The organism is Chitinophaga sp. CF118 (assembly GCF_900112615.1).
GTDB lineage: Bacteria > Bacteroidota > Bacteroidia > Chitinophagales > Chitinophagaceae > Chitinophaga.
In genome coordinates, this window is the sequence record NZ_FOMK01000013.1 from 115,344 (window position 1) to 200,509 (window position 85,166).

At 38.9% G+C, this 85,166-nt stretch carries 77 protein-coding genes and 1 tRNA gene (1 of these 78 only partly in view); 31 read left to right on the forward strand and 47 right to left on the reverse strand.

Annotated features, from left to right (window positions below):
- The 4 genes in view from BM176_RS29565 to BM176_RS29580 are tightly spaced (at most 55 nt apart) and all read left to right on the forward strand, a layout consistent with a single transcriptional unit that may run on beyond the window.
- Positions 1 to 107 carry the end of a PorP/SprF family type IX secretion system membrane protein gene (locus BM176_RS29565; protein ID WP_090108006.1) on the forward strand. Its footprint begins 901 nt before the window's first position, so 107 of the gene's 1,008 nt are visible here — the last part of the coding sequence; its start codon lies off the left edge, out of view; it ends in the stop codon at positions 105 to 107.
- Between the two features lie 29 nt (positions 108 to 136).
- Positions 137 to 1,912: an OmpA family protein gene (locus BM176_RS29570; protein WP_090108007.1), complete on the forward strand. Its 1,776-nt coding sequence runs from the start codon at positions 137 to 139 to the stop codon at positions 1,910 to 1,912.
- A 3-nt stretch (positions 1,913 to 1,915) separates the two neighbouring features.
- On the forward strand, positions 1,916 to 3,007 hold the full coding sequence (locus BM176_RS29575; RefSeq protein WP_369823759.1) for a PorP/SprF family type IX secretion system membrane protein: 1,092 nt from the start codon (positions 1,916 to 1,918) through the stop codon (positions 3,005 to 3,007).
- A 55-nt stretch (positions 3,008 to 3,062) separates the two neighbouring features.
- A complete protein-coding gene (locus BM176_RS29580) occupies positions 3,063 to 3,626 on the forward strand; it encodes a hypothetical protein (RefSeq protein WP_143097953.1) in 564 nt (187 codons plus the stop codon).
- 256 nt (positions 3,627 to 3,882) lie between these two features.
- Here the strand turns inward: BM176_RS29580 and BM176_RS29585 are convergent, their stop codons facing one another.
- A complete protein-coding gene (locus tag BM176_RS29585; protein WP_090108011.1) occupies positions 3,883 to 5,364 on the reverse strand; it encodes a S41 family peptidase in 1,482 nt (493 codons plus the stop codon).
- Positions 5,365 to 5,748: 384 nt separating this feature from the next.
- Here BM176_RS29585 and BM176_RS29590 point away from each other — a divergent pair, with 384 nt between their 5' ends.
- The 4 genes from BM176_RS29590 to BM176_RS29605 all read left to right on the forward strand — a co-directional run bounded on the left by BM176_RS29590 (position 5,749) and on the right by BM176_RS29605 (position 13,387).
- On the forward strand, positions 5,749 to 7,218 hold the full coding sequence (locus tag BM176_RS29590; RefSeq protein WP_090108012.1) for an RICIN domain-containing protein: 1,470 nt from the start codon (positions 5,749 to 5,751) through the stop codon (positions 7,216 to 7,218).
- A gap of 421 nt (positions 7,219 to 7,639) precedes the next feature.
- Entirely contained in the window at positions 7,640 to 9,952 is a 2,313-nt protein-coding gene (locus tag BM176_RS29595; protein WP_177230587.1) for a T9SS type A sorting domain-containing protein, read from the forward strand.
- Positions 9,953 to 10,176: 224 nt separating this feature from the next.
- Positions 10,177 to 10,962: a M90 family metallopeptidase gene (locus BM176_RS29600; protein WP_090108014.1), complete on the forward strand. Its 786-nt coding sequence runs from the start codon at positions 10,177 to 10,179 to the stop codon at positions 10,960 to 10,962.
- A gap of 205 nt (positions 10,963 to 11,167) precedes the next feature.
- Positions 11,168 to 13,387, forward strand: coding sequence for a GH92 family glycosyl hydrolase (locus BM176_RS29605; RefSeq protein WP_090108015.1), 2,220 nt, complete (start codon positions 11,168 to 11,170; stop codon positions 13,385 to 13,387).
- Between the two features lie 209 nt (positions 13,388 to 13,596).
- Here BM176_RS29605 and BM176_RS29610 read toward each other — a convergent pair whose 3' ends face one another.
- From BM176_RS29610 to BM176_RS29635, 6 genes are all read right to left on the reverse strand, one after another.
- Entirely contained in the window at positions 13,597 to 13,938 is a 342-nt protein-coding gene (locus BM176_RS29610) for a HipA N-terminal domain-containing protein (RefSeq protein WP_090108016.1), read from the reverse strand.
- A gap of 22 nt (positions 13,939 to 13,960) precedes the next feature.
- Complete coding sequence (locus BM176_RS29615) at positions 13,961 to 14,272, reverse strand: helix-turn-helix domain-containing protein (RefSeq protein ID WP_090108017.1); 312 nt, start codon at positions 14,270 to 14,272, stop codon at positions 13,961 to 13,963.
- Between the two features lie 579 nt (positions 14,273 to 14,851).
- The gene (locus tag BM176_RS29620) at positions 14,852 to 16,024 is read right to left on the reverse strand and encodes an AGE family epimerase/isomerase (protein ID WP_090108018.1); all 1,173 of its coding nucleotides are present in this window, start codon (positions 16,022 to 16,024) and stop codon (positions 14,852 to 14,854) included.
- 3 nt (positions 16,025 to 16,027) lie between these two features.
- Positions 16,028 to 17,404: an MFS transporter gene (locus BM176_RS29625; protein ID WP_090108019.1), complete on the reverse strand. Its 1,377-nt coding sequence runs from the start codon at positions 17,402 to 17,404 to the stop codon at positions 16,028 to 16,030.
- 122 nt (positions 17,405 to 17,526) lie between these two features.
- Positions 17,527 to 17,829, reverse strand: coding sequence for an ArsR/SmtB family transcription factor (locus BM176_RS29630; RefSeq protein ID WP_090108021.1), 303 nt, complete (start codon positions 17,827 to 17,829; stop codon positions 17,527 to 17,529).
- A gap of 27 nt (positions 17,830 to 17,856) precedes the next feature.
- Complete coding sequence (locus tag BM176_RS29635; protein ID WP_090108022.1) at positions 17,857 to 20,202, reverse strand: mechanosensitive ion channel domain-containing protein; 2,346 nt, start codon at positions 20,200 to 20,202, stop codon at positions 17,857 to 17,859.
- A gap of 380 nt (positions 20,203 to 20,582) precedes the next feature.
- Here BM176_RS29635 and BM176_RS29640 point away from each other — a divergent pair, with 380 nt between their 5' ends.
- The gene (locus BM176_RS29640; RefSeq protein ID WP_218162304.1) at positions 20,583 to 21,692 is read left to right on the forward strand and encodes a fatty acid desaturase family protein; all 1,110 of its coding nucleotides are present in this window, start codon (positions 20,583 to 20,585) and stop codon (positions 21,690 to 21,692) included.
- Positions 21,693 to 21,747: 55 nt separating this feature from the next.
- On the opposite strand, the gene BM176_RS29645 is transcribed toward BM176_RS29640, so the two are convergent.
- The 9 genes from BM176_RS29645 to BM176_RS29685 form a co-directional block, all read right to left on the reverse strand.
- Positions 21,748 to 22,536 (reverse strand): SDR family NAD(P)-dependent oxidoreductase, encoded by a 789-nt coding sequence (locus BM176_RS29645; RefSeq protein WP_090108023.1) that lies wholly within the window; start codon positions 22,534 to 22,536, stop codon positions 21,748 to 21,750.
- Positions 22,537 to 22,653: 117 nt separating this feature from the next.
- On the reverse strand, positions 22,654 to 23,211 hold the full coding sequence (locus BM176_RS29650; RefSeq protein ID WP_090108025.1) for a Crp/Fnr family transcriptional regulator: 558 nt from the start codon (positions 23,209 to 23,211) through the stop codon (positions 22,654 to 22,656).
- 98 nt (positions 23,212 to 23,309) lie between these two features.
- Positions 23,310 to 24,032, reverse strand: coding sequence for a TIGR02452 family protein (locus BM176_RS29655; RefSeq protein WP_090108026.1), 723 nt, complete (start codon positions 24,030 to 24,032; stop codon positions 23,310 to 23,312).
- Entirely contained in the window at positions 23,936 to 24,145 is a 210-nt protein-coding gene (locus BM176_RS29660; RefSeq protein WP_090108027.1) for a TIGR02452 family protein, read from the reverse strand. The genes BM176_RS29655 and BM176_RS29660 overlap by 97 nt, the downstream gene beginning before the upstream one ends.
- 75 nt (positions 24,146 to 24,220) lie before the next feature.
- Positions 24,221 to 25,108: a cyclase family protein gene (locus tag BM176_RS29665; RefSeq protein ID WP_090108029.1), complete on the reverse strand. Its 888-nt coding sequence runs from the start codon at positions 25,106 to 25,108 to the stop codon at positions 24,221 to 24,223.
- A 28-nt stretch (positions 25,109 to 25,136) separates the two neighbouring features.
- A complete protein-coding gene (locus tag BM176_RS29670; protein WP_090108030.1) occupies positions 25,137 to 26,408 on the reverse strand; it encodes a type II toxin-antitoxin system HipA family toxin in 1,272 nt (423 codons plus the stop codon).
- Positions 26,409 to 26,411: 3 nt separating this feature from the next.
- Entirely contained in the window at positions 26,412 to 26,738 is a 327-nt protein-coding gene (locus tag BM176_RS29675; protein ID WP_255373609.1) for a helix-turn-helix domain-containing protein, read from the reverse strand.
- A gap of 61 nt (positions 26,739 to 26,799) precedes the next feature.
- Entirely contained in the window at positions 26,800 to 26,982 is a 183-nt protein-coding gene (locus BM176_RS29680) for a hypothetical protein (protein WP_090108032.1), read from the reverse strand.
- A 107-nt stretch (positions 26,983 to 27,089) separates the two neighbouring features.
- Positions 27,090 to 28,037 (reverse strand): NAD(P)-dependent oxidoreductase, encoded by a 948-nt coding sequence (locus BM176_RS29685; RefSeq protein WP_255373610.1) that lies wholly within the window; start codon positions 28,035 to 28,037, stop codon positions 27,090 to 27,092.
- A 91-nt stretch (positions 28,038 to 28,128) separates the two neighbouring features.
- Between BM176_RS29685 and BM176_RS29690 the strand changes: the two genes are divergently transcribed.
- Positions 28,129 to 28,503, forward strand: coding sequence for a winged helix-turn-helix transcriptional regulator (locus BM176_RS29690; RefSeq protein WP_090108094.1), 375 nt, complete (start codon positions 28,129 to 28,131; stop codon positions 28,501 to 28,503).
- Positions 28,504 to 28,579: 76 nt separating this feature from the next.
- Here BM176_RS29690 and BM176_RS29695 read toward each other — a convergent pair whose 3' ends face one another.
- Together BM176_RS29695 and BM176_RS29700 are read right to left on the reverse strand one after the other, a co-directional pair.
- Positions 28,580 to 28,951, reverse strand: coding sequence for a nuclear transport factor 2 family protein (locus BM176_RS29695; protein ID WP_090108035.1), 372 nt, complete (start codon positions 28,949 to 28,951; stop codon positions 28,580 to 28,582).
- A gap of 90 nt (positions 28,952 to 29,041) precedes the next feature.
- Positions 29,042 to 29,611, reverse strand: a complete 570-nt coding sequence (locus BM176_RS29700) for a Crp/Fnr family transcriptional regulator (RefSeq protein ID WP_090108036.1) — start codon at positions 29,609 to 29,611, stop codon at positions 29,042 to 29,044.
- 334 nt (positions 29,612 to 29,945) lie between these two features.
- Between BM176_RS29700 and BM176_RS29705 the strand changes: the two genes are divergently transcribed.
- Together BM176_RS29705 and BM176_RS29710 are read left to right on the forward strand one after the other, a co-directional pair.
- Positions 29,946 to 30,719, forward strand: coding sequence for a DUF6345 domain-containing protein (locus BM176_RS29705; RefSeq protein WP_143097954.1), 774 nt, complete (start codon positions 29,946 to 29,948; stop codon positions 30,717 to 30,719).
- A gap of 40 nt (positions 30,720 to 30,759) precedes the next feature.
- Complete coding sequence (locus BM176_RS29710; RefSeq protein WP_090108039.1) at positions 30,760 to 31,746, forward strand: hypothetical protein; 987 nt, start codon at positions 30,760 to 30,762, stop codon at positions 31,744 to 31,746.
- Positions 31,747 to 32,086: 340 nt separating this feature from the next.
- Here BM176_RS29710 and BM176_RS29715 read toward each other — a convergent pair whose 3' ends face one another.
- A complete protein-coding gene (locus BM176_RS29715; RefSeq protein ID WP_090108040.1) occupies positions 32,087 to 32,902 on the reverse strand; it encodes an ATP-grasp domain-containing protein in 816 nt (271 codons plus the stop codon).
- Between the two features lie 394 nt (positions 32,903 to 33,296).
- Here BM176_RS29715 and BM176_RS29720 point away from each other — a divergent pair, with 394 nt between their 5' ends.
- Positions 33,297 to 33,692, forward strand: coding sequence for a helix-turn-helix domain-containing protein (locus BM176_RS29720; RefSeq protein ID WP_090108041.1), 396 nt, complete (start codon positions 33,297 to 33,299; stop codon positions 33,690 to 33,692).
- Positions 33,693 to 33,960: 268 nt separating this feature from the next.
- On the opposite strand, the gene BM176_RS29725 is transcribed toward BM176_RS29720, so the two are convergent.
- The 3 genes from BM176_RS29725 to BM176_RS29735 all read right to left on the reverse strand — a co-directional run bounded on the left by BM176_RS29725 (position 33,961) and on the right by BM176_RS29735 (position 37,286).
- Entirely contained in the window at positions 33,961 to 34,422 is a 462-nt protein-coding gene (locus BM176_RS29725; protein ID WP_090108043.1) for a hypothetical protein, read from the reverse strand.
- 175 nt (positions 34,423 to 34,597) lie between these two features.
- The gene (locus tag BM176_RS29730) at positions 34,598 to 36,151 is read right to left on the reverse strand and encodes a serine hydrolase domain-containing protein (protein WP_090108044.1); all 1,554 of its coding nucleotides are present in this window, start codon (positions 36,149 to 36,151) and stop codon (positions 34,598 to 34,600) included.
- 73 nt (positions 36,152 to 36,224) lie between these two features.
- Complete coding sequence (locus BM176_RS29735) at positions 36,225 to 37,286, reverse strand: AraC family transcriptional regulator (RefSeq protein ID WP_090108046.1); 1,062 nt, start codon at positions 37,284 to 37,286, stop codon at positions 36,225 to 36,227.
- Between the two features lie 185 nt (positions 37,287 to 37,471).
- On the opposite strand from BM176_RS29735, the gene BM176_RS32805 reads away from it, so the two are divergent.
- Positions 37,472 to 37,780 carry a DUF1016 N-terminal domain-containing protein gene (locus BM176_RS32805; RefSeq protein ID WP_218162308.1) on the forward strand — a complete coding sequence of 103 codons (309 nt, stop codon included), beginning with the start codon at positions 37,472 to 37,474 and terminating at the stop codon, positions 37,778 to 37,780.
- 30 nt (positions 37,781 to 37,810) lie between these two features.
- On the opposite strand, the gene BM176_RS29745 is transcribed toward BM176_RS32805, so the two are convergent.
- The 3 genes from BM176_RS29745 to BM176_RS29755 form a co-directional block, all read right to left on the reverse strand.
- Positions 37,811 to 38,476, reverse strand: coding sequence for a Type 1 glutamine amidotransferase-like domain-containing protein (locus BM176_RS29745; RefSeq protein WP_090108048.1), 666 nt, complete (start codon positions 38,474 to 38,476; stop codon positions 37,811 to 37,813).
- Between the two features lie 219 nt (positions 38,477 to 38,695).
- Positions 38,696 to 39,115, reverse strand: coding sequence for a VOC family protein (locus BM176_RS29750; protein WP_177230588.1), 420 nt, complete (start codon positions 39,113 to 39,115; stop codon positions 38,696 to 38,698).
- A 298-nt stretch (positions 39,116 to 39,413) separates the two neighbouring features.
- On the reverse strand, positions 39,414 to 40,343 hold the full coding sequence (locus BM176_RS29755) for a hypothetical protein (protein ID WP_090108050.1): 930 nt from the start codon (positions 40,341 to 40,343) through the stop codon (positions 39,414 to 39,416).
- Positions 40,344 to 40,691: 348 nt separating this feature from the next.
- Here BM176_RS29755 and BM176_RS29760 point away from each other — a divergent pair, with 348 nt between their 5' ends.
- The 3 genes from BM176_RS29760 to BM176_RS29770 are packed head-to-tail and all read left to right on the forward strand — an operon-like array spanning position 40,692 to position 42,508.
- Complete coding sequence (locus tag BM176_RS29760; RefSeq protein ID WP_218162305.1) at positions 40,692 to 40,904, forward strand: helix-turn-helix domain-containing protein; 213 nt, start codon at positions 40,692 to 40,694, stop codon at positions 40,902 to 40,904.
- Positions 40,905 to 40,906: 2 nt separating this feature from the next.
- Positions 40,907 to 41,251 (forward strand): HipA N-terminal domain-containing protein, encoded by a 345-nt coding sequence (locus BM176_RS29765; RefSeq protein ID WP_218162306.1) that lies wholly within the window; start codon positions 40,907 to 40,909, stop codon positions 41,249 to 41,251.
- Between the two features lie 3 nt (positions 41,252 to 41,254).
- Entirely contained in the window at positions 41,255 to 42,508 is a 1,254-nt protein-coding gene (locus tag BM176_RS29770) for a type II toxin-antitoxin system HipA family toxin (protein WP_090108052.1), read from the forward strand.
- Between the two features lie 104 nt (positions 42,509 to 42,612).
- On the opposite strand, the gene BM176_RS29775 is transcribed toward BM176_RS29770, so the two are convergent.
- The 6 genes from BM176_RS29775 to BM176_RS29800 form a co-directional block, all read right to left on the reverse strand.
- Entirely contained in the window at positions 42,613 to 43,545 is a 933-nt protein-coding gene (locus tag BM176_RS29775) for a hypothetical protein (RefSeq protein WP_090108053.1), read from the reverse strand.
- 354 nt (positions 43,546 to 43,899) lie between these two features.
- The gene (locus tag BM176_RS29780) at positions 43,900 to 45,243 is read right to left on the reverse strand and encodes a hypothetical protein (protein ID WP_090108054.1); all 1,344 of its coding nucleotides are present in this window, start codon (positions 45,241 to 45,243) and stop codon (positions 43,900 to 43,902) included.
- A gap of 189 nt (positions 45,244 to 45,432) precedes the next feature.
- Positions 45,433 to 45,503 (reverse strand) — tRNA-Gln (locus BM176_RS29785).
- 221 nt (positions 45,504 to 45,724) lie between these two features.
- A complete protein-coding gene (locus BM176_RS29790; protein WP_090108055.1) occupies positions 45,725 to 47,293 on the reverse strand; it encodes a S8 family peptidase in 1,569 nt (522 codons plus the stop codon).
- Positions 47,294 to 47,607: 314 nt separating this feature from the next.
- A complete protein-coding gene (locus BM176_RS29795) occupies positions 47,608 to 48,696 on the reverse strand; it encodes a FecR family protein (protein ID WP_090108056.1) in 1,089 nt (362 codons plus the stop codon).
- A 4-nt stretch (positions 48,697 to 48,700) separates the two neighbouring features.
- On the reverse strand, positions 48,701 to 49,252 hold the full coding sequence (locus BM176_RS29800; RefSeq protein ID WP_090108057.1) for an RNA polymerase sigma factor: 552 nt from the start codon (positions 49,250 to 49,252) through the stop codon (positions 48,701 to 48,703).
- Between the two features lie 261 nt (positions 49,253 to 49,513).
- Between BM176_RS29800 and BM176_RS29805 the strand changes: the two genes are divergently transcribed.
- The 4 genes from BM176_RS29805 to BM176_RS29820 all read left to right on the forward strand — a co-directional run bounded on the left by BM176_RS29805 (position 49,514) and on the right by BM176_RS29820 (position 58,973).
- Positions 49,514 to 52,876, forward strand: coding sequence for a SusC/RagA family TonB-linked outer membrane protein (locus tag BM176_RS29805; protein WP_090108058.1), 3,363 nt, complete (start codon positions 49,514 to 49,516; stop codon positions 52,874 to 52,876).
- 49 nt (positions 52,877 to 52,925) lie between these two features.
- The gene (locus tag BM176_RS29810) at positions 52,926 to 54,443 is read left to right on the forward strand and encodes a RagB/SusD family nutrient uptake outer membrane protein (RefSeq protein ID WP_090108059.1); all 1,518 of its coding nucleotides are present in this window, start codon (positions 52,926 to 52,928) and stop codon (positions 54,441 to 54,443) included.
- A gap of 27 nt (positions 54,444 to 54,470) precedes the next feature.
- Positions 54,471 to 55,796 carry a thioredoxin family protein gene (locus BM176_RS29815; RefSeq protein WP_090108060.1) on the forward strand — a complete coding sequence of 442 codons (1,326 nt, stop codon included), beginning with the start codon at positions 54,471 to 54,473 and terminating at the stop codon, positions 55,794 to 55,796.
- A 501-nt stretch (positions 55,797 to 56,297) separates the two neighbouring features.
- Entirely contained in the window at positions 56,298 to 58,973 is a 2,676-nt protein-coding gene (locus BM176_RS29820; RefSeq protein WP_090108061.1) for an alpha/beta hydrolase family protein, read from the forward strand.
- Between the two features lie 491 nt (positions 58,974 to 59,464).
- Here the strand turns inward: BM176_RS29820 and BM176_RS29825 are convergent, their stop codons facing one another.
- Positions 59,465 to 61,081, reverse strand: a complete 1,617-nt coding sequence (locus BM176_RS29825) for a DUF262 domain-containing protein (RefSeq protein ID WP_090108062.1) — start codon at positions 61,079 to 61,081, stop codon at positions 59,465 to 59,467.
- 267 nt (positions 61,082 to 61,348) lie between these two features.
- Between BM176_RS29825 and BM176_RS29830 the strand changes: the two genes are divergently transcribed.
- Entirely contained in the window at positions 61,349 to 61,789 is a 441-nt protein-coding gene (locus BM176_RS29830; RefSeq protein ID WP_090108063.1) for a hypothetical protein, read from the forward strand.
- A gap of 4 nt (positions 61,790 to 61,793) precedes the next feature.
- Positions 61,794 to 63,218 carry a DUF6575 domain-containing protein gene (locus BM176_RS29835; protein ID WP_090108064.1) on the forward strand — a complete coding sequence of 475 codons (1,425 nt, stop codon included), beginning with the start codon at positions 61,794 to 61,796 and terminating at the stop codon, positions 63,216 to 63,218.
- 229 nt (positions 63,219 to 63,447) lie between these two features.
- Here BM176_RS29835 and BM176_RS29840 read toward each other — a convergent pair whose 3' ends face one another.
- The 4 genes from BM176_RS29840 to BM176_RS29855 form a co-directional block, all read right to left on the reverse strand.
- Positions 63,448 to 63,702 carry a hypothetical protein gene (locus BM176_RS29840; RefSeq protein ID WP_090108065.1) on the reverse strand — a complete coding sequence of 85 codons (255 nt, stop codon included), beginning with the start codon at positions 63,700 to 63,702 and terminating at the stop codon, positions 63,448 to 63,450.
- A 188-nt stretch (positions 63,703 to 63,890) separates the two neighbouring features.
- Positions 63,891 to 64,145 (reverse strand): hypothetical protein, encoded by a 255-nt coding sequence (locus BM176_RS29845; protein ID WP_090108066.1) that lies wholly within the window; start codon positions 64,143 to 64,145, stop codon positions 63,891 to 63,893.
- A 189-nt stretch (positions 64,146 to 64,334) separates the two neighbouring features.
- Positions 64,335 to 65,960: an NAD(P)/FAD-dependent oxidoreductase gene (locus BM176_RS29850; protein ID WP_090108067.1), complete on the reverse strand. Its 1,626-nt coding sequence runs from the start codon at positions 65,958 to 65,960 to the stop codon at positions 64,335 to 64,337.
- A gap of 401 nt (positions 65,961 to 66,361) precedes the next feature.
- Positions 66,362 to 66,814, reverse strand: coding sequence for a hypothetical protein (locus BM176_RS29855; protein WP_090108068.1), 453 nt, complete (start codon positions 66,812 to 66,814; stop codon positions 66,362 to 66,364).
- Between the two features lie 319 nt (positions 66,815 to 67,133).
- On the opposite strand from BM176_RS29855, the gene BM176_RS29860 reads away from it, so the two are divergent.
- The 3 genes from BM176_RS29860 (at position 67,134) to BM176_RS29870 (ending at position 69,327) form a co-directional block, all read left to right on the forward strand.
- Positions 67,134 to 67,454: a LytR/AlgR family response regulator transcription factor gene (locus BM176_RS29860; RefSeq protein ID WP_090108069.1), complete on the forward strand. Its 321-nt coding sequence runs from the start codon at positions 67,134 to 67,136 to the stop codon at positions 67,452 to 67,454.
- 456 nt (positions 67,455 to 67,910) lie between these two features.
- Positions 67,911 to 68,552 (forward strand): DUF6266 family protein, encoded by a 642-nt coding sequence (locus BM176_RS29865; RefSeq protein WP_090108070.1) that lies wholly within the window; start codon positions 67,911 to 67,913, stop codon positions 68,550 to 68,552.
- Between the two features lie 127 nt (positions 68,553 to 68,679).
- Positions 68,680 to 69,327, forward strand: coding sequence for a DUF6266 family protein (locus tag BM176_RS29870; protein ID WP_090108071.1), 648 nt, complete (start codon positions 68,680 to 68,682; stop codon positions 69,325 to 69,327).
- Positions 69,328 to 69,555: 228 nt separating this feature from the next.
- On the opposite strand, the gene BM176_RS29875 is transcribed toward BM176_RS29870, so the two are convergent.
- Positions 69,556 to 69,729 (reverse strand): SymE family type I addiction module toxin, encoded by a 174-nt coding sequence (locus BM176_RS29875; protein WP_177230589.1) that lies wholly within the window; start codon positions 69,727 to 69,729, stop codon positions 69,556 to 69,558.
- The gene (locus BM176_RS29880; protein WP_090108073.1) at positions 69,701 to 69,976 is read right to left on the reverse strand and encodes a SymE family type I addiction module toxin; all 276 of its coding nucleotides are present in this window, start codon (positions 69,974 to 69,976) and stop codon (positions 69,701 to 69,703) included. The genes BM176_RS29875 and BM176_RS29880 overlap by 29 nt, the downstream gene beginning before the upstream one ends.
- A gap of 173 nt (positions 69,977 to 70,149) precedes the next feature.
- Here BM176_RS29880 and BM176_RS29885 point away from each other — a divergent pair, with 173 nt between their 5' ends.
- The gene (locus BM176_RS29885; RefSeq protein WP_090108074.1) at positions 70,150 to 70,500 is read left to right on the forward strand and encodes a helix-turn-helix domain-containing protein; all 351 of its coding nucleotides are present in this window, start codon (positions 70,150 to 70,152) and stop codon (positions 70,498 to 70,500) included.
- 653 nt (positions 70,501 to 71,153) lie between these two features.
- Here BM176_RS29885 and BM176_RS29890 read toward each other — a convergent pair.
- The 9 genes from BM176_RS29890 to BM176_RS29930 all read right to left on the reverse strand — a co-directional run bounded on the left by BM176_RS29890 (position 71,154) and on the right by BM176_RS29930 (position 78,166).
- Positions 71,154 to 71,837 carry a hypothetical protein gene (locus BM176_RS29890; protein ID WP_090108075.1) on the reverse strand — a complete coding sequence of 228 codons (684 nt, stop codon included), beginning with the start codon at positions 71,835 to 71,837 and terminating at the stop codon, positions 71,154 to 71,156.
- A gap of 11 nt (positions 71,838 to 71,848) precedes the next feature.
- Entirely contained in the window at positions 71,849 to 72,016 is a 168-nt protein-coding gene (locus tag BM176_RS32635) for a hypothetical protein (RefSeq protein ID WP_177230590.1), read from the reverse strand.
- 244 nt (positions 72,017 to 72,260) lie between these two features.
- On the reverse strand, positions 72,261 to 73,055 hold the full coding sequence (locus tag BM176_RS29900; RefSeq protein WP_090108077.1) for an SDR family NAD(P)-dependent oxidoreductase: 795 nt from the start codon (positions 73,053 to 73,055) through the stop codon (positions 72,261 to 72,263).
- A 67-nt stretch (positions 73,056 to 73,122) separates the two neighbouring features.
- Positions 73,123 to 73,704 carry a TetR/AcrR family transcriptional regulator gene (locus BM176_RS29905; protein WP_090108078.1) on the reverse strand — a complete coding sequence of 194 codons (582 nt, stop codon included), beginning with the start codon at positions 73,702 to 73,704 and terminating at the stop codon, positions 73,123 to 73,125.
- A gap of 193 nt (positions 73,705 to 73,897) precedes the next feature.
- Positions 73,898 to 75,040, reverse strand: coding sequence for an ATP-binding protein (locus tag BM176_RS29910; protein WP_255373611.1), 1,143 nt, complete (start codon positions 75,038 to 75,040; stop codon positions 73,898 to 73,900).
- Positions 75,041 to 75,302: 262 nt separating this feature from the next.
- On the reverse strand, positions 75,303 to 75,935 hold the full coding sequence (locus BM176_RS29915) for a DUF2306 domain-containing protein (protein WP_090108080.1): 633 nt from the start codon (positions 75,933 to 75,935) through the stop codon (positions 75,303 to 75,305).
- Positions 75,936 to 75,997: 62 nt separating this feature from the next.
- On the reverse strand, positions 75,998 to 76,387 hold the full coding sequence (locus tag BM176_RS29920; RefSeq protein ID WP_090108081.1) for a winged helix-turn-helix transcriptional regulator: 390 nt from the start codon (positions 76,385 to 76,387) through the stop codon (positions 75,998 to 76,000).
- 570 nt (positions 76,388 to 76,957) lie between these two features.
- A complete protein-coding gene (locus tag BM176_RS29925; protein ID WP_090108082.1) occupies positions 76,958 to 77,461 on the reverse strand; it encodes a hypothetical protein in 504 nt (167 codons plus the stop codon).
- A gap of 3 nt (positions 77,462 to 77,464) precedes the next feature.
- Entirely contained in the window at positions 77,465 to 78,166 is a 702-nt protein-coding gene (locus tag BM176_RS29930; protein WP_090108083.1) for a DUF3800 domain-containing protein, read from the reverse strand.
- Between the two features lie 576 nt (positions 78,167 to 78,742).
- Here BM176_RS29930 and BM176_RS29935 point away from each other — a divergent pair.
- The 4 genes from BM176_RS29935 to BM176_RS29950 all read left to right on the forward strand — a co-directional run bounded on the left by BM176_RS29935 (position 78,743) and on the right by BM176_RS29950 (position 85,025).
- A complete protein-coding gene (locus tag BM176_RS29935) occupies positions 78,743 to 79,153 on the forward strand; it encodes a hypothetical protein (RefSeq protein ID WP_143097955.1) in 411 nt (136 codons plus the stop codon).
- A 168-nt stretch (positions 79,154 to 79,321) separates the two neighbouring features.
- Positions 79,322 to 80,404 carry an efflux RND transporter periplasmic adaptor subunit gene (locus BM176_RS29940; protein ID WP_090108085.1) on the forward strand — a complete coding sequence of 361 codons (1,083 nt, stop codon included), beginning with the start codon at positions 79,322 to 79,324 and terminating at the stop codon, positions 80,402 to 80,404.
- Positions 80,405 to 80,431: 27 nt separating this feature from the next.
- On the forward strand, positions 80,432 to 83,599 hold the full coding sequence (locus BM176_RS29945; RefSeq protein ID WP_090108086.1) for an efflux RND transporter permease subunit: 3,168 nt from the start codon (positions 80,432 to 80,434) through the stop codon (positions 83,597 to 83,599).
- Entirely contained in the window at positions 83,592 to 85,025 is a 1,434-nt protein-coding gene (locus BM176_RS29950; RefSeq protein WP_090108087.1) for a TolC family protein, read from the forward strand. The genes BM176_RS29945 and BM176_RS29950 overlap by 8 nt, the downstream gene beginning before the upstream one ends.
- Positions 85,026 to 85,166 lie beyond the last annotated feature (141 nt).

Sequence of the window (85,166 nt, forward strand, 5' to 3'; positions counted from 1 at the left end):
TGGGTAAGATTAGTAGGGGTGCTAATAGTTTTGAGTTATCCCTTTCTTATATCGGCAGAAAGAAACTGAAAACGCCGGCAGGTGAATTCGTTTGTCCAAGATTATAATACTGATATTCTCAAAAATATTGCATCATATGAAGAAATTATTATTCACCGCTGTAATGCTGGCAGTTGTTCAGGTAGCCTGGTCGCAACATAAAGCAGGTTATCTGAAAGCCGCAGACAGTTATTACAGGCAGGCAGATTATTATTCAGCATCCCTATACTATGAAAAATACCTGGTAACAGGTACTAAGCAAGCCAGCCCTTATACCTACAATCCATATGCTGCACCGGGTCCGTCGGACAGAGTGACGACGGGCCCCGCAGCAGATGAACAACAGGCTGTATATCAGCTGGCTGATAGTTACCGCCGGTTGAACGATCTGGGAAAGGCAGCCCCGCTGTATGAAAAGACGTTGACGTATAATAATAACCGTTATCCGCTCGCGGCTTACTACTATGGAATTTGTTTACGATCGATCGAAAAGTATGATGCAGCAGAAGAAGTACTCAGTGCCTTTCTTGCAAAATATACAGCAACAGATAATTACAGCCTGGCTGCTGAAAAAGAATTAAGGAATCTCCGTTTCATCCGGCAGCAATTGAAGAAGGATGATTTATCCCTGTATCATTTGCATAAAGCCGCTGGCACATTGAATGCCGGCGGCGCTACCTATGCACCGGTTTGGGCAGATGATAAACTGTTGTTTACTTCTACCAGGGCAGAAAATGGAACAGCAGTACTTAACCGCATTTATCAGGCCGCAGATACTGTTGCAGTCAGCCGGATTCCTTTAGCGCAATCTGCCAAAGTTCACCAGGGTGCTGCAAGCCTCTCTCCGGATGGAAATGTATTGTTCCTCACACAATGGAAAGTAGTAGACGGAAAGAAATCAGCCGCTATTTACATCAGCAGGAAAAAGAATAATGACTGGAGTACTCCGGTAATATTGGATTCTGTAATCAATACAGTAGGTGCTAATACACAACAACCTTTTGTAATGCCCGATGGTAAGTACCTGTTATTTTCCAGTGATAAAGCTGGCGGACAGGGAGGATATGACCTCTGGTATGCAGCACTTGATGCAAACGGAAAAGCCCTGTATGCAAAAAATATGGGGACAGGTATCAACACAATCGCAGATGAACAGGCACCTTATTTTCATACCTCTTCCGGTACACTGGTGTTCTCCAGTAATGGCGGAACGGGTATGGGAGGTTATGATCTCTACTATAGCAAGGGTAATATTGAACATTGGGAAACGTCTGTAAACTTTGGCTACCCGGTAAATGCAGTAAAGGATGATATCTATTTTGCGAGTAAAAGCCATACCGCGAATATTCTGGAAGATGTGTGGTTCAGTTCAGACCGTTCTGCTGAGTGCTGTCTGGAATTATTCAGTTTGCAAATGACACCACCACCTCCGCCACCGCCAGTTGTAGAGGAACCTGTTGTTAAAAAAGATACGACCACACTGGTGGATACGATTCTGCGTACACGTGTGAATGAGGCCATCGCTATCCAGCAAATCTATTATGAACTGAATGAATATACGCTGAGTGCGTCTTCTTATCCTGCCTTGGATAAACTGGCAGATGTACTGTTATCTCATCCACAAATGGAAGTAGAGATCAGTGCACATACAGATAGTACGGGTACTACCGCCTTTAATCAGCAACTGTCTGAAAAACGTGCTATGAACTGTGTGGCTTATCTCATAAGTAAAGGTGTTCCAAAGAACCGTTTGCAGTATAAGGGATATGGATCCAGCAAGCCGGTTGCACCAAATACATTCCCTGATGGAACAGATAATCCTGAAGGAAGAAGGTTGAACAGACGCATAGAGCTGAAGATATTAAAGCAATAATGTATGATGAGCTACAGTCGTGTTACGGGAAGGTTATTACAGTGTATTCGTGTTAGTGGGCATCGCAATGGCCGTATTCAAATGATGATACTACTGTTAGTTTTTGCAGGTCGTGGTTATGCGCAACAACAGCCGCATTATACACAGTACGTGCTGAATACTTTTATTATTAATCCTGCAGTAGCCGGTATAGAGAATTACTGGGATGTGAAGGCCAGCCACCGGCATCAGTGGGCAGGATTGAATGGCGGACCTGTCACTACATACGTTACAATGCATGGGCCGTTGCGTAAAACAGATTACCCGCAGGCATCTGCTACTGGTTTTAGTCCTGATGGGGGGAACCCGCGTGGTCAGGCTTACTGGGAAACGTACACGGCACCGCCTTCACATGCAGGTGCAGGTTTCACTTTACTGAACGATCGTACCGGCCCGTTGAACCGTTTCTCGGCTAGTGTAGCTTATGCACATCATATAGGCATTGCTCCCGGAACAAATTTAAGTGCGGGTATTGCAGCGGGGGTACAACGTATATCCCTGGATGCAACAGCCCTTAAGCTTCAGGATCCTTCAGATCCTGCCATTGCCAGCAGCACTACGCTTGACAGATGGCGACCGGATGTAAGTGCGGGCATCTACCTCTACTCGGCGCAATACTTTGCAGGGATCTCTGCGCAGAACATCATCCCTGCAAAAATAGGTTTTGACGAAGGAAAGGTAAAGGGAGATTCCGTATACCAGGGAAAGTTAGTACCACACGTCTTTGCCACAGCAGGATATCGTTTATGGATGAATGAAGATGTCAGTATTCTTCCTTCGGTGATGATAAAATACATTACTGCTTTGCCGGTGGGTATAGATATGAATGCCAAGATGCAGTACCACGATGTGTTGTGGGTAGGCGCATCTTACAGGCACAAAGATGGCGTGGCAGTGATGATGGGTATTAATGTAAATGCAACTTTCAATATCAGTTATGCATATGATTATACTACATCATCCCTGAATACCGTGAGCCGTGGCACACATGAAATTATGATAGGGTTACTGATAGGCAATCGCTATGCAGATCTATGTCCGCGGAACGTATGGTAAACATTAAAAGACACAATTATAAACTCTTAATCAAAAACTAAAATCAAAATCGAGTATGAGAAAAATGTTATTATTATCACTGGCTGCTGTTGTTTTTTCCTGTGGATCCTGCTCTAAAGATGGTGCAACTGGCCCTGCCGGTAAAGATGGTACTGCTGGTACAGATGGTAAAGATGGCAATGCAAATGTTATTTATTCAGAATGGCTGGATGTTGAGTATGATCCAATCGTAGGTGATTTCGATGAGGATGGGCAGGTTGATGATACTGGTGCTTATGAAACAGTTATTCCTGTAGAACAATTGACTAAAGAAGTCCTGACCAACGGTGAAGTAAAAGTATATATCAACCTGGGCACAGCAGACAATCCTGCTATTGTTCCATTACCCTACGTTGATTTGTTTGCGGGATACAGCATCAATCCAACTTTTTATCCGCAGAAAATATACTTGCTGGCTACCAATAGCTTCATGACTTACACAGACCCTGAAGATAATGCCAAACATCAGCAATACCGGTATATCATCATCCCTGGTGGCACTGCTGCAGCACGTACGACAAAGACTATTGACTGGAATAATTATAACGAAGTAAAAGCTTATCTGAAGCTGAAAGATTAAGAGGGGGGAGGTTGTTGCAGAACTACCGGGTTTTTCCCGGTAGTTCTTTTTTCATCGGGTTCCCTTTCGGTATCAATATTTTTATATGAAGACCTGGCAACCATATGTATAAAAAAAAATGACCCGCTGGCAGTTCTTATGGTATGCAAATGGGTACTGTTATTATTAAAGTACAGCTATATCTTGAAATATTCAAACGGTAAAGAGAGAAACGGTGGAAAATACAGGAGGAATAATGTGAGAAAGGCAGATATCATTATCTAACCAGGCTTATAGCCTTCTTAATATCAAGATCGGTCTTGTTCACAATGTCTTCAGCACTATATACTACCGTATAATCAGGCATAATTCCGCGTCCGGATACGGGTGTTTTTATAACCGATACAAAACGCATCCAGGGGAATTCTACCACCACTTGTGTATGCGGTAAGGTGAGGTGTTGAATAGTGCCCCCACTGCAGCCATCTTGTCCGCCTGCAGTTTCCCTGCCAATAAATAAGGCTTTTTTACATTGAGTTTTAATAGCTGCAGCCGTATGCGCCGCCGATGAAAAAGTAGCCCCATCAATCAATACAAACAGTTGACCGCTAAAATGATTCCTTTTGTCAAGTGGTATAGCACTCAACAAATCACCAAAAGCAGGTTTAAAATCAATATGGTAGTCAGCGCCTTCTTTATTACCCGGACTAAAACCCGCTGTAAAGCTTTCCGTCCGCAGGCTGTCAAAATATTTTTCGAAATGGTTAACTGCAGGATTAGGTATCCTTGCTTTCAAATCACCAATGATATGAAAAGGTGCGTCGGCCAGATATGATAGTAATTTTGTTGCCACTCTGATATCGCCACCCGTGTTATGCCGTAAATCTAGCACCAGATTCCTGATGCCTCTTTCCCTTAACTGCTTAAATACCTCCTGGAAAATAATTGTATCCTGGTATTGATAGCTCTTTGTCTCAAACCAGGCTGTAAGTGAGTTGTTTAAAAAACGCAAAGGCAGGTAATCCGTATTTTTTGCTTCCGTCCAGTTCACATAATTATCCGTTTGTTTTACGGATGCAGACATGGCAGAAGTAGTGTCAAGGGCCATAGTTTTTAATACTCCTTTTTGTGTACGCACAGAGAGATGATAAGGAGGTTGCCAATGGTAATATTTATTGCAGGCATCTTCAAATCCATCATACTCACTTAAAAACAACTCTTTAAATGTTGAGTTATAACCATCGCCTGCATAGAGGTCCGCACCATGTTCAATAATATCTGCAGTAGCAATGCCATTCACAGATAGCAGCTCGTCACCAGTAGCAAGAGCTGCTGTCTGATGGGTAGTTACCCAGGCCCTGCCATTTTGTACCAATACCTGAAAAGGAAGGTGTGGTGCTTTCTCTGGTTTATAATCCGCTGAGTGCTTCAATTGCGTATGCCCACAACCGAGTTTACTCAATAAAGGATAAACTGTACTGATAAAATCTGTTTCTGATAAAGGCTTATTAATAGCACCCGCCACCGTTTTATAAATTTTCTGCAAGCTGTCAGGAGGTATATAAATACCATAAGCGGGGTGCATTTCCTGAATAGCATTCCACAGAATAGTAAGATCACTTTGCATATCCTTTACTGGCAATAACTTCTCCAGCGTATCCACGGTATTGGGTGTTGATGCTGTCGACTGGCCACAACCGGCAGCTATAACAAATAAAAAGGGGATCAGTATAAAATTGAGGCTACGACTTCCATTCATAAGACAAACATTCAATGAGTAATAGAACTAAAATAGGTCATTTATAGTAAATATCAGTATGCCCTATTCCATCGTTCTCCCGAAATAAAGATTTTGCAGGCTCAGGCAGAGTTGTTAAATTTAATTGTAAATTGTACAATTAATAAAAGAGCTAGTCGAAGCGCTGAAATTATCCTTGCATTGTGCCAATAAAGATTGATCAGAGGTAATGAGTTGCCTGTGCTGATGTGTTCCACTTTTTGATATTGAAAACCCGTAAGTTGGCCAATAAATTTTTACGAGAGCTTACTGAATAATTGCACAACTTATTTAATAACGATAATATATGGCAAAGGTGCCCATGTAGTAACATCCTAATATTCATTATTTCAAAAATTCTCACGTATGAAAAGAAAGATTCCATTTCTTGGCCTCGTTGTGCTGTTTTGTGCTTGTAAAAAAGACATGCACGATGAAAGTATTGCAAAGATCCCCTCCTCAACAGAGATGGCCGTAACTGCCGCACTCACTTCTACCGACTTTAAAGGCGTTAATTGGGCCGACAGCCGGGACAATTTTGCTGATGATAAACTCGTACTGTCGGGTACTACCTCAACCGATAGTTACGCTACTATTCAAACTAAAGCAGAAAACATACTAAATGGGTTTCAGACCGCAGGTGCAAATACCGTACGTTTACCAGTCAATCCTGCAACAGTGTTGGATAGTTGGTGGCAATCCTATAAAGGGAGCATAAACAAAGCGTCTTCCAAAAATATGAAAGTATTATTGGGTTACTGGGAGGGCGCATCTTCCAAAGACGGATTGGTTGATAACAGTACTACTTTCTGGCAAATGTGGGATACAATAATCTCTAATTATCGTTCAAATGCGTTAATTTATTTTGAGGTCTTTAATGAACCTCATGGTTATAGTTCAACAGATTTGAGAAATCTGTACAATCAGTTTTTGAATAGATACCCAGGTATACCCAAAAACAGATTTGTACTGGATGGTGTTGGATATGCTTCAGATGTAAACAGTATAGGAGCAGATAGCCGCTTCGACAGCTGTATGCTTTCTTTTCATGATTATACCTGGTTTGAAACAAGCAAAAAAACAACAGCTGATTGGGAACAACCTGTAAAATCACTTGCATACCCAACAAGAACAATTGTAACAGAATTTGGTACTGAAATGACGGATGGTACAAACTACTCCGGAGCACCAGGTTCGAATGTAAATAATACTTACCTGCAGGGCATGACTAATTCTTTACATGATCTGGGCGTAGGTGGTATTTATTGGCCAGGATTAAGAACAGGAGATACTTATAGTATGTTTACACTAAGTGGTACATCGCTTTCTACAAATAATAACTCCGGATTAACGAGGTTAAAATATGCATGGGGCACAGGATCAATAACCCCTCCTAATGCTTCCTTTACTGCAGGAAACTATTATAAAGTTGTCAATAAAAACAGTGGTAAATCACTTGAAGTAAATGGGCAGTCAACTGCAAACGGTGCCAGCATTGATCAGTGGGATTATTGGGCCGGTGCTAATCAGCAATGGACATTTAATTCATTGACAGGTAACTATTTCTCTGTTATTAATAGAAACAGTGGAAAAGCGCTGGACGTTAACGGACAGTCTACATCTGCAGGAGCAGCAATAACACAATGGGATTACTGGGCAGGTGCTAACCAGCAATGGTCGATAATAGACATTGGTTTTGGATATTACAAAATATTGAATAGAAACAGTGGTTTTTCGCTGGATGTAAATGGGCAATCAACTGCTAATGGTGGCAGTATTATTCAGTGGAACTGGAACAGTGGTGCTAACCAGCAATGGCAGATAACTTCATTGTAATAGTCTGAATTGTACTAACCATCAGACAACGATTTAAACACAACCTGCAAAATGTAAGTTGATGTTTTGGGAAGATGTGGAACTATTCATATACAATAGTTCAAAATTGAAGCATCGAAAAGCAATATGCAAAAAACGCATATTGTTTTTCGATGTTTTTTTGTAACCGTTTACAGCCTATCCAATATAAAGATAGAGAGGACATCTTTTTTCAAAGCAGGTGATAATATCCTGTTAGAGATTGCTAAAATAAATGAAGCAAGGTCTGTACCATTAAATTAGCTTCACTACATAGAAAATACTCTCAGAAAACCATATAGAAAAAGCCTTACGCCCCCATTTCGAGTACTTTCTGATATACTCTATTATCCACAAAAAATAAAACACAATGCCCTATTTTTTAACAAGAAAACCCACTTTTATGAACAGACTAAAATGTTTAATCCTTACTCTATTTTTACCCTTTTATTGCTTTTTAGCGGAAGCTCAAACAAACATTGCCCCACAGGCAACATCGAGCACTTCATACGTATCTTCCTGGGAAACTATCGCTGCTTTAAATGACAATTTTACCCCGGCTAACTCTAATGATAAATCCCATGGTGCTTATGGCAACTGGGATAATCCAAACACTACCGAATGGGTACAGTACGACTGGTCACAAAATTATACTGTGACTTCCATTGAAATATATTGGTTCAATGATGCAGGAGGGGTGCTGACTCCTACTACGGCGTATGCGGATTATTGGAACGGCTCCTCCTGGATTCGTATCGGTAATGTACCACTGCAGACCAATGCATTTAACGTATTGTCTGTAGCGTCGGTTAGTACAAACAGGATACGGGTATCGATGCTTAATACGAGCCAATCTACCGGGATACTTGAGTGGCGCGTAATTGGTACCGGAGGATCAACCACAGGAGGAAATCCTTATACATGGCCTTCATATTCTCCTACCATCAGTTACAATTTCAGAGATGAATTTCCAAGTTTACCAGCTCCTTCCAGTGTGTTAAATGATTGTCCTCAGGTTTCAGGAACTCAAACTTCACAATGGTGGGCTTTCCGTTGGGGACCAAATAAAAATTCACTGGTTACAACAGCAGCCATTACACCGCTGCTTGCAAGAATGAACACAGACTTTGCCTACTTCCGCGACCAAATGGGCTGGCCTCCGGATTTACGCGCAAAGAAAGGTTATTTCAGTTCAGTATATCTTTATGGTTCAGGACTTTGTACTGATAATGCACCTAATACAGAATTGGGTGGCTGGCAAAGTACTATATACTATAACGGAGTTAGCTGGCCAATGGTGCTTGCTTCCTATTATCCTATTTACAGTTATGATCCTGCCTGCAATTATTCCGACCGGGAATTTCAGAAAGGTGCAATGGTGCATGAAGGTATTCATGCTTTATTGGCCGACTTACCAGGGGTAAAGCAGTCAGCATGGTTCCAGGAAGGTGGTAACGTTTGGTTACAGCAAACTGCCGATGCAAGGAGATCCAATAACTTTAATACAATGGGAGATCTGAATGGAACAGATTTCATTGCTCCTTTTATGCCTATCGAATGTTACTCAGGTTGGTTGCAGGATGGTAGTTTTGGAGGACCATCAGCAGAAGGTGTTAACATGTTTAACGGCAATCAGCAGATTTGTACATGGCGTACCTATTTGGGCGGACATCAATACAGCAGTTCGTTCCCCACATTTTTAGGAAACACGCTTGGCGACGGAGCTGTGCCCTGGATATGGAGAAATGCACCTGGTCGCGTACTTGAAGGTATTGCTTCCGGAGTTGGTGCAGCGCAGATGCGTAGATTAATTACGGAATACAGAGCTAAACAAGCACTTGTAGATTTCGGTCCATGGAAAAACGCTGTACTCGCATTATTGAATGGACACTTCGGTCAATCAATTGGTGCAGAGTGGCAACCTTCCTGGTTAAATCCTGCACCATGGATTGCTACACCATATGTTCAAACTACAAACAATGCAGGACTGTTAACTCCTGAAGCCAGGACATTACCAGGATGGTCCGGAGCAAACCAGATCCCTTTGCAGGTAACAGGAAATATGGTTACTGTTAACTTTGAACCGATTGGTGCAAATATGACATGTCAGCTGGTTTATCGCTCCACAACCGGCGTACCGGTATATAGTCAATTTGTTTCAACTGGTAGTTGTAGTTTAAGGCTGGATGTTCCTCCTGCGAATGGGGTAGTCATTGCCGTTATTACAAATACTGATTACATCTATAATGGTGAAAGCACCCGCACGGCTCATTATGATTACCGTTTAAGATTGGTTACCGGAGTTACAGGTACTGCAAATGTTAACACCAAATGGTATAATTCAGCCACATTAGCAAGTGCAAGGACAGCTGGTAATGATACAAGTGAAATAGGTATAGACTGGTCTAAGTATTGCAATCATTCATTTGAAAATACCCGTGAGGTTGCAGAGGTGAAAAAGATGGTCAATCCTGCTGAGTTTCTGATGTATCCAAATCCTGTTGTAGAAAGCAGCAATTTAAAGCTTGAATTTACAAATGCGGAAATGGAAAAGACAGTTATCACTATTATTAAGATGAATGGTGAGAGAATTTTTGAGACTGTGACCACAGGTAAAAACTATATCATTAATACGAAGAATCTTAAGTGCGGGTACTACTTAGTGAGAATTAAAAACTCTAAGACGAACACCACGCAGAAGCTGGTTGTTATGTAATTGAAGATAATCTTCGTTCATAACCATGAGAATATTTTGAATTAGCGATCAGGTCCTGTCGTTTCATAGCGGCAGGGCTTGATCGCATTTTTTTATCTGGTTTTATTAGTAATTTTTAAGAAGGCTATGCTTATAAAATATACTTTTGTAAGCAGCTACCATTGCTATATGGGAAACTGTTTAATTTAATGGTTATGCCTGTTTTTCATTAGAGAAAATTAATTATGAACTTCATTATAATCGGCCTGCCAATATTAGTGGCAGTATATCTCTTGCTCCGGAAAAGAAATAAGAATGCACTTTTGAAGGATAAAAATCTTTTGGGTGTTTATAGAGCAATTTTAAATGAGCATGTTGAATATTATCAGGATCTGGATGACATTGGTAAAGCAAGATTTGAAAGAATGGTCCGGGAATTTTTGCAATACGTTCGTATTGAAGGAGTAGGAACAGAAATAACCGATCTTGACAGGACCCTTATTGCCTCAAGCGCAGTGATCCCAATTTTTGGTTTCCCTGATTGGAAATATAGGAACTTAACAAATGTGATCCTTTATCCGGATACATTCAATCACGAATTTCAATTTGAGGGTGGAGACAGAAATATTCTGGGCATGGTTGGTTCTGGTTACATGAATGGTCAGATGCTTTTATCAAGGGAGGCACTGGTTAAAGGCTTTTCCAAGCCATCAGGTAAAGGGAATACAGCAATTCATGAATTTGTTCATTTATTGGACATGTCTGACGGGGCGACAGATGGTATACCAGAAAATTTGATGAGACATGAATATACCATTCCCTGGCTTCAAATGATGCACCAGGAAATGCGCCGCATTGAAGCCGGAGAATCTGACATTAATCCATATGCATTAACCAATGAAGCAGAATTTCTGGCTGTAGCTGCTGAATATTTCTTTCAAAAACCAGAACAATTTAAACAGAATCATCCCGAAATTTATAAACATCTTAGTCAGATGTTTGGACTAACTCCTCCGGATGCAAACTACTAGTCAATTATTTTCGTGTATCAGCAAGTTGGTTTCCCGCTAACTAATAATGTAACTCTTTTATAGTTCAGGAGACCTGCTGATAATAATGCTATCAGGCAGTTTGTCAAGAAAACGAGGAATATTGTTTGAAACTTGCCGGTAAGTATTGTTTTGGATAGTCTCCTTTTCGGTTGTATTTTCCATCTGCAAATTCAAAAAGCAGGTTATGAAAAGAGTATTAGGATGGATAGCGTTATGTATGGTACAACAAGTAAGCGGGCAGGCTGTGCGTAGTAATGTAAGTTATGTAGATCCCACTATCGGAGGTGTAGGGATCATCCTGGAACCTACCCGTCCTGCCGTACATTTGCCTAATAGTATGGTCCGGGTATTCCCATTCAGAAGGGATCAACTGGACGACCGGATCAGTTATTTCCCCCTCACCATCTCTTCTCACAGGCAGGATAACCTTTTTGGTATGATGCCAATTTCCGGAGATGTAGATGATTATAACTGGCTGTCTCCTGCAGTATATGACCGTGAACAAACCACTCCTTACTATTACAGTGCTTTCCTCGAAGATACAGACCAGGTAGAATTTACACCTGCAGCTCACAGTGGATATTTCCGTTTTCATTTTAATGGCAACACTCATCATGGTATCCGCATTAACGTGCTGAATGGCAATGGTGATATCGTGGTGTCCGGCAAGCGTGTGATCAGTGGTACGGAAAGGTTTGAAGGAATGGAAGCGTTCTTTTATGCAGAGCTGAACACTGATATTACCAGTACCGGCTACCGGGATCAAAGCAGGAGAACACAGTTACTGATAGGCACGGGAGAGAAAATACAAACAGTAGAATTCCGTTATGGTATTTCTTTTATCAGTGTAGAACAGGCTAAGCTGAACCTGCAGAAGGAGATCCCTGCCTGGGACTTTGCCGGTGTAAAACAGCGCGCTTATAACGTGTGGGATAAAACCCTTGGACAGATAGATGTAAAAGGTGGTACGCCTGCACAGAAAAAGGTTTTCTATACTTCTCTGTATCGTGCATATGAGCGGATGGTGAACATCAATGAATATGGGAAATATTACAGCGCATATGATCATAAGGTGCATACTTCAGATCAGCCGTTTTATGTCGATAACTGGTTGTGGGATACTTACATTGCCCTTGAACCTTTACAAACGCTGCTGAATCCAAAGATGGAAGCAGACAAGATCCGGTCTTATGTGCAGATGTATGAACAGAGTGGCTGGATGCCTTCTTTCGCGTTGGCTTTTGGAGATTATCCATGTATGACGGGCAACCATGCGGCCGCCTGGATGGCTGATGCCTGGTTCAAAGGGGTACGTGATTTTGATCTTCCCAAAGCATATGAAGGACTGAAAAAGAATGCTCTCGAAGCAACATTATTACCCTGGAGGAATGGCGCTGCTACTTCCCTGGATAGTTTTTATACCGGTCATGGATATATGCCGGCATTAAAACCCAACGAAAGAGAAACTGTCCGGGAGGTAGATAACTTCGAACGGAGGCAGGCAGTGGCAGTAACACTGGAAAATAGTTATGACGACTGGTGTATTGCCCAACTGGCAGCAGCTGCGGGTCATAAAGATGATGAAGCATTATTCCTGCAAAGGGCGGCTTATTACCGTAATGTATTCCGTACGGATAAAGGATTTATGTGGCCTAAAGATGCAAATGGGAAATGGATAGATCCTATTGATCCCAAATTTTCCGGTGGGCAGGGTGGCCGTGATTACTTCACAGAAAACAATGCCTATACCTATAATTGGGATGTAAAGCATGATCTGAAAGGGCTTTTCAGTTTGATGGGTGGTCGTACAAAAGCAGAAGCAAAGCTGGATCAGTTATTCCGTGAAGATCTGGGCCGTAGTAAATACCAGCTCTGGTATACTTTCCCCGATGCAACAGGGCTGGTAGGACAATTTGTAATGGGCAATGAGCCCAGTTTCCATATCCCTTACATCTACAATTATCTGGGGGCTCCCTGGAAAACACAGAAAAGAATCCGGATGCTTATGAACACCTGGTATACGGATAATCTGTTTGGTATACCGGGGGATGAAGACGGAGGAGGAATGACGGCCTTTGTTGTTTTTTCCATGATGGGATTCAGCCCGGTAACACCCGGTATCCCGGTATATAATATCGGCAGCCCCGTGTTTGAGCAGGTAAAGATCAAATTATCCAATGGTAAAGTGTTTACCATTGATGCTCCTGGTAGTTCTGATAGTAAGAAATACATTCAGAGTGCCACATTGAATGGTAAACCATTAAATAAGCCCTGGTTTACCCATCAGGTAGTACTGGAAGGCAGTGTGTTAAAGCTGGTGATGGGCGAAGCCCCAAATAAGCAGTGGGGTAGTGGGGAAGAGGATGCGCCTCCATCCTCCATAGATTTTAAATCAGGAAAATAAGTATTTGCAAGGATCCTGATGAATATAATCTTGTGGTAAGCGGACAGATTTCGATCGCACTGTGCAAAGTTTGCGAAGTGGGAGATTCATAAATGAAATACCCGGGCAGCTAGCTAAGAAATGCAGTTCTCATTTGTGTTATTTCGGCACGAGGTATTCCATGCTTAGCAGCCTCTTCCTGCCAGCGTGCAGTTGCAATTGTTATTTGTTTAATCAGTACATACTGTCAAGTAATGCTCTTGGTTTTCGCTTCGCTTCTCTTGTCTGGCAAGGTAGGCTTCTTTCCGTTTCATCAGTACACGTCCCCACCTGTCTGGAGAAGAATCTGTAAAAATGCCAAAGTTTGGTTTCTCATTCCTTACATATTGAGGACCTGTAAATAGATCTAAATCGGGGTCTAACTTTAAGGCAATGGCACTGGTTAACCATTCCTGATCGTAATTAAAGGAAAAGGTTTCCTTACCTCTTTCCTGATCTACATGTAAACGCCCCATTAAACGTGGCCCATTTAATGTGACCCAATCCGCATATACCCATATATCCTTTGCCATATTTAGTTCAAAAGTTTAAATATTACCCTTTTCTGAAATCTTTGGAATTTAGCAACCTTGCGTCCTGCAGTTTTCTTCCCAACTCATCATCGGCGGTAATTTTTAAAAGATCTTTTTCCAGACCGAGTACAAAAAGGACTTGTAAGTACGAGCCCAATGTAACTCCCGGAGCTCCTTTTTCAATTAAATACAAGGTAGAGCGAACAATATTTGCCCGTTCCGCTACTTGAGTAGAAGTCAATTTCCTCCGTTTACGGGCCAGCTTGATATTCTCTCCTAATGTTGTTAAGATTTTTTGATTGTTGGGTAATAGTATGGTTTTCCTTTCAGTCAATGTTTGTTATTTCATACAAAAATACAGTAATTGATTGATATAGCAATCAAATTATGTGTTCCCTGTAATATGTTGGGAGATGAAAATAATGTATAAAATGAGAATAAAGAGAAGGGAGTATTTACCAGGTCTTTCTTATAAATGTTTGTTATTTCATACAAAACACTATTAATTGATTGTTATAGCAATCAATTAATAGTGTTTTGTATGAAATAATCAAAAGGTAGATTTTGAAGCTTTGTAACCTAATATTCATAAGAATCGAATCATTTAAGTACTTAAAAACACAGGAGTTTCAAGGTTGTTTAATCCTGATACAGGTTTACAGTTAAAGACAGAATCTGTACCCAAATTCCTATATGCTTATAACCTGCTAAGCCTGTTCCTATAAGGTTCTACCTAGGTTTATATAAGCTTAGCTTATAGGAACCATATAAGAAGCTTATAGGAAGGTAGGTAGCAACTTATAAGAAAAGTAGAATCAGACAGGACTATGGCTTGTTTCAGGGTCATAACAATAAAAGGGAATGGCCCGCTGTAGCAGGCCATTCCCTTTTATTGTTATATTAACTATTTGATTTACAGTCTTTTTATCAATTCGATACATGCCCTCCCATTGTGATATGGACATTTCCAGAATCCGGCTTTATCTTCCGGCATGATGGTATAATCTTTCTTTCGACCCCAGAACCATTCGCCTTTAGATGGATCGAGAATATACTTTTCAATGAAGTGCCAGTTATTGGAGGCGATTTGCAGAAAATGTTCATCCCCATTTACCTGCCAGGCATTCACAAAACCTACCAGCGCTTCTGCCTGAGGCCACCAGTGTTTTTCGGATACCAGCCCATGACCGGAAGGTTCATATTCATACCACAATCCTCCATCGATATCAATACCTTCCAGGGTAGCATCTGCCATTAGCACGGCTACACGTTTGAATTTTTCAACCAGGGTATGATCGTTCAATACCTCTGCCGCTTCCAGGAGCAGCCAGCTGGCTTCAATATCATGTCCGTAGGAAATGATATCTCCCTTCACCTGCCAGTGTTCATCAAAAAAGAGATTTAAATGCCCTGTGTGGGTATTAAGAATCTTATCATGGAAGATATCCAGTAAACCTCTGATCGCCGCTGCAAGGTCTGCATCTGGCCATATTCGATAAAGGTTCGTGTATGCCTCCAGTATATGGAGGTGGGTATTCATTGTTTTCTTTTCGTTGGCATCTTTCTCACTTAATCGCAGGTCGTTGATTTCCTGCCATTCCCTTGTAAGGGCTTCCAGGTAACCGCCCAAAGATTTATCAAAGCTGTACTGTTGGATCAGTAGGTAGGCATCAATTGCCAACTGTTTTACATATTTATTTTGTGTAGCGATATAGTATTCGCTGCAGGCATAAATGTAAAATGCCTGTGCATAGATTTGCTTTTTTGTTTCAGCAGGATTTCCTTTATAGTCTACACTCCAGAAGATGCCACCATATATCGTATCAAGGAAATGCTGATCGATATAGCTGAAGGCTCTGTGTGCTATTTCAAGATACCGGGAGTCTTTTGTGATGTTATATGCCGCCGAAAAGGTCCAAAGGATGCGGGTATTCAATACCGCTCCTTTATCCGCAGTAATATCTACCTGATTATCATTATCCAGTTTACCATAAAAACCACCGTTTTCATGATCTGGCGTATGATTCATCCAAAAATCCAGGATGTTTTTGAGTGCAGTTTGTGCTGACTGTTTTAATGGCTGCATTTGTCAGGATTGTTTTCTCCGTTTTTCCAATGCAATGGCTATTTCTGCCACACGGCTCTCAGAAAGTGGATATAAAGCGATGAATATGATAGATAAAAAGGAGCCGATAGCTGGTAAGAAACTGAGCATTAACAAGATGCCTGTTTGTGCGCTGCTGCCCTGTACCTGATTAGCTTTGAAGCCAAAAGCATCCAGCAGCCAGCCCGTTAGTGCACCGCCTATGGTCCAGCCGAACTTCTGCGACATGGAAGAAGAGGAGAAGATAAGTCCTGTAGCCCGGCGACCGCTTTTCCATTCCGAATAGTCTGCGATATCCGCATACATGGACCATAAAAGCGGGAAGATAATTCCGGCGCAGATGCTGATTACAAACTGGAATGAAAAGATCAGCACAAGTTGTTCTTTTCCCAGCCAGTAAAAGAGGATACTCAGCACGGAAGCGATCACCATCGCCCCCATATAAGTATTCTTTTTACCTATGCGATTCGCTACCGGAGAAGCCAGAATCACACCAATTATATTCGCACCCTGACCCACTATCAGGTAGAGAGTGGAATAAGTAATACTGGTAGTACCGAGTTTGAATGCTTCTATATTCTGAATAAAGTATTTGAAATAATAGAGGGTAGCACCGTCGCGGATGGAATTAAAGATCAGCGCCATAATACCGGCGCAGAGTAAGATCCACCAGGGTTTGTTGCCGGAGAGATCTTTCAGATCCTCTTTCAGGGAAGGTTTTTCTTCTTTTATTGGTTGTACCCTTTCTTTCACACCTGCAAAGCAACCCAGGAATAGCAGTACACATATAACAGCGATTACAGCCACAGCCATTTGCCAGGCAGTTCTTACCGTTGTGCCTTTGCTGAAAAAGGTAACTAAGGGTTCTATCATAGCCAGAGCTATCAGGCTGCCGGCAAAGGCAAATGCCATCCTGAAAGATGCCAGTGTATTCCTTTCCTTTGCATCGGCTGATATAACGCCTAATAGTGAGGCATAAGGCACATTGATGAGCGAGTAGATCATCATCATGGCGGAATAGGTGATGTATGCATATACCAGTTTACCTCTCTCAGAAAGATCGGGAGTAGTGAAAGTGAGTACTCCTATTACGCCGAATGGGATGGCCACATAGAGAATATAAGGGCGGAATTTTCCCCAGCGGGAGGCGGTTCTGTCGGCCAGCGTACCTACAACGGGATCAAAAAGTGTATCCCATATGCGGGTGATCAGGAACATGGTTCCCACAGCAGCGGCTTTCAGTCCGAATACATCAGTATAAAAAAACAGGAGGTACATACCAAACAGTTTCCAGAACATAGACGAAGCCATGTCGCCGAAACCATAGGCAACTTTTTCTTTTAAAGTAACCTTATCAATCATAGAAGGAGGAACTTGTTTTCACCGCGGGAATATTACCGGTTACAAATCTATAGGAATAGTATGTCCCTTATGTAATATTCATTTATCTATTGGGGATATTATTTTATCAGGGGTAAATGGGGCTATAATGCTTCCTGGATGGCCAACCCAAGTTCTTTGATGGCATGTTCGTTTCTTTTGTAATAGGTCCATTGTCCCACGCGGGTAGCTATTACCAGATTAGCCCGCAGCAGGATGGTCAGATATTCGGAAATGGTGGATTGTGTAAGGCCCGCTTTATGTTGAATGGACCCTACACAAACCCCATTTTGGGTTAATTCCCCATATTCTGCCTCCGGAAAATGTATTTCGGGCGTTCTCAGCCAACCCAGTATCTGGAGCCGGGTTTTGTTTGAAAGCGCCTTGAATATTTCAACTTGTTCCATGATGCAAAGGTATCGGGAATTTCCGATTTATAAAATAATGATTCCTTTCTTTTCCAGATGGAAGTAAATCGAGTTATGTACCTCTTCTGAAATGCCGGATACTTTGCTGATATCCTTGCACCAGAAATAGACTTTTATTTCTGTCTTTTTGGAAGATACATTACTCAGTATCACTTCAATTTCCCGGCGTTCCACCACTTTCTCGTTGCTTTTCACAATTTCCAGGATCTCCTGTTTCAACTGCTCTGCCGCTGGTGCTTTTTCAATACTGAAATTCAACGCTACCCTTGCATGATTATTACTCAGTGTCCAGTTTGTGATATTATGGGAGAGTACGTCTCCATTAGGCATGATCACTTCTGCACCTTCTTCTGTTAGCAGGGTACTTGTACGGATGCCGATTTCCTTTATCCGTCCTTTTTGTCCGCCTATTTCTACAGTATCACCTATTCTCAGTGGGCGGTCGAAGATCAGTATGATCCCTGACACAAAGTTGTTAACGATGCTTTGTAAACCAAGACCGATACCTACACCCAATGCACCTATTATTACGGTGATCCTGTCCATCGGTAGGCCGGAGGCGGCTACTGCCAGCAGGAAGCCCAGTACCAGTAAAACAAGGCGGGTGATGAGTAGCCGGGAACGTTGTCCCTTATCATCAAAAGCAGCATCATCACCGGTATCTCCAAAAAAGTAAGCTATATAACGCTGGAGGAAGTTGGCCACCCATATAATGCCCAGGAAGATGGCGATTCCTCCCAGTGTAAAGGAGAAGCTGCCGATGGCAACAGGTGTGGTGAACAGTCCGTTTAACAGATCATTGAGGGCATCGTAAGCATTCAGGTTTGTAGTGAACACTATATACCATAATAATGCCGCCAATACTGTTACCAACCGATAGATGGATTTAGTGATGTCTTTTACTTCAAACTGTTCAGGGTAGTGCTTACGGATCCTGCTACTCTGGATCTGCAGTAAAAATGCCTCTGTGATGGTTTGTACCAATACACTCAGACTAGCCACCTGTGCCAGTGAATATACGGCCGTACTGCCAAAGATCTGGGAGAGGGTTACTCTACCGAACAGGTTGCAGATTACGGCCAGGAAGTTAAGGAATATGTACAGTCCGACAGCATAGGAGATCAGTTTGTATTTACTTTTAATCTCTTTAGAGCGTGACAGAAAATATAATCCCAGCAGGATAGAAACGATATCTATTATGAAGGTAGCCCAGCGCATCAGGCGCAGCGGTAAGCCGAGGATGCGAATTCCAGGTAATAATAAGAACAGTATTAAGAAGAAGCACCATCCCCAGAAAAGATCCTTTGGCAATCGTTTATAAAAAACGAATGTTAATAAGAGCATTAACAGGAACTGGGTAGTCTCTATATAGATTGCCGGTGCATGTACATCGAACAGAGGAGCAAAGTTCAGGATCAGCAGTAAGGTGGCGGTAACAGGTACGGGGCTGATATAGCTGAACTGGAAACTGTCAATTGCACTCATTTTCTTCAGCTTTTTCAAACTGCGGAAATTGTAAAACACCCAGAAGAAGAAGGCCAGTCCGGTAAGCAGCAGCCAGAAGCGTTTACTTCGGGTATGGACAAAATAATACTCCGCCAGTTTTTGTTCATCATTCACGGATCGTTTAAATCCGGCTCTGGACATATTTGTTCTTGCACTAGGTGGTTCCCACAGGTAACGGCGTTCTTTGCCCAAGGCTTTGTTGCCTACCGCGCTTAAAGAAGCATCTGCCTGGTATAATAACTCTTCTGTAGAGATGGTATTGGAAGATGTATGTGCTTTCAAATCATTGATCTGAGCAGTGCTGCGTTTTATAAGGCTGTCTGCCCGTTTCCATTTGGTACGCAGTTGTTGTAACTGCGGTATAAATGAAGCACGTAATGCCGTATCCCTGAAAACGTTCCGCATCACGGTATCTTTTCTCAGATCCCGGATTTCCTTTTTCAGATCATCGAGTTTCTTATCGTAGTTTTCCAGGGTTGTAGCGTAACCCTTCATATTCCGGTCCAGCTCATCCAGCAGAGTATTATACATCTGCAGGTTGCGGATATTCAATGCTCTGTCGGTGGAAGTGAACTTATTTTTCAGGATGTTTAAAGCGGAATCGCTTTCAATCAGGTGTTCCTGGATATCATCCGCCAAAACAAAAGAACCTGTTACAAGAGGTGCTTTATTCAGGGTCTGGAATATTTTTTCGAACCTGGTAAGATAATCGCTCCGTGTAAGAGTATTATCATCACTAAAGAGGGACGAATCGTCCATTCTGCGGGGAGTCCTCTTTGGTGGGTCCTGTGCAATTGTAATTCCACTCCAAATGATCCCTAAAACTAGAAAAAGTGTGTATCTCATGGTCTGTTTAAAAAAGTAGCCGAAATATAGCACAAATTATAACATAAATATTTTCTTATATAAGTAAGATGGTAACCCTGATACAATCTTATTTAACAAAACATTTAATGAGGTTGTTTATTGTCACCCCAAACTACTCGTTTATTATCAAGGTAGTGCCTGCTATTCGGTCTTATCCGTTTAGACTGCTTTTGTCTATAACAAAACGGGCAATTTCTCACCTCCCATAATTGCCTGATTGCCATATCACTTTTGGGGAGTTACCGCAAGTTTCGTAGATTACGGGAGATTACTACAGATGATTTTTTTACTGATAGTTTGTTCACTTCATCTCCTCCGCTTGCAAGATCGTCTGAGATATTCCTTTTAAAAGTTATTACATGAAAATAAAGAAATTAGAGATTGTCCGCTTTGCGCCCAAAGGGAAGGACAGTTTTATGGAAGCAGTTGGTAAAGCCGTGAATGAGTATTTCGAATCCAATAGAATCTCGACCTACGCAAATACTGAAATGTGGGTGAAGACGGCTGTGATGCTGACTTTATATTTTGCCCCCTGTACTCTTATCATTACAGGTGTGGCTGCCGGCAATCCCTGGTTATTCTTTGGGTTCTGGTTTCTGATGGGGATTGGTATGACGGGCATTGGTACTTCCGTAATGCACGATGCCAATCATGGTGCCTATTCTGCCAATAAACGGGTCAATAACTTTATCGGTCATATTCTTGAACTGATAGGTGGTTATGTAGCTAACTGGAAAATTCAGCATAATATTCTGCATCATACTTATACCAATATCGCCGGACTGGACGAAGATATCGACAGCATCAAGCTGTTGCGGTTTTCCCCAAATCAACCACGACACTGGTATCACCGTTATCAATATATCTACGCCTGGTTTTTCTACATGATCATGACCCTGTTCTGGATGACGGTAAAAGATTATATCCAGGTGTTCCGTTATAAACAGCATGATTTGCTGGTAAAACAAAAAGTGACATTGAAAACAGCAGTGTTACGTATTTCTTTGGCGAAGGTGTTTTATTATGCTTATATCCTGGTATTGCCGATTATCTTTTCCGGTATGCCCTGGTACCTGGTACTTGCAGGTTTCTTAGGGATGCATTTTGTGGCAGGTTTATTCCTGTCCTGTATCTTTCAACCGGCCCATGTAATAGGAGCATCTGCCTTTAGCCTGCCGGTAGAAATTGGAGATCAGAAGCGAATGGAAGATTCCTGGGCAGTGCATGAAGTAGCCAATACAACTAACTATGCTCCACGCAGTCGTATTCTGTCGTGGTTCATCGGAGGACTTAATTATCAGATAGAACATCACCTGTTTAGTGGTATTTGCCATGTCCATTACCGGAAGCTGGCACCTATTGTCAAATCGATTACAACATCTTTTAAGATACCTTATAACGTACAATCTAACTTTATACAGGCCCTCTGGGCGCATGGCAAGATGCTGAAGCAACTTGGCAAAGCATAAAATGTATTAAAATAACAAAGGGCTGTATCATACTTTGATACGGCCCTTTGTTATTTTAAAAAGCACTTCGTACAATTCCTCCATCAACTCTCAGTGCAGCACCATTAATAGCAGATGCTTTTTCGCTTGCCACAAAGGCAACAAAGTCTGCAATTTCAGATGGATTAATCAATCGCTGAATTAATGAAGTCGGCCGATTTTCACTCACGAAAGCCCGTTCAGCCTCCGGAGAAGGGAGTTCCGGGAAGATATCCTGAATAAACTTAGCCACACCTTCCGTTTTGGTAGACCCCGGAAGGATCGCATTCACCGTCACTTTTGTACCCTTTGTTAATTCGGCCAGGCTTCTTGAAATAGCCAGCTGCATGGTTTTGGTAGCACTATAATGTGCCATTTCTGGAGCAGGATTGATGGCAGACTCACTGGAAATAAATATTACCCTTCCGGTGCCTTTCTCAATCATTTTCTTAGCATAATGACGGCTTAAACGTACGCCACTCATAATGTTTACTTCGAAAATCCTGAACCAGGACTCATCTGTTTCTTCAAAAAATCCTACTGCCTCATAAATACCGAGATTATTCACCAGGATGTCCACTTCAGGTATTTCGCTGATTGTTTTTTCACATCCTTCTTTGGTACCGATATCCGCAACAAGGCTTTTCAGCTTTGCACCAGGAAATTGTTGTTTGATATTTGCGATGGCATCTGCCACAGATTTTTCTGTACGGCCATTGATGATTACTGTTGCATTTTCTTTTGCCAGTGCCAATGCTATTTCCAGTCCGATTCCACCTGATGAGGCAGATACAAGTGCTGTCTTATTGTCCAGACCTAAGTTCATAATTTTATGATTTTAAATGAATTTACTGATTTTATTTCAGCAAAGTTCGGTCCAGGGGATGGGCGGGTAAAGGATATAGATCACTTTTTTGATGTGATAAATATCACGGTAAGGAGTTTATACTAAACGGCTGAGGGTTTCCCTGGAAACACCCAGGTAAGACGCGATAACTGATTTGGGTACGCGTTGAAAGAGGTGGGGGTATTGCAGCAATAATTTATCGTAGCGTTCTTTGGCGGTGCTGCTCAGCAGGCACAGGATTCTTTGTTGCAGGGCTACATATCCGGAATTTGAAATCTTCCTGAAAAAGTGTTCCAGTTTATGCATCCCGGCACACATCTTTTCCCTGTTCTCATAGGTGAGGACTAATACTTCACTGTCTTCGATACAGTCGACATTTAAGGATGCCGGAGTATGTTTATTATAAGCCTCAAAATCACTGATCCACCAATCTTCTATTGCTAACTGGAGGATGTGTTCTTTCCCTTCATCATTCAGCATATAGGATTTTAAACAACCTTTCAGTACAAAGAATTCATGCGGTACGAGATCTCCTTCCTGGATCAGGAACTGGTGTTTACGGTATTTTTTACTGGTGAAGTGGGAGAGTATGTAGTCAAACTCACTGTCAGTTAAAGGAATGATTCTTTCTATATGTTTGCGGAGGAGGTGCATTCTGGCCGGAAAGTTAAGAATTATAGGTATTCGAACTGCATTGTTCTTTAGCCAGCCTGGTTATTTTTATCTTTTAGGGAATATTCAGGTCGACAGGATCAAGCAAATTGTTTCCTGAAAATATTCAGTGTTTCTTTTTTTTCTGAAGGGGAGTAAATGGCAAATACAACGCGTGAAAAGGCTTTGCTGAATAACTCACTTTGCAGATGTTGTGCAAACCAGGCCGCTACATCTTTTGTATCATTTCTGAAAACCCCACATCCCCAGGCTCCCAGTACCAGTGTGGTTTGTCCTTGCACTATAGCCAGGGATAACAGCTTTTCTATTCTGTTGAACATGACTGTCGGTATATAATCTACTCGATGTGGTTCATTCATCTTTATAGCACCGGCATTTACAGCAGGAGTTGTGATGATAGATACGCAGTAGTGTTCATCCAGCAGCTGGTCATTATCGTCCCGGAAAACGGGCACCTGTGGGGAGTAGATCATATGATCGGTGTAAAGACAGGAATCATGATCCCTGTTTATCTGATACATCTCCATTTTTGTGATCAGGCTGGCATATAAACCACTTGCTCTTGACAACGTTTCTTCCTGGGAATCTGCGCCTTTTAAGAAGCCTCCACCGGGATTCCTGGCGGAAGCGAAGTTAAGACAGCATACATTTTTAATGCCTTCTGTCACTACCAGTCGTCTTGTAGCAGCGAAAGTACTTTCATCTGTTACTTCGATAATACACTTTTCGTTATGCTGTGGTATGTCCAGGCGGGCAAATTGTTTCCTCTCAAAATCTTCCGGCGTATAGTGTTGTCTACTGATTTTTTCAGATCGGCACTGATATCAACAGTTTGCTGCTGTTTATTTATATAATGACCTGCCGCCATTATATCTATGGTTTGTTGGGCAATTTCTACCCTTGAGTTTTTATTCATCTTTACTTTGTGTTAAGATGACACAAAGTAAAAGCTTTTTTCTGATAGATGGAATAAATATTTCACATGACACCATTATTTCAACTTCGCCATTGCCCTTACCGGAAACGTACCTACTCCTTTAAATTTGGGAGGAATAGCGCTAAAAGTAAAACCCTCCTGTGGTAATAGCTCCAGGTTACACAGGTGTTCTACAATCAGAATCTCTGCGCCTAAGAGTGTTGTATGGACCGGCCGGCTCTTGCCATTTGTATTATCAATATTATGAGAGTCAATACCTACCAGTTTTACCTGGCAATCTCTCAGATATACTGCTGCATCTTCTGTAAGGGAAGGATGATTCTCATAATACCTTTCCGTATTCCAATGCTCCGCCCAGCCAGTATGAATTAATACCGCCCGGTTCCTGATCTCGTAATTTCTCAGGTGATTTGCCGTGATGGAAAGCGTATCTGCATATGGTATGGAAATAGCAATCCCTTCCAGATCCGTGAAGTATTCCAATCCGATTTCTGACAGGTCTTTACCATGTTCAAATCTATGAAAGGGGCAATCAATATAGGTTCCTGTATTGGTCACCATTTCTATCTTCCCGATCTGAAATGTAGTGCCTTCTTCATAAAAATCGCGGGAGCGCTCCCTGTTCAGGTAGTCGCAGATAACAGGTGCAGGTAACCCTTTGTAAGTGACTAGTCCGTCTTCTATAGTATGACTTAAGTCGATGAGTAGTCCGCTTCCTTTGCCGGTATTAATGGGAGTACGTTTATGAGGTTCTGTTAAGATCTCTTTATTGAGGATATTTGTTTGTCCCACCATTAACAATCTCAGATCATCCACGATATAGTCTGCCAGCTCTTTGTCTGAAATATCTTCTCCGCTGATATCCAGGCGAAAGTCTTCACCTTTAATACTACCGCCGTTTGTGAAATAGATTTCAAAGTCGAATTTTACTCTTTTGGTCATATGGGTTGATTATAGGATAAAGATAGAGTTATTGTTTCGTCGTGATGTCAAAAGCTCTTTCCATTTCCTGTATTTCTCTTCTAGGGATGCCAATTTTGGTGGCTTCTGCCTGCCATCCATTTACTGCCTTAATGATGTGATCAATGATTATCTCTCTATTGTGACTACTCACCCGAAATTGCGTTGCAACTTCACGTGCGAGATCAATAGAAAGTTCATTGCTATCTTCATTTATGTTCAGTGTAAGACCTGTTGCGATTGGGACTGGGTTAATATCATAAGCTGGAGATAATGTCCATCCTTTTTCATGCCATAAAAACCCATGATTACGTAGGTGATCATCAGTATTATTAACACATATATTAAAAACTATCCTTTTCCAGAGCTCTTCCAGATCTTGATCAGGAGAGGCTCCGTTACGTGTAATAAACTCAGCAAGTTCAAGATAGGAAACACCCATCCCGCCATCTGCGCCATCGGTATATCCTAACATCGTCATAGCAGAGGCAAAGTGAATCCTTTCACCGTTATCGGCCCGGTCAAAACGTTTGGTAAGATAAGTGTGTTGGCGGGTCGTAAATCGTTCAGCCCTTCCTTTGGAGACATTAATACCTGCCGATATTGCCAGATTATTTACTACAGCTTCCCAGGCACCAATATCTGTATCGTCTGTATGGCTTGGAAATTTTGCTATCCACAAATGGCCTTTTGCATCTATGACACTTGCTTTGGGCCTGGCACCACCTAATGAAGAACCAGGAGCAAGTAATAAATTCATCCATTCGCCATATTTCGGACTATCAATGGAGTCATCCTTTTCTAATTCGAGGCTTGCAGCTTCAAGAGTGCGAAGTGATGTCAATGGTGGTGCAGCCATGCCAGCATTATCATCTACAAATGGTCCGTCTGGATCCAATTTATAACGAATGCCCCCCATTCTATAAAGATCGAAAACCCCCATTAAATAGTCACTTTCCAAAAGCACTTTTGATTTTCGATTTTCCTGTCGGGCAAGGAGAGCTTCCCTACGTTTCATTAATAATTTACCCCATCGGTCAGGAGATGAATCTGTAAAAATGCCAAAGTTTACTTTCTCATCACGTATATATTGAGGGCCAGTGAATAATCCAAGGTCAGGATCAATAGTAAGGGCATAGCCACTGTCAAGCCAGCTTTTCTCATAATGAAATGAAAAGACGTCTTTACCTCTGACTGGTTCAATTTTCAATTGTCCCATTAGCCGGGCTCCTTTTAAATCTACCCAGTCGGCATATACCCATATATTTTTTGATTCTGCCATTAGTTATTTTATATCTTTTCCCGGCTTACTTAATAATTTTGCATCCTGCAACTTCCTACCTAATAAATCGTCAGTGGCTACTTTGAGCAGATCTTTTTCCAATCCTAATACAAAAAGTACCTGTAAATATGCACTCATGGCTACTCCAGGATCTCCCTTTTCTATAAGCCATAAGGTAGAACGGGCTATACCAGCTCTTTCCGCAACTTGTACCAGTGTAAGCTTTCTGCGCTTCCTGGCAAGTTTCAGATTTTCGCCCAACGCCCTTAAGACTTTTGCATTGGTAGGAAGTAATACGCTCTTTTTTTTCTCCAATGTCTGATATTTCAAACAAAAATATGGTTTTTGTTTGAAATATCAGACAAAAACTATTTTGCAATCTTCTTAGTAATTACTTTCCAGTAGCATTTTTAGCAGCTTTCGCTTCCCTGGGAGAGATGGAAACATTGGGTCTGACAATATGCCTGATACCCATATCATTGATAAACCTGGTAGCCTCTTCTGGAGAAGAGCCTACTAGTTTACCTTGATTTATTAAGGCTTCCTTTAGCCGTTTATATGCAAGTGAAGTCATAAAACTAATTTATGATACTTTTCGGTTTTAAATAACATTTTAGCAATACTTATCTGTTGAAGATAAATAATTTACTATCTATGATAGAAGAAGAGTAGGGGGAAATATCAGGAACCAGCCCTTAATGTTTTGATAAGGGCGCCAAGCCTCTCATTTCCATAACCTGCATTCAGTGCTTTGCTGAAAAGCTTTAAAGCAAACTCCGGAATTTCCGCATTGATACCAGCTTCGCGAGACTGTCTTATCATTAGTTCGAAGCTAAGAGCGCAAATTTCAAGCGTACTTTGCGGTTCACTATAATCTTCTTTCTGAATATCATCACTTGTGTTTTTAACCATCTGACCTAATACGGGTGCGATCCCGGCAATCATAGACCCAAGAGCATCTACCCGAAGCCCTTCCTCTTCTATAACCCGGGCACCGTGAAAGAATCCAATCATCAAACCAAATAAACTCGAAAGTGCTGCTATATCCCAGGCAGAGGCAGATCCTACAGCCTCTCCCATATACATTAAATTGCCTCCAAGAACTTTAAGTATCTGTTCGCTTTTTTGGTATGCGGTTCCCGATCCTGATAAAAAAATAGGAGTATCAGGCATTCCCATCTGACTCGGTGTTGCCAGAATAGCGCCATCAAGATAATCTGCTCCAATTCCACGTATCCAGGCTTCAGCATCCCGTGCATCTTTAGGAGTACCGGTACTCAGTTGAACGAGAGTCCGCCCTGCGAGGGAGGAAGCTACATTTTCAGGTTCTAAAATATTTCTGGTTACCTGATAGTCGGTTACACAAATAATAATCACAGGACTGGCATTGATTGCTGTTACAATGTCCGGAGTAAACGCGGCACCTTCCTTTATGAGAGGCTCTGCCTTTGCTCTTGTTCTATTCCAAACGGTAACGCGATATCCATTGCGAACTAATGTATGGGCAAGCACTGCTCCCATTGATCCCAGGCCAATAACTGAAACTTCTCTAGTTGTTGTCATACTGCCAAATATTTTGTTAGTGAAAAATAATGCTGCAAAGTGCGGGATATCAGCGATGAGAAACAAGAAGGGAAATTATATTCAGATAGGGATAATTTTTTCCCTACCCAATAAATCAGAAAGTATGGTAATTTTATACCTTAAAATGAATCAGCTTATGTATGAGAAGAAAATTCCAAAAGTACTTAACTGTGGTATGGCCGTTATCATGGAAATTATTGGCGGCAAATGGAAGTCATATCTGATCTATTGCATTAATAACGGTGTGAGAAGAACCAGTGAACTGCAAAGGGCGGTATCTTCTGCCAGTCCCCGTGTTCTTAATCTCCAGCTTCGCGAATTAGAGCATCATGGAATTATTAAACGGGTTATATATACTGAACTTCCTATGAAAGTGGAATACTTTCTTACTGAATTTGGAGAGTCCTTATTACCAGTGGTGATGGCAATGGATAAATGGGGTGAGGAATACATTGCTGTTTTTGAGGAATTAATGGAGAAAAAGAAGGAATTACCTGTTGAAAGTGAATAGCGATCTTTCATTCTTTCAGAACAGGTTGTTCATCCGCACAACCTGTTCTGAAAGAATAGAAAGAATGATGGAGAAATTATTTCGGAGCAGCAGTTTCCAGAAGTGGACGAGGATCAAAAACTACCTTGAATGAACTTATTTTACCGTTAGCTAACTGATACCATCCACTGGCAAATACAGTTACACTTCCCATATTAATATTGTATAAAAGACATGCGTCATCTCCATCAGCAAATACCTTTTTAATCTCATACTTTAATTTCATTTTTTCCATATCACTAAAGTATGCCTCCGCACCATTGCGGGTACCAAGTACACCTATGAAGATTAGATCTTCACTTACCAGTTTCCTGGCTGCCTTAAAATCTTCTACATTCAACGCGTTAATAAAGGAAAGCACCGTTTCCTTTGTATTGTTTTCCTGGAGTTGTGAAGTGTTTTGTGTCATTTCTTTAAATTGTCAATGATTAAATACTGTTAAATTCAAATGCTCCGTACAAAGGTTGTTTGATTTATTCAGTTTAACCTGTGACAATCGTCACAAAACTCTTCTACTGCGTATACGACTCAATGTTTCCCTTGCAACACCCAGGTAAGAAGATAGTTGAGTCAGCGATACTCTTTGTAAAATATCCGGTGAGTATTTTTCTAAATATTCGTATCGCTCTTTAGCGGTCATCAATTTATATATTGCTGTATCATTTTCCTGTTTGGCAGCTATTCGCTGTAAGCAATTTCTACCCAGCATTTCAATTGCCGGATCTAGTTGAGAGGCTTCCCGCAATTTCTTCTTATCAAATTGTACTACAGTTAGGTTTTCGCAAGCCTGGATAGAAAATTCTGATTTCTCCTCTTTGGCAAAGCTATTTATATTGGTTGCTATACTATTCTCAAAAAAGAAAGAAGTATTTATTTCCTGTCCGTCTTTATCATAAAAAGCTCTGCAATAACCTTTGCTGATATAGAACAAGGAATTACATACTTTGCCGGCCTGCAACAGGTACTGATCTTTCTCAAATTCCATTGTTATCAAAGCCGGAGAAAGAATCTCCCAACTTTCCTCAGAAAAATTCATGAGGGAATGGATATAGGCTATCAGCTTCTCCATGTTTTATTTTTTGATTTCAAAGGTCTAATTTATTGCCTTTATTATTCAATATATTATTAAATTAGATATTATACCAGTTCATAAAAGCCACAGGAGTAATCGGGCGTTCTTTTGGTGCCATTGAAATGGCTAAAAAAACAGCTGTGTAATACAAATGGCGGAAATAGTAGGAGGTTAACCGGAAATTTGTATATTTGAACATACGAGAATGGCACAGCAATACCCCGAAAAAAATCCAGATAACTTTTTTTAGAAAAATCAGAGCGTATTTACCACAACATTAGTAATTGTCAGTAGTGTAATAAGTTTGTATTTAACTCCAAAAAACAAAATCATGAAAAGATGTAACCCCTTATTCTCCAGGGCAAGAACGCTTTTTGTAGTGTTCATGTTATCCTGTTTCGCAGTTAATCATGTTAAAGCCGCTGATCGTGAAATCGGCGGGTATGTAGACCAGGCGGAAGACCGCTTTGTAAGAAACGTCTGGAACTTTATCAAGAATTTCCAGGGTTGGCAATCTGTTGGTGGAAACCGTTGGCAGGAAGTACAATACTTCTGGGCAGAACCGTTTGAATTTAATACCAACCACCAGGATTTCGTAGATAGAATGGATCTGGCTTATGTAGCAGCCCACGGAAGTGCCTATAGTGTACAAACGAAACAGACACCCAACACTGGTGTGGATCTGCGTAGCTGTCCTCCTTATGGCGACCTCTCTACCGGGGGAGATCTTGAATTTATGATTATTGAATCCTGTTCTACCGTGGCATCCGCACCGGAGGCCCCTGCAGGTGGTGACTGGTGGACACCGTGGAATCCTATTTTCCAGGGTCTGCATCAACTGGCAGGCTTCCGTACATTAAGCTATTCGGATAATGGTATTCCTAACCGCTTTGCCAACAAACTAAAGGCAAACGGAGGGATATGGCAGTCCTGGTTTAGCGCAGTAGACGGAGAAAGAACGTTCTATTCCAATGGAACTTATTCTGAATTTCCCGGTTATGCCAGTGCTATCATATACACTTCTACCGAAAACGACCGCTTGGGTAGTTATGCCGGAGATCCGGCAGGTGGAACCGCAGGTATGAAAACCTGGTGGCAGTTTTGAGTAGTGTATATCATTTTCTTTCACCTTTAATATCAATACCATGATTATAAAAAATCCAGCTTACGCAGCTGTTTTTATAAGTTGTCTCATGCTGTGTGCCTGTAAATGTAACAGGACCCATCTGCAGGAAGAAACCGGAACACCCTTATATGTATATTCGTTTGAAAAGACAGCTCCTCTTTCCCCGGATAATACTAAGAAACTAATAAGCGACTTCCTTGGGATGCAGTCAATTCAAGACCTGACGGTATCTAAAGATGAGAATATAGCTTACTTCGTATCTCCGGATGATGTTAACACAACCCTGGAACAGGATCTTACAACTGGTAACTTTGCCTTCAATAAATTCAGTAAGGTATACCTGGGCGATTTTGTACCCCAGTTACCCGGCAAGGAAGACGCGATTAAGATAAGCGAAAAGTTTATCCGTGATAAAGGACTGTTCCCTAAAAACGCAGAACAGCTAAAACTAGTGCATGAAGGTGGTTTGCGTGCGCAATCCGTGAAAGGTCCCATAGTCGATAAACTGATCACACTTACCTACGGTCGTATAATAGACAGTTTACAGGTGATAGGAGCAGGCTCCAAGATCGCAGTGAACATTGGCGACAAAGGCGAAGTGCTGGGCTTAATTTACCGTTGGAGGGAACTGAATCAAACTTCGGGTAAACGGCAACTGAAACCTGAAGAACTGATTTCCCGCGAAGAAGCTGAAGGACTGTTGAAAAGACAGATTGCGCAGGAATTTGGAGCAGCAGCAAAGTATGATACGAAAAGCGTCAATAAATCTTACTATGATAATAACGGAACTATCCTGCAACCCGTTTATGCTTTTGAAACAGTGATAACCCTGGAAGATAAACAATTGCAACCCATCCATTATCTGGGTGTGGTTGAAATGCTTAAGAATTCACCAGAACCACTGCACTTGTTAAATGTGGATCCAAAGGCCAGGGATCAGATTAAAATGATAGACCGCGGCCAGATAGATACCAGTTACCATGGTACACAACCCACGAAAGATTAACAACCGTTTCTGTAGGAGATGGATAAAATTGTAGTATAAAAAAGGGGCTGTTTCAATACGAGACAGCCCCTTTTTATTTGGTCCTATATCAGAATTTTGGCAGTGTCAGACTCTTTTATTATGATTTCCTCAAGGTTTATAACACATTTAGAAATTGTAGAATTCGGTCTAAGAACAATCATAAAAATTGAAAAAGGGGAGGCTAATCCATCCCTTGAAACCTTGCAAAAACTATTTGGTGTAGTCGGGATGGAGGTAATTATACAAATGCGAACTACTTAATGATGCAAGGGAAGTCAAGCTATTAAAAAATTATTTTCATAGCTATAATATCAGAAAATTATATTGTTTGCATTTCAGCAAAATACTCTGAGACGGAAAATACAATAGCCTCGATATCCGCATCATAGAATCCTGCTGCATTCAGGCATCCACACTCAACGATAAAATATTCGTTCCCACATAAACAAACATCCATTACAAATACATCAGCCGGAGTGTATTCCTGACATCTTTCTTCAGCAAACATTGTCACTTCCATAGGGCAGCCTCTTTGCTTGCTAAGTTGGAAGTTTTCCCGGTATCTTGAAGCGGCAACCACTTTTTTTCGGACAATCCATAGTCGCCATTCGTATTTAATGTTATACGGTTTAGAAACAACTATTCTGCTGGTTGGGGAGAGGTTTGTATTATCAAACATTTTAAGCTTATCATACCATGAGCTTATTTCACCGAATTCCTTTACCTCTCCGGAGAAAGATTTACTGTCATCGTCCGGGCGGATGAATAGAAGTGTTTCTTTTTCAAAGTCCATCTTCATTAAATCATGGAATGAGGTAACTACGGCTCCATAATTAAGCATATGATTACTCCATTTTCTGAAATAGTTTTCCATAGAAAAAGCGGCGTAGTCCATAAACAGCCCCTGACTTAACAATTCGTCCTGCATCACCAGATTACCCAGGGTGAGAGAGCCGTAGAAAATAGTTTTGCGCTCTTTATCAAAGTCAGGAAGAACAGGGGAGAAAGGTATCACGTCAATCTCCTGATAAGTGATTCCTAACTTCTCAAAAGAGGATTTCAGAAATTGTATATCCGATCTGTTAGTCAGGTTTTTCTGGATAATCCATTGAATGTTATCGACTTTATTGTCCATGATCTTTTAAAATATAGCCGCAAACAATCATTAAGCCTTTGCGACGATACTTGCTATTTTAAGTAAATATAATTAATACCCGATTATCATTATAAAGAGCTCATCATATTAATTATTGCAGCAGGAATCTTATCGATATCCTGCTTAATCTGTTGGTTAATATAAGATGTAACTGGCTTCTTTTTAAATTGGTTATAATATTTGAAATCATTGCTTTTTTGAACTAGAAGATTTCATCTTTTGAAAATAAGAAGGTATAAAATATTTTTTGAAAAGTTAAGCAATTGGTTAGCCTTGAAGTATTAACCGATAGCTTAACTTTGGTATTATTTAAAGAAGAAGTCTGATAAAGTGACAAAAAAAGAAATTCTGATTATCCTAAAAGTGGCTGGTTATGAGTATAAAATCCAATAATATCGTTATTAATCCGGAGTATGAATCGCTATTTTCCTTTGAAAATGAAGCTGAGAGAACCGAGCATAATGCTCAGATGATATCTTACAAAGTTCTGAGCGAAATAGAAAAAGTTTGTAACGAAAAAAATATCAATAAGCAGAAGTTAGCTGCAATGGTTGGCACTTCGAAGAGTTATATCACTCAATTATTCAGAGGAACAAAAAGTATCAACACTCATATCATGGAAAAATTTGAAGATGCTCTCAATATCTCATTTGAAATTAAAGTAAAGCTAAACGAAGAATCATATTCTGACTTTCTGGGTAAACAATTGTCATTGGACATTTTATCTTCGGTAGATCTAAATGATTTGATTGCAAAAAAAGAAAGCTGAAATTTTGAAAGGGGATGACTAGGAAGTTGTAAAAAAGAATATATCAGAAAAGGCAGGTAAATAAAATAAGTGCAGGTAATCTTTATATCTCTGCATTCACATCTATTAGGAACATTTCTATTTTGGTGATTCATTCTGATAGTATCACATGATACTATCAGAATGAATTGTTTTATATTTTTCCGGCGAAAAGAAAAGTAAAAAAGTATTTCTGCTTTGAGAATATATGCGATTAACTGATCTGCAATATACAGTTGTACGCAATTTCTTAGTTAACCTCTGTTAAAGTAAAAGTGCCAGAGTCTTCGAGGCCGGGTGTAGTTGTTACATAAGTTCCATTTGTCAGAGTTCCGGTTGTTGCATTATAAGTTGCAGTGAAAGTTTGTGCTGCCCCAATAAATTTTTCAACACCATACACACAAGTCATATTACACGTCCAGGTTTCATTTGTGAGTGTCCAGGTGCCAGTAGAAAGTTGACGTATACCAAAAATTGTATTTTCATATGATGCCGTGCCATCCGCTCTGATGGAGCAGCTCCAGGTTTGCCCGGCAGATGCTGAATTTAATTGCATGCCTGTCCATAAGCCTTGTATAGTTGGTGTACACTTGTAAACAGTGTCCACCTTTGTAATATTAGTAAATGTTTCCTTTTTACAGCCTGTTTGAGATATAAAAAGAATAAAGGTTAACACCAATAAGGAAAAGGAACCTAGTACTATTTTTTTCATTTGTCATTTTTTTGCCTGTCCCTTCAACTGTAGTTTTCGGATAAGCGATGATTTAAGAGTTTGAAACATAAAACTACATAATATATTATTAAAATTCAAAATAAGACTGGCGCTAGGAAAATGGTGAATAGTCATATCCTCTTTAACTTAACCACCATTGGATGTCTGGCTCTGGTTACTTTACTTTCATGAATTTTAAATTCTTTACGCCGAAATTCGAAATCGTGAAGCCGGTAACAGCGTGTTTTTCATTTTTCAGAAACATCATTTCAAATGCAAAGGTTTCCGGGCCGGAGCCTGAAAATTTATTGTCATCCTCCCGCTTCAATTCAATATCTTTCAACCTTAGGTGGGTCATGATAAGTGCATTCCCGCGCACAACGAATGTATAGCTGGTGCTGAGTTCATCGCTGTAATACTCTCCTGCATAATCCTTCAGATTGTCGGGGTACTCCACGATTGGTTTAACTATTGATTGATCTGGTGTAGGGGCAAGTGGCTTTTCCTCTTTCAACTTGTCTTTAATATAAAAGTTTGCAATCTGCCACCGGGCGTTCAGCCTTTCATTGTATTCATCGTTACTGAGCGCAATGATGGCAAGATGCTCACTGGGGAAGCGACCCATAAAAGTGCGGAAAGCGGCTGCATGTCCTCCATGTGTGATCATATCAACCCCTTTATAATTACTTAGGTTTTGTCCCTTGGCATGAAAGATCGTGTCGTGGTCTCCGGATATCCTCAATACCACTTTCCGGCCATTGTCCAGGTAAGATGCTTCGTTGAACGCTTTTATCAATTCTGGTGTTCCCACCACCGGATTCTCGAAATTCAAGACCCATTTGCTTAAATCTTCCACAGTAGTGAGGAGATTGGAAGGGCCGGGATTGGAAACATTCAATGGCTTATGGTAATAAATTCCATTTATCAGCTCGTAGGACGCTGCTTTATTCTTTACCACTTTCTCATGGTTGTCATAAAACTGGGTGCTGGTCATCCCGAGGGGCTTAAATATCTTCTCTTCTGTGTAGGCTGCAAATGATTTGCCGGTCACGCGGTGTATGATCTCTGCGAGCAAGGTATAGCCGGTATTGCAATAACCGAATGCGGTACCCGGCGTAAAATTTAAATTTCTTTGCCTTACTGTTAATTTCAAAATTTGTTCGGTGGTGGAGATGTCGCCTGACGAGTTCCCGGCTAATGACCCGATCGCCGCCTGGTCCCTTAAACCACTTGTATGACCCAGCAAATGTTTCACCTTGATAACGGTATGGTAGTCCGGCAATTCAGTGATGTATTTCCTGATATCATCCTCGAGCGAGATCCTGCCTTCACTGGCCAACAGGTATATGGCGAAGGCCGTAAATTGTTTTGATACCGAAGCAATGTTAAAAACCGTCTGTGGTGTGATGGGTATATCATGATCCAGGTCGGCCATTCCATATCCTTTCTGGAAAACAACTTTGCCGTCCTTAACAATGGCTACAGCAGCACCGGGAGTATGCGAATTGTAAGAGGCAAACAGGGAATCAACTTTCCTCCCTGCCTCCGCATAGGCATCTTCCATGATGTAGGATGCCCTGGTCAATACACTGTCTGTATCGCCGGTTGCCCAGCCGTCGAAATAAGGCGCGATCGTCTTTTCGATCAATTGTTGTTCAGCCGGAGTATCTTGGCAAAATGCCGGAAAACAAACAGATAATAAGCTCAGTAACAGGGCTATCTTTTTCATTTAAAAGAGTTTAGCCAAAGATGCAATTTCTTGTATTTCTGGTGTGTGAAAGCCTTAATACATTAGTACGGATTTACAAATCCGGAGTAGTTTTCCGTATATATGTATTGGGAGTCAAGCCTTTAATTTTTTTGAAGGCGGCGAAGAAAGTGGACTTTGAGTTAAATCCCACCTCGTCTCCGACGGCTTCAATCGTGAAGTTTGTCTGGTACGACAGCATCTTACAGGCCGCATTAATCCGGTATTCATTCACAAAAAGGGTGAAGTTTTTCTGCAGACTGTCATTCAGAATCCTGGACAACTGGTGGCTGGGAACGTTGATCTCGCGGGCCAGGTCGCCCAACTTTAAGTTTGGGTTCCGGAAGAGTTCTTTCTCATTCATGACCTTTTGCAATTTCGCAACGATCGTTTTGGCTTCATCCTCATTCACTTTCTTGTCGCCGTATTTCAGAGTGGCAAAAGAAGATAGATCATTTGCTTTTTTCCGGTACAACAGTATGAATATAATGAGATAGGTTATCAGGGAAAAGTACAAAGGCCCTGAAATATAGCTGCCTTTGGTGATGCCTGTAAAAGCCCATACGTAGGCAACAAATATCAAAAATATCGTGGTGCAGATGGTCAGGATCCACTTTTCGAAAGGTTTCAGTTTTTCCCCGCTCCTTATCTTTTTAAAAAGTGATTTGACCGAGGCTATTGTGAGGCCAATGTAAATACTCCATTGCAGATAGATTGCCGGGATAATGTAATTCGTCCAGAGATGCGGGAAGTGCTCATAGGGAAAAACCAAATCGGTTATAAGAATCACGGCCGACCATGCTAACAGTTGTATGCTCCACGATACCGGCAGTTTCCGGATCTGCTTCATTTCTGTTTTCACGAAGAAGTATAAAAAAGGACCGATGAACAGGCAAGCCGTCAATCCAAGTTGCAGGATTGTTCTTGGTAAATTATAGTCAAAAAAATAGGCAACAGACTTTCCTATACGAATGCTCAATGCAATCAACAGGGCACCCAGGAAATAATTAGACAGGTTTTTCTTCGCGGTGAAGCATAAGAAGTATGTGCCAACGATGAGGCCATTAAATGCCCCCAGCGCGCTAAAGAAAAAGAGTAAGTTGTTTCCGGATGTCATGGTCATCATTATTACCCTGCTTCAATTAGCGGGCTTCTTTGTTCAAATGTAATAATATCAGACAGTATTTTTTATACTGTGGATCATGAGCGTACTATAATGTACTGGAATATTGGCCAGTGTATTTTTGAGGAGGAGCAGGAAGGAAAAGACCGGCAGACTATGGCAATTACCTTACTAAATTCATAGCTGAACAGTTAGAACCTGAATACGGAAGCGGTTTTTCTAAAAGGCAGGTAGAGTTAATCCAACAGTTTTACCGGACATTTCCAATTGCGAACGCACTGTATTCGCAATTGATTTGGAGCCAGTACAAACTATTACAACTAACAGCTTCTTTTGAATTTCTGCTGAAAACTTTTCAAATAAAGATCCGGTGCGCTATAGACGAAATAACTGTAAGCGGCGAAGATATTTCTTTAAAGAATAAAGAACTGTTCGTACTCCGCAAGCATCTCGGCGGCATATTTAACAATACCTCTACAATTAAATAGATCCATCTGGTACTATCGATATGAGTGATATTAGAGGTGAAACAGCTTCCAGTGTCCTTCGGAGATGACTTCGATGGTATCGTCGGTCACTTTGATGGCGGTTTGGTCGTCAATCGCATATGATGGCACGGGTATCGTGGCGGCCAACTTTTCCAGATTGGTCAGGGAATTCTCTGGAAACCATTCATGATCCAGATGCGGATGCAGTGCAAAATCAAGCAGTCCCAACGATTTATCGCTATCAGCTGGCAGAGTATGGCGACCGTAGGTCGTTCCATATCGGGTCATCACCATGCTGCCTGCGCTCAAGCCAACGTAGACCATTTTGCGCAGCAGCGACGGCAAAAGATCTGCCAGCCCGGACTGCTGCATCCAGTAGCATAGATACTGGCAGTCACCGCCTCCAACCAGTAAGGCGTCTGTCTCCTGAAGCATGGGAACCCAAAGCTCTTGTTTCATACTGAGCAGCGCGGTGAGCTCCAGCATTCCCAATGACTTCCAACCCAATTCGCAGAAAGGGTCGCCCAGCGATCCGCAAATTACCCCTCGTACTATGTTGGCACTGCCAGGTATGGCGTATATCGCGGTAGGAACGAAAAGAGCGCTCGCCTCGGCAACCGGTTTGCCCAGGAGGTCAACCAGCGCATTGTGGATACTAGTGTTGCTGATGCCGGCGGAAGTGAGAAGAAGCTTCATAATTTATTTCTTTGATTATATTGTTGCCCTGCTCTCTTAATTTGATAAGGGCATAATATTTTTCCATGGTATCGGAATCACTTTTGAAATCTATTAGCTGCCTCTCAGGATATTTACTCATAATCGAACAAGATAGCTGGCACTAATTGAAAACATTCAGTACATCCTGCGTTGGATTCCGCCATTCATACTCATTAATTCCAGTGTTTTGCTGTTTTATTATTTTTCATGCAGCAGCATCCAGGATGTGCCGAACTTATCACGCAACATAGCAAACCGGGATGCAAAAAAGGTTTCTTCCATCTTCATAAAAATCTGTCCACCGTCTGAAAGTAGGGTATATATCCGCTCAGCTTCTTTTGAGCTGTCAAACCGCAAAGTAAGATAAGCACTGCGCATCGGTTCAGCATTAGGAATATCGGCACCCATAAGAGTTGTATTACCTATTTCTATACGCGCATGTAAAATAGCGTTTTTCCAATCGGCCGGCAACCTACTATCTGTATCCGGTACCTGTTCGTGCGTCATCATCATTGTGATCTTTCCGCCGAGGTGCTGTTCATAAAACCGGAAAGCCTGTTCACAGTTCCCTGGATAATTTACATAGATATCAAGTTGAATATATTGGTTTGTACTCATGTTCTTTATTAAAGTGCTGCTATGACTGTTTCGCATTACAAAAATGAAATAATAAGATCTATTGGGCGGGGGGCAAATACGACAAATTACAGGGGGGATCGAGCCAGGGATTTCCCATTTAAGGCAGTAAGTGGAGTGTAATTAAAGGGAAAAACTTATTGCGAGTTTTCGGTGAAGTAAGGCAAACAATCCCGGATAACAATGTGATCATTTGCTTTTGTACCAATCGGATTATTGAACAAGACAGCTGTTTAAATTTTTAAGACTTTTTAAATCTATAAACGGCTGTGTTCTTATCTCAATGAGATAATAACCATTTTATCAATTGTTCGGGATCTGCAATGCTCCACGAATGTGGATGTCTTTTATTACCTGGTTTTCTATAACCCTTGTCGGTCGTCGTCATTAAAATGGCATTGCTATTTCCCAATCGTTGCAATTCGTTAATCATTGCTGCCTGGTCTGTAGCATTTATATATGAATAGTCATAACCTCTCTGACTTAACCACCATTGTATGTCTGGTTCTGTTAGTAGCATGATGGGAGTATTAACTAAGGTTTTTACTGCCCTTTGTGTTGTATCTGAAAACGAATAAGGAGAACTGTTATGGAAATTTTTTAATGCAGTTTGTGGAGTTCCTTTCATTTCTTTTTCAATCCTGGCAATCATATAAGTAACTTCACCATTCACTTGTGCAGGCACGGAAAGCCGGACAACCCGTTTGGCTGAATTGTAAATACGCTCCCAATCAAGTGGAGCATCAACAGCGAATACAGCTTTAGGTTTTACAACGTAATTTTTTTCGACAGCCAATTCTGCATATTTCACTACACAACTACCACCAATGGAAAACCCACCAATGTAAAAGTCTTTTCCTTGTAAGTGATAGCTGGTAATAACACCTTCGATTTGATTTTTCAATGATTGTTGTGATGCGCTGTCAGTGCCAAAATATAAAGGTCCTGTCTTTAATATCGGTATAATGGTTAAAATCCCTTGTTGTGCTGCATACTTAGGAAGTTCTGTTTCTAATAAAACGTCTTGAGGTGAAGCCCCAAATCCATCTAATAAAAACATAAAGGCCTTTATTGGTTTGCTTTCGGGAATAACTGCAATGTACATATTTGCAGTACTGTCCTTTGAATCCAAATAAACTGTCTCCAATTTTTGCCCGAATGAAATCGTCGAAACAAGCATCATCAGAAAAAGAAGGGTTACATTTTTCATATTGTGTCTTTTTAAACTGGCAGGAAGCAAAGCTAATTTATGGTATTATGCGCAATAGTTCAATAGGCGATTACAGGGATGACCTTTCTGAATTCGAACCAAGACAAACAGAATCCAGCGGGCCATAACCGTCTAACTAATCTTTAAGCAAATATGCACTTTAATGCATATTGTATATTCGACTTCCTCAATCCAATCTATTTAATGCCTGATATCTGCATTAAAGTGCATATTTGCTCGTAAAATCTTAAAGTTTAGCTATTTGAACCCTTGAATATGCACTAAAGTGCATTTATTGGTACTAAATTGGGTGAAAATGAGTAAATTTGATACTGAATCAGCACTATAATGCAGATGACAATAATAGAAATTGGGAAATTACTTAAGTTAAGGCGGGAAATCTTGAAACTGAAACAGGAAGATCTCTCGGAATTAAGTGGTATTGGCCTAAGAACAATCATAAAAATTGAAAATGGGGAGGGTAATCCATCCCTTGATACCTTGCAAAAGCTATTTGGTGTAGTAGGAATGGATGTAACTATACAAATGAAAACTACTTAATAATGCAAAGGGGGGCGGTTTATTATAATGAAATGTTGGCGGGAATCCTTGAAAAGCATGGACCAGAAGACTACCGCTTCATATATGATGATAATTATAAGGGAAATAGCACTATGCCATCTATTAGTGTAACACTTCCTAAATTAGAAAAGGTGCATAGAAGTAGGCAGCTGTTTTCTTTTTTTGCAGGTCTGCTTTCAGAAGGGATCAATAAAAGCATTCAATGCAGGCTGATGAGAATTGATGAGGAAGATGATTTCACCCGCTTGTTGAAAACAGCGGGAGAAGATACAATAGGAGCAATCACAGTCAAGGAGATAACAGATAATAAAGAAACAAAGGAGTAGAATATGTGTCCGGGATGTTATAAAGAAAACGTTGATGGTTATTGTACAACTTGCCTCAAAAAGCTATTTGATGGTAAGAAGGTATCTCATATCCTGCCATTTGATGCACCTAAGGATGAAAACTATAAAGACTATCAGGATAAAACGCGTAAGCTCTCCATTTCGGGTGTTCAACTTAAATATTCTTTAAAGCTGGATGGTAAAGAACTTCAGTTAGCAGAAACTGGTGGAGAATATATATTAAAACCAATTCCTCCTTCTGTTCAAATTATTAATACCAGCCAGGCTCCTGAGAATGAACATTTGACCATGCAGATTGCTTCTCAGATATTTGATATTGATACTGCAGACAATGCCTTGATTTATTTTAAAGATGGTACGCCAGCTTATATAACACGCAGATTTGATATTAATCCTGAAGGAGGAAAATTTCTGCAGGAAGATATGGCTCAGATCAATGGTAAAACAAAGCAAAGCCACGGAGAGAATTTTAAATATGAAGGCGATTACGAAGAAATTGGAAAGCTCATAAGCAAATTCGTACCTGCAAGTATGCCTTCGTTGGAAGCTTTTTTTAAGCTGTTGGTATTTAATTATGTTTTTTCCAACGGAGATGCTCATTTAAAAAACTTTTCACTGATACAGTCTCCAATGGGAGATTATACACTATCACGGGCTTATGACCTGATGTGTACAGAACTCCATACTCCCGATGAAAGGGAAACGGCCATTGATCTCTATGAAGGTGATGATGATAATGAATTCTATGCCCGGGAAAGACGCTATGGGCAAGTTAGTTTTAGGGAGCTTGCTAAACGTTTAGGCATACAATCTACACGAGTCCATAGAATTATTAATAATCTGCTTACCGCCAGAGATAAAGTGGAGAGTATGATCAACTCTTCAATGCTAAATGAGAAGTCGAAAGCCAATTATTTGAAATACTATCATGGTAAACTTAGTATCATGGGAATGACTGAGATTATGATAGCAAATGCTTTAGATATTAATAAGCATGATCAGTTTCCTTCTGATAGATTGGCAAGAATAACATTTTTCCGTCCCCGCCGCACTATAACAGGGAAGTTTATTAACAAGCTAGTCAATGATACTCCCCGGATTGAAAACAATTTATATTATTTCGTTGAATCCGAACATATAGAAAAGTATGATCTAAATCAGGATGAACAATATCTGACTATAATAGAGGGAGATGCTGTTATTAGTGTTGAACCATTTACACCAGCGGCCGGATAGTATTAAATAATAATCTTCAGATACAAAAAAGTGTAAGCAAGAGCATTCACATTAAAATAAAGAAGCCGCCTCAATTATTTTTGAGGCGGCTTCTTCTGATTCAGTTAATCTATAATCTTCCTTATATCCTTCGGCTTTAAATTATAACTCATAGCCGTATATTTTCTGTATATAACCTTACCAGATCTTACATCCAGCACACCCACATATTTATCAGTACTGCTTAGTACATATTCAAACAGATAAATAGGTTTTGATTCATCGCGGGTTCTGATAATGTTTATCAGTTCGCTGTTAGAAACAATTTTATATTTTCCCGGATACTCACTGAAAAGATCTTCATCATCTTTCTCTCGTTCCTTACCAGTAAACTTATTGCGACTGTAAATGAGTTCTTCCGGAATATACAAGGTATCATTCTTAACTTTGCTCAAGAGTGCCTTATCTTCATAGTTATTGAATACTGAAGCGCGTTTCCCGTCCTTTAAATTCTGATGAAGAAATTTTAAGTAGACTGTCATATAGGGGAAAGTGAAATTCCGGAATGTGGAGTTTGAATACATTTCAGTATTCACTTCTTTGTCTGAGAAATGATAGATTACACTCATCTCAGGATACAACTCTATTCTGCACAGATCATCATGTTTCACCTTGGTTTTTTTACCAGTTACAGTATACGGCACAGATAGTGTCAGGTAGTAATGCGTATTAGTGGTTCCTGAACTGGACCGGGTTTGTATACCCCCTATAGCAAGAAACGCATATTTTTCTACATTTTCGAGGTAAGGTGCTACATCTTTATAGTTAACAATCTTTATAGGTGTTATTGTCCATACCTTAGATAACATGTTTGCATAGTCATCCATGTATGGGGACTCGGATTTAGGAAGAACAAATACGACCGTTCTTTCTTTAAGGCGTTGCATGGCTTCTTCAGTTATCACCTGATCTCTTAGGTCTTGAAATTGAGCTTTAGCTGGTTGCAGACATAGGACAAACAGGAATAAAAAGAGAGCATAACGGATTATCATAGTCATAATAGGGATCTGATTTATAATGTAAAATAAATACTTTTTCTTGAAAATGTAAGAAGGATTCGTTTCATGTTGTATGGATCATTTTATTACTAGGATTAGAGTTATTTATTACTGCCAGTAAGTTTAATGAACCGAAAAATGATTATGATGAGACTATAATTCATCTGATGGAATTCCAAAAGAAGCAACTTATGCTAATGAAAAAGACTGGAGAGGCTAAGTTATAGCTATTTATTACCGGTTTATTTCAATTTTATTCTTAAGTGCAAATACTTGTTTATCGGTGGAATCTTGTATGACAAAAAAAACGACTCATTTCGACCCTTAAAATAAATTTAATAAAAAGTATGTTGCTTATTTTACATGCCTTCTTGTGGCCCGTATAAAATTGTAGATTCCATATGACGATACTACCCTAATTAATATATCGAAAATAGACGCTTTGCCAGTTATGCTATTATCAAATCTTCGGAATGGGGAACAATAATATAGGAATTTACCTATAGCATCATAATCTATTGAAGAATGAAAATTGAATATAGAAAAGAGAGATTTCCAGTTAAATTCATATAATCCCAAATAAACTAGGAAAAAGTTCACAAATAATATGAAAAATATAGGGCGCAACCAACTTAATCCAAAGTTACTACTTAACCAACTTAGTATGAGAACTACCCAATTTTGTAGATTCTGTCTCCATGTGTGGGTTCGTTTAATATCATTATTTCTAAAGTTAAATAATCTGCGACTCGATAGTAGTAGAAGTGTACGCATTTCAAACGCATGAAATTCATGTTCTCTAACACTGTCGCCTTGTTTAGAGAGTACAAATTTTAACTGTCTAAACTCTTCTCGAAGTTCAACTAGTCTATCTTCATTTAGCTTTAGATCTGGTTTAAAATAATGTCGTGGCCATACTGTATTAATGAAAACACACTCAATAAGCACACTTTGGATAAATTCTATTTCTTGGAAACAGTTAAAATTGAAGTTAAAAAACTCTGTCTTTCCTAAGTTGGATTGAAAGCTGTAAAATGAGCGGTAGGCTTCATTATTTAACGCATCGTTCCATATTAAGTCGGAAAATCGTATTTTCCCTTCATTGGATAGATGAAGTATATTAAACACAAATACACCAACTGAAAAAAAAGAAGCCTCAGACTCTTTACTATTTGTGCCGGATAAGGTTAGGTTGTTAATTTGCAAATGTCGAAAAAGCATTATCCCTTTTGAACCAGAAAAATCGATGTGAAGAAATTTTATGGAATGTTTTTTCCCTTTATAGTCGGTACCTATCACTAGTTTCTCAAATTTCCCGGATTCAATGGAGAGAGTTCCTTCAATATCACTTTCAATTATAACCGAATTAAACTTCTTTCCATTAATTATTAAGTCCTTTTTGAATATACAATTGAGAAAGCGTATAAAATTCATACTTTCTTTACAGAGAACCTTTACATCACCTTCAAACACGCAATCTTTAAAAGTATAATTCTTATGTACAATTTCTTCTATAATTAATAGGCTTTCAAATTCACAATTTGCCGCAAAAAGGTCACGAGGGGAAAGGTTTTGAGAACTTAAATAGGCATTTCCAGTAAAACGTATGTCTGTAAACATTAACCCGCCATGATTCGCGTACGGCGCTTTAGGGGTTTCTATTATTTCGCGAAGGAGTGAGGCTTTTTCCGTTTTCATGCGTATGGAAAGATAGCAATTAAGATAGTAAAATTGTATGATCTTGTGATCATGTTAACTAAGTTATTAATACAAACAAGGAAAAGTGTTTTAGGACATTGGAATTAAAACAACCACAAAAACGACAACCACCCAAAAAGATAAACGCCGCAATTATTTGACTATCAAATATTTGCGGCGTTTAGGTTGTTGCCTGACCTGGATTCGAACCAAGACAAACAGAGTCAGAGTCTGTCGTACTACCGTTATACTATCAGGCAATAGTTTTGTTCGGGACGGCAAAATTATAATATTAAACTGAAAAAGCAAAAAATTACTTTAAAAAATTGCTTTACCCTTTGCCATGCCCGTTTTAAGCCATCTGGACAAACAGTACCAAAAACCGTCGTACTTCAAATAGTTGATAAGAGGAACGCCTCTAAAATAATAAGGTAGCTCACATTACATGAGCTACCTTTTAAGAGAGAAGTAAACTATCGTTTTAGTAGCTGGCAGCTAACTTGATTGCATTGTAAGCATTTACCACACCGCCTGTATTACAAACATCGGTCATTTGTACCTGTTTTGGCTCACCCTGCAGGTAAATAGTTACAGGATGTGTCACTTTGGTGACAGATTTCAGGATAATATCCTTTACCTGTACTGCATTCAGCTTAGGGTAATAAGAGCGGATCAGCGCTGCCAAACCTGTTACTACAGGGGCTGCCATACTGGTACCGTCGTGGTAATCGTATTGGGAACCCGGAGTGCTGGAATAAATCGCTACACCTGGTGCAAATACATCTACACCGGTTTTGCTGTAGTTGGAGAAGGGAGCTACGAGAGTTTCATCGTCATCAGGACCAGAAGCACCTACTTCTATCCAGGCATTTGCAATGCCTTTTCCGTCTAAATATTCCCGGTTAGGGTAGAAGATTGCACTATCCAGGTTTTGGCCGTCATTGCCCGCCGCATGGATCAGCAGCACGTCTTTAGACATTGCATACTGAACAGCTTCATCCACTACTTTCTTATTGGGAGAATAAGGTTTTCCGAAGCTCATATTGATCACTTTAGCACCATTATCGGCAGCATAGCGGATGGCATTGGCGATATCCTTATCTCTTTCATCGCCATTAGGAACGGCTCTTACAGACATTAAAAGTACATCATCAGCAATACCATTGATACCGATATTATTATTCCTTGCAGCGCCAATGATACCAGCCACATGGGTACCATGATCTGCTCCCGGACCAGTTACATCACTGCTACCATAATAATGTTCTTCGGGATTGCTGTAGTTATCACCTACTATAGACCTTGGGTCGAATTCCAGGTTCAGCTGGTAATCTACCTGCTCTTTGAAATGGTCTACGGCTTCATTCAGTTCCTTATCTTTAAAAGTTTTAAAGTCGGGGTAACGGGAAAGCTGTTGTCCAACTACCTGTTTAACCTGAAGTTCTGCGGGATCTGTTGTAGCATATGCTTCGAGGTCTGCAGCAGTAGGATTGGAGTTGCCCATATGCACCAGCATGGTATCCATGATCTCTACAAAACGGGCTATGCCTTTCAGCGTTTGCTGAGCTTCCAGTAATTGCTGATCGTATTTTATACGCATCTGTTTGTACTGGTAAAGTCCTGCTGTATCTTTCGAAACACTGGTGAGACTACCAAATTTGGCCTGCTGCTGACGGATGAGGCGTGTTAGTTCCAGGTTATCGTAGTTCACATTGCCTTTGCTGGAACCAATGAAACTCCATCCATTGATATCATCAATATAATGATTCTTATCATCGTCCTTACCATTACCTCTTTTTTCTTTGGCATTCACCCAAAGAGTATTTTTGAGGTCTTCATGCGCTGTATCGATACCGCTGTCTATGATGGCAACAACTACTGGCTTGGCTTTTTTATCTTTCAATAATTCCGAATAAGCTTTCTCTACACTGATACCGAAAATAGAATCTTTCTGAAGATCCATGTTCTGCCAGTTAGGTACCTGCGCATTCGCAATAAAGCCCGAGAATAAAAATGTGATGATAATTACTGTCTTCTTGCAGATATTCATATGTTTTTGCTCATTGTCCCCGGCTACAGCCAGGCAGTTTAAATATGTGTTTTGGTAATTGGGGGGACCCCTTGCAATATATATATTAATCGAGAATCGGAAATGTTAAAAATTTTAGCAATAGGTTAACGAAAGGCCAGGAAGATGTACCCTTGCCGGTTGTATACTATTTAATGGCGTTATTTCCAGCCTCCGGTAAGTGTTGTATTTTATTGCTGATATGCTATTTGTATAGTTGGAGGAAGAAGGATATTCCTTTGTATAGCCGACCAACTTCTGCAGATACCTGATCTGTTGAGAACGGATGGTAATATTTATTTGAGGTGGAGGATGTCGTCCTGGTAGTAATATTCAACGTCCATTAGTTGATGGATGCCTATGAGAAATTCTTCCAGGGGGCGATTCCGGTTCAGGTTACCGGTAAAGGTTTTATTTGAGATGGGGGATTTGTCGATGATCACCTGAGTGCCGTACCAGCGGGAGATCACTTCGCTTACTTCCTGCAGAGTCGCTTTAGAAAAATAGTACTGACCCTGTCGCCAGGCTAGTAAGTTATCCGCATCAAATTGACGGGATTGTAATTCATTATCTGCAGCAACAGCTTCATATCCTGGTTGAAGTTGCAGGCTTTTCCCTGCCGCTGTTTTTACTTTCACGGCGCCTGTTACTAAGGCTATACGAGGTTGGTTATAGGTATTTACGTTAAAGGTGGTGCCTAGTACCTGGATGGTATTATTGCCTGGTATATGTACAATGAAAGGTTTTGTTTCATCCTGTGCTATTTCAAGATAGGCCTCTCCGTTGATAGTGATTTCTCTTGTGTTATTATTAAACGTAAAAGGGAACTCCAGGGTAGTAGCGGCGTTGAGCCATATCTTACTACCATCTGCTAATACCAGTTGGTAAGTCATACCGGTGGGTACTGATAGTTTATTCAACTTTGTAGAAGGAGCTTTAGCCTGATAGGAGAGGGAGCCAGCGTTGTTGTTCAATGTTACGCCGCCTGCCTGTAGTTTACCATCGGTTAGATTGATGGGATCTTCGTTTGCTATTTGCAGGGTGATACCTGTTTTCTGTTTCTTCTCCGGATGTATAGATAACACGATGATACCTATTGCCACGGCGGCTGCTGCGAAAGTGATAATAAGCTTGCGGCGGTTATGCCGTTTTCTTTCTTCTGCTTCGTAGATCTCTAATATAATTTCACTTGGGAGTTTCATGTCTTCCTTCAAAATTTGTTGTATAGGAGCTGATTCAAAATGTGCAACAGTATCCTGCCACACGGCATATGCCTGCGGATTTTCAAGAATGGCTTTTTCCAGGATGGCCTTATTTCCAGGAGTGATAATTCCTGTCAGCGATTCATTGGTCAGCGACCTGATATAATCTTCAAAACCTAACATTCCTTTATAATGAGCTGCTTAATTTTTTTCTTAATAGTGATAGTCCTGTACACAGATGATTGCGTAATGTTTTGGATGTGATGCCTAATTCCTTCAGGATATGAGGTCTTTCCATTTCTTCAAGGTATACCATTCTCAGCACCTGTTTCGGTTTCTCCGGTAGTTCTTCCATATACCTTTTGATCCGGTTATCCAATCCTACAACCTTCATCGGCTCTGTATGCTCAGCTTCTTCCAATGTTTGAGAAATCACGTTGACAGATAGCTGGAGCCTGTTGTTCTGCATGTTTTGTTTTATACAACAATTGCGGATGCAATGTTGGAGATAAGTTTTGAACTGTACTTTTTCTCTGAAGTTTATTCTATGCAGGGATCTGTTATACCACCACTGAGTAAACAGGTCGTGAACCATATCTTTAGCAGCTACCGGATCACATAAATGATACGATGCTTCTACTACCATGTAGCGGATATACTTTTCATAGATATCAGAGAAAGCTGTTTCATCTCCCTCTTTCAACCTCTGTAGTAATATGTTATCATCCTGATGGGGCATAATACTGTAGATAATAGTTGATGCTGTAAAAGAGGGAAAGTAATTGTGTGCTTAGACAGGAATGGTTTTTTATTACATGACAACGTTTGCTCGTAAGCCTGTACAATGTAGGGTATGTTTTTACCAATTAAGTTAATGTAATGTTAAATGCTGTAATTATATTCTTTAGAAAAAACAGAAATCATTGGGACAAATTATTAAAAACAAACTCTAAAGATCATAACGATAATTTAATACAGACAGCTCAACTCCCAAAATCTTATGCATCATTCTTCACCCCATACCAAAAAATACTTCGCAAAGCTTTTTCTGCTTTGTACAGTATTTCATCTGTGCCTGGGCATCAGTGGACAAAGCACTGGTCGCGTAGCACCAAAGATTACATTAACGGCAAAGAATGTCACTATTACAGATGTATTCAAAGCCATAAAAAATCAGACGGGAAAAGTTGTGTGGTTCATGAATGAAGATGTCAACGCTGATAAAAAGGTTACAGTCAAATTTGAAAATGCTTCGTTGGATGAAGTGATGAAATTCCTGTTTGGATCTTCTTCGGAGTTTACGTGGAGCCTTGATGGAGAGAAAATTATTCTGAGAAAAAAAAAGGAACCAGTTTCAGTTAATGTTGTATCCCCGTCTTCTTTTCCCTCTTCTATTAAAGCTGATTCCCTTCCAAGTACTATTACAGTTACCGGAAAGGTAACTGATGAAAAAGGGAATCCTATTATTGGAGCTACTGTTGTTGTCGCAGGAACTAGAATTGGAACAACGACGAATGCGGATGGAGCGTTTGTGTTGCGAGAGGTGAGAGGAAAGGCATTATTGACGATGAGTAGTATTGGGTATTTGACAAAGGAGGTGCCTGTGCAGGGGAGGGCTTCTGTAGGTAGTATTAATTTGAAGGAATATGTGGGGAAGTTGGATGAAACAGTAGTAATTGCGTACAGTACAACAACTAAACGCCTGAATGCTGGGAATGTTACTACTGTTAGTGGAGAGGATATAGCTAAACAACCAGTAAGTAATCCTTTACTCACTTTACAAGGGCGAGTTCCAGGATTATTTATTACACAGAATTCAGGTTTGCCAGGTAGTGCAGTTAGTGTGACAATACAGGGTCAAAATAGTATTGAAAAAGGGAATGATCCATTTTATGTAATTGATGGGGTACCTTATCCTTCTCAGTTGCTACCTAATTTTGGGAATGTTTTAGGTCAATCTGGTAATAACTCTCAATTAGGTAATCCTTTAAGCTTTATTAATCCTGCTGATATTGAAAGTATTTCTGTTTTGAAAGATGCTGCAGCCACGGCTATTTATGGATCCCGTGCTGCAAATGGAGCTATATTGATTACTACAAAAAAGGGTAAGGCTGGTCAAACAAAAATAGATATTAATATCCAAAATGGATGGGGTAAGGTAACTAGGACACTTGATTTATTAAATACTCGGCAATATTTGGAGATGCGGCATGAAGCCTTTCGTAATGATGGATTAACATCCGGACTAGGTGATTATGATATTAATGGTACCTGGGATACTACGCGAAATACAAATTGGCAAAAAACATTGATTGGTGCAATAGCAAAGTATACAAATGTAAATGCAAGTGTTTCCGGTGGAAGTAATTCTACACAATATTTAATAGGGGGCACATATCATCATGAAACTACTGTATTTCCTGGGAATTTTGCTGATCAGAGAGGCTCAATGCATTTTAGTGTGAATAGTATGTCTTCCAATCAGAAATTCCAGATTCAACTATTGGGCAACTATATGATTGACGATAATCGGTTACCTAATAAAGACCTCACCGGTGTCGCTATCTATTTAGCTCCAGATGCTCCGCCTCCTTACAATAAAGATGGAACCTTAAACTGGGCACCAAATACATCTGGTAGTTCTACATGGTATAATCCACTTGCATATTTATATGGTAAATACCAGAATAAGACTACCAATCTGGTCAGTAATGTAATCTTAAGCTATCAGATTTTGCCTGGCTTGGACATGAAAAATAGTTTTGGTTATACGAATCTGGAGTCAAATGAGATTAATACTACACCTTTGCTTTTGAATGCTCCTGAAAACCGCCCATATTATTTAAGATATGCTAATTATGGACATAATATCATCAATTCCTGGATTATAGAACCCCAAGTTACTTATAAACATATTTTGGGAAAAGGTAGATTGGAAATATTGCTTGGGACCACTATCCAACAGAATAATAGCAAAGGAGTTCAATTAACTGGTTCAGGCTATAATAGCGATCTTGTCCTTCAAGATATATTAGCTGCCAGTAATGTTTCGGTTGGAAGCACCATAGCTTCCGTATATAAATATAATGCAGCTTTTGGACGATTAAATTACAGTTTGCAGGATAAATATATTATTGATTTAACTACCAGGAGGGATGGCAGTAGTCGTTTTGGATCTGCTAACAGATTCCATAATTTTGGTGCTGTTGGAATTGCGTGGATTTTTTCAGAGGAAAATGTTATCAAGAAAAAACTTTCTTTCTTAAGTTTTGGCAAACTTAGAGCTAGTTATGGTACTACAGGTAATGATCAGATTGATAATTACCGTTTTCTGAATTTGTATAATCCCATAAGTGCAGGCGTTGGTTATCAAGGTATAACTGGGCTGATGCCTAATGGGCTTACAAATCCTTATTTACAATGGGAGGAAACTAAGAAATTACAATTTGGATTAGAGCTTGGTTTGTTAAAAGATTGGTTATTTATTAATGTGAACTATTTTCGCAATCGCTCTTCAAATCAATTATTGTCCTATACGCTTCCTTTAAGCACAGGGTTTTATTCTATTACTAAAAATTTTCCAGCTACAGTTCAAAATGCAGGCTGGGAGTTATCTTTGAATACGACAAATATTAAAATTGGTGACTTTAGTTGGTCCTCCAACATTAACATAACCCTTCCCTTAAATAAGTTGGTGGCATTTCCTGGATTGAAAACATTGTCATATGCTGATTTATTAACTATCGGCCAACCATTAAACACGGTAAAAACCTTTAAGTTTTTGGATATAGATCCCGCAACAGGCATATACAGGTTTATAGACAGTCATGGAAATTCGACTTCTTCTCCTGACAACTTAACTGATAAAACAGTTCTAATAGCTCCTTATCCTCGATATTATGGTGGAATTCAAAATAGTTTTAAGTATAAAGGATTTGAAATAGATTTTTTAGTTCAATTTGTGAAGCAAAAAGCACCGAATCAATTTTTCGGTGTTTTGCCAGGGTTCAAATTTATTAATCAACCGACTTCAGTTCTTAACCGTTGGCAAAAACCAGAAGATGTTGCACCCCTACAGCGATATAGTTCTGATTTTAGTTTAGTACAGTCTTATGTTAATGCGGTTTCTAGTGACAAAGCCTATTCGGATGCTTCTTATCTCCGACTTAAAAACTTATCAGTATCCTGGCAATTACCTGAGATGTGGAGACAAAGAGTACACTTGCAAAGTGTGAGATTGTTTATGCAAGGGCAAAATTTATTAACAGTAACAAACTATCCGGGATTAGATCCTGAGAGCCACAGCTTTAATTCTCTTCCTCCATTGAAGGTTTTAACTATCGGATTGCAGATTGGGTTGTAATGACTATAGGCATAATCATATTAGTAAAATGGATAAATAAATTAGAAATATGTATTCACTATATAATAAATTGAGCGTCTTAAGTTTATTTCAGCATGTATGTAAAATAGGTATATTTAATTTTTTTATTTGTCGAAATGTTTTGAGTAAGCGTTTTACACTTGCCTTTTTATTTCTTAATTTAATCCTATTTCAAACTGGATGTAAAAAATTAGTTGAAGTAGATCCTCCAGTTACGAGCCTTACAGGATCAAATGTATTCAGTAGTGATGCTACTGCAATCGCTGTTGTAACTGGGATTTATATTAACATGAGTCAAAGTGGGCTCTCTGAGGGCGGGATAACTTCTATGTCTTTATTGGCAGGATTATCATCAGATGAACTAGCCCTGTTTAATGGTGTTACTAATATCACATATATCGGATACTATCAGAATGCATTATCTAATTCTAATACTGGAGGATCCGACTTCTGGAATAAAATTTATCCATCTTTATATGTCGTGAATTCAGCCATTGAAGGTTTGGTTAACGCTGTAAACTTGACGCCTGCCATCAAGCAACAACTTATAGGAGAAGCTAAGTTCATGCGTGCTTTTTACTATTTTTATTTAGTAAACTTATATGGAGACCTACCATTGATAACTGGTATTGATTATACCATAAATGGAACTCTTTCACGTAGTTCCAGTAAACAAGTCTGGCAGCAAATAATTTCTGATTTAAAAGATGCTCAAAACTTACTTAGTGATAATTATCTGGATGCGACATTAATAAATACTAGCTTAGAAAGAGTTAGACCAAACAGAGGAGCTGCTACAGCACTTTTAGCTAGAGTTTATTTGTATTCTAAAGACTGGGTAAATGCGGAAAATCAAGCAACGGTAGTTATAACTAATTCTTTGCTTTATAGTTTGACTACATTAGAAAATTCTTTTTTAAAGAATAATTTAGAGGCAATATGGCAATTACAGCCAGTTAATTTGGGTCAAAATACATTAACTGCAATTCAATTTATTCTTCCTGTTTCTGGGCCTAATTCTGATAACTTCTCTGTTTACTTAAGTTCCTTTCAGATGAATTCATTTGAAGTTGGTGATCAACGTAGATACAGTTGGATCGATAGTGTTAAAGCGAAAGGTGTAACATACTATTATCCTTATAAATATAAGGTTAATAAAGCTGATGAAGAAGTGACAGAATATCAAGTAGTACTTCGTTTAGCAGAGTTATATCTAATAAGAGCCGAAGCCAGAGTAGAGCAAAATAATATTTCAGGAGCCCAAGCAGATCTGAATAAGATTCGTAATAGAGCAGGGCTTTCAGATACGAAGGCTACCGCGGTATCAGAATTATTAGTAGCTATACAACATGAACGTCAGACAGAATTATTCACAGAATGGGGAGATCGTTGGCTAGATTTGAAAAGAACTGGTGAGGTAGATGCTGTTATGGGTATAGTAACTCCTAAAAAGGGCGGTGATTGGAACACAAATTGGCAATTGTACCCAATTCCATTATATGAACTTCAACGGAACCACAACCTTTTTCAAAATAAGGGCTATTGAAAATTAATTATTAATAAAGATTGAAGAATGAAAAGAATATTATATTTAATGGTGTTAATTCCATTTATGTTAGAAGCACAGGAAAGAACTGTGGATTTTGAAAAATCGTTGAATTGGCAAGAAGTTTTAATTAAGGCAAAAGCAGAAAAGAAACATATATTTTTAGATTGTTTTGCTACATGGTGTGGTCCCTGTAAAAAAATGGATAGCGATGTTTATCCAAATAAAAAAGTAATAGAGTCGCTGAATGCGCAATTTATTTCTGTAAAAATACAGATAGACACTACAAACGAAGATAATGAAGGTATAAAAAAATGGTACAATGACGCATGCAAGATTTTGCAGCAATATAAGATAACTACATTTCCTACTTACCTTTTCTTTTCATCAAATGGTGAAATCGTTCATAAAGGCATTGGGTACAAAAATATCGATGATTTTTTAACATTGGTAGCAAATGCATTAGATCCCAATAAACAGTATTATACATTAATAAATCTCTACCAACAGGGCAAAGGAACATATAAAATGATGCCTTATTTGGCAAATATGGCCATATCAATTCATGATGAGAATATAGCAAATATTATATCCCGGGACTACATAAATAATTACTTGCTGAAATTAAAGGAAAAAGATCTGTATACATATGATAACATCGTGTTTATCGCATCTTTTATCCAAAATTCTAAAGACAAGGGATTTGATTTATTTTATCATGATTCAGAAAAAGTAGATAAAGTAATATGGAAGGGATACTCGCAGAGTGTTGTGGATTATATTATTTCAAAAAATGAAATTGACCCTAAGTTGAATAATGATTCTAATTTTTCTTTCAAGGGGTCGCCAGATTGGAATAAGATTATCTCAATAATAAGTAAGAAGTATAATAGTAATTATGCTGAGCGTACAGTTATTAATGCACAAATACGATGGTACAAAAGTAAAAAGAATTGGGCTGAGCTTGCCAAATATTATATAAAAAAAATTGAGAAGTATGGTATAGATACAACTGGATTTGGAAAAGCGCGTCTTAACGATATGATTTGGGAAGTTGTATTTCTTCATAGTAATGATAAGATGGTTATAAATAAAGGAATAGAATTGATGGAAATTTTAGTTAGGGCAGACCCTGGGGATGCTGCATCACATGATACTTATGCCAATCTCCTTTATAAGGCTGGTAGAACTCGGGAAGCAATTTATTGGGAAGGGAAGGCTCTGACTATAGAACAAAATATTGCTAAAGAATCTAAAACAATTCCAAATAAAATTTATATGGAGACATTGGGGAAAATGCGAAAAGGAGAATCTACATGGGATATCCTTGAGGAAGAGAAACTGAAAGATTAAGTAGTATTTTTTGGGCGTAAAGGTTTAGTAATGAAATACCTAGATATTGGCTCAATAAGCAAAGGTTCTATAAGGAATTAGTATTTAAACTGCGATTACTTAATTTGCAATGTAAATAATAGCCGACAAGCGTATACAAGATCTTTAAAAAGCGTTATTAATAGCTAGAATAAATTGTAATTACTGCGATTGAGGTTCTGCTATGATAAGGTAAATTTGAGTATTATTTAATAAGTTAAATATTTTCCTTGGTACTAAATTTTTTATCAAAATATTTCCATATTATTCCTCCCCTCGCAGGAAAGGTAGAATGACGATTCAGCAGTGTCTTGCACGGTTTTGACTTAGTTCAGGTTGTCAAAAATTGGTAAGCCATTAATGCAGAAAATTAACACCCTCACATTTTAATAATCCCATCTATAAAACGAATCTAGACGAATTAATAGTGGATCTAATATTATTAATTCCTCGAGTAGTTATAATGTGATAAATAACCTTATTATGAAGCATTTTCTCTTTTTTTTTCTCCTTTTTTTTTCTCCTATCTATTTATTTGCCCAAAAGCCTTTAATTGATTCTAGTGTATACAATAAATGGCCTTCAGTTAAGGGAGCTAATATTAGCAATAATGGTAAGTATGTACTATACTATATTAGAAACGAGCCTATAGGGAGTGATATTTTAATATTGCAAGCAACAGATAATAAATGGAAAATAAAAGTTGAAGGTATCAATGATGCTGTTTTTACTCAGAACAGTCAAAGTGCTATTTTTCTAGGTCCTAATGATAGTCTTAGTTTGATTAAACTCGGTAGTAAATATGTAGAATATATCGATCATGTAATTTCTTTTAATCTTATTAATTATGGAAATGGTGAATGGCTAGTGTACAAGTTAAATACTCCACTAAATAGCCTGGTAGTACGAAACTGTGTCACAGGTAAAGAAAAACATTTCGCTGCTGTAAATGATTATTGGTTTAGTTCAGATGGTAAAGCATTAGTGTTACAAACTGCTTCGAAAAATGATAACGATAATAGTCTAAAATCATTGAGTTGGATTAACTTGCAAGACTGGAGTGTGACAGCTATCTGGGAAGGGACTAAAGTTGATAATCTTGTTTATGATAGTGATAACAAGCAAATAGCATTTATCGTAGAAGATAAAGTGAATGAGCAAGTTGAAACTTCTTTATGGTATTATAAAGTGGGTACAAGTAAAGCCGTTATTTTAGCAGATAATGCATCTATGAATGCTGACAGCAGTTTGAAGATAGACAGAATATATCCAGGCTTTAGTAGAGATGGCAGCCGGTTATTATTTAGTTTGAAGGAAAAGGAAATTGCTCATGTTAAATCCAATGATGTAAAAGTAGATTTAGATGTTTGGACTTATAAGGATTCAAAATTACAATCTCAGCAATTAAAGGAATCGACTATAAGGAGTTATGCCGCATCGATAAGAATTGATAATCATGAAATACTTCGTTTGGAGCACTTGAATGAATATTTGTCCGAAAGCGATGATGCTTTTGCCGTTCTTGATCATAGGAATGGAAATGGTGGAGAGGGGGAGGGACGTTGGAATTTGGCATCTTTTTCAACGTTGTATATTTTATCTCTTAAGAATGGGATAAGAAACAAACTAAGTGATAATGTGTTATCTGGGTTCAGTTTTTCACCTGGAGGAAAGTACTTGATTTACTATGATACCCAAGAAAGAAATTATTTCAGCTATGAGGCTAAATCTGGACTTATTCGTAATATAACAAGACATCTGCCTATTGTGCCTGTTATAAGTGATCGTCCAGATTCGTCTTACAGTACACAATATGCTTTTGTTGGATGGTTCAAGGATACAACTGCTATACTGCTCCAAGACCAATATGATATCTGGAAATTAGACCTGAATGGAGATCAAGCTCCTATTTGCTTGACAAATGGCTATGGACGGAAGCACAATATTATATTTCGATTGTTAATGAATAACCATACTGATTGCATAACGAATGAAGAATCACTCTTATTAAGTGCATTTAATAATGAAACGAAGGACAATGGATTTTATAGAAAAGTGATCAGTAGATTAGGAGATCCGCAACTATTGAGCATGGGGCCATATATGTATTTTGCACCTGCAATTTCTCTGGGCTTTGCGCCCATAAAGGCTCGTGATAGGCATAGATATTTGGTAAGCAGGATGAGTGCGACGGAATCGCCTAATTATTTTTATACCGATGATTTTAAAACTTTTACTAGATTAAGTAATCTGCATCCGGAAAAGAAATACAATTGGTTTAGCACAGAATTACATACTTGGAAAACGTTAGATGGGAGTAGTTCCCAAGGGATATTGTATAAACCAGATGATTTTGATCCACACAGAATATACCCCGTAATCATTCATTATTACGAAATAAAATCGAATCAGTTGCATGTATATTTTGAACCAGCAGCATCTGATGGTAGCCTTAATATACCTTGGTATGTCAGCCATGGATATTTGGTTTTTACACCGGATATCCATTTTAAAATTGGTGATACTGGTGAAAGTTTCTTAAATTCTGTAGTCTCCGCTGCTAATTACTTGGCACATATGCCATTTGTAAATGAAAAAAAGATTGGAATCCAAGGCATAAGTTTTGGTGGCTATGCTACTAACTATTTGATTACACATACTAGTTTATTTTCAGCAGCCTGTTCTTCTTCTGGTCTTTTTGACCTTATAAGTAGTTATGGAAGTATATCAGGTGAAGGTGGCAAAGGAGGTTCTATGCAAAGATTCTTTGAATTGGGGCAACTTCGAATTGGTGCTACCCTTTGGGAAAGGCCAGATTTGTATATAAAAAATTCTCCAGTGTTTTACGCAGATAAAATAACTACGCCATTATTAATGATGCATACTAAAAATGATGGTATTTGCCTTTTTGCAAATGCTGTAGAATTCTTTACCGCACTACGTCGCTTAGGTAAGAAAGTTTGGATGCTACAATATAATGAAGGAAACCATGGCCTTTGGGGCTTATCAGCTAATGATTTTAGTATAAGAATGTCGCAATTTTTTGATTATTATTTAAAGGGATCGATTGCTCCCAAATGGATGACAGTGGGTATAAATGCCTCCAGAAAAGGAATAGACAACGGTTTAGCTTCGGATACACTATACCAGATACCCTAGACTTAATATATTAATAACAACCACATTTTACAAAAACTTTACGCGGTTTGCATAAGTGTCAATTCATTTTTTTTAAGGACTCTTTTAATAAGGGATATAAGTATGGAACGACTAAATACAAGATCAGACAATTGACGAAATGGAATCGGGGAGGGATAATGAGGTTCTTGCGACAATTAGGATATCTGAGTATCAATGTTAGATCACTGCTAAAAAAGAAAAGGGCTGGTGGCAATCATCCAACAGCCCTGCAGTTAATAATGTGATGACCAATGAAAGGTTCGCTCATCAAGACTTTTCCAACCTGGAGTCAGAATTATAAAGCACTACATCGTAACTACTTTAAAGAAACTACCATACACGCAAGACATATGGTAGTGTGAGAGATCCGCAAATGGTAACCTTTGTCTATACTTAATTAACTTCATTCAGATTATACGACCTAATAACCGATTAGCAAGAAATTTTATAGTCCAATAAAATGAATCAAATCAATTAATATTCCATATTTCGGTTGCTATATTGACAAGTTTTATATGTCTTGCCTCAACCACATCTTTGGTCCAGTCTAACGTATCACACACCTCTTTAGTAAGATCAAAGGACACTTTCTTATTCTTGCTATTGTAAATATCCCTTTTCCTGTCAAAGTCATAGTTTTGTGCGGCCGAATTTTTTCGGCCACTTAAAAGAGTAAGATTACCTAGTTTATGAATAAGATTTTTATGGTCTGTATCCGTAAATCTTTCTTTCCAGTATATGTCTGAAAGTTTCTGAGGAAGAACATGTTCTATTGAAATATTTCCATTATAGGATTTTGTAACTGAAATATCCTGAAGTTCCTGTTCTATTCTGAGCAATACTGCACTGGCATATTGAGCTCCATAGATATCTCCGGAGATAAAGTTTGTAAATTCCTCATTGTTTTTGTATTCTTTTATTTTTGCTATTATATCTACTACACTACTTCCCTTATTAATTAGGCCAATGACATTATAATAAACAGTATTCCTTTGCGTTTTACCTAATCTTCTGATCCAATTTTGGTATGTTATTTTGTCCAAATATTTTATAAAAACCTTTAAGTCATTATTATTAGTATTTCTATTCATAAAACAAAGCAACGGAGGTATCCATTCATCATGACTTACCTTATGTAAGGACGAAAGAACTCTTTTTATATATGGATCATCAAAGTCCGTTTTTATAATTCTATTGTACTTCCTGGCAGAACTAATAAGTTGATCCAAGAACTCTATGGAATTTCCCTCAAAATTATCAAGGTAGCGTTCATATTCCTTATTAAGATCGAATTGTTGCTTTTCGCCTTTTATCGATGTCCTATAATGGCTAAAATATGCATCCATACTAGGAATTGAAATTAATTCCTCTAAATCATTCCATCTATCTTTAATAATATCGTGATTGGTGTCTTCAGCAGTGATGTCAAAAAGCTTATTTTTTATAAGATCTGCATTTGATAAAGACATTCCACGAGCATTTAATACATTAAATAAGCGATAGGCAGATTGAAAATTCTCTGTTTTAACAAAAACCACATATACATTTTCTAACAAAAAATTAGCATATAAGCATAGTGTTCTTTCATTAAATTTTTCAAAAAGACCTTCCGCAGTTTTAGAATTGGTTAAGAATCTACGCTGTGTTACAGACATGTCGATTAAATCAGTAACAGGGTTGCCAGCCAAAATATGCTCTATAAAAAAGATTCTATCTTGCTCGCGCACATGTAACCTTGGTTTTTCTGATGCACCTGTTAATGCATTAATCGGCATAATTCTACCTTGAAGTGCAAGTTTTGCATCGGCAGCGGTAATTAAATCACGCAATTTAGCTAGAATAATTATCAATGTAGTAAGTCTTTGCTGACCATCTGTTATTTCAAACCTATGATCTTTTTCTTTTTCGATAGTAATTACTGATCCAATAAAATATTCCTTCTCAGAATTTTCGAATGCTTCAATAGTATCATTAATCAAGTCTTGGGTATGTGATTCAAGCCAGGAATATGGTCTTTGATAATTGGGTATTTCATAGGTTTTGCTGTCTGCGAACACGGAGGACAATTTACATTCTTCTGCTTTCATGTTTGTTGAGATTATAAGGGGATTAGAAGTAAGAGAAGTTTTTATACAACTCCTCCTGTTTAGAAAAACATTAAAATAGTATATCAATTGGACAATAAAGTTAATGCAATGTTAATGAAGGCCAGTATCTGTAGATATTCAGATTAAATGAAATGCATTAGATATGAGGGACTTTAATTGGCAAATATATGTGCATAGCTTGTAGTTAGGTGTTTTTATCATATATTAACAGGGAATTTTAAAAATAGCCCCAATAGTTAGAATCCCATGGCTAAAAAATTAAAGTACCAGTCTCTAATAGAGGAAAATCAGCTACAAAACAATTGCCCTTATGATGGCTGTAAAGAAGCCAGGTTAAAGGCTTACAGATGGTCTTATAATCCAATAAATTCAGCTCATAATTTCTTGCCTAAAAATATATATGATAAATTGATGAATACTCCTCCAAGAGGTAATTCACAAGACGATTTCATTAAATGTAGTTGTTGTGCACTGTCAATGTTTGACTCATTAGAAAAGGCCAGAGAAAAGTTTAGCGGATTTACATCAAGAGTTAAATTAATGTTGGGGTATACTCATATTGCAGAAGGTGAAATTGTTGAAGCGGATGGAATAATTAGTGATATAAAAAATGGGCATCTTGACGTGTTTGAGTACGAAGGGATTGAACTTAAATTAAAATTTCAAATAATTACGCCGTTGAATTGAGCTAATGGAGAACTTAAAAGGACATATCATTTCATATCTTCCAATTAGTGGACTTAGGAAAGTGTCAGATTTTCTTGAGCATGAAGGGCCAATATTATCTCATTTTGTAGATAAGAGCAATAGGAACTATTTATATTATTGGGTTGACTTTGACGGAGATTATAATAGATGGCTAATATGGAAAGTCTCATTTAAGAAATTGATAGAGTACCTAAAAGGCCACGTTAGTTTGAAAGAGCTGATGTGTGAGCCCAATAAGGATTTTATATTTTCAGCTGATTTAGATAGAAAATTGGAGTTTAATAATGTAATAGCAATAGATATTGAAGATCTACCATTAGCTTATATTCCCGAAGAAGATAGTTTTTATACCCTTCCTATTCCAAATCTCTATTTACAATTATCCGAAGATCGTCATGAAAATTCTTACTTAGAACTATTAAAAGAAAAGGCTCTTTATTTTACCTTAGAACCTAATTTACCTACATTTTCAACGACAGTAAGTGCAATTTCTGCTTCTGGTTTTTTGAAGAAAATTTCTAACTCTTTTTTAAATTTCATGGAGGAAGACTTCTTTAAGACATATAGAGAAACTATTACTGATTTCAGCAGATTAAAGAAGATTATTTCTCAATTTAAAGAGATTCTTGAGCCCAGAGTCGTTTATTTACAGTATAGTAGCTTTAAAGTTGGTCTCAGTACTGATTCTATAAAAACTTTAGATCAAGTAAGCTCATATAAGGAATGGCAAAAAAGCATCCTAGATAAGTATAGGAACGAAGTTATTGATGTTAATTATAATTCTGAAGAAGAATTAAGAAATATTAATAAAAATTATAGTGAAGAGGCACGGCGTAAAATTTTTTCGCCAATTATAGAGATTTTAAATGACAAAGATTATCACTTAACTGTTACTGACCAAAAACATAGATTTAAAAGATCATTTGTCGGAAAAATATCAAAAGAGAAGCAAGACATTCTTTTACCTCCGAAGATTGAAGAGGAAACATTTGAAAAGAAAAAATTATATAGTATTGTTATTGAAGCCACGGAAGGAGAGGATTTTACTAAAATTAAAGGGAAAGCCCTACAGACGGGCCTTTTATTTTCTCAAGAATTAGAGAAGGTTGAGTATCCTTTGAATTATGCTATAAGTTTAGGGCATAGACTTAAATTCAAGAACCAAATTAAGTTTTGGTATTACATTGATAGCCAAAACTTATATCACGCTGAATCCGAAGAATTTGGAATTTTTATTGTTGCCTACTCTAAAGAGCAAATAATAAAAATGTTTCAAGATGAATTAATACATTTGTATTTATCCAACAATACGAAAAGAGATAAGGATTCACTGAGATTAATGGAAAATTTCAACAAATATTTGGAAAGTCATAGTGTGAATTCCGATGATGAAGATTTCCCCTTTTGAGCATTTTAAGCATTGTGAAATTTAAGATAACCCTTTTCAAAGTGTAATTGCAATATTAAGGAAATGAAAGTCTTAGCTACTAATATGACCTGCATTACCCGAAATACCCGAAAGAGAATTAATTAATCATTAGAAAGAGAGACTATAAAAATTCCTGCATTAAAGACTTGTCAGGTCATATAATTCAACATAACACTAATTATGGCAAACATGTGATGGTTATTTGTTCTTATAAGGCCATCACGGTATGAAATTTAAGACAAGTATTAGTGGCTATACTGCTATAGTAAGTTGGAATTTGATTTGGTTGTGGTACGGTAGTAAGTTGGAAGAGTCCAACAACAGTAATAGAGCAACTTGCCCCCACAACAGGGGTATAATAATGTGTATAAACACCTTTTGCTATGTTATATCTAAGTGCCAATGTAGTACTAATTCCTGCAAATACGCCGATGGTAGCTAACATGATTTTTGCTTTCTTCATAATGGTATTAGATTGGATGTTAAACTTTGTATTATGAGAATTTATTTCAAGCGTTTTCTAAATGCATTTCAATTATAGAATCTATTACAAATAATATTAAAAGGGACTAACTTTTAAGGTTAATCCCTTTTTGAAATGATGGCTATTTTTGTAAAATAGTTATCATTTCATTATTGAATTTATTTGCCTTATATACCTGCGATGGTATAAAATTTAAGACAAGTAGTAGTGAATGTAGTGCTATAGTAAGTTGAAATTTGATTTGGTTGTGGTACAGTAGTAAGGTCTAAAAAGCCAGTGGTCGAAACGCTGCAAGAAGCACCAGCAACAGGAGCATAATAAAACGTGTGTAGAACCCTTGCTGTATTAGCTTTAAGTGCTAAACTACCACCAATTACTGCAAATATACCAATAGCAGCTAACATAATTTTTGCTCTTTTCATAATAATTGTTGCTTTTTGAATCAAAAAGCTAAACTTTGGTTTAACAAATTTTGCCTACTCTTTAAAATGGTTTTCGGCTTACCCATGTTATTGACCAGTTTTCCTTGCAATTACAACTGACCTATGTTACGTAACATCTTTATTCTTGTTGACCTACTTTGACTTTCATCTTTATTCTCTCTACATATTTCAGGTTATGGACGGTATGGTTTTGGCTTGCTGATGAACAGCCTCCGCCACCTTCTTCTCCTCATGATACTCCTGCTCCGTATTAATCTCCCATATATTCTCCTTCGTCGTAATCCCCGCAGCAATATTATCCACCGCCACCATCGCGGTCAACATGGAATGATCCGCATTATTGTATTTATGCATCCCATTACGGCCAACTAAAAACAAATTCTTCAACCGATCCGTAAACGTCCGTACTTCACCAAACCGCTCATAAGCTCCAAAGTAAGCCGGGTATGTTTTCTCTACTCTTAATACGGTACTATCTAAAACGTTAGCAGCACTTGCGAGTCCGATCCGCTCTAATTCGCGCACTGCCAGGGCAGAAATCTGCTTATCGGGTAATTGCCAGAAGGCGTCCGTTGTATTGCAGAAGAACTCCATTCCCACCCAAATGTTCTTAGGATCAGCGACCATATAAGGACTCCAGTTATTGAATATTTGTAGCCGACCTACTTTCACGTTATTATCTTGTATATAGATCCAGTTATCTTTCAGTTCCAGTGCTTTCCATTCGTCAGTCTTTTTATCCAGGGAGGACATGCGACTTAGCAAGATCCCTACTGTAATAAAATCTCTGTACTGTAAACCTGCAGCTACTTCATGTACATTGGGGGGAATGGGGCCCACCATATTTGCGATCAGTTCTTTCACCGGCATGGTGCTGAAGAAGTAATCACCTTCTAACGACATAACATCTCCGGAAATGCTATTGACTGCATGTAGAATATTAACCTTGTTAGCGGAGACTTCTATATGTTGAACGTCATAATTCATGTGTATGATTCCGCCCATCGCCTGCACCTGCCTGGCGACTTCCTCCCACAACTGCCCCGGGCCGTATTTAGGATATAGGAATTGTTCTATCAGGCTTGTTTCTACATCTTTCTGAGCGATATCGGAACTACGTGATTTTGATACTTCCTTGATTGCATGTTCTATGGCTTTCCGGATACTCACTCCCTTGATGCGTTGCGCGCCCCATTCTGCCGGAATTTCCTTACAGGGTACTCCCCATACCTTTTCGGTATAATCTCTGAAAAACAGCTCGTAAAGCGTTTTTCCGAAACGGTTGATCATAAAGTCTTCCAGGTTCTTTTCCGGCTTCCTTGGAAATGCCTGGGCATTTATATAAGAAGCAAGGATAGCAGCAGTTCTTCCTACACCTAGCTTTCGCAAGGTATCTAGAGATAAGGATATGGGGTAGGTAAAGAACTGCCGCAGAAAATAAATCCTTGATAAGCGTTTGCGAATAAGCATTACTTTATCCGGATCGGCTGCGGTGCCATTTTGTTTATTAACTACTTGTGATTTGTTCTGATATTGTATTGTAAAGCTTTGATCTGCCGATTCAACTAATGGCAGAATGTTTAGCCACCATTTCATCACACGGTCTGACTTCGAAAAGAAGCGGTGTCCACCAATATCCATGCGGTTTCCTTTATAGTTTACCGTTTTGGAAATCCCTCCGATGTCACCACTCTTTTCAAGAATAATGGGTAGAATATCCGTTCTGGTTAACAGCTCGTAGGCAGCAGTAAGACCCGCCGGCCCGGCGCCGATGATAATTGCTCTTTTCGTCATTATGTGAAATTATTGGGTAAAACAAACCTTAAATAAAGCGTGATGAATGTCCCGCCTGGACAGGAAGGACGGTTTGATTTTTATTATATTATTAAGAAATTACGGGTTATAATATGTTTAATCATGGTGGTAATTTTTAACAGTTCACTTTTATAGTATGGTTAAACAGTCCCTTTAGTTTGCTAATGCTTATGTTTTAATTGCTGATGTAAATATCGTCTGTGGAATTTCTAATTCATAGGAGAATAAGGTTTGTTTTCATTTTAATCTGAGGTTCTTTCGTCCTGCCCACGGCTGTAGTGTCGCGTTTTGGGGGAGTTACCTATGCCCAGCGGTAATTCTGGCATGAGATCTTGGTGCAGTTTTGCAGATACCTGGTATTCTTAAAATAGCATTTCCCGTTACTGATACTTAATCTTATATTTTTCATCTCCCATTACATCATTCACTATCTTGAAGAGTCCCGCGATATTCTCCTGATGAATATTAGAGATTTCAATCTTCTTCTTTTTATTCTCAAGTTTTAAAATTACTATTTCCTGATTGCCATCATCAACGGAGGGGTTAATGTATTGTTCTTTTAACGTATCGATATTAAAGGAGGTTAAGTAATTACAAAAGCGGTTTCTTTCGGTTTGTGTAAGTGCTTTTGCGTGGACTTTATTACTGGTACCTTTAACTACATCAATAAAACTAACAATCAGACTGTCATTGTTTACCTGATAGGAAATGCTGTAGGCCATGGAAGCGTTTAAATTCCAGATATCAATGGAGTAGGGGATGTTACAATCTTCTATAGGCTTTGAGTTACAAGCATATAAGAAGCACATTACAACTACGGCTATATTTTTCATTCTCTAAGATATATTTTTCTCTTAAAAAAGGGTAATAATTAACAAAATTTTCGGAATTGAGATCCCCTTAAAAATCTTAAATTGTATTGAACCTATCAAGTTATGAATGAACTAATAATCCATTGTGGACGGGCTGGGAGGATCCCCACTAAGCAGCTTTAGAACTCACTTACCAGGTACTGTAGAAAAAAGTGTTTTCCCGGCAGCAATCTTATTGTCAAAGACGAAATTAACCAGAATAGAGATCACACATACCTACCTTTATTCTCAGCCCATCAGGTATTTTCGGAAACCATTATTTACTAAACCCATTTCTCCAATGTACCCAGAGTTCTTCATTTTCATTAGACACAACTTCGCAATAAAGATCAACAGTAAGGACATTTCTTTCATAGAGTCCCATGGTCATTACTCCAAAATGGCTATTGTTAATACCAGTTATATCATAAATACCGGTTTAGCGCAATTAGAAGCTGATTTACCGGCAGATCTTTTCTGCCGGGTACATCGGGCCTACATCGTGCAGATCCCCCATATTATCCACATAGATAATAATCTGATCCACCTGGATAATGGAGATATCCCATTCGGAAAACAGTACAGGGAAAAATTGTTTAACCGCCTGAAAATATATAGGTGAAAAAACGTTCGTGCTGTTTTTTAGGGTGTTCGTGCAGATTTTCCCTGATGCTCATGTAGTTTTCCAAAATGTGAATTGAATTAGTAACTAATATTGTAACAACGATGAGAGTCAATGTGGGACAGGATTTCATTCATTCATTTTAAAACCCGGTATTATGAAAAAGACCCAGAATAATAAATTCATACAAAGCCTTTCAGAAATTATAGGGAAGACAAATGTCCATCTTGAAGGAAAGTTGATAGCAAGTTAATAGTGAGTTCGTAGTTGTAACACACCTGCAACACACCTGGAACACTCCTTGAACGCCCTTTGAACACGAACAGCTGTTCAACCAGTGCTCAAGCTGGGGGCAACCCGTGATCCAATCCCAATCGTGCAGCCTTGGTAGGGCTGAACTGGCACCCTGATGCCAGGCAGAATTACCTATTTCAATAATTAAAAAAAACAAACATTATGGGTACGCAATTAAAAGGACCATTAGGTCCGTTCATCGGCAAAGTTGGTAGTATTATTGGCTCAATTGTTAAGGGCCGGAACATCATTACCAGTTTGCACACAAAAAGCAACAGACCTGCCACGGAAGCGCAATTAAACCAGCGCGTCAAATTTGGTATGGTTACCGGATTTCTCGGCTACTTCGGTGATTTGATAGAGATCGGTTTTCAAACACATAAAATACCAGGATCTGCTATGAATGCTGCTGTAGCTTACAATTTGAAATATGCAGTAACAGGAGTATCGCCCAACTTTAGTATTAATTACCCCGAGTTGTCTTTTAGCCGCGGTAAATTAATTGGTCCCAAAAACAGTGCAATCCAGGCACTTGCAGGCGCCAATATTAAATTTACCTGGTTGGCGAATCCTGCCGCGCTTAAATTAACCAACCCGACTGACCAGTTGCAGATTTTAGTATACAATCCTGCTAAAAATGAATTTGCAACAGAGGTCAGCGCTGCATTGCGTAGTGATCTGACTTATACACTGCAATTGCCGCATGATTTTTCGGGAGATAAAGTGCATTGCTATATGGCCTTTGCAGATATTGAAGGCCGTGTAAGTGATAGCTTATACGCTGGCAGCATTACGCTGTTGTAAGTCAGTATATGCCCGTTATGTATTAATCAGGGTTGGTACATAACGGGTATTATTTAGTAATTCGTTATTCCTGCGGATACCGGGTTCCCGTTAGAGCAGGGTTTTATTAAACATTAAATACATCACAATGGCACGTATAAAAAATGGCCTCCTTGGAGATATTACAGGGACAATCGGTAATATTGAAGGGTATATGCTTAATGGACGGTTAATTCTTCGCACGCGTCGTGCAAAAAGCAGCAAACCACCTACTCAAAAACAGTTGGCCTGCAGAATGAGAATGAGAGTCGTGAAAAGGTTTTTAGGAGCATTTATAGAATTTGTAAGAATAGGATTTACTTACTCTGCCAAAAATAAAATATATAATCCGCATGAAGCAGCAGTAGGTTGGCAGCTTAAAAATGCCATTACCGGGGAATATCCTGATATTACAATAGATTATTCAAAGGTAAGGGTTACTGAAGGACCAATGGATACTCAGGGTATCAATGCTGTGGCAAGGATGGAGGATAAAAAACTGATTTTTACCTGGACGCCGGATTTCAGTTATGTACACAGCACTGACTGCGTTATGTTGCTGGCATATGCACCCGGGTTAAATGAAGCGGTTTATAAACTATGTGGTGCAAAAAGAAGCACAGGTACAGATGAGTTGATTTTGGCAGGTGATAATTGGGGTGAGGGGATAGCCGTTGAAACATACCTTTCATTTATTAAAGAACATGGAACTATATGTACCAATAGTATTTATACCGGCAGTTTCCGTCTGGAGTAGCAATTTTTCACTAAATAAAAATCAGTACATCGGCGGTAATCATATTACTTCATTACCGCCGATGTTTGATTTTTTGGTTTAAATGCTATTAAAACAGAAACTGGTTGTTGTTAACAAACGTATATCCATTACCCCATAAGAGTTTAGATGATATTTCAGTAAATAATGGAGAGTATGAATATTGAGAAGAGGTAATAGGGTAGCTGGTTAACAAACTACAAGTGTTTATTAGTTTTTTATGTTATCATCCTCTTTATCATTTTTAACATTACGAACTACCAATGTGTTCTTATAAACTGCTACCCTTGCGGAATCATCAGGTTTGAAACCAGCTTCAGACAGCCAATTACCGGAAAGTAATAGTTTAGGTATTTCACGATCCAGAAATACTTTTTGCTTCATTTTTTTTACCGGGAGCATTATTGTTTGTTGTATCATTTTGATTTGTATTTATCGTTGATTTAATCTTCGTTATTACCAGCTTGTTTTTGGATACTTTGATTTGACAGGTTTCATCGATTTTGAAGCCTGCATCTTCAATCCATTTTCCTGATAATCTTAACCATGGGACTGAACTACTGAACCCCCATTTTCCGTTATATACTATGCTTTGAAATTTAGCGGTTCTGATTTTCTTAATTGTTTTCATGTGGTTTATTTGTAACAAATTTACTAAATAAAGTTATGAATAAGTAACTTTAAAAGAGATTAATCCTCTATTTTATGTCATTTATATGTCATTTTGTGAAACATAATCAATACTACTTGTTCGCTGGTTTCAATCATTGATCTATTTTACATTTAATTACTAAATCAATTAAGATGACGTTTGGCGAAAAAGTTTCAATGGCAAGAAAGAACAAGAATTGGACTCAAACCGAATTGGCCGATGTAGTAGGTACATCCCGTGATCTGATTGGGAGATATGAGCGAGATGATATAAAACCATCGATAGAAGTAGCTGCAAGGATTGCAGATGCACTGGAAAATTCTCTGGATTATTTGGTGCGGGATAAAGTTCCCACAGTTGAAATTGATAATAAATATATGCCGGAACAATTCGTTCCGTTGTTAACCAAACTTAATAAATTATCTCAGGGGGATGTAGCCCATGTTCTGGCTGTTGTAGATGCATTTATCGCCAAAACGAAATTGCAATCAATCACGGAATAAATGAGTGCTGGGGGCTACAAATTAAATCGACTGAAGTTTTTTAGAAAAAAAGGAACCTCAGATTGAAGTTCCTTTTACTATCTAAGGAAGTAGCGAAGAATTGCGGAATTGCCTCCAGATCCAAATCCACCTATCTTCCTTTTTTATCTTAATAAGCTTGTTTTCAATGTTCTTATGTAAAGATAGAGCTATTTTCACTTAATGAATCTGGTGAAATTCACTATCAGAATGATAAGGAAAAATTTATTGTGATATAATAAAGAATTCAGTTACCCTAATTCTGTTACAAGAAACTCAATAATCTACCCTAATTCTGTTACAAGAAACTGAATAATCTACCCTAATTCTGTGACAAGAAACTGAATAATCTACCCTAATTCTGTGACAAGAAACTGAATAATCTACCCTAATTCTGTGACATATTTAATAAATAAATACTTTCAGAGAGACACAAGATAGCAGGTTTTCAATAACAAAACCTTCTCAACTGGCAACTGCAATCGAACGTCCTAAAACACCATCCCTGTCTTATACGATTTAATAAATCATATGTTAAACATACCGAACATAAACCGTGGGTGATTTAACAAGACGTTTTCCAATGTTAGAAAACTGCATACAATACTTTTCTTAAGTATCTATTCTGCATTTATTTAATTAAGAATAGAGGTTAGTTCCGATGGTTGTTTTTGTTTATTTAACCATTCTATAAAATCAGTTTCTTCTCTTGGCATAAAGAAACCTTTAATGCAATTGGGATTGCGAACGCAAATCTGAATATGGCTTTTTTCAAATAGTCCAGCGCCTTTAAAGGCAGGGCCACCTTCTGTAAAAACACCCCGGGTTGAATCGAATATTTTATATTGAGTGAATCCTTTAGTTTTTAAATCTTCTTCAGCCCTGGAAAGTATTCTCGAATGCATAAATTCAATGGCAGCACAATCCAGATTTCTTAGTAGGTGATCCTTATGAGGATCGTGGGGGAGATTTTTATTTTCCGGAAGTACTTTTCCTCGTTGTTTATACCATCCTTGCATTACTGCAAAATATTTTGCTAATAATGTAATATGCCGTTTATCTAAAAAGTCGCAACAATATCCCAAATGAAGAACAGCTCCAATAACGGCAGGGTGTTTTATGCTGCCTCTGTCCTTTTTTTCATTGGCCCACTGAACTGCCCTGTCATAATTGTTTTCCCAGAAGTATAAGCCATGACCTAGCCAGTCAAATGGCTGTTGACTAATTTTATAATCATTGGGATGCTGTAAAAGAATGTCTCTAACCTCAGCTTCACAACCGTGAAAGCCAATGATCAAATTGGGCTTAACATCATACATACTAAAGAAATCTAAGAGATGGGATTTGTAGCGAGAAGTTCATAATTCTTGGTTAGGTTTCCTGATTCATCAAGAATACCAGCGTCGATAAACGACTGAAGTGCTTCTTCGTCAGAAACTTTTTGCTGAAGGAGCTCATCAGCCAGTTCCATTAGATTATTAAAATCTTTATCGCTCATATATTTAAACTTACAAAACTAAGTTACGAAGTTTTTATTATCCTTCAAATATATTTCCCCATAATTGGTTGAATTTTAATTACTTGAATTGTCATATTTATAACTAACAAAAAGAATTGACATTCGTTTATTCATATTGATTATTGCTATGCCTTTACCTCCCAATACCAGATAATGTAAAGCCTCAAAGAAAAGCCTTGTAAATTTTTGATTTACAAGGCTAATAAAGAGAGAGAAATAATCCTTATATAATAGTATTAAGCACTCCTCCATCTGCGCGAAGAGCGGCCCCGTTTGTAGCGATGGACAAAGGACTGGAAAGATATGCAACCAGATTTGCGATTTCAGAAGGTTCAATAAATCGTTGTAATAATGATGTTGGATTTAAAGCCTTAAACAAGTCGGTTTTTAACTGTTCAACGCTCTGGTTTTGTGCCGCTGCAATTTGTTCAACAGCACCAGCCACACCTTCAGAGTAGGTAGGTCCACCCAAAATAGAATTTACAGTAACCTCCGTATTTTTGGTGAGCTCTGCCAGGCCCCGACTAATAGATAACATAGCGGTTTTAGTCATCCCATAATGGATCATATTTCCTGGAATGTTTATACCTGATTCACTACTGATAAAAATAATTCTGCCCCAGTTCTTCGCTATCATTTTATCAAACAAAAACCTTGACAACCGGACAGCACTTAATACATTCACTTCAAAGAATTTTGTCCAGTCTTCGTCTTTAATATCGGCAAATTCTCTGAGATCGAAGATCCCTACATTGTTTATTAAAATATCGATTTCTGGAAGTGCAGTTAGTAATTTATTCACTTCATCTACATTGGCAAAGTCTGCAGCTATTCCTGAAACTTCTGCAGATGGTATTTCCTCTTTTAACCTCTTCACTGCAATATCTATTTTCTCTTGTGTTCTTCCATTGATGATAACTGATGCACCTTCAATGAGTAATAGTCTTGCAATGGCGAAGCCAATGCCCTGGGTTGATCCGCTCACAAAAGCGGTCTTTGATTTCAATTGTAAATCCATAAATGTTTGTTATTCTGATTGAGCTGTTAACTTTTGTATTGATCACTACAGAAATGGGCAAAAAAATTTAACTGATAATTTCGAGTTGCATTTCGATCTGTTTGATAAGCACTTTATTATCTGGATACATACGTCTGGTAACATTTATACCATTATAGAGAGTAATCAGGTAACGGCCCAGAATTGCCGGGTCAGTCTGGTTTTTTAGTGTTCCGTTTTTTTGTGCCTTTTTGATCGTTGCGGTATAAAGCTGCTCCACTTCCTTTAAGATTTCTACTGCCTCATTTTCAAGATCTTTATCAAGGGAGGCCATTTCTACAACGGTGTTAACAATGATACAACCCTGTATATGAGTTTGTCGATCGGCCTTTGCAATGGAACGGAAAAAGTCTTTGATCAGGTCAATGGGTGTTTCACTTTGACTAATCGCTTCTTTAAACTGGTTAAATGCTTCCCTGCGCTGGTTAATTGCTTTTCTGAACAATTCCTTTTTCCCACCCTTAAAGGCATTGTAAAAACTTCCGCTACCTATACCCATAGCATCAAGAAGGTCGTCTAAAGAAGTTGCTGTAAATCCTTTTGTCCAAAAGACTTTCTGCGCTCTTTCCACAACATCCTTGTTATCATAAATGGTAGGTCTGCCTTTCATATTAGTTTAAACTATGGCTTTTGTGTCATTCACTACAAAAATAGATTAATTTTTCTTTTAACACATCGTAACCTTAGAAATTATTTTTCCGGAGCTCGCATTGAAGTTGATCCGGAATTCATTAGGCTGATTGATGTAAAGTGTATACCAGACCCAAGGCAATGTTTAACTGATTAATACCTGCTTTGTAGTATTATTTATCTTCAAGGAGTTTTAAGAATTCAATAAGTCCTATAGCTTCTGTATCTCCTCCGGACATGGGGAACCGTTCTGTTCCTGAGTACACCACGAATTTATGAGTTGCTTTTATATCTTCACTGGCAGTATGAAATCCTTTTCCCAGAGTAGGTGCGGCTGATCGTTTGATTTCGACAGCCCATACCTGATTGTTCGGTCCTTCCAGAACAAGATCAATTTCTGTTTGCGCGGTTGTTCTATAATAACTGTATTGCCATTTACTCGATAATCCAGCGATTATATTTTCTGCAACAAAACCTTCCCAGCTAGCCCCTACAATAGGATTTCCAAGCAAGCTTTCAAAGTCTGAAATATTTAAAAGCTTATGTAGGATACCTGTATCCCGTAAATATATTTTAGGTGATTTGACAAGTCGTTTTTGGGTATTTCCTGCCCAGGGTTGAATTTGTCTAACCATGTAAAAATCGGTCAGAATATCTAAATATGATCGTATTGTTGTATGGCTGACTTCGAGGCTTTTACCCAGCTCAGATAAAATCACTTGTTGGCCATGATAGTGAGCCAGCATCGTCCAGAATTTTTTCATTCTGGTTGCCTGGATTTGTGGCCCCATTAAAGGGATATCGCGTTCTATGTATGAAGAAATAAAATCATTGCGCCATTCCCAACTTTCATTATCCGTTTCTGCCAGATAGCTATCAGGGAATCCTCCTCTGAACCACAGTTTTTGCGGATTAAAGCCCTCTGGATCAGTTTTATAAACCTCCAATGCAGAAAATGGACTTAATTCCAGATATCTGATTCTTCCTGCAAGGGTTTCTGATGATTGCTGTAATAAATCGCGGGATGCCGATCCCAATAATAGGAATTGTCCGGCCTTTTCACCAGCCCTTTTTCGAATATCAACGAGCCCCCGTAGAATTCGGAATAAATCCGGTTTCCGCTGCACTTCATCAATGATTAGTAACTGCTTTTCAAATCGCCTTAAATAACTTTCCGGATCACTCAGTTTGGCAAGGTCGGTATCCAGTTCCAGATCAAGGTAAACTGATTTTTTATCAAGCCCACGTTCAGCTATCTTTAGTGCAAGTGTTGTCTTACCTACCTGTCTTGGCCCTAATAGGGTAACAACAGGCATATTTGCAAGTGCGTTTGTCAGCTTCTGTTCGAGATCACGTATTATCATCCTTGTATTATAAATATTTAACTTTCAGATTACAATAAAAGTACTCCAAAACCTTGTAATTTGAAAGTTTAACTTTCAAATTACAAGAAAAGTACCCCTAAATCGTGTAATCTGAAAGTTAAACTTTCAAATTACATAAAAGTGCTCTAAAGTATGAGAATTTACTCTCAAGCGACGAAAAACAAGGAAATGTTGGAGCAATTATAAGATAGCATTAACCTTTCTTCCGAAACGCCAGAATAACATCATACAGATATAAAGGAACAGACCAGCCGAACCAAATGAAAGTGGTTAAAATTTCGGAGAAATCACCCAACCGCTGAATAAAGGGCATCTTCACCAAAGATCCCGAGATAACAAAAGCCACCGTGACAATATAACTTCTTGTCATCCATTCTTTATGAAGTTTGAATCTTTTTTTGATGGCAGTCCAGTAGGCGATGAAAGATGATGCGATCCAAACAATTACCCATACCTGTAGGGAAAAGGCATAGTGCCAATTTAACTCATAGGCGGTTGTGAAAGCCAGAACCACCGCAGATAAGCCACTTGCAAGGATAGCAAGCAGATATAATGTTCCTACTCTTCTATGTAATTTCCAGTAGTTAGTCCGGAACCTCTCCCAGAACAGAAAAGGGCCTAGTATCAGCGCCCCGCCACCGGCAGTAATGTGCAGAATCAGGAGCCATCGTACTTTAAAATATTTACCCAGTGCTTCCCGGGTGAGTTCCAGGAAATGGTCGGCACCATGCATAAAATGCCAGGTAAGTGTTGCAATGCCTATCCAAAGCAATAATAGGAATATATCAGCCAGCCCGAAGGATTTTACAGCAAATAAAGGTTTCATGTTCAATGATTATTTGAACACAAAATTCAGTAAGGAGAGGGCTAAAGTCAATAACCGAAAAATTATTCGGTAAGGGAAAAATTATTCGCTGTCAATTCTCTTTTGGAATGCACTTCTTTGATCTGCTCTGCCCTGGCTACTCCCCATCGATCCATTGCGTAAATTATGGGCAGTATACTCAGTCCCATTTCAGTAAGGGAATAATCTACACGTAGTGGAAAGCCATCTTGTACTTTTTTTGACACTATACCATACTCTTCAAGTTCACTCAACTGTATATCTACAACTCTTGGAGTGGCAGATGAGAGTTGCCGGTGTATTTCACTCGGCCTTTGATAACCATTATGTATTAAATCCACAATGCAGGGTTTCCATTTCCCCCCAAGTACTTTCGTAAACAGTGTAATTCCACAATTCAGATCTTCGGGAGTTTTTCTTTTATAGGTGTTCATACGTCAGATAATGTTTGTACAATAAATTTAAGCAAATCTTATTTTATCTGTTACCTGTTACAACAGACCGGACAAGTGTTGAACTATTGGGTGGGAGATTTTCGGAGAATTTGCAAGCAGGAATTAGGTAATTACCCAATATACTAAAAACAGTTTTACATCATATTTTAAAATGATGAAGATTACTGATTCTAGCGCTTTGATCAGGAGTGTATTGATGGATACTTTAATCTGGAGAAGCGGATATATGTTATATTGATATAAAATAAAACTCATAATAAACTTATTTAGAAGTGTTTATTAAGTGGTATAACATTTGAATGGTTATTTTATTATGGCCTTTTTTGACAGGAGAAAACGATTAAGATTTAGTATTATTACAATTAATTTGTATTGATTGTCAATACAAATTGCATTTTAGGAGTGGAACTAGTTTGTTTTTATTTAAAATAACTGCTATATTTGTATTGCATTACTCAAAGAGTAAAGGCACTGGCAAGTGGCTTGTCCACTCAACCGCAATGCCTAAAGTTGCGTTCCTCACTTACGAAGTGGGGTTTTTTTTGCCCTTTATTTACGCGCTCTATATTCATTTAAATACCTGCGAAATTGTCCAATATTGTGGGCATCAGTGCAGTACGATGTTACTAGTAATAAATCAGGTGTAAGTTCTCGTAAGATGACAAGAAAATTAAGTGACTGAACCCAATAAAAATATTGTAGCTGCCCCTCGTCATTTAGCCTTTCAAAATAAGAAACCCAAGAACTTTCCCAATTATCTAATATTGGTTTAATCCAATGAATCCTGTTTGCTCTGTCCCGGTCATACTGTCTTTTATTGGTGTATTGGCTTTTCCTTGTAACTGCATGAACAAAGCCTTCAAACTTACCTTTAAAAAGAGGGGAGCGAGAAAGGTTTTTATTAAATATAACCTTCCTTCCTTTATGAATAAGTGGTGTTTTATGAAAGTCATTTAGGAAATGACCATACATACTATATAGCTGTTCACGAGTTGGAGCATCTATATCCAAGTCGTCCTCATCAAACAGTATTTCTAATTCGTCTAATGACATTTCCTATAGTGACTTTTTAGGCTGATGGTCAAAAATGTTGAATTTACTTTCCCAAGGTTCGGTTCCTTCATCTAATGAATAGCCGGATTTGGTTTCTATGTATTGTAACAATTCGACCTTGGCCTTATTAGCATTAGTCACTTTTTCTAATCCTCTTGCCTTAAAAGTAATTGACCCAATAAAAAGGTCAGTTAATTGCAATAGCACATTTTCATTGGAATGAATGTGTTGGAAATCTTTAAAAGGAGAGTTGCCATTATACTTGTTATTTAGGACTTCTTCTATTTTTTTTAACCTTTCCTTTCCTCTTGTATCTTTTATATCTAAGAAAACCTTGTATTTATTTGCCGTAGGATTGGTGGCGGACTGTAGTAAAAAATAAATTAATTTGTAATAAAAATTATCGTGGTTACCCTGATTAAACTGTTCATGATCTAACTTGTCTTTATACTTAACGAGTATACAACGAAAATAAATTTCAGTCTCAAAAAAATAATCTACAAGAGCTTTGTATAAGGGCATCCGTGAAACAGAAACATTATTCCACTTTATTTCGGTGGGATTTTTGTAATCAAGCTTTATTTGTTTTATATGCTCTTTTATAGCCGAATATTGTTCACCATTTATTTTTATATAGCCAATACACATGACAGGCATTCCGTCATGCTCTAAATGGCAACTTTCATCTATATATAGATTGTACATGATCGTACCAATAATTTAAAGTATCACAAATCTCGTCTTTTAGGACTAAAGAAATGATTATTAATAAAACTTAAATAAATAAACACTCCTTTTGTAGATGTTTGAGCTACAGTTGACTTTGGGCTTAAAATACTATAGCTAATTGTAATATTCCCTTTCTTTTTTTTAGATCTGGATCTTATATGAAGGTGGACAAATGCAAGTAGGAATTATCCGTGGCGGACGGATTTGTTCAGTTCGATATCAAGCCATTGATAACAGTTGATCCTACTTTACCTTCATTTACACATAAAAATGCACAGTAAAATATCGTTTGTTATTGTGCATTTTTTATGTTAGAACCGTCTAAGGAATGTTAAATGGGTTTGTTTTGTTACAAATTTTCATCAAAAATGGGTTTGTTTTGTGACAAGACATGAGCACATCACTCTAAAATACAAATTCAACAACATTCAACAAACACTCGAAAACCCTCTCCATTTCCCACATGTGTAATAAAAAATAACAATAAGTAACAATAAGTAACTCTGTCGATAAGAATATAAAACTTAACAATTTTTTTACAATTTGAGTGGCATGAATTTTTTCTTCCTCACTCAAAGTTTTACTATTTTTGGCCTCGAAATGAGAGTAGCTGTATTTTTCATATGCCTATGCATCCTTCTGTTGAGGGGGTATGATTATATGTATGCAGGTAGTCATCATAATATCATTCCCGCTCAGAATATTGAAAAAACGCATACCAGTCAGGATTATGCAGTAATTAAGGATGCAGGCTCGGATAAAGAAGAGGAATATTTTTTCAGCGATGAAGTTGAAGATGAGGATAGTTTATTTGCCAGAAAATATAAATTACTGGGCAAGTACTATTTCATATTCTCTTATTTATTCATTTTACGTTATCTCTATAGCTGCTCCAAAGCCCCTCTGATCTTTTGTAGTCCTTTATCTTACAAATATATTACCCAAAAAACTTTAAGGATCTGATCAATACATCAGTTACCAAAGGTGTGAGCATGTAAACCTGGTAGATGTATTATTAGCATTACTTCCTCCTGCATGACAGTTCAGGTTCCACCTGGCAACTGATGTCCCTTTATATTCAACGGAATCTCTGACTTCCAACCATTAAACGCATAATATCCATTTAATATCATGAAAAGAATTGTCATGTTCGCAAGTCTGTCTGTGCTGTTGTATCAGACAGGTTGTAAACCAAAAACAGAAGAAAAGGAAGAAGCCAGTAAGTATACCGCTACCAGTCCTTTACGAATTGATACTTCATTTACCAAGGAATATGTTTCGCAGATAAAATCTGTCAGGAACATTGAAATCAGGGCTCAGGAAAAGGGCTATCTGCAAAACATCTATGTTGATGAAGGCCAGTTTGTGAAAGCCGGTCAGCTGTTGTTTAAGATCATGCCGAAAATATATGAGGCTGAGTTACTGAAAGCGCAGGCTGAAGCCGAAACTGCAGAGATAGAATTGCAGAACGCAAAAACCCTGGTGGACAAAAATGTTATCTCAAAGAATGAGCAGGCTATGGCTCAGGCCAAGCTTAATCAGGCAAAAGCCGAGATGACACTTGCAAAACTCCACCTGTCATTCACAGAAATCAGGGCTCCATTTGATGGAACGGTTGACCGTATCCCATTGAAATTAGGTAGTCTTATCGACGAAGGTGCTTTACTGACCAGCCTTTCGGACAACAGTCAGATGTTCGCCTATTTCAATGTATCTGAGCCGGAATACCTGGACTATGAAACCAATACAAAGGGCCGCGGAAACAACAAAGTAGGACTGCTTTTAGCAAACAACACTCCCCTGAAATATAAAGGAGATGTGGAAACCATTGAAAGCGAGTTCGATAATGAAACAGGAAATATTGCTTTCAGGGCAAGATTCCCGAATCCCGATAAACTTTTAAAACATGGAGAAACGGGTAAGGTGCTGATGACCATGCCACTTAAAAATGCATTGGTTATTCCGCAGAAAACAACTTACGAAATTCAGGATAAGATCTATGTTTTTGTGGTAGACAAGAACAATGTGGTAAGATCAAAGAATATTACCATCAATGGTCGTATGCCCGATCTGTATGTTGTAGAAAGTGGCATTTCAGAAAATGATAAGATCCTGCTCGAAGGTGTTCAGAAGGTAAAAGATGATGATAAGATCAACTATGAATTTCAGGTACCTCAGGAAGTTATTTCCCATCTGCGATTAAAAGCAGAATAGTAGTTTAATCTCTAATAGCATAGTTCAATGTTTAATAAATTTATACAGAGACCGGTACTGTCAATAGTTATATCGCTCATCATCGTTTTCCTGGGGATACTGGCTATGACTTCATTGCCGGTAACGCAGTTTCCTTCCATATCGCCGCCAAAGGTGAATGTTACTGCAGAATACCCCGGAGCCAACGGTGAATTAATGATCAAATCGGTTGTAATTCCCCTGGAAAGGGCCATCAACGGTATTCCGGGAATGAAATATATGGCTTCATCTGCAGGTAATGATGGAGAGGCCAATATACAGGTAGTATTTAACCTGGGAACCGATCCTAACCAGGCATCGTTGAATGTTCAAAACAGGGTAGCATCAGTAGTAAATAAACTGCCGCCGCTGGTAGTACGTGAAGGTGTAAAGATCACCCGCGAGGAATCTAACATGCTCCTGTACATTAACCTTTATAGTAAGGATCCTAAGGCAGATGAGAAATTCCTTTTCAACTACGCGGATATTAACGTATTGTCCGAACTGAAAAGAGTAGATGGTGTTGGATTTGCTGACATTCTTGGGAACAGGGAGTATGCCATGAGAATCTGGCTGAAACCCGACCGTATGCTGGCTTATAAGATCTCTGCCGATGAAGTGATGAAAGCGCTGGATGAACAAAGTCTGGAAGCATCGCCAGGTAAAACCGGTGAAAGTTCTGGTAAAAGATCGCAGACGTTTGAATATGTATTGAAATATCCCGGAAGGTTCAGTACTAAAGAAGGATACGAAAATGTTGTTTTAAGAGCCAGTGCAGATGGTGAAATACTTCGTCTGAAAGATGTTGCGCAAGTGGAATTCGGCAGCTCGATGTATGATATTTACTCCAACCTGAATGGTAAACCTTCTGCTGCAATTGTATTGAAGCAATCGTACGGAAGTAATGCCAGCCAGGTAATCAAGGATGTAAAGGCTAAGATGGAGGAGATCAAAGCTAATTCTTTCCCTCAGGGAATGGATTATGAAATCAGTTATGATGTTTCCAAATTCCTGGATGCCTCTATTGAAAAAGTAATTCACACACTGGTGGAAGCCTTCATCCTGGTAGGTTTGGTGGTATTCCTGTTTCTGGGCGATTGGCGCTCAACGCTGATCCCCGCAATGGCTGTACCGGTATCCCTTATCGGAACATTTGTATTCATGCAATTCTTCGGCATTACGCTGAACCTTATCACTTTGTTCGCATTAGTGCTGGCGATAGGTGTTGTTGTGGATGATGCCATTGTGGTAATTGAAGCGGTCCATGCCAAAATGGAAGAGGAACATCTTTCGCCGCTAAAGGCTACTAAAAAGGCGATGCATGAAATCAGTGGAGCTATTATTGCGATCACTTTTTTAATGACAGCGGTATTTATTCCGGTGGCATTTATGTCTGGTCCGGTGGGAATATTCTACAGACAGTTTTCCATCACCATGGCAACGGCTATCGTTCTCTCAGGTGTGGTGGCGCTTACCCTTACACCGGCTCTTTGCGCCATGATCCTGAAAAATAATCATGGAAAACCTAAAAAGAAAAATATACTGGACAAATTCCTGGATGGCTTTAACAACTCATTCAACCGCCTTTCAGGAAGATACCAGAAAGTGCTGGGCTCCATCGTTAACAGAAGATCAGTCACCTTTATCATGCTGCTCGCTTTCTGCGCCGGAACATATTTTGTGAATAACAATCTGCCTTCAGGGTTTATTCCCAATGAAGATCAGGGTATGTTCTATGCTATCATCCAAACACCTCCGGGATCATCTCTGGAAAGGACAAATGAGGTAGCCGAAAGAGTGCAAAAACTAGCCGAAGATATTGAAGGAGTGAAATCCGTTTCTTCCCTGGCAGGTTATGAGATACTTACGGAAGGAACCGGATCGAATTCGGGAACATGTTTGATTAACCTGAAAAGCTGGGAAGACCGGAAACATTCTGCGCAGGAAGTAATGCATGAACTGGAAGAGAAATCCAAAGACATTACAGGTGCTACCATTGAATACTTCATGCCACCTGCTGTGCCAGGGTATGGAGCGGCCGGTGGTTTCGAATTGCGCTTGCTGGATAAATTAGGATCTGGTGATTATAAAAAAATGGAAACGGTGAGTAATGACTTTGTGGCGGCACTGAATAAACGTCCTGAGTTAGCATCGGTATTCAGCTTTTACAGCGCCAGTTTCCCGCAGTATATGTTGAGAGTTGATAATGACATTGCCCAGCAAAAAGGAGTGTCTATCGACAATGCCATGAATACACTTTCTACCCTTGTGGGTAGTAACTACGAGATCAGCTTCATTAAATACGATCGCCAGTACAAAGTGATAATACAGGCATCGCCGGAGTACAGAGCATTACCCGAAGACATCCTGAAACTGTATGTGAAGAATGATCGTGATGAGATGGTTCCCTTCTCTGCTTTCATGAAAATGGAAAAGGTGTATGGGTTATCAGAAATCACCAGGCATAACATGGCCAATGCATCGGAAATAAGCGGATCTGCCGCACCGGGGTATAGTAGTGGTGCTGCCATTAAGGTTATCGAAGAAGTTGCAAAGAAAACTTTACCAAGAGGATATGGGATCGACTGGGCAGGTATCTCCAAAGATGAGGTGGGCCAGGGTAATCAGGCCATTTATATCTTCCTCATTTGTCTTGGCTTCGTATACCTGATTCTGTCTGCGCAATATGAAAGTTTTGTACTACCGCTGGCAGTAATTCTTTCACTACCTGCTGGTATTTTCGGAGCATTCCTGTTGCTGAAATTATTAGGATTGGAGAATAACATTTATGCACAGGTGGCAATGGTTATGCTGATAGGTTTGTTGGGTAAAAATGCCGTATTGATCGTGGAGTTTGCCGTTCAGAAACACAGAGGAGGAGCATCCGTATTAAGTGCTGCAATGGAAGGTTCGAAGGTGAGGTTCCGTCCCATCCTTATGACTTCATTCGCATTTATCGCGGGTTTGATCCCATTGGTTTTTGCTTCTGGTCCTGGTAAAATCGGTAACAGAACAATCGGTACAGCTGCTGCCGGAGGTATGCTTTTCGGAACTATTTTCGGAGTACTGGTAATACCAGGATTGTACTACATATTCGGAAAAATTGCAGAAAAAAATCTTCTCGTTAAAGATGAAGAAGAAAATCCTTTAACCGAAGAAATTGATCACAATGTATAAATTCAGAATAAATGGAGGGATTGGCCTGCTGAGCATTTGTCTGGCTATTGCAAGCTGTAAGGTCCCGGCAATCATATCAACGAAGGAAAACAGGTCCGTTCCTGATTCCTACGGCAACAATCGGGATACGACCAATACTTCAGACATTGAGTGGCGGAAGTTCTTTACAGACCAGAACCTGATAAGCCTGATCGATACAGCACTGAAAAATAATCAGGAGCTGATGATCACCTTGCAGGAAATTGAAATCGCAAAGAATGATATCCGGTTCAGACAAGGGGCGTTACTTCCAACAGTTGGTGTAAGGGCAGGTGCTGGCGTTGAAAAAGTAGGGCGATATACCAGTCAGGGTGCTGGCGACGCATCTACGGAGATCACTCCCGGAAAGGAGATGCCGGATCCGCTAACGGATCTTACCATTGCTGCCTATGCGAACTGGGAAGTGGATATCTGGAAAAAGCTGCATAATGCTAAAAAAGCTGCGATTACCAGGTATTTATCAACGGTTGAAGGCAAGAATTTTGTAGTGACTAACCTGGTGGCCGAGGTGGCTAATTCTTATTACGAATTGCGGTCCTTTGATAACCAGCTGGTGATTGTAAAACAAAATATCGAACTGCAGAAAAATGCGCTGGAGATAGTAAAAGTTCAGAAAGAAGCCGCCAGGGAAACCGAATTGGCGGTTAAGAAATTTGAGGCCGAAGTGCTGAAGTCTCAAAGCATGGAGTTTGAAATTCTTCAGAATATAAAGGAAACGGAAAATAAGATCAACTTCTTATTAGGCCGGTATCCGCAGGAAATAACCAGGGATAAAAGCAACTTTTTAGATTTGCTGCCTCCGGCGGTTAATTCCGGTATTCCTTCGCAATTATTGGCTAATCGTCCGGATATCAAAAAGGCTGAACTGGATTTAGCTGCTGCGAAGCTGGATGTAAAAGTTGCCCGTGCAGAATTTTATCCTTCACTCGGGATTTCAGCAGCGGCAGGATTCCAGGCTTTTAAGCCATCCTACCTGTTCAAAACTCCGGAGTCATTGTTATACTCCCTGGCAGGAGATATAGCAGCGCCACTTATTAACCGGAATGCGATCAAAGCAGAGTTTAACAGTGCCAGTTCAAGACAACTGCAGGCTATGTATAACTATGAGCGTACCATTCTAAATGCATACTTCGAAGTTTCTAATCAACTTTCGAACATCAGTAACCTGGAAAAGAGTTATGATCTGAAGTCGAAACAAGTAGATGCACTGACAAGGTCAATCGAGGTTTCCAATGACTTGTTCAAGTCGGCCAGGGCAGATTACTTTGAAGTGCTGATGACTCAACGTGATGCACTGGAATCTAAACTCGAACTGATAGAAACCAAAAAGCAGGAGCTGAATGCTGTAGTTAATATATACAGGAATCTGGGAGGCGGCTGGAAGTAAAATAATCTCAAATTAAAGGGGGTGTATCATACTTTTGATGCACCCCCTTTTTAGTGCGCCAGGCATGGCGATCAGCTATAGGGTGGAAGTCCCGAACCCGCTTTGCAGTAAGGAGGGTTAGCCAAAAGCAAGGGTGTCGTG

What these genes read in the sequence shown, in the direction of transcription:
- BM176_RS29860 (WP_090108069.1), top strand. Translation starts at nt 67,134, where the DNA reads ATGTACCCAGAGTTCTTCATTTTCATTAGACACAACTTCGCAATAAAG.
- BM176_RS29950 (WP_090108087.1), top strand. Translation starts at nt 83,592, where the DNA reads ATGTATAAATTCAGAATAAATGGAGGGATTGGCCTGCTGAGCATTTGT.
- BM176_RS29835 (WP_090108064.1), top strand. Translation starts at nt 61,794, where the DNA reads ATGGAGAACTTAAAAGGACATATCATTTCATATCTTCCAATTAGTGGA.
- BM176_RS29570 (WP_090108007.1), top strand. Translation starts at nt 137, where the DNA reads ATGAAGAAATTATTATTCACCGCTGTAATGCTGGCAGTTGTTCAGGTA.
- BM176_RS29840 (WP_090108065.1), bottom strand. Translation starts at nt 63,702, where the DNA reads ATGAAGAAAGCAAAAATCATGTTAGCTACCATCGGCGTATTTGCAGGA.
- BM176_RS29845 (WP_090108066.1), bottom strand. Translation starts at nt 64,145, where the DNA reads ATGAAAAGAGCAAAAATTATGTTAGCTGCTATTGGTATATTTGCAGTA.
- BM176_RS29930 (WP_090108083.1), bottom strand. Translation starts at nt 78,166, where the DNA reads ATGTACAATCTATATATAGATGAAAGTTGCCATTTAGAGCATGACGGA.
- BM176_RS29865 (WP_090108070.1), top strand. Translation starts at nt 67,911, where the DNA reads ATGGGTACGCAATTAAAAGGACCATTAGGTCCGTTCATCGGCAAAGTT.
- BM176_RS29900 (WP_090108077.1), bottom strand. Translation starts at nt 73,055, where the DNA reads ATGGATTTACAATTGAAATCAAAGACCGCTTTTGTGAGCGGATCAACC.
- BM176_RS29915 (WP_090108080.1), bottom strand. Translation starts at nt 75,935, where the DNA reads ATGAAACCTTTATTTGCTGTAAAATCCTTCGGGCTGGCTGATATATTC.
- BM176_RS29810 (WP_090108059.1), top strand. Translation starts at nt 52,926, where the DNA reads ATGTATTCACTATATAATAAATTGAGCGTCTTAAGTTTATTTCAGCAT.
- BM176_RS29650 (WP_090108025.1), bottom strand. Translation starts at nt 23,211, where the DNA reads ATGCACCTCCTCCGCAAACATATAGAAAGAATCATTCCTTTAACTGAC.
- BM176_RS29790 (WP_090108055.1), bottom strand. Translation starts at nt 47,293, where the DNA reads ATGAATATCTGCAAGAAGACAGTAATTATCATCACATTTTTATTCTCG.
- BM176_RS29815 (WP_090108060.1), top strand. Translation starts at nt 54,471, where the DNA reads ATGAAAAGAATATTATATTTAATGGTGTTAATTCCATTTATGTTAGAA.
- BM176_RS29880 (WP_090108073.1), bottom strand. Translation starts at nt 69,976, where the DNA reads ATGAAAACAATTAAGAAAATCAGAACCGCTAAATTTCAAAGCATAGTA.
- BM176_RS29625 (WP_090108019.1), bottom strand. Translation starts at nt 17,404, where the DNA reads ATGATTGATAAGGTTACTTTAAAAGAAAAAGTTGCCTATGGTTTCGGC.
- BM176_RS29705 (WP_143097954.1), top strand. Translation starts at nt 29,946, where the DNA reads ATGAAAAGATGTAACCCCTTATTCTCCAGGGCAAGAACGCTTTTTGTA.
- BM176_RS29820 (WP_090108061.1), top strand. Translation starts at nt 56,298, where the DNA reads ATGAAGCATTTTCTCTTTTTTTTTCTCCTTTTTTTTTCTCCTATCTAT.
- BM176_RS29610 (WP_090108016.1), bottom strand. Translation starts at nt 13,938, where the DNA reads ATGGCAAAGGATATATGGGTATATGCGGATTGGGTCACATTAAATGGG.
- BM176_RS29670 (WP_090108030.1), bottom strand. Translation starts at nt 26,408, where the DNA reads ATGGCAGAATCAAAAAATATATGGGTATATGCCGACTGGGTAGATTTA.
- BM176_RS29750 (WP_177230588.1), bottom strand. Translation starts at nt 39,115, where the DNA reads ATGAGTACAAACCAATATATTCAACTTGATATCTATGTAAATTATCCA.
- BM176_RS29830 (WP_090108063.1), top strand. Translation starts at nt 61,349, where the DNA reads ATGGCTAAAAAATTAAAGTACCAGTCTCTAATAGAGGAAAATCAGCTA.
- BM176_RS29730 (WP_090108044.1), bottom strand. Translation starts at nt 36,151, where the DNA reads ATGAAAAAGATAGCCCTGTTACTGAGCTTATTATCTGTTTGTTTTCCG.
- BM176_RS29910 (WP_255373611.1), bottom strand. Translation starts at nt 75,040, where the DNA reads ATGCCTGTTGTTACCCTATTAGGGCCAAGACAGGTAGGTAAGACAACA.
- BM176_RS29665 (WP_090108029.1), bottom strand. Translation starts at nt 25,108, where the DNA reads ATGACCAAAAGAGTAAAATTCGACTTTGAAATCTATTTCACAAACGGC.
- BM176_RS29890 (WP_090108075.1), bottom strand. Translation starts at nt 71,837, where the DNA reads ATGTATGATGTTAAGCCCAATTTGATCATTGGCTTTCACGGTTGTGAA.
- BM176_RS29850 (WP_090108067.1), bottom strand. Translation starts at nt 65,960, where the DNA reads ATGACGAAAAGAGCAATTATCATCGGCGCCGGGCCGGCGGGTCTTACT.
- BM176_RS29580 (WP_143097953.1), top strand. Translation starts at nt 3,063, where the DNA reads ATGAGAAAAATGTTATTATTATCACTGGCTGCTGTTGTTTTTTCCTGT.
- BM176_RS29690 (WP_090108094.1), top strand. Translation starts at nt 28,129, where the DNA reads ATGTATGAGAAGAAAATTCCAAAAGTACTTAACTGTGGTATGGCCGTT.
- BM176_RS29720 (WP_090108041.1), top strand. Translation starts at nt 33,297, where the DNA reads ATGAGTATAAAATCCAATAATATCGTTATTAATCCGGAGTATGAATCG.
- BM176_RS29870 (WP_090108071.1), top strand. Translation starts at nt 68,680, where the DNA reads ATGGCACGTATAAAAAATGGCCTCCTTGGAGATATTACAGGGACAATC.
- BM176_RS29695 (WP_090108035.1), bottom strand. Translation starts at nt 28,951, where the DNA reads ATGACACAAAACACTTCACAACTCCAGGAAAACAATACAAAGGAAACG.
- BM176_RS29755 (WP_090108050.1), bottom strand. Translation starts at nt 40,343, where the DNA reads ATGAAAAATGTAACCCTTCTTTTTCTGATGATGCTTGTTTCGACGATT.
- BM176_RS29660 (WP_090108027.1), bottom strand. Translation starts at nt 24,145, where the DNA reads ATGAATAAAAACTCAAGGGTAGAAATTGCCCAACAAACCATAGATATA.
- BM176_RS29725 (WP_090108043.1), bottom strand. Translation starts at nt 34,422, where the DNA reads ATGAAAAAAATAGTACTAGGTTCCTTTTCCTTATTGGTGTTAACCTTT.
- BM176_RS29925 (WP_090108082.1), bottom strand. Translation starts at nt 77,461, where the DNA reads ATGTCATTAGACGAATTAGAAATACTGTTTGATGAGGACGACTTGGAT.
- BM176_RS29700 (WP_090108036.1), bottom strand. Translation starts at nt 29,611, where the DNA reads ATGGAGAAGCTGATAGCCTATATCCATTCCCTCATGAATTTTTCTGAG.
- BM176_RS29945 (WP_090108086.1), top strand. Translation starts at nt 80,432, where the DNA reads ATGTTTAATAAATTTATACAGAGACCGGTACTGTCAATAGTTATATCG.
- BM176_RS29905 (WP_090108078.1), bottom strand. Translation starts at nt 73,704, where the DNA reads ATGAAAGGCAGACCTACCATTTATGATAACAAGGATGTTGTGGAAAGA.
- BM176_RS29935 (WP_143097955.1), top strand. Translation starts at nt 78,743, where the DNA reads ATGAATTTTTTCTTCCTCACTCAAAGTTTTACTATTTTTGGCCTCGAA.
- BM176_RS29710 (WP_090108039.1), top strand. Translation starts at nt 30,760, where the DNA reads ATGATTATAAAAAATCCAGCTTACGCAGCTGTTTTTATAAGTTGTCTC.
- BM176_RS29795 (WP_090108056.1), bottom strand. Translation starts at nt 48,696, where the DNA reads ATGTTAGGTTTTGAAGATTATATCAGGTCGCTGACCAATGAATCGCTG.
- BM176_RS29800 (WP_090108057.1), bottom strand. Translation starts at nt 49,252, where the DNA reads ATGCCCCATCAGGATGATAACATATTACTACAGAGGTTGAAAGAGGGA.
- BM176_RS29780 (WP_090108054.1), bottom strand. Translation starts at nt 45,243, where the DNA reads ATGAAAACGGAAAAAGCCTCACTCCTTCGCGAAATAATAGAAACCCCT.
- BM176_RS29770 (WP_090108052.1), top strand. Translation starts at nt 41,255, where the DNA reads ATGTGTCCGGGATGTTATAAAGAAAACGTTGATGGTTATTGTACAACT.
- BM176_RS29805 (WP_090108058.1), top strand. Translation starts at nt 49,514, where the DNA reads ATGCATCATTCTTCACCCCATACCAAAAAATACTTCGCAAAGCTTTTT.
- BM176_RS29735 (WP_090108046.1), bottom strand. Translation starts at nt 37,286, where the DNA reads ATGACATCCGGAAACAACTTACTCTTTTTCTTTAGCGCGCTGGGGGCA.
- BM176_RS29875 (WP_177230589.1), bottom strand. Translation starts at nt 69,729, where the DNA reads ATGAAGCAAAAAGTATTTCTGGATCGTGAAATACCTAAACTATTACTT.
- BM176_RS29605 (WP_090108015.1), top strand. Translation starts at nt 11,168, where the DNA reads ATGAAAAGAGTATTAGGATGGATAGCGTTATGTATGGTACAACAAGTA.
- BM176_RS29635 (WP_090108022.1), bottom strand. Translation starts at nt 20,202, where the DNA reads ATGAGATACACACTTTTTCTAGTTTTAGGGATCATTTGGAGTGGAATT.
- BM176_RS29825 (WP_090108062.1), bottom strand. Translation starts at nt 61,081, where the DNA reads ATGAAAGCAGAAGAATGTAAATTGTCCTCCGTGTTCGCAGACAGCAAA.
- BM176_RS29885 (WP_090108074.1), top strand. Translation starts at nt 70,150, where the DNA reads ATGACGTTTGGCGAAAAAGTTTCAATGGCAAGAAAGAACAAGAATTGG.
- BM176_RS29630 (WP_090108021.1), bottom strand. Translation starts at nt 17,829, where the DNA reads ATGGAACAAGTTGAAATATTCAAGGCGCTTTCAAACAAAACCCGGCTC.
- BM176_RS29645 (WP_090108023.1), bottom strand. Translation starts at nt 22,536, where the DNA reads ATGAACTTAGGTCTGGACAATAAGACAGCACTTGTATCTGCCTCATCA.
- BM176_RS29600 (WP_090108014.1), top strand. Translation starts at nt 10,177, where the DNA reads ATGAACTTCATTATAATCGGCCTGCCAATATTAGTGGCAGTATATCTC.
- BM176_RS29745 (WP_090108048.1), bottom strand. Translation starts at nt 38,476, where the DNA reads ATGAAGCTTCTTCTCACTTCCGCCGGCATCAGCAACACTAGTATCCAC.
- BM176_RS29775 (WP_090108053.1), bottom strand. Translation starts at nt 43,545, where the DNA reads ATGACTATGATAATCCGTTATGCTCTCTTTTTATTCCTGTTTGTCCTA.
- BM176_RS29640 (WP_218162304.1), top strand. Translation starts at nt 20,583, where the DNA reads ATGAAAATAAAGAAATTAGAGATTGTCCGCTTTGCGCCCAAAGGGAAG.
- BM176_RS29920 (WP_090108081.1), bottom strand. Translation starts at nt 76,387, where the DNA reads ATGAACACCTATAAAAGAAAAACTCCCGAAGATCTGAATTGTGGAATT.
- BM176_RS32635 (WP_177230590.1), bottom strand. Translation starts at nt 72,016, where the DNA reads ATGAGCGATAAAGATTTTAATAATCTAATGGAACTGGCTGATGAGCTC.
- BM176_RS29585 (WP_090108011.1), bottom strand. Translation starts at nt 5,364, where the DNA reads ATGAATGGAAGTCGTAGCCTCAATTTTATACTGATCCCCTTTTTATTT.
- BM176_RS29680 (WP_090108032.1), bottom strand. Translation starts at nt 26,982, where the DNA reads ATGACTTCACTTGCATATAAACGGCTAAAGGAAGCCTTAATAAATCAA.
- BM176_RS29765 (WP_218162306.1), top strand. Translation starts at nt 40,907, where the DNA reads ATGCAAAGGGGGGCGGTTTATTATAATGAAATGTTGGCGGGAATCCTT.
- BM176_RS29715 (WP_090108040.1), bottom strand. Translation starts at nt 32,902, where the DNA reads ATGGACAATAAAGTCGATAACATTCAATGGATTATCCAGAAAAACCTG.
- BM176_RS29590 (WP_090108012.1), top strand. Translation starts at nt 5,749, where the DNA reads ATGAAAAGAAAGATTCCATTTCTTGGCCTCGTTGTGCTGTTTTGTGCT.
- BM176_RS29575 (WP_369823759.1), top strand. Translation starts at nt 1,916, where the DNA reads ATGATGAGCTACAGTCGTGTTACGGGAAGGTTATTACAGTGTATTCGT.
- BM176_RS29620 (WP_090108018.1), bottom strand. Translation starts at nt 16,024, where the DNA reads ATGCAGCCATTAAAACAGTCAGCACAAACTGCACTCAAAAACATCCTG.
- BM176_RS29940 (WP_090108085.1), top strand. Translation starts at nt 79,322, where the DNA reads ATGAAAAGAATTGTCATGTTCGCAAGTCTGTCTGTGCTGTTGTATCAG.
- BM176_RS29760 (WP_218162305.1), top strand. Translation starts at nt 40,692, where the DNA reads ATGCAGATGACAATAATAGAAATTGGGAAATTACTTAAGTTAAGGCGG.
- BM176_RS29595 (WP_177230587.1), top strand. Translation starts at nt 7,640, where the DNA reads ATGAACAGACTAAAATGTTTAATCCTTACTCTATTTTTACCCTTTTAT.
- BM176_RS29855 (WP_090108068.1), bottom strand. Translation starts at nt 66,814, where the DNA reads ATGAAAAATATAGCCGTAGTTGTAATGTGCTTCTTATATGCTTGTAAC.